The organism is Serratia sp. EC4, from assembly GCF_059652115.1.
Map to the genome: position 1 here is coordinate 113,472 of NZ_JBNIDE010000003.1, position 111,415 is coordinate 224,886.

At 60.4% G+C, this 111,415-nt stretch carries 112 protein-coding genes and 1 pseudogene (2 of these 113 only partly in view); 59 read left to right on the plus strand and 54 right to left on the minus strand.

Translation table 11 applies throughout. From position 1 onward, the window contains the following. The 4 genes in view from ACP39K_RS10635 to ACP39K_RS10650 are tightly spaced (at most 8 nt apart) and all read left to right on the plus strand, a layout consistent with a single transcriptional unit that may run on beyond the window. Positions 1–816, plus strand: partial view of a 2-aminoethylphosphonate ABC transporter substrate-binding protein gene (locus ACP39K_RS10635; protein WP_497008476.1) — the 3' portion only. Its footprint begins 195 nt before the window's first position; only the last 816 of its 1,011 coding nucleotides appear in the window; its start codon lies off the left edge, out of view; it ends in the stop codon at positions 814–816. Positions 817–824: 8 nt separating this feature from the next. Continuing rightward, complete coding sequence (gene phnT / locus ACP39K_RS10640; RefSeq protein WP_046688468.1) at positions 825–1,949, plus strand: 2-aminoethylphosphonate ABC transport system ATP-binding subunit PhnT; 1,125 nt, start codon at positions 825–827, stop codon at positions 1,947–1,949. 1 nt (position 1,950) lies between these two features. Continuing rightward, positions 1,951–2,814, plus strand: coding sequence for a 2-aminoethylphosphonate ABC transporter permease subunit (gene phnU, locus ACP39K_RS10645; protein WP_448175081.1), 864 nt, complete (start codon positions 1,951–1,953; stop codon positions 2,812–2,814). A gap of 2 nt (positions 2,815–2,816) precedes the next feature. Beyond that, positions 2,817–3,620 carry an ABC transporter permease gene (locus ACP39K_RS10650; protein WP_033640530.1) on the plus strand — a complete coding sequence of 268 codons (804 nt, stop codon included), beginning with the start codon at positions 2,817–2,819 and terminating at the stop codon, positions 3,618–3,620. A 45-nt stretch (positions 3,621–3,665) separates the two neighbouring features. Here ACP39K_RS10650 and kdgR read toward each other — a convergent pair whose 3' ends face one another. Next, positions 3,666–4,457: a DNA-binding transcriptional regulator KdgR gene (gene kdgR, locus ACP39K_RS10655; RefSeq protein WP_028128163.1), complete on the minus strand. Its 792-nt coding sequence runs from the start codon at positions 4,455–4,457 to the stop codon at positions 3,666–3,668. A gap of 231 nt (positions 4,458–4,688) precedes the next feature. Between kdgR and ACP39K_RS10660 the strand changes: the two genes are divergently transcribed. After that, positions 4,689–6,083 (plus strand): MFS transporter, encoded by a 1,395-nt coding sequence (locus ACP39K_RS10660; protein WP_033640532.1) that lies wholly within the window; start codon positions 4,689–4,691, stop codon positions 6,081–6,083. Positions 6,084–6,173: 90 nt separating this feature from the next. On the opposite strand, the gene ACP39K_RS10665 is transcribed toward ACP39K_RS10660, so the two are convergent. From ACP39K_RS10665 to ACP39K_RS10685, 5 genes are all read right to left on the minus strand, one after another. Next, positions 6,174–6,881: a hypothetical protein gene (locus ACP39K_RS10665; protein WP_033640534.1), complete on the minus strand. Its 708-nt coding sequence runs from the start codon at positions 6,879–6,881 to the stop codon at positions 6,174–6,176. 338 nt (positions 6,882–7,219) lie between these two features. Beyond that, positions 7,220–8,104, minus strand: coding sequence for a protease HtpX (htpX, locus tag ACP39K_RS10670; RefSeq protein WP_016927998.1), 885 nt, complete (start codon positions 8,102–8,104; stop codon positions 7,220–7,222). A gap of 309 nt (positions 8,105–8,413) precedes the next feature. Beyond that, a complete protein-coding gene (gene prc, locus ACP39K_RS10675; protein WP_033640537.1) occupies positions 8,414–10,462 on the minus strand; it encodes a carboxy terminal-processing peptidase in 2,049 nt (682 codons plus the stop codon). A gap of 19 nt (positions 10,463–10,481) precedes the next feature. Continuing rightward, a complete protein-coding gene (gene proQ / locus ACP39K_RS10680) occupies positions 10,482–11,192 on the minus strand; it encodes an RNA chaperone ProQ (protein ID WP_016928000.1) in 711 nt (236 codons plus the stop codon). A gap of 96 nt (positions 11,193–11,288) precedes the next feature. Further along, positions 11,289–11,786, minus strand: a complete 498-nt coding sequence (locus ACP39K_RS10685) for a GAF domain-containing protein (protein WP_033640540.1) — start codon at positions 11,784–11,786, stop codon at positions 11,289–11,291. 255 nt (positions 11,787–12,041) lie between these two features. Here ACP39K_RS10685 and yebS point away from each other — a divergent pair, with 255 nt between their 5' ends. The 10 genes from yebS to ACP39K_RS10735 all read left to right on the plus strand — a co-directional run bounded on the left by yebS (position 12,042) and on the right by ACP39K_RS10735 (position 23,906). After that, the gene (yebS, locus tag ACP39K_RS10690; RefSeq protein WP_028128162.1) at positions 12,042–13,289 is read left to right on the plus strand and encodes a membrane integrity lipid transport subunit YebS; all 1,248 of its coding nucleotides are present in this window, start codon (positions 12,042–12,044) and stop codon (positions 13,287–13,289) included. Further along, a complete protein-coding gene (locus ACP39K_RS10695) occupies positions 13,258–15,888 on the plus strand; it encodes a PqiB family protein (protein WP_015377667.1) in 2,631 nt (876 codons plus the stop codon). The genes yebS and ACP39K_RS10695 overlap by 32 nt, the downstream gene beginning before the upstream one ends. 102 nt (positions 15,889–15,990) lie before the next feature. Beyond that, a complete protein-coding gene (gene rsmF / locus ACP39K_RS10700) occupies positions 15,991–17,427 on the plus strand; it encodes a 16S rRNA (cytosine(1407)-C(5))-methyltransferase RsmF (RefSeq protein ID WP_060445321.1) in 1,437 nt (478 codons plus the stop codon). Positions 17,428–17,701: 274 nt separating this feature from the next. Then, positions 17,702–18,241 carry a Csu type fimbrial protein gene (locus tag ACP39K_RS10705; RefSeq protein WP_016928005.1) on the plus strand — a complete coding sequence of 180 codons (540 nt, stop codon included), beginning with the start codon at positions 17,702–17,704 and terminating at the stop codon, positions 18,239–18,241. A gap of 2 nt (positions 18,242–18,243) precedes the next feature. Further along, entirely contained in the window at positions 18,244–18,747 is a 504-nt protein-coding gene (locus ACP39K_RS10710; protein ID WP_033640544.1) for a Csu type fimbrial protein, read from the plus strand. 5 nt (positions 18,748–18,752) lie between these two features. Beyond that, positions 18,753–19,301 carry a Csu type fimbrial protein gene (locus ACP39K_RS10715; protein WP_187181756.1) on the plus strand — a complete coding sequence of 183 codons (549 nt, stop codon included), beginning with the start codon at positions 18,753–18,755 and terminating at the stop codon, positions 19,299–19,301. 24 nt (positions 19,302–19,325) lie between these two features. Next, a complete protein-coding gene (locus ACP39K_RS10720; protein ID WP_033640548.1) occupies positions 19,326–20,090 on the plus strand; it encodes a fimbrial biogenesis chaperone in 765 nt (254 codons plus the stop codon). 67 nt (positions 20,091–20,157) lie between these two features. After that, positions 20,158–22,578 (plus strand): fimbria/pilus outer membrane usher protein, encoded by a 2,421-nt coding sequence (locus ACP39K_RS10725; protein ID WP_181817224.1) that lies wholly within the window; start codon positions 20,158–20,160, stop codon positions 22,576–22,578. A 20-nt stretch (positions 22,579–22,598) separates the two neighbouring features. Next, positions 22,599–23,531 carry a Csu type fimbrial protein gene (locus tag ACP39K_RS10730; protein ID WP_079449321.1) on the plus strand — a complete coding sequence of 311 codons (933 nt, stop codon included), beginning with the start codon at positions 22,599–22,601 and terminating at the stop codon, positions 23,529–23,531. Between the two features lie 135 nt (positions 23,532–23,666). Then, positions 23,667–23,906, plus strand: coding sequence for a DUF1480 family protein (locus ACP39K_RS10735; protein WP_004931517.1), 240 nt, complete (start codon positions 23,667–23,669; stop codon positions 23,904–23,906). A 54-nt stretch (positions 23,907–23,960) separates the two neighbouring features. On the opposite strand, the gene ACP39K_RS10740 is transcribed toward ACP39K_RS10735, so the two are convergent. Beyond that, positions 23,961–24,560 carry a papain-like cysteine protease family protein gene (locus ACP39K_RS10740; RefSeq protein WP_147881981.1) on the minus strand — a complete coding sequence of 200 codons (600 nt, stop codon included), beginning with the start codon at positions 24,558–24,560 and terminating at the stop codon, positions 23,961–23,963. Positions 24,561–24,564: 4 nt separating this feature from the next. Continuing rightward, positions 24,565–24,957 carry an ASCH domain-containing protein gene (locus ACP39K_RS10745; protein WP_004931522.1) on the minus strand — a complete coding sequence of 131 codons (393 nt, stop codon included), beginning with the start codon at positions 24,955–24,957 and terminating at the stop codon, positions 24,565–24,567. Between the two features lie 339 nt (positions 24,958–25,296). Between ACP39K_RS10745 and yniD the strand changes: the two genes are divergently transcribed. After that, entirely contained in the window at positions 25,297–25,389 is a 93-nt protein-coding gene (gene yniD, locus ACP39K_RS10750; RefSeq protein ID WP_016928013.1) for a small membrane protein YniD, read from the plus strand. A gap of 36 nt (positions 25,390–25,425) precedes the next feature. Here the strand turns inward: yniD and ACP39K_RS10755 are convergent, their stop codons facing one another. Next, positions 25,426–25,578: a hypothetical protein gene (locus tag ACP39K_RS10755; RefSeq protein WP_162835083.1), complete on the minus strand. Its 153-nt coding sequence runs from the start codon at positions 25,576–25,578 to the stop codon at positions 25,426–25,428. Between the two features lie 159 nt (positions 25,579–25,737). On the opposite strand from ACP39K_RS10755, the gene ACP39K_RS10760 reads away from it, so the two are divergent. After that, the gene (locus ACP39K_RS10760) at positions 25,738–25,947 is read left to right on the plus strand and encodes a hypothetical protein (protein WP_033640556.1); all 210 of its coding nucleotides are present in this window, start codon (positions 25,738–25,740) and stop codon (positions 25,945–25,947) included. A 147-nt stretch (positions 25,948–26,094) separates the two neighbouring features. On the opposite strand, the gene ACP39K_RS10765 is transcribed toward ACP39K_RS10760, so the two are convergent. After that, positions 26,095–27,513, minus strand: a complete 1,419-nt coding sequence (locus tag ACP39K_RS10765) for a serralysin family metalloprotease (RefSeq protein ID WP_033640557.1) — start codon at positions 27,511–27,513, stop codon at positions 26,095–26,097. 333 nt (positions 27,514–27,846) lie between these two features. Further along, positions 27,847–29,190 carry a 2-hydroxycarboxylate transporter family protein gene (locus ACP39K_RS10770; RefSeq protein ID WP_016928018.1) on the minus strand — a complete coding sequence of 448 codons (1,344 nt, stop codon included), beginning with the start codon at positions 29,188–29,190 and terminating at the stop codon, positions 27,847–27,849. Between the two features lie 432 nt (positions 29,191–29,622). Here ACP39K_RS10770 and pckA point away from each other — a divergent pair, with 432 nt between their 5' ends. Next, positions 29,623–31,242 (plus strand): phosphoenolpyruvate carboxykinase (ATP), encoded by a 1,620-nt coding sequence (gene pckA / locus ACP39K_RS10775; protein WP_016928019.1) that lies wholly within the window; start codon positions 29,623–29,625, stop codon positions 31,240–31,242. Positions 31,243–31,298: 56 nt separating this feature from the next. Here the strand turns inward: pckA and ACP39K_RS10780 are convergent, their stop codons facing one another. Then, the gene (locus ACP39K_RS10780; protein WP_033640560.1) at positions 31,299–31,943 is read right to left on the minus strand and encodes a TetR/AcrR family transcriptional regulator; all 645 of its coding nucleotides are present in this window, start codon (positions 31,941–31,943) and stop codon (positions 31,299–31,301) included. A 93-nt stretch (positions 31,944–32,036) separates the two neighbouring features. Between ACP39K_RS10780 and ACP39K_RS10785 the strand changes: the two genes are divergently transcribed. The 4 genes from ACP39K_RS10785 to ACP39K_RS10800 all read left to right on the plus strand — a co-directional run bounded on the left by ACP39K_RS10785 (position 32,037) and on the right by ACP39K_RS10800 (position 37,000). Further along, positions 32,037–32,735 (plus strand): DAPG hydrolase family protein, encoded by a 699-nt coding sequence (locus ACP39K_RS10785; protein ID WP_016928021.1) that lies wholly within the window; start codon positions 32,037–32,039, stop codon positions 32,733–32,735. Between the two features lie 92 nt (positions 32,736–32,827). Next, entirely contained in the window at positions 32,828–34,132 is a 1,305-nt protein-coding gene (locus ACP39K_RS10790) for an MFS transporter (RefSeq protein WP_033640562.1), read from the plus strand. A gap of 169 nt (positions 34,133–34,301) precedes the next feature. Beyond that, on the plus strand, positions 34,302–35,561 hold the full coding sequence (locus ACP39K_RS10795; protein ID WP_033640564.1) for an MFS transporter: 1,260 nt from the start codon (positions 34,302–34,304) through the stop codon (positions 35,559–35,561). Beyond that, on the plus strand, positions 35,558–37,000 hold the full coding sequence (locus ACP39K_RS10800) for a glycoside hydrolase family 32 protein (protein WP_497008477.1): 1,443 nt from the start codon (positions 35,558–35,560) through the stop codon (positions 36,998–37,000). Before ACP39K_RS10795 ends, ACP39K_RS10800 begins: the two co-directional genes overlap by 4 nt. A gap of 41 nt (positions 37,001–37,041) precedes the next feature. Here the strand turns inward: ACP39K_RS10800 and ACP39K_RS10805 are convergent, their stop codons facing one another. The 3 genes from ACP39K_RS10805 to ACP39K_RS10815 all read right to left on the minus strand — a co-directional run bounded on the left by ACP39K_RS10805 (position 37,042) and on the right by ACP39K_RS10815 (position 40,040). After that, on the minus strand, positions 37,042–38,043 hold the full coding sequence (locus ACP39K_RS10805; protein WP_060445315.1) for a LacI family DNA-binding transcriptional regulator: 1,002 nt from the start codon (positions 38,041–38,043) through the stop codon (positions 37,042–37,044). Positions 38,044–38,112: 69 nt separating this feature from the next. Continuing rightward, positions 38,113–38,670, minus strand: a complete 558-nt coding sequence (locus tag ACP39K_RS10810) for a HutD/Ves family protein (protein WP_033640570.1) — start codon at positions 38,668–38,670, stop codon at positions 38,113–38,115. Continuing rightward, entirely contained in the window at positions 38,670–40,040 is a 1,371-nt protein-coding gene (locus ACP39K_RS10815) for a formimidoylglutamate deiminase (RefSeq protein WP_049300630.1), read from the minus strand. The genes ACP39K_RS10810 and ACP39K_RS10815 overlap by 1 nt, the downstream gene beginning before the upstream one ends. A 180-nt stretch (positions 40,041–40,220) precedes the next feature. On the opposite strand from ACP39K_RS10815, the gene hutC reads away from it, so the two are divergent. From hutC to ACP39K_RS10835, 4 genes are all read left to right on the plus strand, one after another. Beyond that, positions 40,221–40,976, plus strand: coding sequence for a histidine utilization transcriptional repressor HutC (hutC, locus tag ACP39K_RS10820; protein WP_028128056.1), 756 nt, complete (start codon positions 40,221–40,223; stop codon positions 40,974–40,976). A gap of 156 nt (positions 40,977–41,132) precedes the next feature. Beyond that, entirely contained in the window at positions 41,133–42,356 is a 1,224-nt protein-coding gene (gene hutI / locus ACP39K_RS10825) for an imidazolonepropionase (RefSeq protein WP_497008478.1), read from the plus strand. Continuing rightward, entirely contained in the window at positions 42,353–43,156 is an 804-nt protein-coding gene (gene hutG / locus ACP39K_RS10830) for an N-formylglutamate deformylase (protein ID WP_016928031.1), read from the plus strand. The genes hutI and hutG overlap by 4 nt, the downstream gene beginning before the upstream one ends. 236 nt (positions 43,157–43,392) lie before the next feature. Continuing rightward, the gene (locus tag ACP39K_RS10835; RefSeq protein WP_089184512.1) at positions 43,393–44,928 is read left to right on the plus strand and encodes a serine hydrolase domain-containing protein; all 1,536 of its coding nucleotides are present in this window, start codon (positions 43,393–43,395) and stop codon (positions 44,926–44,928) included. 3 nt (positions 44,929–44,931) lie between these two features. On the opposite strand, the gene ACP39K_RS10840 is transcribed toward ACP39K_RS10835, so the two are convergent. After that, positions 44,932–45,462, minus strand: a complete 531-nt coding sequence (locus tag ACP39K_RS10840; protein ID WP_033640575.1) for a chorismate mutase — start codon at positions 45,460–45,462, stop codon at positions 44,932–44,934. A 114-nt stretch (positions 45,463–45,576) separates the two neighbouring features. Next, positions 45,577–46,071 carry an anti-virulence regulator CigR family protein gene (locus ACP39K_RS10845; protein ID WP_033640576.1) on the minus strand — a complete coding sequence of 165 codons (495 nt, stop codon included), beginning with the start codon at positions 46,069–46,071 and terminating at the stop codon, positions 45,577–45,579. Between the two features lie 442 nt (positions 46,072–46,513). On the opposite strand from ACP39K_RS10845, the gene ACP39K_RS10850 reads away from it, so the two are divergent. After that, the gene (locus tag ACP39K_RS10850; protein ID WP_025160261.1) at positions 46,514–46,693 is read left to right on the plus strand and encodes a hypothetical protein; all 180 of its coding nucleotides are present in this window, start codon (positions 46,514–46,516) and stop codon (positions 46,691–46,693) included. A 54-nt stretch (positions 46,694–46,747) separates the two neighbouring features. Here ACP39K_RS10850 and ACP39K_RS10855 read toward each other — a convergent pair whose 3' ends face one another. Beyond that, positions 46,748–47,629, minus strand: coding sequence for a nucleoside-specific channel-forming protein Tsx (locus tag ACP39K_RS10855; protein WP_028128054.1), 882 nt, complete (start codon positions 47,627–47,629; stop codon positions 46,748–46,750). Between the two features lie 354 nt (positions 47,630–47,983). Continuing rightward, a complete protein-coding gene (locus ACP39K_RS10860; RefSeq protein WP_025302558.1) occupies positions 47,984–48,625 on the minus strand; it encodes an HD domain-containing protein in 642 nt (213 codons plus the stop codon). A gap of 115 nt (positions 48,626–48,740) precedes the next feature. On the opposite strand from ACP39K_RS10860, the gene ACP39K_RS10865 reads away from it, so the two are divergent. Further along, positions 48,741–49,721: a GlxA family transcriptional regulator gene (locus ACP39K_RS10865; protein ID WP_497008479.1), complete on the plus strand. Its 981-nt coding sequence runs from the start codon at positions 48,741–48,743 to the stop codon at positions 49,719–49,721. A 2-nt stretch (positions 49,722–49,723) separates the two neighbouring features. Here ACP39K_RS10865 and ACP39K_RS10870 read toward each other — a convergent pair whose 3' ends face one another. The 4 genes from ACP39K_RS10870 to ACP39K_RS10885 all read right to left on the minus strand — a co-directional run bounded on the left by ACP39K_RS10870 (position 49,724) and on the right by ACP39K_RS10885 (position 54,152). Further along, the gene (locus ACP39K_RS10870) at positions 49,724–49,996 is read right to left on the minus strand and encodes a hypothetical protein (protein WP_004941292.1); all 273 of its coding nucleotides are present in this window, start codon (positions 49,994–49,996) and stop codon (positions 49,724–49,726) included. 73 nt (positions 49,997–50,069) lie between these two features. Beyond that, positions 50,070–50,963, minus strand: a complete 894-nt coding sequence (yddG, locus tag ACP39K_RS10875) for an aromatic amino acid DMT transporter YddG (protein ID WP_497008480.1) — start codon at positions 50,961–50,963, stop codon at positions 50,070–50,072. A gap of 91 nt (positions 50,964–51,054) precedes the next feature. Then, entirely contained in the window at positions 51,055–52,425 is a 1,371-nt protein-coding gene (locus ACP39K_RS10880; protein ID WP_016928039.1) for an APC family permease, read from the minus strand. A 308-nt stretch (positions 52,426–52,733) separates the two neighbouring features. Then, a complete protein-coding gene (locus tag ACP39K_RS10885; protein WP_015377637.1) occupies positions 52,734–54,152 on the minus strand; it encodes a glutamine synthetase family protein in 1,419 nt (472 codons plus the stop codon). A 219-nt stretch (positions 54,153–54,371) separates the two neighbouring features. On the opposite strand from ACP39K_RS10885, the gene puuD reads away from it, so the two are divergent. Genes puuD through ACP39K_RS10905 form a run of 4 tightly spaced genes read left to right on the plus strand, consistent with a single transcriptional unit; the run spans position 54,372 to position 58,491 of the window. Next, positions 54,372–55,133, plus strand: a complete 762-nt coding sequence (gene puuD / locus ACP39K_RS10890) for a gamma-glutamyl-gamma-aminobutyrate hydrolase (RefSeq protein WP_025302552.1) — start codon at positions 54,372–54,374, stop codon at positions 55,131–55,133. Beyond that, entirely contained in the window at positions 55,130–55,687 is a 558-nt protein-coding gene (puuR, locus tag ACP39K_RS10895; protein WP_016928041.1) for an HTH-type transcriptional regulator PuuR, read from the plus strand. Before puuD ends, puuR begins: the two co-directional genes overlap by 4 nt. 15 nt (positions 55,688–55,702) lie before the next feature. Beyond that, entirely contained in the window at positions 55,703–57,199 is a 1,497-nt protein-coding gene (puuC, locus tag ACP39K_RS10900) for an aldehyde dehydrogenase PuuC (RefSeq protein ID WP_497008481.1), read from the plus strand. Between the two features lie 11 nt (positions 57,200–57,210). Then, a complete protein-coding gene (locus ACP39K_RS10905; protein ID WP_033633265.1) occupies positions 57,211–58,491 on the plus strand; it encodes an NAD(P)/FAD-dependent oxidoreductase in 1,281 nt (426 codons plus the stop codon). A gap of 44 nt (positions 58,492–58,535) precedes the next feature. Here ACP39K_RS10905 and budC read toward each other — a convergent pair whose 3' ends face one another. After that, positions 58,536–59,291, minus strand: coding sequence for a meso-2,3-butanediol dehydrogenase (budC, locus tag ACP39K_RS10910; RefSeq protein ID WP_016928044.1), 756 nt, complete (start codon positions 59,289–59,291; stop codon positions 58,536–58,538). A 315-nt stretch (positions 59,292–59,606) separates the two neighbouring features. After that, the gene (locus ACP39K_RS10915) at positions 59,607–60,035 is read right to left on the minus strand and encodes a universal stress protein (RefSeq protein ID WP_016928045.1); all 429 of its coding nucleotides are present in this window, start codon (positions 60,033–60,035) and stop codon (positions 59,607–59,609) included. Positions 60,036–60,288: 253 nt separating this feature from the next. On the opposite strand from ACP39K_RS10915, the gene ACP39K_RS10920 reads away from it, so the two are divergent. Further along, on the plus strand, positions 60,289–60,966 hold the full coding sequence (locus tag ACP39K_RS10920) for an isochorismatase family protein (RefSeq protein ID WP_016928046.1): 678 nt from the start codon (positions 60,289–60,291) through the stop codon (positions 60,964–60,966). 213 nt (positions 60,967–61,179) lie between these two features. Here ACP39K_RS10920 and ACP39K_RS10925 read toward each other — a convergent pair. After that, positions 61,180–61,258 (minus strand): annotated as a pseudogene (locus ACP39K_RS10925). A 114-nt stretch (positions 61,259–61,372) separates the two neighbouring features. Further along, on the minus strand, positions 61,373–61,585 hold the full coding sequence (gene cspE / locus ACP39K_RS10930) for a transcription antiterminator/RNA stability regulator CspE (RefSeq protein ID WP_016928047.1): 213 nt from the start codon (positions 61,583–61,585) through the stop codon (positions 61,373–61,375). Between the two features lie 558 nt (positions 61,586–62,143). On the opposite strand from cspE, the gene ACP39K_RS10935 reads away from it, so the two are divergent. After that, on the plus strand, positions 62,144–62,545 hold the full coding sequence (locus tag ACP39K_RS10935; protein WP_332103070.1) for a hypothetical protein: 402 nt from the start codon (positions 62,144–62,146) through the stop codon (positions 62,543–62,545). 8 nt (positions 62,546–62,553) lie between these two features. On the opposite strand, the gene ACP39K_RS10940 is transcribed toward ACP39K_RS10935, so the two are convergent. From ACP39K_RS10940 to ACP39K_RS10950, 3 genes are all read right to left on the minus strand, one after another. Continuing rightward, on the minus strand, positions 62,554–63,198 hold the full coding sequence (locus ACP39K_RS10940) for a Qnr family pentapeptide repeat protein (RefSeq protein WP_497008483.1): 645 nt from the start codon (positions 63,196–63,198) through the stop codon (positions 62,554–62,556). Positions 63,199–63,272: 74 nt separating this feature from the next. Continuing rightward, positions 63,273–64,346, minus strand: coding sequence for an SMP-30/gluconolactonase/LRE family protein (locus ACP39K_RS10945; protein ID WP_497008484.1), 1,074 nt, complete (start codon positions 64,344–64,346; stop codon positions 63,273–63,275). A 152-nt stretch (positions 64,347–64,498) separates the two neighbouring features. Beyond that, positions 64,499–64,708 carry a hypothetical protein gene (locus ACP39K_RS10950; protein WP_004941260.1) on the minus strand — a complete coding sequence of 70 codons (210 nt, stop codon included), beginning with the start codon at positions 64,706–64,708 and terminating at the stop codon, positions 64,499–64,501. Between the two features lie 141 nt (positions 64,709–64,849). Between ACP39K_RS10950 and ACP39K_RS10955 the strand changes: the two genes are divergently transcribed. Continuing rightward, on the plus strand, positions 64,850–65,200 hold the full coding sequence (locus ACP39K_RS10955) for a GFA family protein (RefSeq protein WP_016928050.1): 351 nt from the start codon (positions 64,850–64,852) through the stop codon (positions 65,198–65,200). 13 nt (positions 65,201–65,213) lie between these two features. On the opposite strand, the gene ACP39K_RS10960 is transcribed toward ACP39K_RS10955, so the two are convergent. From ACP39K_RS10960 to ACP39K_RS10980, 5 genes are all read right to left on the minus strand, one after another. Next, positions 65,214–66,386: a Gfo/Idh/MocA family protein gene (locus ACP39K_RS10960; RefSeq protein ID WP_497008485.1), complete on the minus strand. Its 1,173-nt coding sequence runs from the start codon at positions 66,384–66,386 to the stop codon at positions 65,214–65,216. Positions 66,387–66,400: 14 nt separating this feature from the next. After that, complete coding sequence (locus tag ACP39K_RS10965) at positions 66,401–67,324, minus strand: TIM barrel protein (protein ID WP_033640581.1); 924 nt, start codon at positions 67,322–67,324, stop codon at positions 66,401–66,403. 186 nt (positions 67,325–67,510) lie between these two features. Beyond that, complete coding sequence (locus ACP39K_RS10970) at positions 67,511–68,542, minus strand: LacI family DNA-binding transcriptional regulator (RefSeq protein ID WP_048795280.1); 1,032 nt, start codon at positions 68,540–68,542, stop codon at positions 67,511–67,513. Positions 68,543–68,614: 72 nt separating this feature from the next. Next, positions 68,615–69,031 carry a DUF2000 domain-containing protein gene (locus ACP39K_RS10975; RefSeq protein ID WP_033640583.1) on the minus strand — a complete coding sequence of 139 codons (417 nt, stop codon included), beginning with the start codon at positions 69,029–69,031 and terminating at the stop codon, positions 68,615–68,617. A 98-nt stretch (positions 69,032–69,129) separates the two neighbouring features. After that, entirely contained in the window at positions 69,130–69,588 is a 459-nt protein-coding gene (locus ACP39K_RS10980; protein WP_016928054.1) for a hypothetical protein, read from the minus strand. 228 nt (positions 69,589–69,816) lie between these two features. On the opposite strand from ACP39K_RS10980, the gene ACP39K_RS10985 reads away from it, so the two are divergent. Beyond that, positions 69,817–71,025, plus strand: coding sequence for an MFS transporter (locus ACP39K_RS10985; protein ID WP_147827447.1), 1,209 nt, complete (start codon positions 69,817–69,819; stop codon positions 71,023–71,025). Here the strand turns inward: ACP39K_RS10985 and ACP39K_RS10990 are convergent. Next, positions 71,000–71,902 carry a LysR family transcriptional regulator gene (locus ACP39K_RS10990; protein ID WP_089184506.1) on the minus strand — a complete coding sequence of 301 codons (903 nt, stop codon included), beginning with the start codon at positions 71,900–71,902 and terminating at the stop codon, positions 71,000–71,002. The genes ACP39K_RS10985 and ACP39K_RS10990 overlap by 26 nt on opposite strands. A gap of 122 nt (positions 71,903–72,024) precedes the next feature. Between ACP39K_RS10990 and ACP39K_RS10995 the strand changes: the two genes are divergently transcribed. After that, positions 72,025–72,765, plus strand: a complete 741-nt coding sequence (locus ACP39K_RS10995; protein WP_015377621.1) for an SDR family NAD(P)-dependent oxidoreductase — start codon at positions 72,025–72,027, stop codon at positions 72,763–72,765. A 17-nt stretch (positions 72,766–72,782) separates the two neighbouring features. Next, positions 72,783–72,992: a tautomerase family protein gene (locus ACP39K_RS11000; RefSeq protein ID WP_033633277.1), complete on the plus strand. Its 210-nt coding sequence runs from the start codon at positions 72,783–72,785 to the stop codon at positions 72,990–72,992. Positions 72,993–73,077: 85 nt separating this feature from the next. Here ACP39K_RS11000 and ACP39K_RS11005 read toward each other — a convergent pair whose 3' ends face one another. After that, positions 73,078–73,215 carry a hypothetical protein gene (locus tag ACP39K_RS11005; RefSeq protein WP_004941229.1) on the minus strand — a complete coding sequence of 46 codons (138 nt, stop codon included), beginning with the start codon at positions 73,213–73,215 and terminating at the stop codon, positions 73,078–73,080. 294 nt (positions 73,216–73,509) lie between these two features. Here ACP39K_RS11005 and ACP39K_RS11010 point away from each other — a divergent pair, with 294 nt between their 5' ends. Beyond that, positions 73,510–74,625, plus strand: a complete 1,116-nt coding sequence (locus ACP39K_RS11010; RefSeq protein WP_033640590.1) for an AI-2E family transporter — start codon at positions 73,510–73,512, stop codon at positions 74,623–74,625. Positions 74,626–74,718: 93 nt separating this feature from the next. Further along, positions 74,719–74,931 carry a hypothetical protein gene (locus ACP39K_RS11015; protein ID WP_033640592.1) on the plus strand — a complete coding sequence of 71 codons (213 nt, stop codon included), beginning with the start codon at positions 74,719–74,721 and terminating at the stop codon, positions 74,929–74,931. Here ACP39K_RS11015 and ACP39K_RS11020 read toward each other — a convergent pair. After that, on the minus strand, positions 74,928–75,347 hold the full coding sequence (locus tag ACP39K_RS11020; RefSeq protein ID WP_497008486.1) for a GNAT family N-acetyltransferase: 420 nt from the start codon (positions 75,345–75,347) through the stop codon (positions 74,928–74,930). The genes ACP39K_RS11015 and ACP39K_RS11020 overlap by 4 nt on opposite strands. A 145-nt stretch (positions 75,348–75,492) precedes the next feature. Here ACP39K_RS11020 and ACP39K_RS11025 point away from each other — a divergent pair, with 145 nt between their 5' ends. Further along, positions 75,493–75,783 carry a hypothetical protein gene (locus ACP39K_RS11025; protein WP_016928059.1) on the plus strand — a complete coding sequence of 97 codons (291 nt, stop codon included), beginning with the start codon at positions 75,493–75,495 and terminating at the stop codon, positions 75,781–75,783. A gap of 30 nt (positions 75,784–75,813) precedes the next feature. On the opposite strand, the gene ACP39K_RS11030 is transcribed toward ACP39K_RS11025, so the two are convergent. From ACP39K_RS11030 to ACP39K_RS11040, 3 genes are all read right to left on the minus strand, one after another. Continuing rightward, positions 75,814–76,716 (minus strand): HNH endonuclease, encoded by a 903-nt coding sequence (locus ACP39K_RS11030; protein WP_033640596.1) that lies wholly within the window; start codon positions 76,714–76,716, stop codon positions 75,814–75,816. A 148-nt stretch (positions 76,717–76,864) separates the two neighbouring features. Beyond that, complete coding sequence (gene tolA, locus ACP39K_RS11035) at positions 76,865–77,362, minus strand: cell envelope integrity protein TolA (RefSeq protein ID WP_233496244.1); 498 nt, start codon at positions 77,360–77,362, stop codon at positions 76,865–76,867. 162 nt (positions 77,363–77,524) lie between these two features. After that, complete coding sequence (locus ACP39K_RS11040) at positions 77,525–77,932, minus strand: hypothetical protein (protein ID WP_212563010.1); 408 nt, start codon at positions 77,930–77,932, stop codon at positions 77,525–77,527. A gap of 314 nt (positions 77,933–78,246) precedes the next feature. Between ACP39K_RS11040 and uspF the strand changes: the two genes are divergently transcribed. Next, positions 78,247–78,702, plus strand: a complete 456-nt coding sequence (gene uspF, locus ACP39K_RS11045) for a universal stress protein UspF (protein ID WP_243811297.1) — start codon at positions 78,247–78,249, stop codon at positions 78,700–78,702. 84 nt (positions 78,703–78,786) lie between these two features. Here the strand turns inward: uspF and icd are convergent, their stop codons facing one another. Beyond that, the gene (gene icd / locus ACP39K_RS11050) at positions 78,787–80,040 is read right to left on the minus strand and encodes an NADP-dependent isocitrate dehydrogenase (RefSeq protein WP_015377612.1); all 1,254 of its coding nucleotides are present in this window, start codon (positions 80,038–80,040) and stop codon (positions 78,787–78,789) included. A 131-nt stretch (positions 80,041–80,171) separates the two neighbouring features. Between icd and rluE the strand changes: the two genes are divergently transcribed. The 4 genes from rluE (at position 80,172) to mnmA (ending at position 82,822) form a co-directional block, all read left to right on the plus strand. Then, complete coding sequence (rluE, locus tag ACP39K_RS11055) at positions 80,172–80,798, plus strand: 23S rRNA pseudouridine(2457) synthase RluE (protein ID WP_116403878.1); 627 nt, start codon at positions 80,172–80,174, stop codon at positions 80,796–80,798. Positions 80,799–80,820: 22 nt separating this feature from the next. Then, the gene (locus ACP39K_RS11060) at positions 80,821–81,159 is read left to right on the plus strand and encodes a lysozyme inhibitor LprI family protein (protein WP_033640599.1); all 339 of its coding nucleotides are present in this window, start codon (positions 80,821–80,823) and stop codon (positions 81,157–81,159) included. A gap of 9 nt (positions 81,160–81,168) precedes the next feature. Further along, complete coding sequence (locus ACP39K_RS11065) at positions 81,169–81,615, plus strand: NUDIX hydrolase (RefSeq protein ID WP_015377609.1); 447 nt, start codon at positions 81,169–81,171, stop codon at positions 81,613–81,615. Between the two features lie 106 nt (positions 81,616–81,721). Further along, positions 81,722–82,822: a tRNA 2-thiouridine(34) synthase MnmA gene (mnmA, locus tag ACP39K_RS11070; RefSeq protein WP_033640601.1), complete on the plus strand. Its 1,101-nt coding sequence runs from the start codon at positions 81,722–81,724 to the stop codon at positions 82,820–82,822. A 50-nt stretch (positions 82,823–82,872) separates the two neighbouring features. Here the strand turns inward: mnmA and kup are convergent, their stop codons facing one another. After that, positions 82,873–84,741, minus strand: a complete 1,869-nt coding sequence (gene kup, locus ACP39K_RS11075) for a low affinity potassium transporter Kup (RefSeq protein WP_016928067.1) — start codon at positions 84,739–84,741, stop codon at positions 82,873–82,875. A gap of 331 nt (positions 84,742–85,072) precedes the next feature. On the opposite strand from kup, the gene hflD reads away from it, so the two are divergent. Continuing rightward, entirely contained in the window at positions 85,073–85,699 is a 627-nt protein-coding gene (hflD, locus tag ACP39K_RS11080) for a high frequency lysogenization protein HflD (protein ID WP_147881967.1), read from the plus strand. A 22-nt stretch (positions 85,700–85,721) separates the two neighbouring features. Then, positions 85,722–87,092 (plus strand): adenylosuccinate lyase, encoded by a 1,371-nt coding sequence (purB, locus tag ACP39K_RS11085; RefSeq protein WP_497008487.1) that lies wholly within the window; start codon positions 85,722–85,724, stop codon positions 87,090–87,092. A 51-nt stretch (positions 87,093–87,143) separates the two neighbouring features. Here purB and ACP39K_RS11090 read toward each other — a convergent pair whose 3' ends face one another. From ACP39K_RS11090 to pdxR, 3 genes are all read right to left on the minus strand, one after another. Continuing rightward, the gene (locus ACP39K_RS11090) at positions 87,144–87,848 is read right to left on the minus strand and encodes a GNAT family N-acetyltransferase (protein ID WP_048796618.1); all 705 of its coding nucleotides are present in this window, start codon (positions 87,846–87,848) and stop codon (positions 87,144–87,146) included. 15 nt (positions 87,849–87,863) lie between these two features. Continuing rightward, a complete protein-coding gene (locus tag ACP39K_RS11095; protein ID WP_048323028.1) occupies positions 87,864–88,316 on the minus strand; it encodes a GNAT family N-acetyltransferase in 453 nt (150 codons plus the stop codon). A 116-nt stretch (positions 88,317–88,432) separates the two neighbouring features. Continuing rightward, a complete protein-coding gene (gene pdxR, locus ACP39K_RS11100; protein WP_016928072.1) occupies positions 88,433–89,947 on the minus strand; it encodes a MocR-like pyridoxine biosynthesis transcription factor PdxR in 1,515 nt (504 codons plus the stop codon). A 138-nt stretch (positions 89,948–90,085) separates the two neighbouring features. On the opposite strand from pdxR, the gene ACP39K_RS11105 reads away from it, so the two are divergent. Next, on the plus strand, positions 90,086–90,850 hold the full coding sequence (locus ACP39K_RS11105; RefSeq protein ID WP_243811221.1) for a GntR family transcriptional regulator: 765 nt from the start codon (positions 90,086–90,088) through the stop codon (positions 90,848–90,850). A 4-nt stretch (positions 90,851–90,854) separates the two neighbouring features. Here ACP39K_RS11105 and ACP39K_RS11110 read toward each other — a convergent pair whose 3' ends face one another. After that, a complete protein-coding gene (locus ACP39K_RS11110; protein WP_033640606.1) occupies positions 90,855–91,874 on the minus strand; it encodes an ADP-ribosylglycohydrolase family protein in 1,020 nt (339 codons plus the stop codon). A gap of 378 nt (positions 91,875–92,252) precedes the next feature. Here ACP39K_RS11110 and phoP point away from each other — a divergent pair, with 378 nt between their 5' ends. From phoP to ACP39K_RS11125, 3 genes are all read left to right on the plus strand, one after another. Continuing rightward, a complete protein-coding gene (gene phoP, locus ACP39K_RS11115) occupies positions 92,253–92,924 on the plus strand; it encodes a two-component system response regulator PhoP (protein ID WP_004941169.1) in 672 nt (223 codons plus the stop codon). Between the two features lie 5 nt (positions 92,925–92,929). Continuing rightward, positions 92,930–94,387, plus strand: a complete 1,458-nt coding sequence (gene phoQ, locus ACP39K_RS11120) for a two-component system sensor histidine kinase PhoQ (RefSeq protein WP_028128045.1) — start codon at positions 92,930–92,932, stop codon at positions 94,385–94,387. 84 nt (positions 94,388–94,471) lie between these two features. Continuing rightward, positions 94,472–95,593: a ribosomal protein uL16 3-hydroxylase gene (locus ACP39K_RS11125; RefSeq protein WP_033638200.1), complete on the plus strand. Its 1,122-nt coding sequence runs from the start codon at positions 94,472–94,474 to the stop codon at positions 95,591–95,593. 40 nt (positions 95,594–95,633) lie between these two features. Here ACP39K_RS11125 and ACP39K_RS11130 read toward each other — a convergent pair whose 3' ends face one another. The 5 genes from ACP39K_RS11130 to pepT form a co-directional block, all read right to left on the minus strand. Beyond that, on the minus strand, positions 95,634–96,722 hold the full coding sequence (locus ACP39K_RS11130; RefSeq protein ID WP_497008573.1) for a malate/lactate/ureidoglycolate dehydrogenase: 1,089 nt from the start codon (positions 96,720–96,722) through the stop codon (positions 95,634–95,636). Between the two features lie 265 nt (positions 96,723–96,987). Continuing rightward, on the minus strand, positions 96,988–97,245 hold the full coding sequence (locus ACP39K_RS11135) for a hypothetical protein (RefSeq protein ID WP_015377593.1): 258 nt from the start codon (positions 97,243–97,245) through the stop codon (positions 96,988–96,990). Continuing rightward, complete coding sequence (locus ACP39K_RS11140) at positions 97,245–99,422, minus strand: S-type pyocin domain-containing protein (RefSeq protein ID WP_497008488.1); 2,178 nt, start codon at positions 99,420–99,422, stop codon at positions 97,245–97,247. The genes ACP39K_RS11135 and ACP39K_RS11140 overlap by 1 nt, the downstream gene beginning before the upstream one ends. A 202-nt stretch (positions 99,423–99,624) precedes the next feature. Beyond that, complete coding sequence (locus ACP39K_RS11145; RefSeq protein WP_261280499.1) at positions 99,625–100,767, minus strand: tail fiber domain-containing protein; 1,143 nt, start codon at positions 100,765–100,767, stop codon at positions 99,625–99,627. Between the two features lie 299 nt (positions 100,768–101,066). Continuing rightward, positions 101,067–102,296, minus strand: a complete 1,230-nt coding sequence (gene pepT, locus ACP39K_RS11150) for a peptidase T (RefSeq protein ID WP_033640614.1) — start codon at positions 102,294–102,296, stop codon at positions 101,067–101,069. A 57-nt stretch (positions 102,297–102,353) separates the two neighbouring features. Between pepT and ACP39K_RS11155 the strand changes: the two genes are divergently transcribed. From ACP39K_RS11155 to ACP39K_RS11180, 6 genes are all read left to right on the plus strand, one after another. Further along, positions 102,354–102,626, plus strand: coding sequence for a hypothetical protein (locus ACP39K_RS11155; RefSeq protein WP_126186627.1), 273 nt, complete (start codon positions 102,354–102,356; stop codon positions 102,624–102,626). A gap of 25 nt (positions 102,627–102,651) precedes the next feature. After that, positions 102,652–103,767, plus strand: coding sequence for a spermidine/putrescine ABC transporter ATP-binding protein PotA (gene potA, locus ACP39K_RS11160; RefSeq protein WP_033640616.1), 1,116 nt, complete (start codon positions 102,652–102,654; stop codon positions 103,765–103,767). Next, on the plus strand, positions 103,751–104,611 hold the full coding sequence (gene potB / locus ACP39K_RS11165) for a spermidine/putrescine ABC transporter permease PotB (RefSeq protein ID WP_004941149.1): 861 nt from the start codon (positions 103,751–103,753) through the stop codon (positions 104,609–104,611). The genes potA and potB overlap by 17 nt, the downstream gene beginning before the upstream one ends. Then, complete coding sequence (gene potC / locus ACP39K_RS11170; protein ID WP_033640617.1) at positions 104,608–105,390, plus strand: spermidine/putrescine ABC transporter permease PotC; 783 nt, start codon at positions 104,608–104,610, stop codon at positions 105,388–105,390. The genes potB and potC overlap by 4 nt, the downstream gene beginning before the upstream one ends. 218 nt (positions 105,391–105,608) lie before the next feature. Then, positions 105,609–107,168, plus strand: a complete 1,560-nt coding sequence (locus ACP39K_RS11175; RefSeq protein WP_497008489.1) for a PTS transporter subunit EIIC — start codon at positions 105,609–105,611, stop codon at positions 107,166–107,168. Positions 107,169–107,192: 24 nt separating this feature from the next. Continuing rightward, on the plus strand, positions 107,193–108,578 hold the full coding sequence (locus ACP39K_RS11180; RefSeq protein WP_033640619.1) for a family 4 glycosyl hydrolase: 1,386 nt from the start codon (positions 107,193–107,195) through the stop codon (positions 108,576–108,578). Positions 108,579–108,595: 17 nt separating this feature from the next. Here the strand turns inward: ACP39K_RS11180 and ACP39K_RS11185 are convergent, their stop codons facing one another. Further along, positions 108,596–109,306, minus strand: a complete 711-nt coding sequence (locus ACP39K_RS11185; protein ID WP_261280501.1) for a MurR/RpiR family transcriptional regulator — start codon at positions 109,304–109,306, stop codon at positions 108,596–108,598. 236 nt (positions 109,307–109,542) lie between these two features. On the opposite strand from ACP39K_RS11185, the gene potD reads away from it, so the two are divergent. Continuing rightward, the gene (gene potD, locus ACP39K_RS11190) at positions 109,543–110,586 is read left to right on the plus strand and encodes a spermidine/putrescine ABC transporter substrate-binding protein PotD (RefSeq protein WP_025302505.1); all 1,044 of its coding nucleotides are present in this window, start codon (positions 109,543–109,545) and stop codon (positions 110,584–110,586) included. 48 nt (positions 110,587–110,634) lie between these two features. Here potD and cobB read toward each other — a convergent pair whose 3' ends face one another. Then, a protein-coding gene (cobB, locus tag ACP39K_RS11195) for a Sir2 family NAD+-dependent deacetylase (RefSeq protein ID WP_342093796.1) crosses the window boundary here: on the minus strand, positions 110,635–111,415 show its 3' portion. 56 nt of this gene lie beyond the right edge of the window; only the last 781 of its 837 coding nucleotides appear in the window; its start codon lies beyond the right edge, outside the window; the stop codon is at positions 110,635–110,637.

Here is a 111,415-nt window from a genome sequence, read left to right on the forward strand (position 1 = left end):
GCCATCGTGGAACGCCTGTCGAAGGAGCGCAGCAACCCGCAGGCCGACGTGCTGGTGACGCTGCCGCCGTTCATCCAGCGCGCCGCCGCGGAAAAACTGCTGCAGGATTTCACCCCGCAGGATGCGGCGCAGATCGCCGACGCCCAGCCGCAGTTCGTGCCGCTGGTGAATAACTACCTGAGCTTCATCTATAACGCCAAACTGCTGCCGCAGGCGCCCGCCAGCTATCAACAACTGCTGGACGCGCAATTCCGCAATAAGCTGCAGTACTCCACGCCGGGTCAGGCGGGTGACGGCACCGCGGTGATGCTGCAGGCGTTTCACAGCTTCGGCAGCAAAGATGCCGGTTTCGACTACCTCGGCAAGCTGCAAAACAACAACGTCGGCCCTTCGGCCTCCACCGGCAAGCTGACCGCGCTGGTCAATAAAGGCGAGTTGCTGGTGGCCAACGGCGATCTGCAGATGAATCTGGCGCAGATGCGCAGCAACCCGAACGTGAAGGTGTTCTGGCCGGCCGGGCCGGACGGAAAACGCAGCACGCTGGTGCTGCCTTACTACATCGGCCTGGTGCAAGGCGCGCCGCAAAGCGCCAACGGCAAACAACTGATCGACTTCCTGCTGAGCAAAGAAGCGCAGAGCAGCGTCAGCGCCATTTCCTACGGTATGCCGGTGCGCAAGGACGTCACCCCGACCGACGATAACTTCAGGCAGTCGCAGGCGGCGCTGAAAGGCGTGGACATCTGGGCGCCGGACTGGAACCAGGTGGTGAGCAGCCTGTCCGCCGATATCTCCCGCTGGCGCCAGGTGACCGAATGACGCTGACGATGCCTTCTACCCTCTCTTCCCGCGCCGAGGCGCGGGATAGCAGCCTCGACATCGCCGGGCCGTCGGGCATTCAGCTCAACCGCGTCAGCGTGTCGTATCGCGGCACCGAGGTGCTGAAACCCCTGACGCTCACCATCGCCCCCGGCGAAGTGTTGGCGCTGATCGGCCCCTCCGGCTCGGGTAAAACCACCGTGCTGCGAGCGATCGCCGGATTCGTGCAGCCCTCCGCCGGACGCATCGCCATCGGTGACATCGATGTCACCGACGTGCCGCCCTATGAGCGCGGCCTGGGCATGGTGGTACAGAACTACGCGCTGTTTCCGCATATGCGCGTCGAGGACAATGTGGCGTTCGGCCTGCGCGCGCAAGGCAAGCCGCGCGGCCTGACCGCCGAGCGCGTCGAAGAAGCGTTGGCCATCGTCGGCATGTCCGCCTACGCCAAGCGCTATCCCAGCCAGCTTTCCGGCGGCCAACAGCAGAGGGTGGCGATCGCCCGCGCCATCGCGGTGCGTCCTAAAGTCTTGCTGCTGGATGAGCCGCTGTCGGCGCTGGACGCGCAAATCCGTCACAGCATGGTGGAAGAGATCGCCCGCCTGCACCGCGAGCTGCCGGACCTGACCATCCTGTACGTCACCCACGATCAGGGGGAAGCGCTGACGCTGGCGGACAAGATCGGCATCATGCGCGACGGCCACCTGATCGCCCACGGTGAAACCCGCGCGTTGTACCACCATCCGACGAACCGCTTCGCCGCCGAGTTTCTCGGCCGCGCCAATCTGCTGCCGGCCACCGCCCTTGAGACTACCGCGCAGCAAGGCATGACCACCGTCAGCTGCGCCGGCAAAGTGATCGGTTGTTTCACCTACGGCGCACAACGCGGCTTCGACAAGCTGCTGTGCATCCGGCCGCAGCATATTGCGCTTGATGCCGACGCCCAGCGCAGCAACTGCCTCATCGGCACGCTGCGCGATATTCATTGGCAGGGGGAGCTGACGCACCTGCAGTTCGAGGTACAAGGCCATTCGCTGCGCGTGGTTACCACCCATCGCAGCCGGATGCCGCAGATCGGCGAGCGCGTGCCGCTCTATTTCGCCCCCGACGATGCGGTACTGATCGAGGACTGACATGACCGACTCTACGCTTATTCGCCCGGCCCTGCGGCTGCGTTTCCCGCGCAGTCTGTGGATCCTGCTGCCGCTGCTGGTGCTGGCGACGCTGTTTTTCTACCCGTTGGCGCTGATCGTCAAACAGGCGTTTACCGACGATCAGGGGCTATTCAGCGCCGCCGCGCTGCAACAGGTGTTCGAATCCCGGCGCTTTATCAGCGCTCTGCTCAACACGCTGCAGATTGCGCTGCTGGCGACGCTGGGCTGCCTGGTGCTCGGCACCCTGCTGTCGCTGCTGCTGGTGTTCACGCCGTTCCCCGGCAGCCGACTGATCGCCCGGGTGATCGATACCTTTATCGCCATGCCGACCTTCCTGATCACGCTGGCCTTCACCTTTATCTACGGCTCCGCCGGTCTGCTGAACGGCACGCTGATGACGGCCTTCGGTTTCACCCTGCCGCCGGTGGACTTTCTTTACTCCATCTGGGGGGTGATCCTGGCGGAAATCACCGTGTTTACGCCGCTGGTGATGCGCCCGCTGATGGCGGCATTGTCGCAGATCGATCGCAGCCAGCTCGAGGCCGCCAGCATTCTCGGCGCCCGGCCGGGGCGCGTGGTACGCCAGGTGATTTTACCGGCCGCGCTGCCGGCCTTGCTGGCCGGTGGCAGCCTGTGCCTGCTGTTGACCACCAATGAGTTCGGCATCGTGCTGTTTATAGGCGCCAAGGGCGTCACCACGCTGCCGATGATGGTCTACACCAAAGCGATTCTGGAGTCGAATTACGCCGTCGCCTGCACGATCGCCGTCGTGAATATCGCGCTGTCGCTCGGGCTGTTCTCCCTTTACCGCTACGCCGCGGCGCGCGCCGGGCTGAGGAACTGACGATGTTGATATGGTCCCGCACCGGACGCACCCTGACCTGCACGTTGACGATCTCACTGTTCGCCCTGTTCTTCTGCCTGCCGCTGGCGGTGATCCTGATGTCCAGCCTCAGTGAACAGTGGAACGGCGTGCTGCCGAGCGGTTTCACCCTCAACCACTTCCGCCAGGCGTTCAGCGGCGCCTCTTGGGACGCGCTGGTCGCCAGTCTGGCTATCGGTTTCAGCGCCAGCCTGTTCGCGCTGTTGTGCGGCACCTGGGCGGCGCTGGCGCTGCGCCACGCGCCTGAACGCGGCCGACGACTGCTGGGCACGCTGTTTTTCATTCCCAGCGCGGTGCCTTCGGTCTCTATCGGTTTGGGGATGCTGGTGGCGTTCAGCCAGGGGCCGCTGCAGATGAACGGCACCTTCCTGATCGTGCCCGCCGCTCACTTCGTGCTGATTTCCGCCTTTACCTTCGGCAACGTGATGGCCGGGTTGACCCGGCTGCCTGGCGACTACGAGAACGTCGCCGCCAGCCTGGGCGCTTCGCCGCTGTTCCGCCTGCGCCACGTCACCCTGCCGATGATCGCCCCCTACATGATCTCTGCCTTCGCGCTCAGCCTGTCGCTGTCGATGGGGGAACTGGGCGCGACTATGATGATCTACCCGCCGAGTTGGGCGACGCTGCCGGTCACGATCTTCAGCCTGACCGATCGCGGCAGCATCGCCAACGGCGCGACGCTGACCATGATCCTGGTGGCGGCCACGCTGTTGCTGATGTTGGTGCTGGAGCGGATTGCGCAGCGGCTGACGCCCGGCGCGAAATAACAGCAAGGCGCTGCCATGGCGGCGCCTTGCTCATCGAAACGCAGGTCAGAACGGGTAGTCGTGATAGCCCTGCAGCTCGGAAATGCGTCGGGCGGCGACGTGCAGCAACGCCACATACTCCTCCCGCGCCGCGTCGGAAAAACGCAGCGTCGGGAAAGAGATGCTCAGCCCGGCGATCGCCACCCCGAACCGATCGAAGACCGGTACGGCGATGCAGCGGATCCCCGCCTCCTGCTCTTCGGCATCTTCGCCGAATCCCTGCGCTCGTACCCGATCCAGCACCGGCAACAGTTCGGCGGCGCTGGCCAAGGTATGCTCGGTGCTGCGGGTAAATTCAATCTGCGACAGGATCTGCGCCACCTCATCCCGATCGCGCCAGGCCAGCAGCACTTTACCGATGGCGGTGCTGTGCAGCGGGTTACGGCGACCGATGCGCGAATACATGCGCAGGTTGTACATCGCGTCGATCTTGTGGATATAGACGATACCGTCCTCATCCAGAGCGCCGAGGTGGATGGTTTCGCGGGTGCGGTTCGACAGTTCACGCATCTGCACGTCGGCGCTGCGGATCAGATCGACGTTCTCCAACGATTTGGCGCCCAGTTCGAACAGCTTGAGCGTCAGCGCATACTTTTCCGTCTCGCCCTCCTGCGAAACGTAGCCCAGCGCTTTCATGGTCTGCAGAAAACGGTAGACGGTGCTTTTAGACATCATCACCCGTTGGGACAGTTCGGTAATGCCAATCTCGCGCTCATCGCCAAGCGCCTGCAGAATGCCGAACACTTTCATCACGGATGAGACGGCATCCGGTTGCTTGTCTGAATCTGCGTTAGCCATGGTGCATACCTTACTCAACGGTTTTGTTTCAGGAAATTTAAACAAGGGTTTCAGTATAATCGGAACAGATCGCAGCGCGCAACGCGGCTGAACGCTAAGCAATTGAAGCCAAATGGATAACCGTTGGCCCGCTCACCGCCGTTTACAATTAAGCGGACAAGGGGCATGCAATCACGGGCGAATATGATTAGCATGATAATACTCCCCTGAATAAATACCGCTGAGACCAACATGCGTCCTTGTTCCGACGGCCTCCCCGTCCCGCAACGCTATGGGGCGATCCTCGCCATCGCCCTCGGCATTACCGTATCCGTGCTCGACGGCGCGATAGCCAACGTGGCGCTGCCCACCATCGCGCGCGATCTCAACGCCAGCCCGGCCAGTTCCATCTGGGTGGTCAACGCCTATCAACTGGCGATCACCGTCTCTTTGCTGTCGCTGGCGTCGCTCGGCGATCTGGTCGGCTATCGCCGCATCTATCAGGCCGGATTGCTGGTGTTCAGCATCACCTCACTGTTCTGCGCCCTGTCCGACTCGCTGCTCACCCTGACCATCGCCCGCGTGCTGCAAGGCTTTGGCGCCGCCGCCATCATGAGCGTCAACACCGCGCTGATCCGCATCATCTACCCGCAGCGTTTTCTCGGCCGCGGCATGGGCATCAACTCGCTGATTGTCGCCTGCTCCTCGGCGGCCGGGCCGACGGTGGCGGCCGCTATCCTGTCGGTCGCGTCCTGGCAGTGGCTATTCGCCATCAACCTGCCGATCGGCATCGTCGCGCTGCTGCTGGGGATGAAATTCCTGCCGGCCAACGGCCAGAAAAGCGATAACCGCCGTTTCGATCCCACCAGCGCGGTGCTGAACGCGCTGACCTTCGGCCTGCTGATCACCGCCATCAGCGGCTTCGCCCAGGGCCAGAGCCTGACGCTGATCTTCAGCGAAATCGCCGCACTGCTGGCGATTGGCGCGGTGTTCGTGCGCCGTCAGTTGCGCCAGGAATTCCCTCTGCTGCCCGTCGACCTGCTGCGTATCCCGATCTTCGCCCTGTCGATGGGCACCTCAATCTGTTCGTTCGCCGCGCAAATGCTGGCGATGGTGTCGTTGCCGTTCTTCCTGCAAACCGCGTTGGGCCGCGACGAGGTGGCGACCGGGCTGCTGCTGACGCCGTGGCCGCTGGCGATCGTGGTGATGGCGCCGATCGCCGGTCGGCTGGTGGAGCGCGTGCACGCTGGCCTGCTGGGCTGCATTGGGCTGGCGGTGTTCGCGCTCGGGCTGTTTTCGCTGGCGCTGCTGCCGGCGGCGCCGTCGAATATGGACATCATCTGGCGCATGGTGCTGTGCGGCGCCGGCTTCGGCCTGTTCCAGTCGCCCAACAACCACACCATCATCTCCGCCGCGCCGCGCAACCGCAGCGGCGGCGCCAGCGGCATGCTGGGCACCGCCCGCCTGCTGGGGCAAACCTCGGGGGCCGCGCTGGTGGCGCTGATGTTCAACCTGTTCCCTACCTCCGGCACCCACGCTTCGCTGATCCTGGCAGGCGTGTTCGCTACCCTGGCGGCGGCGGTCAGCGGCCTGCGCATCACCCAATCGACCGCGCAAACGGCGCAGCCCAGCCGCGAGGTGAAATAGAGAACATTGAAAGAGCCGGAACCCAATCGATTTTAAAACCGACGCGGCCTGCCTGAGCCGGGCCGCGTCGAGTGCGATGCAGGCCTGCCGTCAGTCGCCGCTCCTCAAAGGGCTGCGGCCTTGTCGTAGACACGCTAAATAGGCGTCGTCATCCGGATACCAGCCAACAATGCGTTGGCCGTCGTTATCCACCCCCTCGAAGCCCTTCAGTAAGCCAGGGGCGAACATCCGCTTTATCAGATCTTCGGCCTGCGCGCTGTCGATGCGGCAATCACAGCGCGTGTCTCCGTCAACCTGAACGAAGTTCTGCAACGAAGCGAGACACCGCGCGTCGAGATCGCCATGGACATGGATAAACTCCCCCGTCTCTACCAGAGTGAGCGCGGTCAGGTCTCCCCCCACCACGAATGCGCCGTCGTTTCCTGAGCTGCAATAGGCATGGCGTATGCGGACATCATCACGCACGACCAGTCCGCCCCAGCAAATCAGCGTATCCGCCTGCAGCCGACCCAGCACGACAATGCCGCCGTCCTCGCGCTGCGGTGACACCGCCAGGCATCCTTCCACGATCACATCGCCGTCCACGATAAGGTAATCGTACTCGTGGCTGTCGTGCTCGTCGGGGAAAAATGCCGGGAGGTGAAGATCGCCTGAATGCCAGCGAATAGCCGGCTGTTCAGCATCGTCATCATGCCGGTTGAACAGTTCCGCAACCGCATCGGCGATACCGCTTGTCAATTCGGCCAGGCGCGCCGGTAGCTCATCACCGTTGAGTAAGGGAAGGTGGTTGATTTTCATAGGGCCTCAGGGACAAATGTCATTGCGCCAAAGCATATAACATGCGCCTCCAAAGCCAAACAGCCGGCCGTGACCGAGCACGATGCGGATTACCCACTCACCGGGAGAACGGGCACCGCACCTGCCCAGGCTGAGAGGCAGAAAGACGCTATTTGCAGGTGGGCTTCAGGGACTTCGGACGCTGCTGCGCAGCATTAACGCCCGTAGACTTTGGTGAGGCGCTTTACCTCATTCATTGCCGAATTTCATTGTTGAATCCGTCACCGCCGCTGACCAAGCGGTTCAGGCATGCCATAAAAAAACCCCGGCAAGCCGGGGTTTTCCTTTCATTCAGCCGATTATTTCAGGTACTGGCCGGAACGCAGCGCTTCGATACGCTTGTCGAGCGGCGGATGCGACATGAACAGCTCGCTGAACGACTTGGATTTGCCGTTGATGCAGAACGCCATCATGCTGCCCGCTTCCTGCGGTTCATAGCTGGTTTTCAGACGCTGCAAGGCGGCGATCATCTTCTCGCGGCCCACCAGTTTGGCGGAGCCGGCGTCGGCATAGAACTCGCGGTGACGCGAGAACCACATGGTGATGATGCTCGCCAGGATGCCGAACACCAGTTCCAGCACCATCGACACCGCGAAGTAAATCATCGGGTTGCCGTTGCCTTCCCCTTCGCCATCACCGTCGCGGTTGCCGAGGAAACCGGCGGCGACCTGCGCGATCAGGCGTGAAATGAAGATGACGAAGGTGTTCACGATGCCCTGAATCAGAGTCATGGTCACCATATCGCCGTTGGCGACGTGGCTGATTTCGTGCGCGATGACCGCTTCCGCTTCGTCGCGGCTCATGCTCTGCAGCAGGCCGGTGCTGACGGCGACCAGCGAGGCGTCGCGGCGTGCGCCGGTAGCAAAGGCGTTGATGTCCGGCGCGTGGTAGATAGCGACCTGCGGCATGGCGATGCCCGCCTGCTGCGACTGACGGCGTACCGTTTCCAGCAGCCAGTTTTCGGTTTCGTTACGCGGTTGTTCAATCACTTCCCCGCCGACGGAGCGCAGCGCCATCCACTTGGACATCAGCAACGACACGAAAGCGCCGCCGAAGCCGAACAGACCGGCCATGATCATCAGGCCCTGAACGCTACTGGATTGGATTCCTGTCAGGCTGAGCACCAGCCCGAAAACCAACATCACCGCCAGGTTGGTGAGCAGGAACAGAGCTATACGCATCATAAAATGTTTACTTCCTCATAAATGTTAACAAAACGCTGTCTAAGATACCCTAGATCGTATGGGCATTCGTCACAGTTTCAAGAGTCGCGCGTCATTAACCTACTAAAAATACGAAACTTTACAAAAACGGCGCGCGACCGGGATTTGGCAAATTGTAAACGATTGTTGCGCAAGGCGGAGGTTTTTTTACCCTAAATTTGTCAGGCGATGCATCAGCCCGCCTCCCTTCATCCAGCAGGGAGGCGGGCCTTCGCTTCGCCATAAAAAAACGCACCCGAAGGTGCGTTTTTCATCCCGCCGTAGGCGGCCTTATTTGGCCGGCGTTGGCTGCTGAGCGGGCTGATCTTTTTCCAGATGAGCCAGGTCCAGCGCGATATGCACAGATTCATCCAGGTACGGATCCGGTTCCTGGTAATCCTTCGGCAGATCGTCGAGCGATTTCAGCGGCTTCTTGCCCGCGCGTTCCAGACGCTCGTTGATGCGTTTCAGACGGGTCGCGTCGTCATCGTGGTTCTCTTTCTCGCGCACCGCCAGATTGAGGGACACGATGTTGCGTTTATCCTTCAGCGCCTTGTAATGCGCGATATCCTGCGCGATGTACTGGAACTCCGGATTTTGCGCAATGCGCTGCTGGTGATCTTTCAGCAGTTCCGGCTCGAACGGCGTCATATCGCCGGTCTTGCTGTAGGTCGCCGCATTGATGCTGTCCCACGGCATGGCGTTGTCTTCAAACGCTTCGCCGGTTTCCGCCGGATCGACGCCGGTCGGCATCAGAATGTCCGGCGTCACGCCCTTGCGCTGGGTGCTGCCGCCGTTGACGCGGTAGAACTTCTGAATGGTGTACTGCACCGAACCGAGCGCCGGCCACTCAGGGCGCAGCATCTGGTCGTAGATGCGGTTCAGCGAACGGTACTGCTGCACGGTGCCTTTACCGAAGGTCGGTTCGCCGACGATCAGCGCGCGGCCGTAATCCTGCATCGCCGCCGCGAAGATCTCGGAGGCGGAGGCGCTGAAGCGATCGACCAGCACCACCAGCGGGCCTTTGTAGTAGGTCACGCCGTCGGTGTCGGCGTCTTCACGCACTTTACCGTTGTTATCGCGCACCTGCACCACCGGGCCGCTCGGAATGAACAGGCCAGACAGCGACACCGCTTCAGTCAGCGCGCCGCCGCCGTTGGTGCGCAGGTCGATGATCACGCTCTTGACGTTCTGCTTGGCCATCTTCTGCAGCTGCACTTTCACGTCATCGGTCAGACCGACGTAGAAGCCGGGGATGTCGAACACCGCCACCTTCTCTTTGCCGACGGTCTTGATGGTCATTTTCACCGCGCGGTCTTCCAGACGGATGCGCTCGCGGGTCAAGGTGACCACGCGGGTTTTGGTGCCCTTGCCGGCCGGCAGGACTTCCAGGCGCACCTTGCTGCCCTTCGGCCCTTTGATCAACGACACCACGTCGTCCAGACGCCAGCCGATCACGTCCACCATCGGTTTGCCGGCCTGGCCGACGCCGACGATGCGATCGCCTACGGTGATCGCCTTGCTCTTCGCCGCCGGGCCGCCCGGCACCATCGAGTTGATCAGGGTGTAGTCGTCATCCATCTGCAGCACCGCGCCGATGCCTTCCAGCGACAGGCTCATCTCGGTGTTGAACTGCTCGGTGTTGCGCGGAGACAGATAGTTGGTGTGTGGGTCGATTTCATGCGCAAAGGCATTCATCGCCAGCTGGAAGACGTCTTCGCTGTTGCTTTGCGTCAGGCGCTTGATGGCGAACTGATAACGCTTGGTCAGCGTGTCGCGGATTTCTTTGTCGGTCTTGCCGGTCAGCTTGAGGTTCAGCTCGTCATAGGTGACTTTCGCATCCCACAGGCTATCCAGCTCGGTCTTGTCTTTCGGCCACGGCGCTTTGCTGCGGTCGAGATCGATAGTGCCGTTGCCGGTGAAGTTCATCGGCTTGTCCAGCAACGACAACGCATAGGTGTAACGCTCGAAACGGCGTTTCTGCGCCAGATTGAACAGCGCGTAGAAGGTGTCCAGCTTGCCGGTTTTCAGCTCTTCGCCAACCTGATTGCGTTTGCCGGCGAACTGCGCCACGTCGGAAGCCAGCAATACATTATGGTTGTAGTCCAGCATGTTCAGGTAGCGATCGAAGATCTTGCCTGAAAACTCCGCGTCAAGGGCGAACTGGCGGTAATGAGAGCGAGTGAAGCGCGAGGTAACGCGCTCACTCACCGTAGCGTGCTGGGGTTCCTGTTGCAGTTGGGGCAGTTGGCCGATGCGGATGTTGGCTGTTTCCGCGCCGTAACTGACACCCGCCCACAGCAGCCCTGCAATCGCTGTTAATCTGACGAATTTGTTCATGCCTGGGTTGGCCTCCGTATCAGAACTGCAAGTGTTCTGCGCGCACAATCATCGCCAGACCGGAAGAGAGCTGCACACGTACGCCATCTTTAGCGATTTCGAGTACGGTAGCATCCATCGCGCTCTTGCCTGCTCTGACTTTGATTTCCTGGCCAATTTGCAGTTTAGAGATATCCGTGACTGGCGCATAACGCGGCTGGCTTTCCTCTTTGGCTACACGAGGTTGGCGAGCGGGCTGTGGGCGAGTTTGTGGGCGCGGCTTGCGGTTTTCCGGCGCGGCTCCGCCTTCGCGACGTGCAGCGGGCTTTTTACCGGCTGGACGCGGACGGCGTGGCGCAGCATCGGCGGATTCGCCGGCGGCTTCACGTTTTTTGGCGTTTTGTTCGGCACGCTGTGCCTGAACGCGCGCTTTGGCTTCTTCAAGCTGCTGGCGAGCATGATCGACATGCTGCTGTTCCAGTTCACCGCACGGATTGCCGTCCAGATCGACGCGCTGCGCGCCGACTTTAACGCCGTACAGGTAACGCCAGCTTGAGGTGTACAGGCGCAGGGCAGAACGCAATTGCGTTTTGCTGAGATTCTCTTCCCCCTGCACGCGCTCTACCAAATCCTGAAAAATACCGATTTTCAGCGGACGAGCTTCGCCTTCGGCGCTAAAGCAGAGCGGAAAACGCTCGGCAAGAAAAGCAATGACTTCTTTACTAGAGTTCAACTTAGGTTGATTTTCCATGAAATTTCCTGATTACAACGGTATTGCCAACAAGCCACAGGCATGAACAGGCGTCATTATAATGACGCCATCGGTAATTGCCACGTTAACCGTCGATCAACTTGCCGCCACAGTCACATATTTCGCACTGTCGCACTGTTCCAGTTGCTCACAAAGCCCCGCCACCACTGCTTTCAGGCCCGCTTCGTCCCGTTCGTCGAAGCGTTGATAAACCGTGCTATCGATATCCAAAACGCCGATCGTCCGGCCGCCAACCGCCAGCGGCAGCACGATTTCCGCGTTGCTGGCCGCATCGCAGGCGATATGGCCCGGGAACGCATGCACGTCGCCGACGCGCTGCACGCGATTTTCCGCCACCGCCGTGCCGCACACGCCCTTGCCCACCGGGATGCGCACGCAGGCGATCTTGCCCTGGAACGGCCCCAGCACCAGCTGATCGCCCTCCATCAGATAGAAACCGACCCAGTTCACGTCATCCAGACGCTCGTTGAGCAAGGCGCTGGCGTTGGACAGCGCCGCGATAAAGTTGGTCTCCCCGCCGAGCAACGCGCTCAGATCACGTTTTAATTCCGCGTAGAATTGTTCTTTTGTCATGTGATAACCATTGAAACAGTGAAGATGGCCAGAAGCCCAAAGCTTAGGCCCTATAAAATAAGCATTAAATGCGTATAGCCACAAGGTTAATCATCTGTTGCTTCACAAAACCCCGTCGCTCGGGGTATGTTTGCCGCTCAGAATCCCGGTTTACCTCGTTTTACCGTCCGGCGCCCGATCGCCAGTGACGCGGCCGGTTTATTTTTCAGCTACGCTGACAGTTCCGGCGGGCTCAAGGGCAGCGACTTGTCAAAAATGAAAATACACGCGATCACCGCCCCCCTTTCCAAAGCGCGCCACCAACGCTGCTGCGAGTGCGATCTGCTGTTCATGCTGCCGCCGCTCAGCGGCAATCAGGCCGCTTATTGCCCGCGCTGCAACGCCAAGGTGGTGCACGGCCGCGACTGGTCGATGACGCGTCTGACCGCCATGGCGATCACCATGCTGCTGCTGATGCCGTTCGCCTTCACCGAACCGCTGATCAGCATCCGCCTGCTCGGCACGCGCATCGACGCCAGTTTGCTGGAGGGCATCTGGCAGATGAGCCGCCAGGGCGATCCGCTCACCGCCAGCATGGTGGCGTTTTGCACCCTCGGCGCCCCGCTGACGCTGGCGCTGTCGTTGCTGTACCTGCGCTTCGGCCACGCGCTCGGCATGAACCTGCGCCCGGTGCTGCTGATGCTGGAACGGCTCAAAGAGTGGGTGATGCTGGACATTTATCTGATCGGCATGGCGGTGGCGGCCATCAAGGTGCAGGATTACGCCGACATTCAGGCGGGCAGCGCGCTGATCGCCTACCTGTCGCTCACCCTGCTCAGCATCCTGACGCTGATCCACGCTAACCTGGAGCAGCTGTGGGAGCGTTACTATCCGCAGGAACAGCCGGAAGGCCCGCCGGCGGCGCTGCATATTTGCCTGTCCTGCCACTATACCGGCTACCCTGACGCGCGCGGCCGCTGCCCGCGCTGCCATGTGCCGATGTGCCACCGCCAGCCCTACAGCCTGCAGAAAACCTGGGCGGCGCTGATCGCGGCGATGATCCTGCTGATACCGGCCAACCTGCTACCGATTTCCATCATTTACGCCAACGGCGTGCGGCTGGAAGACACCATCTTCTCCGGCGTGGTCTCACTGGCCACCTCCGGCAACGTGCCGATCGCCGCCATCGTGTTCATCGCCAGCGTGCTGGTGCCCTTCACCAAGGTGATCGTGCTGATCACACTGTTGCTGAGCATCCACTTCAAAACCTCGCACAGTCTGAAGACGCGCATTCGTCTGCTGCGCCTGGTCACCTGGATCGGCCGCTGGTCGATGCTCGATCTGTTCGTTATCGCCTTGATGATGTCGCTGGTAAATCGCGATCAACTGTTATCTTTTACTATGGGACCGGCCGCGTTTTACTTTGGCTCGGCGGTCATTTTGACTATTCTTGCCGTTGAATGGCTCGATAGCCGATTGATTTGGGATGCACATGCAACAGGAAACGCCGACTACACCGACTGAAGCGCGGGTCAAGAACAAACGCCGCATTTCACCGTTCTGGTTACTGCCGTTCATCGCCCTGCTGATCGCCGGGTGGCTGGTCTATAACAATGTCCAGGAGCGCGGCACCACCGTCACCATCGATTTCCAATCGGCGGCGGGCATCGTCGCCGGCCGCACGCCGGTGCGCTACCAGGGCGTTGAGGTCGGCACGGTGCAAAAAATCAGTCTGAGCAAAGATCTGCGCAGCATCGTGGTGGAAGCCAGCATCAAAAGCGATCTGGAAGACTCGCTGCGCGAAGGCACCCAGTTCTGGCTGGTGACGCCCAAGGCCTCGCTGGCCGGGGTGTCCGGCCTCGATGCGCTGGTCGGCGGCAACTATATCGGCATGATGCCCGGCAGCGGCAAGGAGCAAACCCATTTCACCGCGCTCGATACCCAGCCGAAGTACCGCCTGAACACCGGTGAACTGATGATTCACCTGCACGCCGACGATCTCGGCTCGCTCAACAGCGGCTCGCTGGTCTACTACCGTAAAATTCCGGTCGGCAAGGTGTATGACTACACCATCAGCGAAGGCAACAAGGGCGTGACTATCGACGTGCTGATCGACCGCCGCTTCGCCAACCTGGTGAAGAGCAACAGCCGCTTCTGGAACGTTTCCGGCTTCAAGGGCGATTTCAGCCTGTCCGGCGCCACGGTGCAGATGGAGAGCCTGGCGGCGCTGGTCAACGGCGCCATTGCCTTCGATTCTCCGGCCGATGGCCAGCAGGCCAAGGGCGATCAGAGCTATACCCTGTATCCTGATCTGGCCCACAGCCAGCGCGGCGTCAATATCCTGCTGGATCTGCCGAGCGGCAACAGCCTGAGCGAAAACCGCACGCCGCTGATGTACCAGGGGCTGCAGGTCGGCACCCTGACCAAGCTGACGTTGCAACAGGACAGCAAAGTGGTCGGTGAACTGACCATCGATCCTTCGGTGGTCGATCTGATGCGCAGCGGCACCCGCATCGTGATGCGCAGCCCGCGCATCAGCCTCAACGACGCCAAGCTTAGCCAGTTGCTGACCGGTACCACGCTGGAGCTGGTGCCGGGCGAAGGCGAGCCGCAGCAGCGCTTCAACGTGCTGGACAGCAGCGAAACGCTGTTGCAACAGCCTGGCGTGCTGACCGTCACGCTGAATGCGCCGCAAAGCTACGGCATCGACGTCGGGCAGCCGCTGGTGGTGCACGGCGTGAAAGTCGGCCAGATCCTGAGCCGCACCTTGACCGCCGGCGGCGTGGTGTTCACCGCCGCCATCGACGCGCAGTACCGCGGCCTGCTGCACAAAGACAGCAAATTCGTGGTCAACAGTCGTCTCGACGTCAAGCTGGGCATTGACGGTATGGAAGTGCTTGGCGCCAGCGCCCAGGAATGGGTAGACGGCGGCGTGCGCATTATTCCCGGCAGCAAGGGGGAACCGGGCGGCCAATACCCGCTGTACGCCAACAGCGAAAAAGCCGAGGAAGGCATCGTCGGCAACGCCCCCGCCACCACCCTGACCCTCAGCGCCACCAGCCTGCCGGACGTGCAGGCCGGCTCGGTAGTGCTGTACCGCAAATTCCAGGTGGGCGAGATCGTCAACGTTCGGCCGAAGGCCAACGAGTTTGAGGTGGACGTCTATATCAGCCCGGAATACCGCAAGCTGCTCACCCGCGAAAGCATCTTCTGGGCCGAAGGCGGCGCCAAGGTGCAGCTCAACGGCAGCGGCCTGACGGTGCAGGCTTCGCCGCTCAACCGCGCGCTGAAAGGCGCCATCAGCTTCGATAATCTACAGGGCGTGACGCTGAACAAGGGCGCCAACCGCGTGCTGTACGCCAGCGAAACCGCCGCCCGCGCGGTGGGCAGCCAAATCACGCTGAAAACCTACGACGCCAGCAAGCTGTCGGCGGGTATGCCGCTGCGCTACCTCGGCATCGACGTCGGACAGGTAGAGTCGCTGCAGCTGGCGCCGGAGCGCAACGAAGTGTTGGCCAAAGCGGTGCTGTATCCGGAATACGTGCAGACCTTCGCGCGCCTGGGCAGCCGCTTCTCGATCGTGTCGCCGGAGATCTCCGCCGCCGGCGTCAGCAATCTCGATACCCTGCTTCAACCTTATATCAACGTGGAGCCGGGGCGCGGCCGCGAGCTGCGCACCTTCGAGCTGCAGCAGGCCAGCATCACCGACTCGCGCTATCTCGATGGCCTGAGCGTCGTGCTCGACGCGGCCGAAACCGGCTCGCTGCAGATCGGCACGCCGGTGCTGTTCCGCGGCGTGGAGGTCGGCACCATCACCGGTTTCTACCTTGGCGCCATGTCCGACCGGGTGCACGTTGCGCTGCGCATCAGCAAGAAGTATCAACATCTGGTGCGCAACAACAGCGTGTTCTGGCTGGCGTCGGGTTACAACCTGCAGTTCGGCCTGACCGGCGGCGTGATCAAGAGCGGCACCTTCCAGCAGTTCATTCGCGGCGGTATCGCCTTCGCCACCCCGCCGACTATTCCGCTGGCGCCGAAAGCGACGCCGAACAAGCACTTCCTGCTGAATCCGGAAGAGCCGAAGGACTGGAAAACCTGGGGCACCGCCATTCCGCGCGATTAACTTTCGCGTTTTCCTCAGGGCCCGGCAATGCCGGGCCCTGTTTTTTTCCGCTTTGTGATAAACTCTCGCCCTTGTCTTTATTGCACCCTGAGAGTTCGCCCCGTGGCCAAATCCACCGCCGTTTTTCTGCCCCCCGCTTTCCTTGACGCCACCCGCGCCATCATGCCCGCCGAGCTGGCGATGGACGATTTTATCGCCGCCTGCCAGCGCCCGCTGCGCCGCAGCCTGCGCGTCAACACGCTGAAAATCAGCGTCGCCGACTTCCTGGCGCTGGTGCAGGATTACGACTGGCGATTGGAGCCCATTCCCTGGTGCGCGGAAGGGTTCTGGATCGAGCGCGACGATGAAGAACTGCGTCTGGGCAGCGCCGCCGAACACCTGAGCGGTCTGTTCTACATTCAGGAGGCCAGTTCGATGTTGCCGGTCAGCGCGCTGTTCGCCGGCGACGCGGCGCCGACTCGGGTGCTGGACGTGGCGGCGGCGCCGGGCTCCAAAACCACCCAGATCGCCGCGTTGATGGGCAACCAGGGCGGCATCGTCGCCAACGAATACTCCGCCAGCCGGGTGAAAGTGCTGCACGCCAATATCAGCCGCTGCGGCGTGAAGAACACGGCGCTGACCCACTTCGACGGCCGGGTGTTCGGCGCCGCGCTGCCGGAAAGCTTCGACGCCATTCTGCTCGACGCCCCCTGCTCCGGTGAAGGCGTGGTGCGTAAAGATCCGGACGCCATGAGCAACTGGTCGCCGGACAGCGTCGCCGAGATCGCCGCCACCCAGCGCGAGCTGATCGACAGCGCGTTTCATGCGCTGGCGCCGGGCGGCGTGATGGTTTATTCCACCTGCACGCTCAATGCGCAGGAAAATCAGCAGGTGGTGCGCTGGCTGCTGGACACCTATGGCGACGCGGTCAGCGTCGAGCCGCTGGGTGAGCTGTTCCCCGGCGCCGGCAAGGCATTGACCGCCGAAGGCTTCCTGCACGTCTTCCCGCAGATTTACGACAGCGAAGGCTTTTTCGTCGCCCGTCTGCGCAAACAGCACGCCGTAGCGCCGTTGGCGAAGCCGACCTATAAAGTCGGTAAGTTTCCGTTCAGCCCGCTGTCCGGCAAAGAGGCGGCGCTGGTCGCCCAAGCCGCCGCCGCATCCGGCTTAACCTGGGGCGATGACAGCCGGCTGTGGGAGCGCGATAAGGAAATCTGGCTGTTCCCGGCCGAGCTGGAGCCGCTGTTCGGCAAGGTGCGCTTCTCGCGTATCGGTCTCAAGCTGGCGGAGCGCTTCCCGAAAGGTTTCCGTTGGCAGCATGAAGCGGCGATCGCCCTCGCGGGCGCCGGCGGCAAACAGCATTTCGAGCTGGACGCCGCGCTGGCCCAGGAGTGGTATCACGGCCGCGATCTCTACCCGGAGCAGCCACCGGCGGGCGACGAGTGCATCGTCACCTATCAGGGGCAACCGCTGGGCATCGCCAAACGCATTGGCAGCCGCATCAAAAACAATTTGCCGCGTGAGCTGGTGCGGGATGGCGCGCTCGATTTCCACCTGTAAATAATACCGCACCGGGGAATGAAACTCCCCGGCGATAAAATAACGCTAATAATATTCCCATCGCCTTTCGTTATTATTCTAATCATTTCACTTTATCGGTATGCCTCGCCTACAAGCCCCGTCATACGGGGAATGAGAATAAAAAGTTTCTCGTTTTCATCAAGACAATTCCCGATTCTTATTCTATTAATTAAAGTGCAGCTAAATGAATACGTTCAACCCACCTCTGGGTGGCGTCTTTGCGGGCTTTCTCTCATACGGCAAGGAATATAAGATGAAAAAAACTCTGATGGCATTGACCTCGGTAGCAACCCTGCTGTGCGCCAACGGCGCGGCTAACGCAGCAGGCACCATTCAAGGCACGTTAGGCGTGACGCTGACCATCGGCGCCGGTTGCGTCGTGGGGGGCGGCAGCAGCAGCGGTTCCGTCAACGACTTCGGCTCCATCAGCTTCGGCACTTACTCTTCACTGGCCAACATCATCGACGCCAGCGCCACCGGCGCAGGGGGGGCCGGTACGCTGTCATTGACCTGCACGACCGGCACAGACTACACGGTGGCGCTGGACAACGGGCTCCACGTCACTTCAGGCACCCAACGCCGCATGGCCAGCACGGCAGGCGCATTCATCAGCTATAACCTGTACCAGGATGCCGCACGCACCACCGCCTGGGGCAGCGGCGCCAACGCGCGGACCGGTACCGGCACCGGCGCCGCCGTTCCGCTGATCGTGTATGGCCGCGTACCGGCGGCCGGCTCTACCCCGGCGGCGGACACTTATAACGACACCGTCACGATGACGGTCACCTGGTAACGGTGCGGCGCGCGCTCTGCTGCTGCGGATTATGGGCGTGCAGCCTGTTGGCGCAGGCCGACAGTAAAACCGCGACCCTCGGCGTCAGCGCGACCTTGCTCAGCGCCTGTGAGGCCGGCAGCAGTTCAGGCGGCAACGTCAGCTTCGGCACGCTGAATTTCGGCACGCTGTATTTTCTCAGCACCGCAACCAGCGTCGCCGGGCAGCAAAACGCCGGCGCCATTCGGGTGAAATGCACCAACGGCACCAGCTACAGCGTTCTGCTTGGCGGCGGGCAAAGCGGCAATACCGCTGCCCGCTACCTGCAAAGCGCGGCGGGCCAACGGGTGAATTACAACCTGTACACCAACGCCGCCCACAGCGCCATTTGGGATAATCTGACGGGCGTGTCACAAACCGCCAACGGTGCGGACAACTGGCTGCCGGTCTATGGCATGATTCCGGCGCAGTCCACGCCCCCGACAGGCAGCTACACCGATACGGTACAGGTCACGATCAATTGGTAATGACGATGCGCGCTTCCATTTGCGGTTTGCTGTTCTGCCTGCCGCTTTCCCCGGCCCAAAGCGATACCGGCGTCAACGATTTGACCAAAAGCCAGCCGTTCACCGTCAATGCAACCGTGGTAAAAGGCTGCGTATTGGGCAGCGGCGTCAGTGACGTGACCACCTTCGGCACCCTGAACTTCGGCCAACTGTCCTCGCTGAGCAACGCAGTCAACGTCGTCTCCAGCAGCGGCGCCGGTTCGGTGCTGTTTCGCTGCAACCCGGGGCTGAGCGTCACGCTGGCCCTCGGCGTCGGCAATCACGTGACCGGATCCATCGCCGGCGGCAGAAAATTACAAAACGCCGTCACGTCGGAAACGCTGCTGTATCAACTTTATCAAGACAGCAACTACGCCACTCTTTGGGGAGATGGCGCCAACGGCGGCGCGGCGCAGACCGTCGCCGCCACCGGCAGCACGCAAGAAATCAAGGTTTACGCCCGTCTGTTTTCGACCAGTACCCTGCCCACCAGTGGCGTTTACAGCGATACGGTCTTGTTGACGGTCACTTATTAAGTTTTTTGCAATAAGGATTGAGTTATGCGCATACCCTTCCGTCTGCCGTTAACGGCAGCCTTGCTCCTGGCAAGCCAACAGCACGCCCTGGCCGCGGCTTCCATTCTCATTTGGCCGATCGATCCGGTGATTGAAGATCAACAACAGGCCACCGCGCTGTGGCTGGAAAATCGCGACAGCAAACCGGTCTATATGCAAATTCGCGTGTTGGGTTGGCAGCAAACCGCCGGCAAAGACGATTACAGCAACCAAAGCGACGTGATCGCCAGCCCGCCGGTGGCGTCGATCGCGCCAGGCAAACGCCAGCTGATACGCCTGATCAAACAGTCGGCGCCGGCGGCGGGACAGGAGCGGGCCTACCGCATTTTGGTCGATGAAGTGCCGGTGAAAGAACCATCGTCGAGCGCCGCTCCCGGCGGTGCGGAGATGGGGCTGAAATTCCAGATGCGCTACTCGGTGCCGCTGTTCGTCAGCGGCAAGGGCATCTGGACCAAACAGGACAGCGAAAAACCGCGCGATTACGCGACCGCCAGCCAACCCCTGCTCAGCTATCGTCTACAGCAGCAAAGCAGCGAACGCTGGCTGGAGGTGCGAAATCAAGGCGCAGTGCATGCCCGTATATCGAAAGTGACGCTGCAAGGCCGCAGCCTGAATCCCGGCCTGATGGGATACGTGCTGCCCGGTTCACAGATGCGCTTCGCCTTGCCGCCCGCCGGCGGTTTCAGCAGCGGTAAGCTGATGGCCACGGTCAATGACAACAAACAGCCCGTAGCCATTCCGTCTTATTGAGGCCCAGGTGCAGCCGACAGGGAGGCTATCGACGCGGCGCTTCAGCCTTAAGCCGCTGGCGTGTGCCATGCTGAGCATGGCGGCCGGCGGCTGGCTGCCGTTTGCGCTCGGCGACGATCTGCCGCCGCCGCCCAGCGCCATCAGCATGCCGGACACCACGCTGTATCTGGAGCCGGTCGTCAACGGGCGCCAAACCGGCAACGTCGTGCCGGTCAACTACCGCGGCGGCCATTACTACATGACGCCCCAACAACTGCTCGACGCCGGGCTGCCGGTAGCGGATAAACAGGCGAAAGAAATCGCCGTCGATCGGCTGGAGAAGGTGGATGTCAGCTACAGCGGCGAGAGCCAGCAGCTGCTGATCAACGTGCCCAACGACTGGTTGCCGCAGCAAACCATCGGCGCCCGTTCACCGTTGCAGCGCTTGCCGGCGCAAAGCAGCCTCGGTTTGCTGTTCAACTACGACATCTACGCCAGCCAAAGCAACGGCAATGGCCGGCCGGGCTACCTGTCGGCGTGGAGCGAACAGCGGCTGTTCGACGGGTTCGGCGTCGTCGCCAACACCGGCATCTACCGCAGCGGGTTTAACGGCGGGCCAAACGACGATGGCGGCCGCTATATTCGGTATGACAGCTACTGGCGTTTCAACGATGACCAGCGGATGCTGAGTGTGATCGCCGGTGACCTAACCACCGGCTCGCTCCCCTGGAGCAGCGCCGTGCGCATCGGCGGCTTGCAATTGGCGCGCAATTTCGCGGTGCGCCCGGATCTTATCACCTACCCGCTGCCGCAGTTTTCCGGCCAGGCGGCATTGCCCAGCAGCGTCGATTTATACATCAACAGCTATAAAAACAGCACCACCAACATCAATCCCGGGCCGTTTACCCTCAACAGCGTGCCCTACATTAACGGCGCGGGTCAGGCCACCGTCGTCACCACCGACGCCCTCGGCCGCCAGGTCAGCACCACGGTACCGTTCTACGTGGCCAGCAACCTGCTGCAGACCGGCATGAGCGATTTCAGCATTTCCACCGGTTTGCTGCGGCGCAACTACGGGTTGAATTCTGCCGATTACGGGCAATGGGTAGGCAGCGCCAGCTTACGTTACGGCGTCACTGACTGGTTAACCCTGGAAGGGCGCGCCGAAGGCGCAGCCGAGTTGGCGGTCGGCGGCGGCGGCGCCGACATTCGCATCGGACAATGGGGGGTTTTCAACGCGTCCTACAGCGTCAGCCAGGCTGGCGACGAAGCGTTTAACGGCGGCAGGCCGATACAATCCCCCACGTATTATGACCCGCTGACCGGCAGGCCGTTGCAACAGCCGGATCCCCAGCCCGTCTATCGCTACACCGGCAACCACGGCGATCAGAGCAGTTTTGGCTACACCTACAGCAACTCACGCTTCAGCCTCAACGCGCAACGCATCCTGCGCAGCGCCGATTTTGGCGACATTTCCGTGTATAAAAGCGACTACCGTCTGAGCCGCCGCACCGATCAGTTGACCGGCAGCGTCAGCCTGGGCCGGCTCGGCAGCCTCGGCGCCGGTTATTTTGACGTTCGCGACGCCATCGCTCAACGAACCCGCCTGGTGAACCTGTCCTACAGTGTGTCGCTTTGGCGCAACAGCAGCCTGTACGCCTCGCTGAACCGGGAAATCGGCAGCAGCGGTTACAGCGCCCAACTGCAGCTCTCGATTCCGTTCGACAGTTGGGGCACGGCCAGCTTCAGCGCCGCGCGCGACAACAACAACCGCTGGAGCGAACGCGTCAGCTACAGCCGCGCCGCACCGACCGATGGCGGTTTCGGTTGGAATCTGGCCTACGCCAATAACCCGAGCGGCGGCGATTACCGCCAGGCGGATCTGACCTGGCGAACCCGCAGGCTCGAAGCCCGAGCGGGCGTATACGGCACCCGCGATGAAACCAACCACTGGGGAGAAATCAGCGGTTCGCTGGTGGCGATGAACGGCGGCGTATACGCCACCAACACCATCAACGATGCCTTTGCGCTGGTGTCCACGCAAGGATACGCCGACATTCCTGTGAGCTATGAGAACCAGCCGATCGGCAAGACCGATGCCCAAGGCTATTTACTGGTGCCGACCGTCACCTCTTACTACCATGCGAAATTCCAGATTGATCCGCTCAACCTGCCCGCCGACGTCGCGCTGCCGACGGTGGAAAAAACCGTCGCCATTCGCGATCACAGCGGTTTTCTGGTCGAGTTCCCCATCCAACCCATCTCCGCCGCCGATGTCGAACTGGTTGACGAGCAAGGCAAACCGCTGGCCAACGGCAGCCAGGTGGCGGTGGTTGGCGGCCGTCAGCAGAGCTATGTCGGTTGGGATGGCATGACCTATATCGACCCGGTGCAACAACACAATCGCCTGAGCGTGATCCCAGCCGACGGCGGCCCGCCATGCCAGGCGGAATTCAGTCTGGCGAAGCCTCAGGGCATCCAGCGCGTCGGCCCGGTTGTCTGCCGCTAATTCAACGACGGAGAGTCACTATGTTTCGGGGATTGAAAGCCTTATTGTTGACCCTTTCGCTGCTGCTCTGTCAGCGCGCATTCGCCGACTGCGCCACCACCAACGGCACCGTCACCTTACCGGGGAGCAGCTCTTTCGTGGTCTACAATGGGCAGATCAACGCCCAGGGCACCGCCGGCCTCAACTGCACCGGCCTCGGCCTCAATTTGCTCACGCAAAACACCGTCACGGTCAAGATCGCCTCCACCACCAACAATATGGCGGTTGCCAACACCGACGGCTCCGGCGATAAAATCGCTTACCTGATCTACCCCGACGCCAACTACCAATATCCATACAGCATCGGCCAAACCATCGACTACAGCTCGCTGAACCTGCTGTCGCTGATCCTGATTTCCTCCAACGTCAACTTTCCGCTGTATATCAAAACCACCGCCGGCGCCAACGTGCGCGCAGGAACCTATACCGACAGCATCAACCTGATCTGGAATTACCATATTTGCGGTCTGGGCGTGCTCGGCCTGTGCGTTTGGTGGGATGGCGTCGACAAACCCAGCACGGTCAGCGTCAGCGTCACCATCACCAAAGATTGCCTGATCGGCACCGCGCCCAACGTCAACTTCGGCAGCATGGCGTTGGTCGGACAGTTCAATCCCGTCAATCAGAGCATTACCCTGACCTGCACCAAAACCGAGGGATACAACACCTATTTCACCAACGGCAATAACCCGGTCACCGGTTGGCGGCGCATGAAAAGCGGCACCAGCAATTTCATGCAGTATCAGATTTACCTGCCAAATACGACGACCGTTTGGGATAGCACCAACAAACAGAGCGGCGCCGGCACCGGCCTGGCGCAAAGCATCCCGTATAAGGCGGCGGTCAATGCGGCGCAGACGGAAGTGGCGGTCGGCAGCTATCAGGACAACCTCAGTTTTGTGGTGGAGTACTAGGCGTTGTGTTTTGCCGGCGTGGAAATTGTTTCCAAAATGTAATTTTTATGTGGCATTTTTTGCTCATTTGGCTATGCTCTTACCGATGACCACACTGGTCTAACCTCCTACCACACCATTGAGCAAGGAGTTCCCATGAGCAAAACCGTCGTAAAAATTGGCAGCTTCGAGGTCGATGATGCGCATCTTCACGCCGGCGCCGACCGCGCCGGCACCCTGAGCATTCCCTGCAAGTCCGATCCGGATCTGTGCATGCAGCTGGACGGCTGGGATGAACACACCAGCATCCCGGCGATCCTCGACGGCAAACAATCGCTGCTGTACAAGCAACACTACGATCGGCAGGCGGACGCCTGGGTGATGCGGCTGGCATGAAAATGCATCAGAACTGCTGACGACGCGCTGTTTTCATCGGAAACAGCGCGTTTTTTATGCGATGGCGATGCCGCGGCCGGCAAAGAAAGGGTCGAAGCGGTTGAGTGACAGCTGTACGTGCTCACGCGTCGCCGGGCTGTCGCCCGAAGGATTATGGAAGGTCACGCTTCGCGCATCGGCGGCGGTGATCAGCACCAGATGCCCGCCCCTGTGCGGCGGTGCGCTCTCCGGCCGGCGAATGGCGGGATGCACCGAGGCGATAAAGTAACGGCATTCGCTAAGCAGCGCCGGCACGTCGGCAGCCGCCAGCCCCACCTTCACCTCCGCTTGCAGCGCGAACTGCTCTCGCACGTACTCGACGAACGGCGCGTAAATCAGGCCCTTGATCCGCTCACCCTCGCGCACATAGGCGCCATAGGGCAGGCTGCGCCGCGCCAGCTCCAGCAGCGGCGGCGCTGCGCCGTCGCGATGGCCCAGCACCATTTTCAGGCAGGCCATGCCGCACACGTGGTTGGCCCACTCGATGTACTCGGCCCGATCGCGGGCGCCGCTGCGCGCCCAATTTTCGTCTTGCGCCAGCGTCGCGCGGCCGGCTATCAGATCGGCGGCCAACTCCGGGCTCGCCCACTGGCACTCGTAGGGAACGGCGCGCATAAGATTAGAATTTGTCGACGACTTTGAAATTCATCAGCACCAGCGTCATGTCCGGCGAGAACAGATCGTACTCTTCGAAGAAGCGCTGCAGCTCTTTGCGCCAATGCGCCAGCGAACGATCGCCCTCGCCTTCGGCAAAGGCGTGCGCTTCATCGACCTGATCGTAAGTTTTCATTTCCACCGCGGTCAGCTCGACCGCGCAGACCGGCTCCCCCTTGCCATCCACCACCAGGAACAGATCGCCGGCCTGCGGGATCCCTTCGCCGTCCAGGTTGGAACAGGTGGCCGTTTTGGTGCCATTGAGGATCAATTGCACCACTTCATCGGCCTGCTGCTCGGTATCGCCGAATGCCCAACGCTCAAGGTGTTCGTATTTCTGTGGAATTGCCGTCGCCATGATTATACCTTTTGGAAAAATGCCTCAATGCAGACAGGATAGTACAACGTATTGCCGGCCGTCTGCACCCGTCGCAGACGCGACTGCGCATTCCGCCACCGCCGTCTTTACGCGTTTTTACCGTTCTTCGCTGTGCCTGTCGCGCTGCGGGGCGCATACTGTGAACATTATTCACCCAATGGCGTCCGCCAGGCGGTAACATGCGGCAAAATGACATCGATGCTGACGATACGTTCAGCGACTTACTCAACGGCGTCGCGTTAGTGACGCTTTTCCTCATCCTCCTCGCCGGCGGGTGGTATTTCAGCTAAAAAGGAAGGCGACGTGGCGACAAAACGCATGGGCAACAAGCTCAGTAAAATGGTCGTGGTGCTGCTGCTGATTTGCCTGGCGCTGCTGCTGTTGCGTTGGGCGGCGATCGCCTTCGGTTAATCCCGCGAAACGACGCCGGCAACGCCGGCGCCCTGTTCACCGCCGCCGTGGCGCAGTCGGCTCCAGCAACTCCCGCAAATAGGCCAAACGCGCCTCCTCCTGAAGCAACCAGCGGCGACACAGCCAATGCTGCGTTTCACCCGTGCGGCTCAGGCGGTAGTACTCCGCCAAGGTTTCGACCCAGTTCATGATGTTTTCTCCTGCTTTTCGACAACGCAAGTATTGAGCGTAAAAACCAGAAGAAATACTGATGGCTTGTTTTTTATGCTTCCTGTTTTAGGCGGCGGGTAGCGAAGCCGCAGCTCAGCTGCTACATTGGGCAAAAATCAACCCACCGAGGTGTAGACCATGACGTTCTCGGAACAGGAGATTAAACCCGTATGGGATGAGGTCGCACGCCTGATCGGCGATGGCGTGATGCAACTGCGTCATCGCGGCGAAGCGCTGTCGGTGGAAACGCTGGAAAAACATCTGACGCGGCAGTTGGCGGACAGCAACGATATCGAACGGCGCATCCTGCTCGGCGCCGCCATCAACATGCTGAAAGGCGGAAAATGAATCGCCAACCGAAGAAGGTTGGCGATCCGACAGAAGCCCGAGGTATGCAAGCCCGGCCTTCTGCGCGCTACTATGTCACGCTAATATGACGTAATTAATAGGAATTGTCGGGTTTTTGCCCAAAATGCCCTATTTTTGTTGCCTGCATCAGGCCAGCACGAAATCACCCGCATCCAGCGGCTGTCCCACCACTTTCACCAGGAAATCGTTGCCGTCAAAGCCGCCGCCCAGGTTGATCGCCACGTCACTGACGTGATTTTGCGCATCGTAGCTCAGCGTCGCCTCGCCCGCCTTGCCGCTGAACTGATCGACGAAGCGGATGCCGTCGGCGCTGCCGGTGTTGAACAGCGTCAGATCGATCTTGTCCTCGCCGCGCACGAAGTCGCGGATCCAATCCGGCGCCGCCGCCGTCGACTCATCCGCCGCAAAGTAGACGAAGGTGTCCTTGCCGGCGCCGCCCCACAGCTGATCCGCCCCTTTGCCACCGTACAGCACGTCATCGCCCGCGCCGCCCTTGAGCACGTTATCGGCGGCGTTCCCTACCAGCACATCGTTACCCGACCCGCCGATGGCGTTTTCAATCGTTACGCCTGCGGCGATAGACACGTTGCCTTTCAGGCCGCCGACGTCCGAGAACGCCTTTTCATTCAGATTGATGCGCTGATTCTGGCCGAAGCCGGAGAAGTCGAAGGTGTCGTTGCCGCCGGCGTCCCAGGCGGTGAAGATTATCTTGTCCTGCGCGCCGGTGGCGGTGAGGAAGTCGCGATCGGTGTTGGAATTGAAACCGTAAACCGTGTCGCCGGTGCGGGTGTTCATGTTGGCGCCGTAGAAATGCTGGATCGCCGTGATGTCGTTGAGCAACGGCCCGGAAGAGTACGCGCCTTTAAAGTCCTGCCCGGTGTTGCTTTCGCTGAAATAGCTCATCAGGCTGTGCGCGCGGCTGTCCTCAAAGTAGGTCGCGTCTTTAGCGTAGGTGATGCTGACGCCCGGCGCGGCGTTATAGTCGCCCGGATGCTGCAACCCCAACGCATGGCCGATTTCATGGGTGAAGGTCTGGCGACCGTACTCGTTCTCATGGATCTGGTTGTTGACGAAGGTAGGGTTCTTGGCGTTATACCAGGTTTGCCCGGCGACCGAAGGCGAGGAGTCCGGGTTATACGCGAAGGCATAGGAGCCGCGCGAGCTGTAGTCGAACAGGCCGAATTTGATGTTGGCGGCGGCGGTGTTGCTGGTTTCGGTGAAGGTGATGTTAGCCACGTCTGACCATGACTGCAGCGACAGTTTAGCCTGCTCGCGCTGTTCGGCGTTAAAGCTGCTGAAGCCGCTGATGCTCATGCTCGACATGTTGCCCGGCGCCTTTTCCCAGAAGCTGTAGGTCAGGGAGACCGGCGTGTCGGTCACGCCCTTGTCGTGCCAACTGCGATCGCCGCGCACCAACTCCAGGCCGGCGTTTTCGAACGTTTTCGACGGATGAAGCACGGTAATGGTGTCGTCTTCATCGGGTTTATAAGCGCCCAGCAGGGCTAATACGCCTTCGGCCTTAACGGAAGCATTGCTTGATGACATAACCTTATCTCCATATTCGTCAATTCAATCGGGGGGATGCCCCAACTGGCGGATTGCCTGAACGGCAGCGGCCCGGTGTTGAATCAATACGGGGATATCGGTAATGCGCTGGCGCCTTCCCTCGGCACTCTGAATGAGAACGATAATCCCTTAAGAGAAAAGAATAGACACATTTTCACCGATTACAGAATTTTCTTAGATAAAGTACGGCTATGCATTTGCGCCACACGAATGATTTTCAAGGCAATAATCAGCACTATCACGATAAGCGAATAAAAACGCATAAAAAAACCGGGGCAATCCAACCCCGGTTATCCATAAGATACTCTGGACTCAGACTAACCAACCAAGCAGCAGCGTCGCGCCGATGACCGTGGAAGCGCCGCCGATGCGCGTGGCGATTTGGGCGAACGGCATCAGCCCCATGCGGTTCGACGCCGACAGGATCGCCACGTCACCGGTGCCGCCCAGGCCACTGTGACAACAGGTGACAATCGCCGCCTCCACCGGAAACATCTTCAGGTAAGGCGCAATCAAGAAACTGACCAGTCCCATCGACAGCACCACCGAGCCGCAGACCACCACATAACCGACCGAGAACACCGCCACCACGCTTTCCAGCGGCACGTACAGCATGCCCAGACCGATCATCAGCGGCCACACCAGCGCGGTGGAGACGAACTTGTAGAAACTGTGCGCGCCGGTCTCCATCGAAGCCGGGATCACCCGGCAGTACTTGCACAGCACCGCGAACAGGATCATCAGCACCGGCCCGGGAATATGCACGATGTGTTCGAACAGGCCGCCGACGATAAAGAAGGCGCAGATCACCAGCAGCCCGCCGCCCATCAGTTGGAAATCGACGTTGCCGCTTTGCTCCTTGATGGCGAACATCGCGTTCTCCTGCGCCGAACGGATCAGCATGCCGTCGCCGCTCAGCGCCTTGCGCTGCATACCGATGCGCGCCAGCACCCCGGCGGTCACGATGGCGAAGATGTTACCCAGCACCGCCGCCGGCGCCAGCTGCGCGACATAGACATCCGGCGTCGAGCCCAGGATCGCCGAATAGGCCAGCGACAGCGGTAAAATTCCCTCGCCGATGCCGCCGCCGATGATCGGCACGATGATGAAGAAGAAGGTGTGATAGAAGGTAAAGCCGAACAGCTTGCCCACCAGCAGCCCGGTGATCACCGCCGTGATCGTGCCCACCACCAGCGGCACGAACATGCGAATCATCCCCTGGATCAGGATCACCCGGTTCATGCCGAGAATGCTGCCGACCACCAGACTGGCGATGACGAAATAAAGCAGGTTCGCGTCTTTCATCAGCAAATGGACGGTGCCCATGACGTTGGGCTGGAAGACATTGAAATAGACCAGCACCGACGGCACCATCAAACACAGAATGGCCGGTCCGCCGATATCGCGCAGCACGGGAATGCTTTTTCCCAACTGCGCCAGCGCAAAGCCCAGCGTCATTATCACCGCCAGGCCGCCGATCATATTCTTCGGCAGGAAGTTGGCGTAGGCGGAAATCGCTACGATCGCGCAAATCGTGATAAACAAGGCGATCGGTACCGCGCCGATATCTATTTGACGAAGTTGATTAATTAATCCTGAGGATTCGGACGATGCCGTATTTTTATCACAGGCCAGTTCTGCATTTATCTGTTTCATTATTCACCCTGCTGACAAGCGTACAGTACGGTTAGATTCACCTGGCGCAAAAACTTTGCCATAGCCAAGCAAAAACAAATGATTACGAAAAATCCTATTGTGGGTTTCGCTTTTTCTAATAAGAAATAAAACAGTAGACAGCCCTGACGATATGATAAAAAATAAAAATGCAAAACTAAATTACGCCGGCGGAATTCAATATTGTGACCCTCCGCCAAGGTTAGTTTTAATTAATTATCGTCAGCATTTTGTAATTAAAGTAAGCAGGCTTAAATTCGCTGCTATGCTATAGGAGGGCGAAAAAGCCCCCTGTTTTATTAATAAAGAACCGGAAATGCATTAGCTGAATCCGGTCAGCTTGATCCGAATCTCAATCCTGCGCGCGGCACCGCACGGGAAAGAGGCATAATATGACTCATAAGGAAGTAGAATATGTCTTCACGCGCTGTTACCCCACAAACCCTCGCTCGCTACGGCATCCATCAGGCCGCCGACATCGTCTATAACCCCAGCTATGAATTGCTGTTCGCCGAAGAGACCCGCGCCGACCTGCCGCCGCTGGAGCGCGGCACGCTCACCCAACTGGGCGCGGTTAACGTCGCGACCGGTGAATTTACCGGCCGTTCGCCGAAGGACAAATACATCGTGCGCGACGACACCACGCGCGATACCGTCTGGTGGTCGGACAACGGCACCGGCAAGAACGACAACCAGCCGCTCTCGCCGGAAGTCTGGCAGCATCTGAAGACGCTGGTGGGCAATCAGCTCTCCGGCAAGCGTCTGTTCGTGGTGGACGCGTTCTGCGGCGCCAACGCCGACACGCGTCTGAAAGTGCGCTTCATCACCGAGGTGGCCTGGCAGGCGCACTTCGTGAAAAACATGTTCATCCGCCCGAGCGACGCCGAGCTGGCGGACTTTGAACCGGACTTCGTGGTGATGAACGGCGCTAAATGCACCAACCCGGACTGGCAGCAGCAAGGGCTGCACTCGGAGAACTTCGTCGCCTTCAATCTGACCGAGCGCATGCAGCTGATCGGCGGCACCTGGTACGGCGGCGAAATGAAGAAAGGCCTGTTCTCGATCATGAACTATCTGCTGCCGCTGAAGGGCATCGCGTCGATGCACTGCTCGGCCAACGTCGGCGAGCAAGGCGACGTGGCGGTATTCTTCGGCCTGTCCGGCACCGGCAAAACCACCCTCTCCACCGATCCGAAACGCCAGCTGATCGGCGATGACGAGCACGGCTGGGACGACGACGGCGTGTTCAACTTCGAAGGCGGCTGCTACGCCAAAACCATCAAGCTGTCGCCGCAGGCGGAGCCGGAAATCTATCAGGCGATCCGTCGCGATGCGCTGCTGGAAAACGTCACCGTGCTGGCCGACGGCAGCATCGACTTCGACGATGCCAGCAAAACCGAGAACACCCGCGTCTCTTACCCGATTTATCACATCGAGAACATCGTCAAGCCGGTGTCCAAAGCCGGCCACGCGCGCAAGATCATCTTCCTGACCGCCGACGCCTTCGGCGTGCTGCCGCCGGTGTCGCGCCTGACGCCGGAGCAGACCCAATACCACTTCCTGTCCGGCTTCACCGCCAAGCTGGCCGGCACCGAGCGCGGCATCACCGCGCCGACGCCGACCTTCTCCGCCTGCTTCGGCGCCGCGTTCCTGACCCTGCACCCGACGCAGTACGCCGAAGTGCTGGTGAAACGCATGGAGGCCGCCGGCGCCCAGGCTTACCTGGTCAACACCGGCTGGAACGGCAGCGGCAAGCGTATCTCGATCAAAGATACTCGCGGCATCATCGACGCCATTCTGAATGGCGACATTGAGCAGGCCGAGACCTTCACGCTGCCGATCTTCGGGCTGGCAGTGCCGACCGCGCTGCCGGGCGTCGATCCGTCTATCCTCGATCCGCGCAAAACCTATGCCGACGAATCGCTGTGGCAGGAGAAAGCGCAGGATCTGGCGCAGCGCTTTATCGATAACTTCGCCAAATATACCGTCACCCCGGCGGGCGAAAAACTGGTGAACGCCGGGCCGAAGCTGTAACGCAGACGTTTTGCATTCTGCTGTTTAAGGGCCGAACTCTCGGCCCTTTCTTGTTTTCATCCTTCCGCCAGCAAACCCGGCATCACCAGCGCCACCGCCGCCGCGATGCGCTCGTCGATCGCGCTGCCCGGCGGCAACAGTCCCAGCGTCATCTGCCGTAGCGGTTCGGCGATGGTCATCGCCAACATCAGGTCGCTGGTTTGCGCCCAGTCGCGCTCACGCAGCCACCCGCACTGCTGCTGGCGCTGCAGCCAGTCCGCCACCGTCGTCCGGCCGCGCTGAATGCCGTTGCGCTGATAGCTGTCCAGCAGCGCCTCGCGCCCCGGAAACTCGCTTTGCAACAGCCGAAACATCCCCACCGCCTCGGCGCTCAATACCTGCTGCGCGATGGCCTGCAGCCCTTTTTCCAACAGCGGCGCCACCGCCGCCCGTTGCCCGGCATCCTCGGCGAAGGCCGACTGAAACGCCTCGGTCCAGCCGCTCACCGCCTGCGCGACCAGTTCGTCGCGATTAGCGGCAAACCGATACAGGGTTTTTTTCGCCACTCCGGCGCGTTTCGCCACCGCGTCCACCGTTGCTGCGGCATAGCCGCCGTCGAGCAGCAACGCCAGCGTCGCCTGCGCCAGCGCGGCGCGCAGCGCCGTTTCCGGCGTGGCCGGCCGACCGCGAGCGCGCGGCGGTTCTTCATTCGGGTTCGCCATCTTTATTCCTCACAAGCATTGACAGACTCAGCATAGCAGCATAGTTTTATTTTGGAAACGATATTAGTTTCCAAAATAAAACAGGAACCCATTATGACACACCCTTCCCTGCTGGCGCCGTGGGGCGTCAACGATATCAACGAATTGCTCAGGCCCGAACCGCTGCGGCTGGAGATGGGGCTGAGTCGCAGCGCCGACGGCCTGCTCACCGTCGCGATTCGTACCGATCTGCACGGCTGCAAAGGACGCATGCTGGACTGGTGGTTCACCTTCTTCGAGAACACGCAGCACATCAACTGGTGGCACCCGCACGATCACGTCGAACATCGCGGCTGGGATCGCCACTGGAAAAAAGGGGAAAGCTACATCGGCGCCAGCATCGAAGCGGTCGAATGGCTGGCGGAGCTGCCGCCGGTCGCGGCGCGCCTCAAGTTCCACGCCGCCGATGACTTCTTCGCGCCGCAGCCGCTGCGCCAGGCGCGTGACGCGCAGGCGCTCTCCGCCGCGGTTTGCGCGCGCATCGGCTTCGGCGATCAGGTGGCGTTGGATGACAACGGTGATCCCTGCGACGGCGAGATGCTGCATTTGGTGCGCGATACGCCCTACGGGTGCGTGCTGCGCAGCCGCTTCCTGCTGGGTAAAGCCTGCGCCAACGCCCACGACGAACTGTCGGATGACATCGGGTTTAACCTGATGCGCCACTGCTACAACGAGTTCAGCTATCTGGCGCAGTTCCTGCCGTCGCTGTACTACGCCGAAAACGGCCGCGAGCCGGCGCCGTTGCTCTGGTGAATCGCGCCTCACAGTTCCCGCTGAAATCAATTGATTGTTTTGTCGTATAAATTTAGAACTGACGAACAATAATTCAAAATATGGGAACGGGGATGAATCAACAGACTCTCGACGCGCGCCGCTCGCGTCAGGCGTTGCTGGCCGGCTCGGTCGGCAACTTTATCGAATGGTATGAGTTCGGCGTATACGGGTTCCTGGCCACCGTTATCGCCGCCAATTTTTTCACGCTGCAGGGTGAAAATGAAATCACCAGCCTGATCCTCACCTACGCCGCTTTCGCGCTGGCGTTTTTCTGTCGGCCGATCGGCGCGGTGATCTTCGGCCGCATCGGCGATCGCATCGGCCGTCGCCCGACGCTGATTGCGGTTCTGCTGTTGATGACGCTGGCCACCGCGCTGATCGGCGTCATGCCGACCTATGCCTCGATCGGCGTCGCCGCCCCGCTGCTGCTGACGCTGCTGCGCATGTTTCAGGGGCTGTTCGCCGGCGGCGAATTCGGCGGCGCCGTGTCGCTGATGACCGAGTTCGCCCCGAAGGGCAAGCGCGGGCTGTTCGGCGCCTGGCAGTCGCTGACCGTCGCGCTCGGCCTATTGGCCGGCGCCGGATTGGTGGCGCTGTTGGCCGCACTGCTCAGCGCGCAGCAGCTGCATGACTGGGGCTGGCGCATTCCGTTCCTGCTGGCGCTGCCGATGGGCGCCGTGGCGCTGTGGCTGCGGCTCAAGCTCGAAGAGACGCCCACGTTTACCCAGGCGCAACAGGCCGCGGAACACAACGCCCCACCGCCGGAAGCGAGCTTGGGCGGCGTAGCGAAAACCATACTGATCGGCATCGGCCGCATGATGGGCTGGTCGGCCGCCGGCTATACCTTTCTGGTGGTAATGCCTTCCTATTTGCAAACCTCGCTGCACGCCACCTTCCAGCAGGCGCTGGTGGCGACGGTGCTGGCCAACGTCGGCTTCGCCCTGACCATTCTGCCGGCGGGCATCATCAGCGACAAACTGGGACGTAAAACGGTGATGCTGACGGCGGTGGCGGCGGTGATCCTGTTCACCTTTCCCTTACTGCACCTGCTGCAGGATGCGCAGAGTTCACTGTGGGCCAAAGGGTTGGCGGTGATGGTCGCCGGCGCCGTGGTCGGCCTGCTGGCCGGTCCCGGCCCGGCGATGCTGGCTGAGATGTTCCCGACCCGGGTGCGCTATACCGGTTTGGGGCTGGCTTACTCGCTATCCAATGCGGTGTTTTCCGGTTCGGCCGGGCTGATTATCACCGGCCTCATCAAACAGACCGGCAATATCGACATTCCCGCCTACTACGTGGTCGCCACCTCGGTGGTGAGCCTGTTTGCGCTGATGACGCTGCGCCGCGACGATCATCTGCGCTCGCTGAACGAACGTTAATCCTGCGGGGGCACATCGCCCCCTTGCCAACTCGTGACCTCGATCACAAGGCAAAAATGTTAACGTTAACTTTTTGTGATTAACATCCCATGCGTGATATCTGGCCGCTTCATACCTTCGCGAGTTAACGTTAACAATAGAGCTAACTTCACTCACCGGGGCCCTACCCATGAACCGCGAAACGAAAAAATATTACGTGCTGCTCAGCGGCCTGCTGTTCTTCTTTTTCTTCACCTGGTCTTCCAGCTTTTCGTTGATCTCGCTGTGGCTGAATCAAAAGATCGGGCTGAAAGGCGCCGAGACCGGCCTGATCTTCTCCGCTATCTCGCTGGTGGCGCTGTGCGCACAGCCGCTGTACGGGTTTATTCAGGATAAACTTGGGCTGCGCAAACACCTGCTGCAGTTTCTCGGCGTGATGCTGCTGCTGACCGGCCCGTTCTTTATCTACGTTTACGCCCCGCTGCTGGCGAGCAGCCTGCCGCTCGGCGCTTTGGTCGGCGGGGTGTTCATCGGCGCGACCTTCTTCGCCGGTATCGGCGCGCTGGAATCTTATACCGAGCGAGTCAGCCGCATCAGCGGTTTCGAGTTCGGCCGCGCCCGCATGTGGGGCTCGCTTGGCTGGGCCAGCGCCACCTTTGTGGCCGGTTTTATCTTCAATATCAATCCGAACATCAATTTCTGGCTGGCCTCCGCCGCCGCCGTGGTGTTCCTGGTGCTGCTCAGCCAGGTGCGCGAGCTGAAGCCGAATGCCATGGCCGGCCTGGCGTTCGGCAAACCGGAAAACCTGCGGCTGCAGGACGCGCTGGCGCTGCTGCGCATGCCCGGCTTCTGGGCGCTGGTGGTGTTTGTGCTGGGGATCAGCGTATACAACGTTTTCGATCAGCAATTTTCGGTCTACTTCGCTTCACAGTTCGCTTCTCGCGCACAGGGCAACGAGATGTACGGTTTTCTCAACTCGCTGCAGGTCTTCCTCGAAGCCGGCGGCATGTTCCTGGCCCCGCTACTGGTGAACCGCATCGGCGCCAAACAGGGGCTGTTGCTGGCCGGTGGCGTAATGGCGCTGCGCATGTTCGGCTCCGGCTTGGTCAGCGGCGCCCTGATGATCTCCGCCATGAAACTGCTGCACGCCGTAGAGTTGCCAATCCTGCTGATCGCTATTTTCAAATACATCGCGAGCCGCTTTGACAGCCGACTCTCCTCCACGCTGTACCTGGTAGGTTTCCAGTTCATCACCCAGGTGATGGCCAGCTTCCTGTCACCGCTGGCGGGCTATGGTTATGACCGCATCGGCTTTGCCGACACCTATCTGCTGATGGGCTGCGCGGTCGCCGCCACCACGCTTGTCTCCTGTTTCCTGCTGCGCGGCGAACGCTCCGCCACGGCAACGCCCTTTCCATCCGCCATTAAATCAAGTGAGTCTGTCCAATGAATACTGCCTTAGCTCAAGCCGACCATGCGGTCGAAGCCCTGCGCGCAGAACGCCGAGACGATTATTATCCGCAGTTCCATCTCGCGCCGCCCGCCGGCTGGATCAACGATCCCAACGGCCTGATCTGTATTGACGGCGTCTATCATGCCTTCTTCCAACATCATCCCTATAGCGAGCACTGGGGGCCCATGCACTGGGGGCACGCGACCAGCCGCGACCTGATACGCTGGCAGCATCAGCCCATCGCCCTGGCGCCCGATGCGCCCTATGACCAAGACGGTTGCTTTTCCGGCTGCGCCGTGGATGACAACGGTGTGCTGACGCTGATTTACACCGGCCACGTGTGGCTGGGCGAGCCCGGTGACGACAGCCAGGTGCGGGAAGTGCAATGTCTGGCCACCAGCGAAGACGGCATACGCTTCGTCAAGCACGAGCCGGTGCTGGTCCCGCCGGACGGCATTCAGCATTTTCGCGATCCGAAAGTCTGGCGTGAGAACGGCGAATGGTGGATGGTGGTCGGCGCCAAAGAAAACGGCCTGGGCCAGGTGCGCCTGTACCGTTCTGCCGACCTGCGCGCCTGGCGCTTCGATCGGGTGCTGGCCGGCGCGCAAACGGCGCATCAAGGGTATATGTGGGAATGCCCGGATTTCTTCCCGCTGGGGGAACAACACCTGCTGCTGTTCTCGCCGCAAGGACTGGCGGCGCAGGGCTACCGCTACCGCAATCGCTTCCAGAGCGGCTATCTGCTTGGCCACTGGCGGCCTGATAGCGATTTTACGGTGACCCAGCCCTTCTGTGAGCTGGATGCCGGCCACGATTTCTATGCGCCGCAGACCTTCACCGCCGCCGACGGCCGTCGGCTGCTGTTTGCCTGGATGGATATGTGGGAATCACCGATGCCCAGCAAAGCGCACCGCTGGGCCGGCGCCCTCACCCTGCCGCGCGAGCTGACGCTGGCCGCCGACGGCAGCGTCCGCATGACCCCGGCGCGTGAACTGGCGGCGCTGCGCCGAGAGTCACACACGTTGTCGGCGCAGACGCTGACCAATCAGCAACTGCCGCTGGCGAACGATATGCAGGAGCTCATCCTGACGTTGAGACAGGCCGACAGCGACGCCGAGCGTTACGGGCTGGCCATTGGGAGTGCGGCGCGGCTGTACGTCGACAATCAGTCACACCGACTGGTGCTGGAGCGTTTTGATGAGCACCCGGCGCTGTGCGCCTGCCGCAGTGTGCCGCTGCCGGAAGGTGACACCGTGTCGCTGCGGATCTTTATTGACCGCTCCTCGCTGGAAATCTTCGTTAATCAGGGAGAGGCCTGCCTGACCAGCCGCATTTATCCGACGGCGGGGGATCGCCGCCTCAGCCTGTTTGCCGAGGGCGGACGGGCGCAGTTCGAGCCCATCACGGGGTGGCAGTTGGCGAGCATCTGGGGGTAATGGGAATGAGCACCGGGCACGCAGCGACGCACCCGGTGCGGTTACAGCGAACCACGCGCCAACAGCGGGCAAGGCACTTTCACCGTATCACGCTGTTCCCGCTGCTCGATCACATGCAGCGCCGCAAGGCGACCCAGCGCATAGTGCGGCAATTGCACCGTCGTCAACGCCGGCAGGAACAGTTCGCCGATGCCAACCATGTTGTCGTAGCCCAGCACCGCCACCTGTTGCGGTATCCGCCATCCTTGCGCCAGCAATACCTGATACACCAGAAACGCTATCCGATCGTTCCCGCATACCACGACATCGCAATCGCGCCGTCCCGCAGAGAAATGCCGCGCCAGCAACGCGACGCAGTCGCGATAGCCTTGATCGCCGCCGCTCAGATCGAGATGATACTGCCGCAGTTGTTCAACATCGCGCCCCGCTTCGCGCCAGGCGCGCTCCAGACCGCGACGGCGCAGCCCCGCCGCCAGCGTATCCGCCGGTAAATGTATGCACAGCGGCGAACGATAGCCTTTGGCGATCAGCGCGCGCGTGGCGTCATACTGCCCTTGCTCATCATCAGGAATGTAGCTGGCGATCGCGTGCGCCGGGCTGACGCAGTTGGCCAGCACCAGCCTTTTGTCCAACAGTTTGGCCGGCACATCCACCTGACGCAGCCCCATGGTGGTGAAGATCACGCCGTCCGGTCGATGCGCCAACAGCAGATCGACGGTCTGTTCAGCGTTGTCGTCGGCAAACAGGTTGACGACGAAGCTGTTCCAGCCGCGCTCACGCGCGGTTTTTTCAATCGACAGGATCATGTCCACCGAGAACGGCGTCGTGGCGGTGTCCAGCGCCAGCACGCCGAGCGTCTGTACGCGATTTCCGTCACCGCGAATACGCCGCGCCGACAGATCCGGCACGTAGTCCAACTCGTCGATCGCCTGTTTGACGCGGTGATAGGTTTCCGGCCGCAGCTTGCCGGGTTCATTGATGGCGCGGGACACCGTCATCAACGAGACTCCGGCAAGTTTTGCGACGTCTTTCAGCGAAGCCATGCGCCCTTCTTTATGATTAATGGGGAAAAGTGAATAATCCCATAACCGGGCGCAGGACTCTACTCTGCGTTAGCAGGCTGTGATGTTCGCCCACAGGATCGCGCCGTCGGCCGTCAGCGGCGTCACTTCGCCGCCCGCCGCCGTCCACCAGACACCCTCGCGCGCCCGCAGTTCGCCGCCCTCCGGCAGCGACCAAACGCCGCTCAGCACATACAGCACGCCCGCCCGGTTGGGTGACAGGGTGACGGGCGCCGTGCTGCGCCGCACCTCGGCCGCCTGCCGGCCGCGGCGTGTCATGATGTTGAAATCCTGACTGGCGCCGCCCAGCAGCGTCGCTTCCAGCGCCACGTCGCCGGAAAACGCGAACGGCTCCCCGACGCGCGCCAACTGATGGTCGATATGCCCGGCGCTGAACAGCCGCACGCCGTCGCCTTCCAGCAGGGTGATCGAACGATCGATGCCCGCAAAGGCGGAAAACGGCCCGTCCTGCGCGATGGTGGCGATGCTGGCGCGCCAGTCAAAATCCTGCGCGCCCGGCGGCCAGCTGACGATTTCACGGGTTTCCCCACCGCCGTTGCGCCACGGGCTGACCGGCAGCGCGGCGAAGTTAAAACGGGTCAGGCTCATTACGCCTCCTGCTGAAAGGTTTTCAGCACCTGCAGGAACTCGGCGCTGCTCTGCTGCTGCAGCGCGTGCCGCCCCTGCTCGATCACCTGCCGGCCGCCGACGAACACGTCGCGAATTTGCTCTTTGCCGCCGGCGAACAGCCAGCGATTGAGGATCGAGGCGTCCGGCGCCGCCGCCAGATACGGATCGTCGCCGTCCAGCACCAGCCAGTCGGCGCGATAGCCGCTCTGCAGCCGACCGATCGGCGCGCCGCACGCCTGCGCGCCGCCCTGCAGCGCCTGCAGGTACAGCACATCGCCCACCGCCGACTGTTCCGGTGTCGTCAGGCGATTGCGACGCTGATCGCGCAGCCGCTGGCCGTATTCAAACCAGCGCAGCTCTTCCACCACGTTGAGCGAAACGTGGCTGTCGGAACCGATGCCCCAGCGCCCCTGCTGCTGCAGGTAAGCGTCGCCGGGGAAAATGCCGTCGCCGAGGTTGGCTTCGGTGGTCAGACACAGGCCGGCCACCGCGCGGCTGCGCGCCAGCGCTTCCAGCTCGTCGCGATCCAGATGGGTGGCGTGCACCAGGCACCAGCGCTGATCCACCGGCAGATGGTCATACAGCCAGGCCACCGGGCGCTGCCCGCTCCACGCCAGACAGTCGTTCACCTCTTTTTGCTGCTCGGCGATATGAATATGCACCGGCAAGGTGCGATCCGACGCGGCCAAAATCTGCTGCATCTGCCCCAGCTCCACCGCACGCAGTGAGTGGAAACACAGCCCCTGATTCTGCAACGGGCGATCCGCCAGCTGACGGGCAATCACCTGCTGCTGATGCAGATAGCTTTCGGTGTCCTGGATAAACCGTTTCTGCCCCGGCTGGGCCGGCTGCGCGCCGAAACCGGCGTAGCTGTAAAGCACCGGCAGCATCGTCATGCCGATGCCGGCCTGATGCGCGGCCTCGCTGAGGCGGCCGGTCATCTCACCGCGATCGGCGTAAGGCTTGCCGTCGGCGTCGTGATGCAGGTAGTGGAATTCGGCCACCTGGGTGTATCCGCCCTTGAGCATTTCGATATACAGTTGACGGGCGACCACCTCCACCTGCTCGGGCGTCAGACGCTGCACCAGGCGGTACATCAGATCGCGCCAGGTCCAGAAGCTGTCCTGCGGGTTGCCCGCCACTTCCGCCAGCCCGGCCATCGCGCGCTGGAAAGCGTGGGAGTGCAGGTTCGGCATGCCCGGCACCGCGTCGCCGTGCAGCCGAATGCAGCCTTGCGGCTCAGCGTTGGCGGTAACTTGAGTCAGATAACCTTGCGCATCGACGTCCAGCCGGACGTTATGCGCCCAGCCCTCTGGGAGCAAAGCGCGTGGGGCAAAATAAGCAGGCATGGCAGTATTCCACGGTTAATGTAACGGCGAATAAGGCGCGGCGATGGCGCGTCTTAAGGAATTTTTGGCGGTCGCCGGCAAGTTTCTGGCGCGACGGCCACTAGTTGTATATACATATACATACGCCGACATCAACAGTAAACTGGTGTTATTATTTTTTTATTTGACGAGGTTAACGTCGTGGCTGAACAACAGACCGTGTTACAACTGGCGGCTGCAATGAGCGATGCCCCCGCCCCGATCTACCAACGGGTCAAACAGGCGATCGTGAATCAAATCCGTGCGGGGCATTGGCAACCGCACCAGCGCGTGCCCTCCGAAAGTGAACTGGTGGCGGAACTGGGCGTCAGCCGCATGACCATCAACCGCGCGCTGCGCGAGCTGACCAGCGAAGGTTTTTTGATTCGCATGCAGGGCGTCGGCACCTTCGTTGCCGAAGCCAAGGCGCATACCGCACTGCTGGAAGTGCACAACATCGCCGATGAGATCGCCGCGCGAGGTCATCACCACAGCAGTAAAATCCTCGAGCTGAAGGCCCGCCCGGCCAGCGAGGAAGAAGCGACGGCGCTGGGCATTCAGCCCGGCCAACGGCTGTTCTACTCCCAGATCGTGCATTACGAAAACGACGTGCCGGTGCAGGTGGAAGACCGCTGCGTCAACCCACTGGTGGCGCCGGATTACCTGAAGCAGGATTTCGACCGCGTCACGCCCTATACCTATCTGACGCAGGCCGCGCCGCTGACCGCCGGCGAACACATCGTCGAAGCGGTGATCCCCACCCGGCGCGAGCGCGAGCTGCTGCAGCTGGAGGACCACGAACCCGGCCTGCTGATCCATCGCCGCACCTGGTCCGGCAAAACCGTGGTCACCTCGGCCCGGCTGCTGTACCCCGGCAGCCGTTATCAACTGTTCGGCCGCTTCACCAGCGAAGTCTGATCCCCGGAGGGCGCCCCTGCGCCCGCATCTCCGCGGTCGATCACATCCTGATAACAAAATCTCTCCCGCCTCTTGTGACATCCCGGTGAATGCGTTAGGTTGTTTTTAATTGTATATACAACCATGTGGGAGCTGCGGCTCCGGCGGAGGAAAGCAATGACGTCTGAGATTCACTGTGACAGCCTGTGGCACGGCGCCGATATCGTCACCATGCGCGACGGCAAATATCACACCCTGACCGACGGCGCGATCGCCGTGCGCGACGGCAAGATCGTCTGGATTGGCGAACATGCGGCGTTGCCGCCCGGCCTGATCGCGGACGAAACGGTGAAATTCGACGGCGGCATCGTCACCCCCGGCTTTGTTGACTGCCACACGCACCTGGTGTTCGGCGGCGACCGCAGCGGCGAGTTCGAACAGCGGCTGAACGGCGTAAGCTACGCCGACATCGCCGCACAGGGCGGCGGCATTATCTCCACCGTGAAAGCCACCCGCGAGGCCGACGAAGCGCTGCTGCTGGAGCAAGCGCTGTTCCGCCTGCGGCCGCTGCTGGCGGAAGGCGTCACCTGCGTGGAGATCAAGTCCGGCTATGGCCTCAGCCCGGAGAGCGAACTGAAAATGTTGCGGGTGGCGCGCAAGTTGGGCGAGCTGCTGCCGGTCGAGGTGAAAACCACCTGTCTGGCGGCCCATGCGCTGCCGCCGGAATACGCCAACCGCGCCGACGACTACATCAATCTGGTCTGCGACACCATCATCCCGCAGGCGGCCGCCGCCGGCCTGGCGGATGCGGTCGACGCCTTCTGCGAGCATCTGGCGTTCTCACCGGCGCAGGTGGAGCGAGTCTTCGCCGCCGCCGAAGCCGCCGGTTTGCCGGTCAAGCTGCACGCCGAGCAGCTCTCCGCCCTCGGCGGCAGCACGCTGGCGGCGCGCCACCACGCGCTCTCCGCCGACCACCTCGAATACGCCACCGAGCAAGACGCCCGCGCCATGGGCGACGCCGGCACCGTGGCGGTGCTGCTGCCCGGCGCCTATTACCTGCTGCGCGAAACCCAGTGCCCGCCGGTAGCGCTGTTCCGCAAGCACCACGTGGCGATGGCGATCGCCAGCGACGCCAACCCCGGCACCTCGCCGGCGCTGTCGCTGCGCCTGATGATCAACATGGCCTGCACGCTGTTCCGCCTGACGCCGGAAGAAGCGCTGGCGGGCGTTACCACCCACGCCGCCAAAGCGCTGGGGCTGCAACACAGCCACGGCACGCTGGAAACCGGCAAGGTGGCGGACTTCGTTCACTGGCCGCTGTCGCGGCCGGCGGAACTGGCTTATTGGTTGGGCGGTCAACTGCCCTGTACGGTGATTTTCCGAGGAGAAGTACGTCAATGACCATTCGCGATCCTTTTAGCTTCCAGACCGGCAGCCTGCCGCTGCTGATCAGCATTCCGCACGCCGGCACGCAACTGACGCCGGCGGTCGAGGCCGGGCTGACCGACGACGCTCGCCCGCTGCCCGATACCGACTGGCACATTCCGCAGCTGTACGACTTCGCCCGGGCGATGGGCGCCAGCGTGCTGGTCGGCAACTATTCGCGCTTCGTCATCGATTTGAACCGCCCGGCGGACGACAAGCCGCTGTACACCACCGCCACCACCGGCCTGTATCCCGACGTGCTGTTCGACGGCCGCCCAAGCTTCCTGCCGGGCAAAGCGCCGACGGACGAAGAACGCGCCGCCTACCTGCAGCAAATTTGGCAACCTTATCATCAGCAGCTGCAGAACGAACTGGCGCGCCTCAAAGCGCGCCACGGCTATGCGCTGCTGTTCGATGCGCACTCCATCGCCTCAGTGATCCCGCGGCTGTTCGACGGCCAACTGCCGGATCTCAATCTCGGCACCAACGGCGGTGAAAGCTGCGCCCAGGCGCTGAGCGATCGGCTGGTCGCCTGCTGCGAGCAGCAACAGCAGTACACCCACGTGCTGAACGGTCGCTTTAAGGGCGGTTATATCACCCGCGCCTATGGTCAGCCGCAGCAACAACAGCATGCGATCCAGCTCGAACTGGCGCAGGTCAACTACATGTCCGAACAGTATCCTTTCGCGTTCGAGCCCCAGCGCGCCGCCTCGCTGCAGCGCCTGCTCAAGCAGATGATTGAAAGCCTGTTGGACGGCGCCGCCAGACTGAATTGATCCCCCTTAACAGGCGCCGCCGCGCGCCTGTTTTTCTCCCGCCTCTAACCGCAACGCCAGCAGCAATCTGCGCGCTATATCAAAGTTTCGCGTGATTCCCCGCTAACTGGTCTAAACAGCGCACAAAACAGCGGCCGACGAAAAACGCACTGCGCCACAATCAGCCCAAAAGCCCGCGCTCAGCGCCGGGCGGCGTGTGGCCAGCTGGCCCGTTTCGAATACTCTCTGGAGGCCCTATGTCTGTAACACCGTTAAACTGGCGCGCTGCCGGCGCCTTGGCCGAACAACTGCTGGCCGGCTGGCAACGGCATGGCGAACCCGGCGGCGCCATCACCCTGTTTGACGCCCAACAACGCCGCGCCACCGCCTGCGCCGGCCTGGCCGATCTGGCGCAGAACACCCCCTTCACCGCCGACAGCGTGGTGCGTTATGCTTCAGTGACCAAGCATATCTTCGCCGCGCTGGCGCTGAACGCCACCGATCGCGCCATTCGGCTGGAGCAACGTCTGGGTGAACTGCTCCCCGCCCTGCAGCCCGCGTTGGCGGACGTTACCGTCGGCCAGGCGCTGGACATGACCGGCGGCCTGCCCGACGTGCGCGAGACGCTCGGCCTGCTGGGCATCTCGCTGCACGCCGTCAGCGAGGCGCAGCCGGTGATGCGGTTTGTCGAGGGGCTGGAGAAATTGAACTACGAAGCCGGCAGCGAGATCGCCTACAGCAATACCGGCTATCGGCTGCTGGAGGCCGCGCTGCGCAGCAAAGGGTATGATTTCGACCAACTGGTGCAACAGCACATCGCCCGGCCGCTGCAGGTGCAGATGCGGGCGCCGGAAAGCTGGTTCGATGTGGTGCCGGGATTGGTGCCGGGTTACTGGCGTGCGCCGCAGGGCTGGCAACACGCCAGCGCCGGCCTGCACCTTTCCGCCTCCGGCAGCCTGACCGGCAGCCTCAACGCCCTCACCCGCTGGCTGCAGACGCTGCTGGCCGACCAGGGCCCCGGCCAGGGCGTGCTGGCGCAACTCAGTGCACCGCGCCGCCTCAATCAGGGCCAGCTCAGCGCCTATGGCCTGGGTCTGGCGCAGACCCCGCTGGGCCGCCGCCGCTTGTTCGGCCACGGCGGTTCCCACGCCGGTTACAAAACCTATTTCCTGCTGGCGCCCGACCGTCAGGCCGGCGTCGCGCTGGTGGCCAATCGCGAAGATTGCGACAGTTTCGGGATGGCTTTGCAGGTGATGGCGGCGCTGCTCGGCGAACCGCTGCCGCAGCGCAGCACGGCGATCCCCGACGGCCTCTACGCCACGCTGGCGGAGCCGCACTGGCTGGAGGTCAAAGACGGCAACCTGGCCTATCTGGGCAGCGATGAACCGCTGTATCAGGGCGAGGACGGGTACGCAGTGTCGCTGTCCGCCCATATGCCGCTCAAATTGAAATGGACCGGTGAAGCGATCGAGGGCGAAGTCGGACATGTGGCGCGCCGTTTTCTGCCGGTCACGGCCAACGGCGACTGCCTGAAGCATGTGCAGGGGCTGTGGTATCACCCGCACTATCGCACCGCCTTTGAAATTCGCGGCGATCGGGTGCATATCGGCGTCGGTCCGGCGGCGCAAACCGGCACGCTCAGCCCGCTCGGCCAGGGCCGCATGCTGGTGGAGTGCCAGGACGGCCCGTGGTTAAAACGCTTTTGCCTCTATTTCCGCGGTTACAACGTGGATCTCATCGCCAACCGCAGCCGGATGCTGACCTTCCGCCGCAGCACCGTCGGCCGCGACTGACGCTCAGCGTGCGCTGCCGGTTTTGACGGCCAGCAGCGCATCCGCCAGCCGCCGCTTGTCGGCGGCGCTGAGATTCACCTGATCCACCGACGCCATAAACGCCGCCCGATCCGCCTCGCCGAGCGGGCCGGCACGCAGCCGCTCCGCCAGGCGTTGCAATATCTGGCTGCTCAGTTGCGCGATCTGCGGGCGCACCTGCGCCAACGGCCGCGGCTGCCAGCCGGGCTCCGGGCTCGCCAGCCAGTCGGCGCGATAGCGGTACTGAATCGCCTTGGCGGCGTCCATCTGCGCGGCGATAAAAGGCCGCACCGACGCCGGCTCCAGCCCCAAACGCCCCGCCTCCGCCTGCGCGCTGGCCAACACCTTCGCCTCCTGCGCCAGGTCTTCGATCGGTAAATGCTGCTGCGCCTTGTAACCGGCAACGTCTTTCATCAACGACAGCCGTTGGTTCACCAGCTCGCCGATGGCGGCGGCGCCGTCTGCCAACGCCGGAAAACTGGTCAAACAGCAGGCTATCAATAACGCCCTGAACATGGCGCCTCCCTTATGATGCAGTGAAAATGTCAGGCCCAAAGTTCACCACGTCCGCCCCGCGCTGGCAAATAAAAAGGCCCCGCCGCAGCGAGGCCCGATAACGCCCGACAAACGTTAGTCGAAAACGCCATTGATCACGGAGGCCACAATCGCGGTGCTGAGTGCGACCAGCACCAGGTCGTCGCCGGCGATACGCCACTCATAACCCGGGTACTGCGGCAACTCACGCAGCATTGAGTAAGGCACCACTTTTTTGGCGATACCCGGCGGCAGCGGTTTACCGCGCGCCAGATTTTTGGCGATGCCCGGTGGCAGCGAGCTGTAGCCGGTCAGGCCATAGTTGTGCGCCAGCGAACGGGCGCGGTCGCGCGAGAGGCTGACGGAGACCAGATTATCGTCGTTCCTATAGCCGCCTTTATCTTTATTGCCTTTGTTGCCGTGATTGCCGTTGTTGCCATGGTTACCGTTATTGCCGTGATTGCCGCTGTTACCATGGCCGTTACCGTTGCCGTTACCATTGCCGCCTTTGTCGGCCAAGGCCGGGGCGGATGACAACCCCAGCGATGCAATCAGCGCCAACACCGTGAGAGTCGTACGACGTTTGTTCATGTTGTGTATTCCTGCGTGGGTGACTCTGTTGACTATAGCTAGCCTTTTCCAGACAAAGTATAAGGAAAACTCCGAGATAACGGTGCGCTTTTACGGCATTCGCTTTCAAACCTTGTCTCAACGCAAAATGCCTCGAGAATGCCGATGCTTGTCTCAGATTTTTCTTGAAGAAAAATAAGCCTTACGCTAGCGTGGGAAGGTAACAAAAAAGAGTTAGCGTGCTCTTTTTCGTCGCACCTCAAATCTTATTCTTATCATCCATAATGATAATAGCGAACATTTCCCGCCTCTCCGTGCGGGATTCTTTTTCACACCGCTGTCGCCCCAATCTGGTGCTTTATGTTGAGATTTGGTTGCCGATAATTTACATTCGCTGTCTGAGAAACCTCAACCTCCCGCGGTGGCCAGGCTGGCAACGGGTGGGCGTTCAGGAGCAAAAGACGTGCAAATGACCCTCATGGAATACATCACTCGGCACTTTAATGGCGATCTTCATCGGTACGCGCAGTCGGAAGGCGTCAGCCGTGAACAAATCATTAGTTGGATAAATAATGAATGTCACGTGATCAAAGGCAGACTGTTTATGCCGGTGAAGCATCTCCCGGTTGAACAAGCCCAGTGATGACGAAAAAAAACCCCGCCAGGCGGGGTTTTCTGTTTCTGATAGCACGGAAAATCAGAAGTTATAGCCGACCACGAGGTAATAACCCCAACCGGTAGACTTGATCGGGCCCTGCGGGGTGCCGATATCCGCGCCATCCTGCCACTGACCGCCGTTGTGGAAATAACGCGCCACGAAAGAATAGTGCCAGTGATCGTAGTTCAGCGCCAAAATATGGCTGGAGGCGATCGAGTTGCTGGTGCGCACCTGTTTGCCGGTGCCGTCAACCCAATGGCTGTCCTTGCCCAGATCGGAACCGAAGTCGAAGTTGGTGAAGCCGATGTAGCTCAGGTTGCCGCCCCACACCTGGGTCAGCGGCACGAAGTATTTCACCTTAAAGCGGTAACCGTCCCAGCTGTTCTCGTTGGCGGCCTGGTAGTTTTCCCACTGGTATTTGGCATAGATGTTCATCGACAGGCTCATCGGCAGACCGGTGTCGATATCGGTGCCCAGACCCATGTACCAGGTGTTTTGACGGCCATCGGCGTTGTGGCCCAGATCATAGATGTAGTTGTTGGCGAAGTACCACTCTTTGAACGGACCGAAGCTCAGATCGGTGCCGGTGAGTTTGTCGATGGAGAAACGCGGTTCAATCTCCATAAACATCGGGGAGCCTTTGTCCCAGATGCCGCGATCCGGGGTATTGCCCACGCCGAAGAATTTCGGCACGTCAACGTAACCGTAGAAATCGAACCAGTCTTTCTTGGCGAAGGCTTCGTATTCGAGATACACGTCGTTATTCAGCTGCGGCCCGAAGCGGGTGTGGTAGCTGCCCACCACGTTGACGCTCTGGTGCCACCAGTCGGAGACATATTGACTGTCTTTGCTATCAGCCATTGATGATGCACTGTAAGACGCTGCGAGCAGTACACCTGCTGCGAGAGCTATTTTTTTCATTTTATTACCACATGCTTAAAGGGCCATTTCCTGCCCGTTTAGAAAAGATGACAATGAGTCTGCCGACACCTGGCGTTGTCTTCACACAGAAACTCGGATGACGCGCGCATTATAGAAACCACTGACTGTAAGAATCTGTGATCCAGTTACGCATTTCGCGAATAGGTAATCGATTGCGTTCACATTTGTCAAATTATGTTTCATGCAAATTCACATTCGCTGTGATTTTTGTCATGCACCGCGTCTTTTAGCGCAGTTTTTGAGCCAACTTTCATCAACCGGCAATGAAGAGGAGTACGGCATTCAAGCGGGAAATGCCGGCGAAAACTCGCCGGCGAGAGAAGCGGCAGCCAATCACGCTGGCCACATCGAACGACGAATGAGGCTGCAAAAATTACCGCGAACAAAGCTCGGTTCCTTATCCGCCAGCACGTCCGCTTTGACGTTGCCGAAGGTGCTGTCCGGCTTATGTCGAATCCCGTCGTAAAACGCCTGAATAATCGCTTCCTTGAAGTTTGCCCCGCGGGGATGCAACTCCACTACCTGCTCTCGCAGCGCCGCGTCATAGCCCTGGTAATTGATCCCTAACACATCCATCTCTACCCCCGCGGTCACCAGCGCAATCAGCGGGTGCATGTATTCCGGGATCCCCGGCGTGGTGTGTAACGCGATCGCCGTCCATACCCGATCGATATCCTGACGGCTGACCCCGTGCCCGCGTAAAAACTCGGCCGCCGCATCGGCGCCATCCACTTCGAAACGTTTGTCGCAGCTGCAGTGATCGTGCGTCAGTCCCATATCGTGAAACAGGCAGCCGACGTACAGCAGTTCAGGATCGTAAACCAGCTTGCGCTGCTGCCCCGCCAGCGCCGCCCAGTAATACACCCGGCTGGAGTGGTGAAACAGCAGATCTGATTCGGTGTCGCGCACTAACTCGGTCGCCTGACGCGCCATCGCGCTATCCGGCACGCTGATGCCGTTGATGGTTAAACTCATAACTTGATTCTCCCGTTGTCTGGAACCCGGTTAGATTAGGCGTTACACTGAATGTCCTCAATTACCATTAATCAACGATTGGGGACATCCCCCATCCATCGGGATATCGCATGCCATGAGTAAAACCATCGCTATTCTCGCCGTGCCACAGGTGCAGCTGCTGGACGTTTCCGGTCCGCTGGATGTTTTCGCCGAGGCCAATCTGCAAGCCGGCTATGCCGCCTATCATCTGCAGGTAGTCGGAAAGACGCTGGCGCCGATCGTGTCCTCATCCGGCGTCAAACTCGTGCCGGATCTCGCCATCACCCAATGGCGTGAACAGGCGATCGACACGTTGCTCATCGCCGGTGCACCGGGTATCGCCGACGGCGAAAGCGAAACACGCACGCTGGACTGGCTACGCAGAGTGGTACCCCGCACTCGCCGCTACGGCTCGGTGTGCAGCGGCGCTTTTCTGCTGGCGGAGGCCGGCCTGTTGGATGGGCGGCAAATCACCACCCACTGGGCGGTAGCCGATCAATTGTGTCGCCGCTATCCTCAAGTCACGGTGGATAAAGACGCCATTTATGTGCGTGACGGGCGCCTGCAGACTGCCGCTGGCGTGACCTCAGGGCTGGATCTGGCGCTGATAATGGTGGAAGACGATTTAGGGCGTGAGATCGCGCAGCGGGTCGCGGCCCAGCTGGTGATGTTTTTCCGCCGTCCCGGCGGGCAGATGCAATTCAGCTATCGGGAACAGGCGACCCTGGCCGGGCGCTCAATGCTGCAGGAAGTGCAACGCTGGGCGATAGACAATATCGGGTTACCGCACAACGTAGCCAGCCTGGCGGAACGCGTCGGCGTCACCCCGCGGCATTTCAGCAGGCTGTTCGGCAACGAGGTCGGCACCTCTCCCGCTAAATGGCTCGAGGAAGCCCGCATCGCCGAAGCGCGCAGGTTATTGGAACTCGGCGTATTGGCGCCAAAACAGGTGGCGGCGCATTGCGGTTTTTCCAGTGCAGAGCTGATGCGGCGGGCATTTATCCGCCGGCTGGGGGTAACGCCGGCGGACTATCGAAAAATGTTTCTCGGTAAACAACTGCGGCGCGAAAGCTGAGATCAGTTTACCGCCGGCACCGCCTTGGCGATGTTTTCCTGGCGGAACGCCACCTCTTCGCCGTTTTTCACCTCCCAACTGGCGACCGGAATATCGGTCTTGGGCGCCGCCGCGACGACCGAGCCGTAAATCAGCTTATCGTCGCGGCGCAAAATATAAACGTCGAGCTGATATTCATGTCGCAAATTCGCCGTGGTCAGGCGAACGGTATCGCCGCGCTCATAGTGATGCACGTCGATTTCAGGCTGTTGAATAAATTGAATGTCGCTTCTCATCGTCGTCGTTCCTTCAGGCAACATGGCTAGTTAAATTCTAGTTCAACATTGCGACGACAGCGGATAATTTCCGTTAATTTCCGCGAGTTGCCCGCCAACAGATCAGCGAGCCGAGTGTGACCATCGCTACGCCCTGCCAGAAACTGGCGGTCAGCGAGGTGTGCAGCACCAGCGCGGCGAACACCGCCGAGAGCACCGGGGTAAAATAGGAGACGGTGGCCAGCAGCGTCATGTTGCCGTGCAGAATGCCGACGTTCCAGGCGGCATACCCCGCCCCCATCGCCACCCCGGCGCACAGCAGCGTCACGGTCACGCCGGCGCTGAACTGCATGCCGCTTTCCGCGCTGAAGGCGTACTTCAGCCACAGCGCCAGCGCGGTCAGCGCGATAAACAGCACCACGCCGTTGCTGCCCCGGGCAATCTTCTTGGTCAGGTTGCAATACAGCGCCCAAATCACCGCGCCGCTGAAGGCCAGCGCGTAGCTGAGCGGGTTGCTGCGCACATTGGCCAGCATCTGCGCCGGTGACCAGCCGCCCTCGCCGCTCATGATCCAGCCGATGCCGAACAGCGACAGCAGCAGCCCCGGCAGCAGCCACCATTTCGCCTTTTGGCCGTTGATCGCCAGCGCCATCAGCACGGTGAAACAGGGCCACAGGTAGTTGATTATGCCCACTTCTATCGCCTGCAGGCGGGTATTGGCGTAGCCGAGCGACAGCGACAGACAGATCTCGTAACTGACGAACAGCAGGCTGCCGACGATGAGATAAGGCCGCGGAAAGCTGCGCCATTTCGGCACGCCGAGCGCCACCAGCAAAAACACCGCGCTGACGCTGTAGATCATCGCCGCACCGCCGATCGGCCCCAGCCCTTCGCTGACGCTGCGAATCAGGCCGACCACGCTGCTCCACAGCATAATGGCCAATAAACCGAACAACGTGGCGCGGGTACGCGAGGGCAAAGCGGGCATAAGGCAGGTCCAATAGGTTATTTTTTATCAGGTTTTTCACTCTACTGCCGCACGTGCCAAAAAGAAAGGCGGGAAACTCCCGCCTGTGAATTTATTGCTGTGGTTGCCGCTCCAACTGCGGCGGCGGCTGGCGAAAGCGTCGGGTCAGCCAGGCCAAATAGCCGAAGCCCAGCGTCGCCCAGATAAGCCCCATGGTCAGCGAGCTTTTCTCCAGGTTCAGCCACAGCACCCCCACCGTCAGCGCCCCCACCAACGGCAGGAACAGGAAGTTGAAGCGATCCTTCCAGCTTTTGTTGCGCCCTTCGCGAATAAAGAAGTGGCTGATCACCGACAGGTTAACGAAGGTAAAGGCCACCAGCGCGCCGAAGTTGATCAGCGCCGTGGCGGTCACCAGATCGAACGACAGCGCCGACAACGCCACCAGCCCGACCATCAGTACGTTCAGCGCCGGCGTGCGCCATTTGGGGTGGATATAGCCGAAGAATTTCTCCGGGAACACATTGTCACGCCCCATCACGTACAGCAGGCGCGACACGCTGGCGTGCGACGCCAGGCCGGAGGCCAGCGTATTGATAAAGGTCACGCACAGGAAGATCGATTGGAACAGCTTGCCGCCGACGTACAGCGCAATCTCCGGCAGTGCGGCGTCGGGCTGGTGAAAGCGTTGAATGGTCGGGAAAAACAGCTGGATAAAGAACGACACGCTGATAAAGATCACCCCGCCGTACAGCGCGGTCAGGAAGATGGCGCGCGGGATCACCTTGGCGGCGTCGGGCGTCTCCTCGCACAGCGTGGTGACCGCGTCAAAACCGAGGAACGAGAAGCACAGGATGGTCGCGCCGGTAATGATCGGCAGCAGGTGCGCATTCTCGCTGAGGAACGGCCGCAGGCTCCACACCGTGCCCATCCCCTCGCCGTTGTGCAGGCCACGCACCACCAGGTAGATAAATACCAGAATGATCGCCACCTGCGCCAGCACGAACAGGGTGTTGAAGTTGGCCACCAGATTGACGCTTTTCAGGTTGATGGCGGTAATCAGGATCACGAAGCCCACCACCCACACCCAGGGTGGCACTTCCGGAAACAGCGCGGTCAGGTAAATCTTCGCCAGCAGCGTATTGATCATCGGCAGGAACAGATAATCAAGCAGCGATGACCACCCCACCAGAAAACCGACGTGCGGGTTAATCGCCTTCTGCGCATAGGTGTAGGCGGAACCGGCGGTGGGAAACTGGCGCACCAGTTTGCCGTAGCTGATGGCGGTGAACAACACGCCGGCCAGCGCCAGCAGATAGGAGGTCGGCACATGGCCGTCGGTAAGGCCAGAGACGATGCCGAAGGTATCGAACACCGTCATCGGCGTCAGATAGGCCAGGCCCATCATCACCACCTGCCACAGCTTGAGGGATTTGCGCAGTTGCGGTTTGCCCGCCGGACCGCCGTCGATGGTTTTAATCGTCATGGCGTTTCCCCTTTTGGTCCTCTGCTGTCAACCGTGCAACGTCATTCAGAGAGGCCGCGGGGAAACTGCTGCTCAGGCGGCGGGGAAAGCGGGTTGGGGTCACTGTCGGGCGGCCGGCGACCGGCCCGTAGGCACTGCGGCACAGGCAAACGTCTGCGCATGGGAATGGCTGAGTCATGGTTATTTCCTCGTCGGCGTCCTGTACGCCGTGATAGAAGAAATGCTGTACCGCAGCGCGCAGCCTCACGGGCTACAGGAGAGCCGATGAAATGCGCCGCGCGCGCGCGGTAGTCGTTGGGTGAGCGGGATCAGGCGTTTTTCAGCATCCACTCGATTTCGGTTTCGGTGATCAGGCGCTCGAACTGCACCAGCTCGTCGGTTTTGCAGGCCAGGTAGACATGGCTGAAGCGTTCGCCCAGCAACGCATTGAGCACCGGCTGATGTTCGAACTCGTACAGCGCGTCGCTCTGGCGGATCGGGAACGGCAGCCCGTCCTGCTCCAGCCCGTTGCCGGTCACCGGCTCAGGCAGCGGCAATGCGGTTTCCAGGCCGTAGACGATGCCGGCCAGAATGGTCGCCATCACCAGATACGGGTTGGCGTCGGCGCCCGCCACGCGATACTCCACGCGGTGGTTGTCGCGATCGCCGCAGGGAATGCGCAGCGCCACGGTGCGGTTGTTATGCCCCCAGGAAGCCTGGGTCGGCACATACATGCCGGGCTGGAAACGGCGATAGGCGTTGACGTTCGGCGCCAGCAGCGCCATCGAGGACGGCATCAGGGCGATCATGCCCGCCAGCGCCTGTTTCAGCAGCGCCGAATCCTCGCCGTCGTCGTCGGCGAACACATTGTCGCCTTGCGCATTCAGCATGCTGATGTGCACGTGCATACCGCTGCCGGCGTGCTCTTCATACGGCTTGGCCATAAAGGTGGCCTGCATGTTGTGGTTCTCGGCCACCATGCGCACCAGCCGTTTCAGCGCCAGCGCATGGTCGCAGGCCTGCAGCACATCATCGGTATGGTGCAGGTTGACTTCGAACTGCCCCGGCGACGCCTCCGCCACCGCGCCGTCCGCCGGAATGCCCTGTAAACGCGCCAGCTCGTCGATTTCGCTCAGCACATCGGCGAAATGGTTCAGGTTATCGACGGAGTACACCTGGCTTTGGGTGTTGCGCTCCTGGGTTCCCGGCGCGCACGGCGGCTGCAGATAGCCTTCCGCGTCGCGTTGACGATCGATGAGATAGAACTCCAACTCTACCGCTACCACGGGGGAAAGCCCGCGCTGACGCAAACGCTGCCATACTCGGTTCAGCACATTGCGCGGTTCAACGTCAAAGGGAGTGCCATCTTCATCCAGCATGGTGAGCAGCACCTGCGCGATATATTGCGGGTCCGCCGCCGACGGCGTCAGCGTGCCCGGCACCGGCACGCACACGTGATCCGGCTCGCCCAACTCCTGTCCCAGCCCGGCCTCTTCCACCACGTTGCCGAGAATATCCATCGCAAATACCGACGCCGGGAAGTAACAGCCCTTCTCCAGTTTGTTCAGGCCGCCGACCGGGATGCGTTTGCCGCGGAAGCTGCCGTTCAGATCGGTCAACAGTACGTCGACATGTTGGGTTAACGGATAACGTTCCAAATACTTCTTCACTTCGCGCTGGAACGCGCTACTTCGTCTCTCTTCACTGTGCTGAACAAAGTTTTCCACTTCTACGATGTTGGTCTGCATGGTTCACCCGCCGTTTGTGTTTTGCTGTCGTCGATGTTTATTGACCGTATTGTTCAATATAATGCCCACAAATGAAACGTAGATGAAACAAATTTGTTTTGCAAGTGTTACTTTTGGTTTGAATATTGCCCAATCGACTGCTAGATTTATAGAATATTGAACGAAATCGGCGGTGGAGAAGCTTATCGTTCATAATTTCGAACGTACCAAGGGGATAGAATGGACAATATATTTAACAGACCAGTCATTGGCGTCGTCATGTGCAGGTATAGGTTAAACGGGCACCTCACACAGACCTTGCAAGAAAAGTACCTGAATGCCGTTATCACCGCCGGCGGCTTGCCGATCGCCCTGCCGCACGCGCTGGCGGAGCCGGAAATGCTGGCGGAACTGCTGCCGCGCCTCGACGGCATTTTGCTGCCGGGCAGCCCCAGTAATGTGCAGCCGCACCTTTATGGTGAAAACGGCGATGAGCCTGACGCCGATCCTGGCCGAGACGCGTTGAGCCTGGCGCTGATCCGCCAGGCATTCGACAGGCGCATTCCCCTTTTCGCCATTTGCCGCGGCATGCAGGAAATGGTGGTCGCCACTCAAGGCACCCTGCATCGCCGCCTGTATGAACTGCCCGAGCTGCTGGAGCATCGTGAAGATCACGACCTGCCGCTGGAACAGCAATACGCCCCCGCCCACGAGGTCATCGTTCAGGAAGGGGGGCTGCTTTCGCAACTGATACCGGATTGCAACAGATTCTGGGTGAACTCGCTGCACGGCCAGGGCGCCAAAACCCTGGGCGCGAGCGTGCGCATCGAGGCGCACGCCGCTGACGGGCTGGTGGAGGCGATCAGCGTGCGCGATCAGCCCTTCGCGCTCGGCGTGCAGTGGCACCCGGAGTGGAACAGCGACGAGTACGCCCTGTCGCGCCTGTTGTTTGATGGTTTCATCACCGCCTGTCGGAACTATCAAAAGGAAAAACGCCCATGAGCGACGTCAGCTTGGCACCGGGAAAACGTCTGTCGCAGATCCGTCAACAATTAGGGTTGTCGCAGCGCCGGGTCGCCGAACTGTCTGGGTTAACCCACAGCGCCATCAGTACTATCGAGCAAGACAAGGTCAGCCCGGCCATCAGCACGCTGCAAAAGCTGCTGACGGTGTACGGTCTGTCGCTGTCGGCGTTTTTCGCCGAGCCGGAAAAACCGGCTGAGCCGCAGATCGTGATAGACAGCGACGACCTGATCGAAATCGGCAGCCAGGGCGTTTCGATGAAGCTGATCCACAACGGCGACCCGAACCGCACGCTGGCGATGATGATCGAGACCTACGAACCGGGCACCACCACCGGCGAGCGCATCAAACACCAAGGGGAAGAGATCGGCACGCTGCTGGAAGGCGAAGTGGTGCTGCAGGTCAACGGCCAGAGCTATCACCTGCTGGCCGGGCAGAGCTACGCCATCAATACCGGCATTCCCCACAGTTTCAGCAACACGTCGGCGCGCATTTGCCGGATTATCAGCGCCCATACGCCGACGACATTCTGATCAACGGAGCCAGGCATGAACTTTCACCATTTGCAGTATTGGCAACAACGGGCGCAGGCCCTGAAGATTGAGCACCAGCTGTTTATCGACGGCCGCTACCAGCCGGCCGCCGCGGGGAAACGTTTCGCCGTCGAAGATCCCGCCGGTCGCCGTGAGCTGGCGCAGGTCGCGCGCGGCGAAGCCGCCGACATCGATCGGGCGGTCAGCGCGGCGCGCGCCGCCTTTGAACGCGGCGACTGGGCCCAGGCCGCCCCGGCGCAGCGCAAAACCACGCTGCTGCGCTTCGCCGATCTGATGGAACAGCATCATGAAGAGCTGGCGCTGCTGGAAACGCTGGACACCGGCAAACCCATTCGTCACAGCCTGCGCGACGACGTGCCGGGCGCCATCCGCTGCATCCGCTGGTACGCCGAAGCGATCGATAAGGTGTACGGCGAAATCGCCCCCACCGGTCGCGAGGCGCTGGCGCTGATCGAGCGCGAGCCGATCGGCGTGGTCGGCGCCATCGTGCCCTGGAACTTCCCGCTGCTGCTGGCCTGCTGGAAACTCGGCCCGGCGCTGGCCGCCGGCAACAGCGTGGTGCTTAAACCCTCCGAAAAATCGCCGCTGAGCGCCATCCTGCTCGGCAAATTGGCTCAGCAGGCCGGACTGCCGGACGGCGTGCTGAACGTGGTGCCCGGCTATGGCCACGACGCCGGCAAGGCGCTGGCGCTGCACCGCGACGTCGACGCCCTCACCTTTACCGGCTCTACGCTGGTGGCGAAACAGCTGATGATTTACGCCGGCGAATCGAACATGAAGCGCGTCTGGCTGGAGGCCGGCGGCAAAAGCGCCAACATCGTCTTCGCCGACTGCCCGGATCTGGATCAGGCCGCCCGCTGCGCCGCCGCCGGCATCTTCTATAATCAGGGGCAGGTATGCATCGCCGGCACTCGCCTGCTGGTCGAAGCGAGCATTGAGCAAGCGTTCCTGCAGGCGCTGCGCAAACACGCGGCGACCTTCATGCCCGGCGATCCGCTCGATCCCGACACGGTGATGGGCACGCTGATCGACAGCGGCCACTGCGAGAAAGTGGCCGGCTATATCGATCGGGGGCTGAGCCAGGGCGCCGCGCTGTTCCTCGACGGGCGCGACCATCCGCAGGGCGACCACGCCGGCTATCTGGGGCCGACCATCCTCACCCAGGTGGACAATGCCATGAGCGTGGCGCGCGATGAAATCTTCGGCCCGGTGTTAGCGGTGACCGCCTTCGACGACGAGCAACAGGTGCTGCAGCTGGCCAACGACAGCGACTACGGCCTCGGCGCCGCGGTCTGGACCCGCGATCTGGCGCGCGCGCACCGCATGGCGCGCCAACTGAAGGCCGGCACGGTGTTCGTCAACAACTACAACGACGGCGACATGACCGTGCCGTTCGGCGGCTACAAGCAGAGCGGCAACGGCCGCGACAAATCGCTGCATGCGCTGGACAAATTCACCGAATTGAAAACCACCTGGATCTCGCTGGAATAAGGGCTTATCTCATGACTGAACACGTAAAAAGCTACTATGCGGCCACGGCCAACGCACATCAGCCCTATCCGCAACTGAATGAATCGATCGAATGCGACGTCTGCGTGATCGGCGGCGGCTATACCGGCCTCTCCTCCGCGCTGTTCCTGGTGGAAGCCGGTTACGACGTGGTGGTGCTGGAAGCGGCGCGCATCGGTTTCGGCGCCAGCGGCCGCAACGGCGGCCAGTTGGTCAACTCTTACAGCCGCGACATCGATGTGATTGAAGAGCGTTACGGCGCGGAAAGCGCCCGCCTGCTCGGCAGCATGATGTTCGAAGGCGCGGAGATCATTCGCAGCCGCATCAGCCGCTACGCCATCGACTGCGACTACCGTCCCGGCGGCATCTTCGCCGCCCTGAACAACAAGCAGTTTCATGCACTGATCGAGCAAAAGCGCAACTGGGAGCGCTATGGCAATACCCAGCTCGAGCTGCTCGATGCGGATCGGGTGCGCCAGGAGGTCGCCAGCGATCGCTACGTCGGCGCGCTGCTCGATCACAGCGGCGGTCACATCCATCCGCTTAATCTGGCGCTGGGCGAGGCCGAGGCGATCCGCCTGCAGGGCGGGCGCATCTTCGAGCAATCGGCGGTGACGAACATTCGCCACGGCGAACCGGCGCTCATCAGCACCGCCAATGGCCAGGTGAAGGCGCGTTTCGTCATCGTCGCCGGCAACGCCTATCTGGGCGATAAGCTGGAGCCGCGGCTGGCCAAGCGCAGCATGCCGTGCGGCACTCAGGTGGTGACCACTGAACCGCTGGCGCCGGAGATCGCGCAGGCGCTGATCCCGCAGAACTACTGCGTGGAGGACTGCAACTACCTGCTGGATTACTACCGCATCACCGCCGATCATCGTCTGCTGTACGGCGGCGGCGTGGTGTACGGCGCGCGCGATCCGGACGACATCGACAACCTGATCCGGCCGAAGCTGCTGAAGACCTTCCCGCAGCTGAAAGGGGTGCGTATCGACTATCGTTGGACCGGCAACTTCCTGCTGACGCTGTCGCGCATGCCGCAGTTCGGCCGGCTGGAGAATAACGTGTACTACATGCAGGGGTACAGCGGCCACGGCGTGACCTGCACCCATCTGGCGGGCAAGCTGATCGCCGAGCTGATGCGCGGCGACGCCGAACGCTTCGACGCCTTCGCTAAGCTGCCGCACCTGCCGTTCTTCGGCGGACGCAATCTGCAGATCCCGTTCACCGCCATCGGCGCGGCCTACTACACGCTGCGCGACCGCATCGGCGTCTAAAAACAACAGGCCCGGTCATCCTGGCCGGGCCTGTGCGTTAACGCTTAGACGATCTTCGGTTGGCCGTCCGAGGCGGTCGCCCCGCCATCGACCGGAATGTTGGCGCCATTGATAAAGCTGGCGTCGTCGCTGGCCAGGAACGCCATCACCGCCGCCACCTCTTCCGGCTCTGCCGCACGCCCCAGCGCGATGCGCTCATTGAACTTGTCGCGGATCTCCTGCGGCCAGCCATTGGTCATGTTGGTTTTGACCAGGCTCGGGCAGACCGAGTTGATGCGCACGCCGTCACCGCCGTGATCGAGCGCCATGGCGCGCGTCAGGTTGACCACCGCGCCTTTCGCCGCGCAGTAATAGGCCGCGCCCCAGTCGCCGCCCAGGCCGGACACCGACGCGGTATTGACGATGCAGCCCTTGGTCTTCAGCAGGTGCGGCAAGGCGAATTTGGAGCAGAACACCACGCCGTCAATATCAACCCCGGCGATGCGACGCCAGTCGTCGATGCTGGTTTCCAGCACGCTGCCCGCCACATGCACGCCGGCATTGTTCAGCAAGACGTCGATGCGGCCCAGTTTTTCCGCCACCTCGTTCATCATTTTTTCAACCGCGACGTGATCGGACACATCGATATGCACCGCCATCGCTCGGCCCTTCGGCAGCGAAGCGGCGACCTTGTCTACCGCTTCCTTGGCCCAGTCGGCCAGCACCACGATCGCGCCCTCGGCTGAGAAACGCCGCGCCGCCGCTTCCCCCATGCCATTGCCTGCACCGGTGATAACCACGACTTTATTGTCAAAACGCATGAGACCTCCTCCATGTGAACGTATTTATATAAGTCATACAAATCTCATTACCCCGAGGATAAGGCGCCCCTCCGCGGAGAGCCAGTCAAAACGTGCGGTTTATTAACCCAAATGAGGTATGGCAGTGATTTCAATGCGCTGGATTAACCTTTATCGGATTTTGGCCAACATATTGATGGAGAAAATAAAATTGCGGTCAGTCACTATTTTTCGGGCGGATTGTCAGCAAGCGGGATTATTGCAGGTATGCGGTTATCTTCACCCAGAGAAAAGCGATGCGAATGGAAAACGGCAGCCGCCCGCAGGCGGCCGCGACTATTTTTTCTCGATGGGGACAACCAGCAGATCGACCTTCAGTTCGTTGATCGCCTGGCGCGCCGAAGAAACCAGCCGGCTCCAGACATCGTGGTGGTGGCCGAAGATCACCAGGTCGAACCCTTTTTCCTTCGCCACCCGGTTCAACTCTTCCGTCAACGCGCCGCGGCTGACGATCACCTCTTCGACCGGATAGGACGACTGCCCTTTGATCGCATTGAGCATATTCTTCACCCGCTCCGAAAATGTGCGATCGGTGTAGTTGTAATCTCCCACGCCCAGATCGACGTAATAACCGGCTCGATGAATGTCGATATAGATCAGGGAAAGTTTGGCATTGAGCGCGGCGGCCAGTCTGGCGCCCTTGCCCAGCAGGAACTCGGCGTCTTCGCTGAGATCCGTGGCGACAACGATATGCCGATAAGCCATGATGGCGGCCCTCCTCGTCAGATCCGTAAACAGGATGGCGCTCCTTGCCGCATGTTTCTCATGCACCTTAAGTTTAGCCCAGCGCCGGCCCCCTCGCCTGCTGCAGTGTCGTTCCATTTATGGAACGATGTATCCCGACTTCAGGCTCTACCGGATTTCTCTCTCGGCCCTACACTGTAAGCAAGTGCTGAGTTTCAGCCTTATCAATCAAAGAAGATACCTACTGACCTCACGACGAGAAAAGGAAAACACCATGAGCACTCCAGCCAACTTCAACGGCCAGCGTCCTGTTATTGATGCTAATGACGCAGTCATGCTCCTGATTGACCACCAGAGCGGCCTGTTCCAGACCGTCGCCGATATGCCGATGACCGAACTGCGCGCCCGCGCCGCCGCCCTGGCCAGCATCGCCACCCTCAGCAAACTGCCGGTGATCACCACCGCCTCGGTGCCGCAGGGCCCCAACGGCCCGCTGATCCCGGAAATTCACCAGAATGCGCCGCACGCGCAATACGTCGCCCGTAAAGGGGAAATCAACGCCTGGGACAACCCGGACTTTGTGGCGGCGGTCAAGGCCACCGGCCGCAAGACCCTGATCATCGCCGGCACCATCACCAGCGTCTGCATGGCCTTCCCGTCCATCAGCGCAGTGGCCGAAGGCTATAAAGTTTTCGCGGTGATCGACGCCTCCGGCACCTACTCAAAAATGGCGCAGGAAATCACCCTGGCGCGCGTGGTGCAGGCCGGCGTGGTGCCGATCGACACCGCCGGCGTGGCCTCGGAGCTGCAGGGCAGCTGGAACCGCGCCGACGCTCAGCAATGGGCCGAGGTTTACACCAAAATCTTCCCAGCCTATCAGTTGCTGATCGAGAGCTACCTCAAGGCGCAGGACGTGGTGAAAAACAACGAACTACTGGACTCGCAGCGTTAAGATCGCGGGCATAAAAAACCCCGGCCAAGGCCGGGGCTATTAATCGTGTGCCGGTGACTTTCCCGGCTGTCATGTTATGGCGTAAGCGTCCATCCCACACTCCAACATTACGCAGCCTAAGCGCGACTTTTTCACAACAGAAAAATAGACTGAAACGCGGCGTTATTAATTCTGCGGCAATCTATTTTTCTGTTGCCAATAATCATTAATTATTGGAACGTCATCGAGGAATCGAACCCCAGTCCGCCAACGAATAATTTCGCTGCCGCTCTTCCTGCTGAGCTAATGACGTATCGAGAAAGACTCCGGGCGAACCCGGAGTTTATTCAGGCTGAGGATTTCATTGCTTAACTGCTCCGGCTTAAACCATCATCGCTGTCGTAAGAAATTGCACCTCGGCCGAAAATTATAACGCGACCACGTTGCCGGCAGAAGGCCCCTTCATGCCATTTTCGATAGTGAACTCAACCTGTTGGCCTTCGTCCAGCGTTTTGAAATCGTTGCTCTGGATAGCGGAGAAGTGTACAAACACGTCTTTGCCACCGTCTGCCGGGGTGATAAAGCCAAAGCCTTTACCTGCATCAAACCATTTTACCAAACCCGTCATTTTATTGGTCATAGAGATATTTCCTTTATATTTTTGCGACGCCATAGGGCGATAGAGGTCTGTTTTTATTGGAAACTTATGGGGCACTAGAGAAGAGAATTCGCGGAAGAAGAGGTATCTGAGGGATATCGCTAATACTGAGAACTGCTTTACTAAAACTGCTTTCATAAGGTCTGAACTACAAACCGATGACGCTATTTACACACAGCTAAATTATTTAAGCAAGATATATTTTAAATTATATTCATATGGCTCATAAATTTATTACCGCAAAGGACCGCCTGCATCTGCCGCCAGCTCAGGGTTATCTGCGCGGCGTTCGGGGTGAAAAATAACGAACGATTGGACTCGCCGCGCCGGGGCCGATCATGAACGCGCAAACAGCCGCCGATTCCGCGTTCTGCTCTTCCCTTCACGCGAAACCACTCCCTGCTATAACACTGAAGAAAACCGCTTAATCGTCATGAAAGAGAAACAAAAGCTTAATAAATCAATCTGTTCTCGACACTGGTGCATTATCGTTGTTAGGATAATTATTTTACTTTACAGGAAATGACCTCAAGGATGGCTATGATGGGCAAAAGAACACTGACGCTAGCTGCACTGACGCTCAGTTTGGCAGGCTGCCAGCCGGCACCACCAAGCTATGTGGAAAACGCGAATGCCTTGATTGCCAAACAAATCAGCGCAATTAGCTCGCAAACGGCGCAGTGCAAATTTGCCCAAGACGGGCACTATTGGATTTCGGCTTGCTCATTGGGTAACGCGCGCGACACGCCGGTGTTCGCCCTGTTCGAACAGGAAGGCGTCATGCAGGCCAACGACAATCTGGCGATCGCCGTCGTGCCGCTCAACGAGCAGGCTCGCCACCTCTCACAGGATCCCCGCTTCACTATCCCGGTAATGCAACGCCGTATTCCCGTGGACGCAGAGAAAGCCTCCAATCGCTTATTTGCCCAACCGTCGCGTTAGCCATTCCCTTAGCCGATGATTGCGATCCCCAGCCGCTCCAGCAGCTGCGCGGCCTGGTGGCTGTCCATTTTGACGCCCTGCAGATCGGTGGTGCGCAAATCCAACTCGCCCAGTTCCGCGTTGCTCAAATCACACTGGGTGACATCGGCGGCACGCCAGTCGAAACCGGAGAATTCGCCGCCGGACAGATCGGAACCGCTGAAACTGGCGCCGAACACCTGCGCACCGTGCCAGCGGTTTTCCCACAGCTCGCATTTCTCCAGCACCACCTTGGCGAAGTTGGCATAGCTCAGGTTGCTTTTGGTGATATAGGCGCTGCAAAACCAGGTGCGGCTGGTGATCATGTTCATAAAGCTGGCGCCGCGAAAATCGGCGCCCTGCGCGCGGCATTCGCGGATCTCCACCCCCAGAGCGCTGGCATGGCGGAAGTCGGCCATCGACAAATCGCAGCTTCTGAAGCTGGCGTCTTTCAGTATCGCGCGGCTGAAATTGCCGCCCTGTCGGCTGTCGCGATCGTAAAACTGGCAGCCGATAAACTCGGTACCGGTCAGATCGGCGCCCGAAAAATCGCACAGCATAAAGATGCCGTTTTCAATCTTCTCGCCGGTAAAGCGGTTACGGTCAATCTTTTCACCCTTCAACATCAGACTCATCGCAGCACACCTGTTTATTTATACAGTCAGTGCGCATTTAATCCTATTCCGGCGCGGTTGGCAATCGCCGTCGATCAGCGGCCATCCGCCGCGGCCGGTTCGAACGCCACCTTGACGATACTGAACGTCTTGGTACTTTCCGCCTGAGCGACGTCGGCAAACAGCCGGGGGTAACGGGAGTTGACGACCCACACTTCGCCATCCCGCAGCGCGGCGCCGGTCGGCCCATCCAATCCCGGCGGCGCGGCGACCGCGGCGATACGCGCGCTGGCCCAGCCGTCGGTCGAGGAGAGCAGTGACACGTCGCCGGACATGCTCCCCTTTTCACCCGGAAAAGACTGTACGATCACCAATTCATGGGCGTTTTTGAGCCGCAGCCCATCCGGCCCTTTCAGCCGCTGCGGCAGCCTGATTTCACTGACCGCCGGCGCGTTCTCCAACGTCACCTTCCACAGCAGCCCGCGGGTGTAGTCCGCGGCAATCAGGTAGCCATCCGGGTGATACACCACGCCATTGAGATAAGGCCGCGTGCCCTGCGCAGCGGCGGGTGCGTCGGCCGGCATCAAGCGCGCTGAGCGCACCAAAATCGACGCCTGGCGCGTTGTCCGGTCGATCTTGTAAATCTGCGGCTGGAAGCTGTCGGTCACGTAGATATTGCCCTGCGCGTCGAGCGTCAGATCGTTGGGCAGCGTCGGCCCATGACTTAGCGATGAAAGATCGTACGTCTGCTGCAGCGCGCCGGTATCGAGATTGAACTCCAGCACCTGCGCCACGCGATTGCGCGTGCTAGCGGCAGAGTTGCGGGACACGCCCACGTCTTCGTTGCACACCAGCACCCGGTTGCGCTCGGCGTCCACCAGCATGCCGGAGGTGGTGATAAGCCCCTTGCCGGTGGAAAACCGCCGATAGCGGCCATCCGGGTAGACCAGGCCAAGCTGCCCGCCGCGCAGAGAGGAAATCAGGAACGCACCGGCACGTGCATTCCAGGCGATGCCCTCAGGGTAGGCGCCGGCGGCGTCCGGCGAAAACTCGATGCGTTGCGTGGCCTGCGCCTGCATAACGCCGCTGAACAACAGCGCTGCGCCGGCCAACTGGGTGACGCGTCGGCGGCGCGGCAATAAGAAAGAAAAGAAGCTGAAGCGGAACATGAGCATGACCCTGATGAGGACTCGGATCGCTAGAGTAGGATCGCGCCGCTCACGGCACCAGCCAGGAAAAAGGCAATGCGCCACTAAAAAAATCGCAGTAATCAGCGCAAAAAAAACCGCCCGAGACGGGCGGTTGACGTGACGGCGAACCGTTACTTCAGGGCTTCCTGAATGGCGTCGGCCATCGGGCCGATGTGCTTTTCCGCCGCCTTCAGCTGGAAGTCCACGCCGTTGCCGTCGTTGGTATCCGACAGCGTGGCCTTGATCAGTTCCAGCGCCGCCTGCACCGCCACCAGCCGTTTGTGCTGTTCGTCCGTGACCGGTTCGGCGCCCATATTGGCCGGATAGTAATGTTCTAACATCGCGATCTCCTTTTGATGACGTTAACCTCTAACCTAACAGAAAACCGTGCATTTACTAAGGAAACCAGGCCGGGCACGGCCGAGTGACGATAAATTGCACTATACTGGGCAAACACTCTCCCCTGTTACAGGATCATCGCCATGTCATTCCAGGGAAGCTGCCACTGCGGCGCCGTCACCTTTACCGTGGACGCCGAACTGCCGACCGAAGCCCTCAGCTGCAACTGTTCGATTTGCCGCCGCAAAGGGCTGCTGCTGTCGTTCTTCCCCATCAGCGCTTTCACGCTCAACAGCGGTCAGGACCAGCTCAGCACCTACACTTTCAATCACCACAGGATCCGCCATCAGTTCTGCCGAGTCTGCGGAGCCCAGCCCTTCGCCTACGGCACCGCGCCAGACGGCGCCGCGATGTGCGCCGTTAACCTGCGTTGCGTGCCGGACGTCGCGCTGGATGCGTTACAGATCCACAGCTACGACGGGGCCAGCGTCTGAGCGAATCGCTCGCTCAGTCGAAGGCGACCCAGCCGGCGTCGGTTTCGGCGGATTGCACGCAGCGCGCCACCCACTTCACGCCCAGCGAGCCAGCCTGCACGTCCGGGTACCAGAAGTCGGCCAGAAAGGCTGCGTCGCGCCGATCGGTGGCGTCCATCGCCAGCGCGAAGCGGCGGTAGAGATTCGACCACGCTTCAAACAGCCCCTCCGCATGGCCGCCGCCGATGCGATCATCCGCCAGCGCCGACGCGGCGAGATACGGCATGCCGCGCTCCAGGATCCGCACCGGCTCGCCCTGCACTTCGAAGCGCAGCTGATTGGGTTGTTCATCCCACCACTCCAGGCTGGCCTTTTCACCGACAATGCGCACCTTTTGGCCGTGCATCGAACCGCAGTTGACCGCCGAAGCCCACACGGAGCCGACGGCGCCGTTGTGATACTCCATCAGCACATAGGCATTGTCCTCCAACGGCGCGCGCGACGGCACAAAGCTTTGCCGGCTGCAGATCAGCCGCCGGATCTTCAACTGCGGCGCCATGGTTTCCGCCAGGAACAGCGTGTGGGTCGCCAGATCGCCCAGCACATAGCTGGGGCCGACAAAGCGCGGATCGACCCGCCAGCGAGTGCTGGGATTATCCTGCTCCACCGGCGCGGCGTGAAAGCCGTGGGCGAACTGCATATTCACCAGCCGAATTTCCCCCAGCCGGCCATCGGCAATCATCTGCCGGGCCTGCAAAATCATCTGGTGCCCGGCATAGCCGTAGGTCACGCCGATGACTTTGCGCTGCCGCTCGCACAGCGCCGCCAGCGCCTGCGCCTCTTCGACGCTGAAACACAGCGGCTTCTCGCATACCACGTGCAATCCCGCCTCCAGCACCGCCCGGCAAATGGCGTAATGGGTGTTGTTCGGCGTGGCGATCGAGACCGCTTCGATGCCGTCCGCCCGCGCGGCTTCGGCGCGGAACATCTCGGCATAATCCGCATAACAGCGCTCCGCCGCCACGCCCAGACTCCGGCCAAAATCACGCCCGCGTTCGGTGTCAATGTCGAACGCGCCGGCCAACAGAGTAAACGCGCCGTCGCGCAAGGCCGCCGAACGGTGGATGTAACCGATCTGGCTGGTGCCACCGCCGCCGACCATGCCCCAGCGCAACGATCTCGCCAAAGGTTTGCTGCCGTTGATCATCGTGTTTCTCCTGATTAAAAGCCGAGGCCGCGCAAGTAGCGCAAGCTGGCGGCGACGTCCTGCAGGCTGCCCTGCACATTGCGCGGATCGCGCTCCTGCTCGATAGTGATCCAGCCCCGATATCCGCGCTCGGCCAACAGCGCACGCAGCTGCGGATAATCGATCGCCCCGCTGCCCAACGGGCACATGACGCCCTCGGCGCAGGCGGTGAAAAAATCGACGCCGCGCGCCAGCACCTCGCGGAACACCTGCGGATCGACGTCTTTGAAGTGCAGGTAATCAAGACGATTAAAGTGCTTGCTCAGCCAGGCAGCCGGGTCCAGCCCGGCGTAATACAGATGGCCGGTATCCAGGCACAATCCGGCGGTGTGATGCGGAATGTCCGCCGCCAACCGGTCGATTTCGTCGGCGAACTCGATGCAGCCGCCGGCGTGCGGATGCACCACCGGCCGCACACCGTATTCCCGCCAGGCCAGTTCGCTAATGCGCGTAATGTGCCCGATCATCCTCTGCCACTCCCCCTGCGACAAACGCGGCGCTAAATCTGAACGCCCGGCGAACCTGGCGCGTTGCGGATTGCCGAAATCGATAATCACCAAGAACGGCGGCGCGGCGCGATCGCCCTCGGTCGGCTCCGCCCTGGGCGCCCGCGAGAGGTTGCGGCATATCCGATGAGTCAGGGCCAGCAGGCGCTCAATGTTCGCCTCGCTGACCAGATCGTCAAAAATCGTGCCGGCCACCAGCGACAGGTGATGCTGCTCCAGCGCGGCACACAGCGCCTCGCTCTGCGTCGGCAGATAGCCCCACGGCCCCAGCTCGATGCTGCGGTAGCCGGCCGCCGACGCTTCTTGCAGAACCGTGGCATAGAGCGGCAAATGGGGGTTGTTCGGATCATCCACGCCCCAACTGCAGGGCGCATTGGCGATAGGCAAAGTCATGGCGACGGCTCCTTTTTTGCGGGGAATGCCGGCAGTATCAAACAAAAATTCCAAAACCATCAATAATGAAAATTTTATTTTTTGATAGAGATCGCGCTATTTTTGATAAATTATTTGATATTTTTTAATCAAATTCAGGCGGTGCCTGGCTGCGCCCTGACCTCGGCAAACACCACTCAGCGGCCGTCAGAGGTTTTCTTTGGTGATCACATCGAAGCGATTAATGATGTGGCGTAATCCCGGTTGTTCATCGGCGGCGAGTAACGTCTCGACGATCGTGGCGGCCAATTCGGGAATGCGGTGGCACAGCAGCAGATCCACCGTGCCGTCGAGCAGCGCCATTTCACCGCCCAGCACCGGGCCGTGGCACACCAGCGTGATGTCGCGCTGCCGGCCGCTCTCTCGCAACGCCTGAATAATGCCCTCCACACCGCCGCTCGGCGCGTAAAGCGCCGCCAGTTCCGGGTGGTTCGCCAGCAGTTCACGCGTGACCCGGCGCGCCGTTTCCGCGTCCTCGAGGCTGCGCACCGGTTCCAGCACACGCTGGCCGCTCATCTGCTCACGCAGGTAGGAGCGAAAACCGATCTCGCAGGCTTCCTGGCAAGTAAAACGGTTGTCGCCGATGATCACGCCGACGTCGCCCTGACGCCGGCACAGACGATCCACCGCCCAGCCGGCGGTGCGGCCCGCTTTTTGATTATCCAGACCGATGTAGCCGGCGCGGCTGGGCACCGATAAATCCGACAGCAGCGCGAAAACGTTGATGCCCGCCTGGGCGGCTTCTTCTACGGCATAGTGGATCAGGGGGTGATCCAGCGCCAGCACGCCGATCGCTTCCACCTGGCGGCTCAATTGGCTAATGGCGGCGGCGGTGTCGTCGATGGCATTGAGAGAGTGGAAGATGAACTGCGGCGGCTGACCCGGCTCATGATACGGTGCCGCTTGCGCCATCAATTCATCAGCCAGTTGCGCATAGAAAGAGTGTTCGCGCCGCAGCAGGATAAACCCCATTCTAAGGCGGCGCTCCGGCCTGCCCAGCACTGCCGACAGGCAGTGGGACTTCTCCAACGCGAACCCCAACTTTTTCGCTGCCTCAATCACCCGGCGCTGGGTGGCGGGCCGCACCGACGCGCGTTGGTTGATCACCCGATCGACGGTGGCGATGCCGACCCGCGCCTCTCTGGCGATGGCCGCCATGGTGGTTTTCTTACCGCTCATGTTCATCTCCATCAACGATTTGATGGAAAAATATCATAGCCGTTGCCGCCCCTGATGTGACGCCGTTCGCGATTAACGATAGACGGAGAACTTCTTGGTTAGCGGCTTAAGCTGCTCGGTGTCACCGTAGAGCGCCACCGCCACGAACTCCAGCTGCTCGTAGGGGGTATTGGCGGTGTCGGCGATCTGCTGCTCGGCGGAGTGCGACAGCATGGTGGTGGTGAAGAAGTTGGACAGCACGCCCTCCTCCTTGCATTTGAGGATCAGGTTGCTGAGCTGGCTGCTGTTTTTAGCCTGAAGGATGACGATCGGGTAGTGGCTCATGTTGGCGCTGACGCCGTCGAGACTGCTCGGATAGTGGTGAAACTCACGCTGTTCGATCAGATCGGTGATGCCCGCCGTCAGATGGCAGGAAGCGTTAAACAGCGTGGCCGGTTCGTGATTGCGGTTGAGGATGATATAAAACTTTTTCTCGTTGTCGCTGTACATACTCTTCTCCTTGAATAGGCAACCAGTTTTACCCAAGCTGCACAGGGTTTCAAGGCGCGAAAAGGGGCCGCGTCCGGCCCCGTGCTAACGCTGCCGGCTCAGACCGCGCCTTCACCCGGGCCGAGCGGTTGCGCCACCTGATGCAGCACGGTGATGTTCTGCAAAAGCGTGCCGCCGTCGATCGGTTTCATCTGGCCGTCGCGATCTTTATAGTGCGTCGGCTTGGCGCCATGGAAGAACAGCCCGGCGTTGACCTGTACACCCAAATAGCCTGCGCTGGCCGGCAGGCGCTGCACGTCGGTCCAGGGGTTGGAAACCGGCACATACTGGAAGCCTTCGCTCGTCTTGGCGTACAGCGGGCGCAGCAGCGTGACAAAGGCCATCATCGGCGACAGCGCTTCTTTAAAGATCTGCACCGGCCGATCGACCGTCATCAAGAAACCCTGCGGCTGTTCCTCAACCGTGTCGAGGCTCAGGCTGCTGCTGATATCGTCACCCCGGCCGCCATAGCTCCATTCAATGGCCGGCGCCCCACTCTCGTTCATCATCTCTGACATACACTGCTCCTTATAAAATGAATTCAACACGCCTGCTGCGTGCCGGAACAGTAAACCGCTGCGGGGGGACCCGCGTCCACGCCGGGCGGCACGCTGGCGAACCAAACAACGAGGCGCGCAAAATAAAGCTCGAAATGAACAGTTTCCCCACGTGATAGCGCAGCATTTGAACGGCCTTTGCTGTAGCGCAGAGGCATAGTGATGACGTTGCCGCCACCGGAGAGTGTTATGACCGCGATTAAACCGGACGCCATCGACCGCGTTCTCCCCGCCGCCACGCCCTGGCTGGCCGTCATCAACGTGCTGTTCGCCGGCATCGCGGCGGCGCTGCACGTGGGTAAGGCCACCATCGCGTTGCCGGCGCTGCAGGCCGAGTTTGGCCGTTCACTGGAGACGCTAAGCTGGGTCATTTCGGCCTTTCCTTTCGTCGGGGTGTTCGGCGGCATCGCCGCCGGACTGCTGGTGCGCCGCTGGGGCGATCGGCGCCTGCTGGCGCTCGGGCTGCTGATCATCAGCGCCGCCAGCTTCGCCGGTGCCACGCTGCACGACTTCAGCGGGTTGATTGTCAGCCGCTTTGTCGAAGGCCTCGGCTTCGTGATCGTGGTGGTCGCCTCGCCGGCGGTGCTGAACCGCATCGTCGCCCCGGCGCAGCGCAACCTGGTGTTCGGCATCTGGAGCACCTTCATGCCGGCGGGCATCGCCATTTCACTGTTTTTCGGCCCCCATCTCGCCGGTTGGCAACAGAGTTGGCAGGCCGGTGCGGCGTTGACGCTGCTGGCCGCCCTGCTGCTGCCGCTGACTACGTCCCGCCGCGCCGCCGAGGCGCACGTTCCGCCGTCGCCGCTGCGGCAAGCGCTGGGCGCGATGCTGCGGGCGCGCCAGCCGCTGTTGCTGGCGCTGATGTTCACCGCTTACAACCTGCAGTTTTTCTCGGTGATGACCTTTTTGCCGATCTTTCTGATGCAGCGCATCGGCCTGTCGCTCGCGGCCGCCGGCGGCATCAGCGCGGCGGCGGTGGCGGCCAACATCATCGGCAACCTCGCCGCCGGCGTGCTGCTGTCGCGCGGGCTGCCCGCCAGAACGCTGCTCGCCGCCACCAGCCTGTTGATCGGTGTCTTCGGCGTCGGCATTTTCCTGCCGATGACGCCCAACGGCCTGCTGATCCCGCTGTGCTTCCTGTTCTGCGCCATCGCCGGCATGCTGCCCGCCACCATTCTGGCCGCCACGCCGGCGGCGACGCCGGAACCGACGCTGCTGCCGCTGAGTCTCGGGCTGGTGATGCAGGGAAACTACCTCGGCCAGGTGATCGGCCCGGTCGCGCTGAGCGCCATCGTGGCCGCGGCCGGCTGGGCGGCCCCGGCGTGGCTGGTGCTCGCGGCGGCGGTGTCAGGAGCCGTATTGGCGCTGGCGGCTACGCTTCCGTCAGGAAATCGATGAATTTCCGCACCTTCAGCGGGACAAAGCGCGCATAGGGGTAAAGCAGGATGAAGGGACGCGAGGCGCCGGCATAATCTTTCAAAACCTCGACCAGCGCCCCGTTGCTCAACTCTTGTTCGACGGTAAAGCGATACACCTGCATCAGTCCGGCGCCGCTTTTCACCAGCGTCAGCGTAGCGAGGTAATCTTCCTGGCAAAGCCAGCGTCCGGCAGTGTCCACTTTGCTATTTTCGCCCTGAATCTTAAACGTCCAGGCGGTTTTTCTGCCGGTGCTGGGCAACGCATACTGAATGCAATCGTGCCGGGCCAGATCCGCCGGCGTGAGCGGCGCAGGATGACGCTGCAAATAGCCCGGCGTCGCCACCACGATCAGTTCAGCCTCCTCCAATCGCCGCGATACCAGGCCGGAATCGTTCAGCTCGCTGCCGCGAATGGCGACGTCGAATTTATCTTCGGAGAAATCGATATTCTGATTGCTGACGTGCAGATTCAGCTTGAGATCGGGATAGCGATGCGCAAACTCGGGCAAACGCGGCAACAGCCTAAAATGCGCGTACAGCGTCGGCGCGCTGATGCTGAGCGTCCCCGCCGGTTTGTCCCGTTCGCCGGAAATTCTCGCCTCGGCCTCCATCAGCTGGCTCAGCGCCCGGCGACATTCCAGGTAATAACGCTGTCCGGCATCCGTGACGCGCATCTGGCGTGTGGTGCGGATAAACAGCTTCGCCTGCAATCGCGTCTCCAGGCGCGCGACCGAGCGGCTGACCGCCGCAGGGGTTATCCCGGCGGCATTGGCCGCTGCGGTGAAACTGCCGGTTTCTACCGTCAGGCAAAACAGCTCGATACTGCCCACCTGAACGTCGTCAAAATGGCGTTGCATGTCTCTCCCCGCCGATTCATTACATCAGGTATAAATTAAAATTCTTTCCCTCTCATTTTTCAACCAACAGGTATGGATTACCGTTCACCTACGATCAATCACTATCCTGTCGAGGAGAGAAAATGAGCAAAGTAAAAACGGTCATCGTCACGGGCGCATCGAGCGGCTTGGGCTTCGCCATCGCGCAAGCCTACCTGGCGCGCGGCTATCAGGTTGTCGCAAACGCCCGTTCGCTTGAACGGCTGCAGGCGGCGGCGGACAAACTCGGCCGCCCGGCCAATCTGCTGCTGGCGCCGGGAGACATCGCGCTGCCGGAAACCGCCGAGCGGTTGTTCAGCCTGGCGATACAGGCTTTTGGTCAGGTAGATATTCTCATCAATAACGCCGGCATATTTATCGCCAAGCCGATCGCCGACTATACGCCGGAGGAGGTCGACGCGATGGTGGCAACCAATCTGAAAGGCTTCTTCTACCCGGCGCAGGCCGCCGCCCGGCATATGCAGCAACGCGGCGCCGGCCACATCGTCGCCATCACCGCGTCGATCGCCATGCAGCCCAACAGCAAAGTGCCCGCTTTGCTGCCGGTGCTGATTAAAGGCGGCCTTAACCACGCCGTGCGCGAACTGGCATTGGAGTTAGCGCCGCACAACGTGATGGTCAACGCCGTGGCGCCCGGCATCATCGCCACGCCGATGCATCAAAATGATGAACAGAGCCTGGCGCAGATGCGGCAACTGGCGCCAACCGGCCGCGTCGGCCAGCCGCAGGACATCGTCGATGCGGTGCTGTATCTGACCGACGCCAATTTCGTTACCGGCGCGGCGCTCGCGGTTGACGGCGGCGCCACCGCCGGGGTCTGGTGAAACCGGGGGAAAACGCCATGCCATACGTCAACATTAAAGTGACCGACGAAGGGGTCAGCGCCGCGCAAAAACGCATGCTGATCGAGGGAGCCACCACGCTGCTGGAACGGGTGCTGAATAAGCCACGCCACACCACTTTCGTGGTGATTGACGAGGTGGCCACCGACAACTGGGGCGTCGGCGGAGAGAGCGTCACCGCCCTGCGCGCCAAAGAACGAGGCGAATAACGGATGATTGATGCTGTGAGTCTCGTGTCGTAGGGTACAGCCGCTAGTTATCGTTATCGGGCCTGCATGATGAGACCAGGCACGCTTAGCGCGAAGGATAAGGCCAGTGGTGATCAAGGCCCGATAATGACAAGGCGCCGGTCGCGGCAAGATAAACCAGCACGCCGGCGAAAGCGATCAGCAGCACCTTTTCGATAACGGCAAGTCGTTTGTGTTCAGTCATTTGCATACTCCTTCGTGATATCGGGCGAACGGCCGCCCTCCTAAAAACTAGGAAAGCCTGGCGCAGGCGGCAAGCGCGGCTCACAAAATGAAACACAATAGATAAATTTATTTAATTATTTAGCCCTCTTTCTTTTCTCTCGCCGCCGCCTGTTCACCGTGCGGCGCCCGCCTTGCCCTTAATAACCCTATGGAATACGCCACTAAAAATCCCCTACCGGTTAAGCAAAGGTGATGATAGTGTTGTTTTCATTCAGTTCATCTATGCTGAAAATTCATCTTTTGAGGGACGACTATGATGTCTAAAGGCATTTCCAAAGGATTCTTTATTCTGATCCTGTTCATCGTTACCGCCGCCTTTCTCGACGTGCTGGGGCCTTATTACTCCTCGGTGCTGTGGGCGGTTATTCTGGCGGTGATTTTCCATCCGGTGAAAAAGAAGTTGAAGCAGTACGTCGGCGAACGCAACGGCGTGGTGTCGCTGCTGACGGTGGCGCTGATCTGCCTGATCGTGTTCACGCCGTTGGCGATCATCGCCTCGTCGCTGGCGATGGAATTCAACGTGATCTACACCAAGCTGCAGACCAACAACAGCCAATTGCCGACCATGCTGGCGGACTTCATGCGCCACCTGCCCGGCTGGGCGCAGCGCTTCCTGGCGGAGCATAACCTCAACAGCGCCGCCGAGATCCAAAAGCAGCTTTCCGAGGTGGCGCTCAAGGGCGGGCAATACTTGGCGGGCAGCGTGTTCCTGATCGGCAAGGGCACCTTCAACTTCGTCGTCGGCTTCGGCGTAATGCTCTATCTGCTGTTCTTCCTGCTGAAAGACGGCCCTTATCTGGTGAACCTGGCGCTCGAAGCGCTGCCGCTCTCCCAGCACGTGAAACACCATCTGTTCGTCAAGTTCGCCGCCGTTTCCCGCGCCACCGTCAAGGGCACGGTGGTGGTCGCCGTGGTGCAAGGCGCGCTCGGCGGGCTGGCGTTTTACTTTACCGGCATCGACGGCAGCCTGCTGTGGGGCGCGCTGATGGCGTTCCTGTCGATCATCCCGGCCGTGGGCTCCGCCATCATCTGGGTGCCGGCGGTGATCTACTTCTTCGCCACCGGCATGCTGTGGAAAGCCATTTTCCTGGTAGTGTTCTTCGTGGTGGTGATCGGCCTGGTGGACAACATCCTGCGCCCGCTGCTGGTGGGCAAAGACACCAAAATGCCGGACTACCTGATCCTGATCTCCACCCTGGGCGGCATGGAGATTTACGGCATCAACGGCTTCGTCATCGGCCCCTTGATCGCCGCGCTGTTCATCGCCTGCTGGAACATTCTGTCCGGCCGCGACAGCGAGGAGAACATCGAAGAGATCGACGAAGAGTTTATCGAGGAAGGCAAGAACCATCCCGACGCGGTGGAGTAAACCTCCCGCAGCGAATCACGCAGGGGCCCGTTTGGGCCCCTTTTTTTGTCTGTGGTATCCTTGCCAGGCTCACAAGGAAGAACGGATTTCGTTATGCTTATTTTTTACGCCATGCTGGCCATCGCCTTCACTCTGCTGTGCCTGTTAGCCTTTCTCTATTGCGCCTATCAGTTGACGAAGCACGGCGACGTCAGGTTTTTGGCCTCGCTTTCGGTGCTGCTCTTCGCACTGCTGGCCTTCTATGCCGCTTACGGCTACGTCAGCACCTGGCTGCAACAGCAGGCGGTCGATGTCCGGCTGTATTAGCGCAGCGGGATAAAAAATACCTGCTCCGGATCGCCGTCATCGAGATTGTCAATCTGGCCGCTGGCGACAAATCCGGCGTTCAGCAGCAGCCGCTGCATCGACAGGTTGGAACGATTGGTGGAAGTGAACAGTTTCGGGTGTCGGCAATGGGACTTCAATGCCGTAATCAACGCCTGCCCGACGCCCCAACGGCGATAGCGCTCGCCGACCATCAGCATCTCGATAAAACCGCAGCCGAAGAAATGATAGTGCAGTACGCCATAGCCCATCACCACGTCCTGTTCCTTGGCAAGATAGCACTCCCCCTGCCCGCACCAGGCCCGGATCTGCGCCGCGCGCTGCGGTTCGTGTTCGGCGACGCTGTCGAGGGCGATCAGGGCTGCGACATCGCTGTCAGTGGCCTGGCGAACAAACATGTTTTAATCCTCATGCTGATGGATACGGCGACACCGCTTCAACGAAACGGCAACCGAAGCGGGATAACTTTTACATCCCCGCCAAATTTTGTAATCCTATTATAGAGTTACTAAAACACACGCCAAGGAAGGAAAGCTTTTCCCGATGAGAATACCGCAAATCTCCGCCGCCCTGCTGTTTACCTTGCTGCTGGCGGGCTGCCAGTTCCACAAGACCGTGTTCCCGCCGCCGTATATCGGCGCCCCGCAGGAGATCAGCACCTACGAAGTGAAAGGGCTGACGTTCGTCACCACCGTCACCTTCAGCGGCCTGTTCGCCGAAGATCTGGTGCGCGAATACGCACAGAAACATCACTATCGCTACTATGTTGTCACGATGCGCAGCAACGGTTTTAAAGATCGGAGCGAGCGCGTGAGCGCGATGATGTATCGGTAAGAGCCCCGGCTCAGATTTGGCAAACCTGCATCAGGGCACAGTTTCAAAGCCCCACTTCACTCGATGCCGTTGCAGGTATGCTCTGTTCTTTTCAGACAACCCGCTAATATTGGCGTCCAACGGGATCCTCAGCTCACATAGCAAACCGCTCATCGTCCGTGAATACAGCAAACGTCCGTCATCGGCAAAACTGATCATGCCACGATCGAACAGCTTGTCCAGATTGGGGATTAACGGCAAACCATTGTGCGGATCCACTTTTTCTTCTGGGGTCGCAATCGACCAGGCAACGATGTGAGAGGCAATGAGAATGGACGGCTCCGCAATCCCCGTGACGGCGCACCGGTTTCCCCACCGCTTAAACATTTTATCGCGATAGGGACCATGCCCAATCCGCGCCTGAATCACCCTTTCTTGCTCACCACCGACCTCTCTGGTGATTTCGACGGTATCCGCATGGAAGTTGATAGAGAGGTTTTCCGAGAGAAAACCGGCGATCAACGCGGCTGCCGGCGCGGGGATCTCGCACATATAGTTTTCGGTGCATCCGCCTTTCTTATTAAAAACGCGCGGAAGGCAAGCCTGGTTGTGCATGCGTGTGAACGCCTGATTAAAAAGGGAAACATCAATAGGTAGTTCAAGACGCGTCAGTTCCAAATCGACTTGGGTACCCGCAATATGCGGCGGTCCCGCGACCCGATGCTCAGGCCGCGGTGCAGAGTAAGCATCGCGTACCGCTGTCGCCACGCCGATGATCTTCCTACCCTTGTGGCAAAAAATCAGGTCACCCTCTTTGACTTTTTTGACCGTTTCCCACCCGGCAGGTTTAAACATGTTCCCAGTCTTATTTATTCCATATTGCGGCGCCCACAGGAATTCGCCCTTAAAAACTTCCGCGACGCTGCCACCAATGTTGACCCAGAAAAAACGCATGGCCACTCTTTTATAATCAGGAGTTTTAAGGGTTATCGTCACCCTTCATCAAGGGCTTTAGTGAGTTTCACCAATTAACGCAGGGTGACGGCAATAAAAAATCCCGGCCTTGACCGGGATAGCGTTGCACGGAAACAGCGTTGTTTATTCACTGCGGGCGAAATTCCAACGCGCTGCTTTTGACCGCTTCGTAAACCGCGGCCGTTGGCGGCTTAGGCAGACGCGCATTGGTGATTGCCTTGATCGCGGCCTGGCAAAGTTCCGGTTCCCCTTGCTCAGCCCGAATGCTGATCAGCATACCGTCCGGCGCCAGCTTGATGCTCAATGTGCAACGCTTGCCTGAGTAAGCTTCGGCATCTTTCAAATGGCTTTGAATCGCGGCCTGCAACTGGGCGATATAGTGTTCTTTCTCTTTTCCCGGCGCCGACGTCTTTGGGCCGCCAAGGTTGGTTGAAATATCGTCAACCTCTTTATTTACCGGATCGGTTTGGCTGGGGGCCGTGTTTTTGGCACAGCCCGTTAATGCCAGCGCGGTCATCGCCGCCAATACTGTGGCAACGCCGGTTTTATAGCCTGAATGCGTTATTTTCATATCCCTGTCCTTATGGATAATTATCAGTAGTGAAATCAGTTGACGCTGGGCCACGCAAAGAGCTCCGGCCAATACGTTATACAGGATCAATATACACCGCTAGTGACATTAAAACTTTCGCCAGGGGCTGTGCAGTCCGTCACTACAACAGCAGTGACGCACCGATTTTCGACAGAATAACGTATGAATAGACAGCGATGGCATACACGTTTTCGCTCATCCTTTGTAAGCACTGCACATAAATTTCAACACGGTCTTTTGGCTCACAATGCTGAGATAAACCGGATCGCTGGATGCCATGTTCACGAACACCCAGCTGGTTACGCCGTCAACGGTTCTGGCAAAGCTCAATGTATCAATGCCCTGAACGTCGTCCCGGTCGACAAAATGGAATACGGCGCTGTTAATGGTGACGGTTTGCGATGCGCCATTCATCATGGCCGTGATTTGGGTTCCTGCTTGCGTATTGCATTCCAAACGCACCAAGGGTGAAGGCGCTTGCGCGACTGGGTTTGATTCGGCGTACTTCGCTTTCGCCCTGGCCATTCGCTCATCGGTAGTTTGCGTGGTGCACCCGCCAATAAATAAAGACAAAATCAAAACAGAAATGGTTTTCTTGGTCATTTAAACTATCTTTTCACTGGATAACAATATTACTGATTGTAACAAAGAAGGGCCCCGAGAGCTCCTTTTCTACTCAAACGCCAAACACACTGATACACGCTTAACAATAGCGGCGCGATCATTGAACAGTTCGCTTCCCATGCCTTTAACAGCCAGATCAGCCGCTTCTAATCGATTGCCACAACAACGGTTTCTGCATACTTTCCCTTTTGGCGGTCAATTTCTTTGGTTCTGCCATACCGATCGCCGTTTTCTCGGCGTCAAGCAGCTATAATCCAAAAAGTGGAGTTTTTTGAAAACGATAAGGAGGGAGTATGTACAAAACTATTTTGGTTCCCGTGGATATTACCGAGCCGGAATTAACACAGCAGGTCATCCCGCATGTCAACGCGCTCGCCAGGCTCGAAGACTCCCACGTCCATTTCCTGGCGGTGATCCCGTCGCGCGCCACCTATGCCGCTTTCGGCTTTGCCGCCACGGCGGCGATAGAAACCAAAGACGAAATCATTGCGGTAGCAACCGAGGGGCTGGCAAAAGCGGCCAAAGAATTCAGCGTGCCTGAAGATAGAGTGACCACGCACGTTGCCGTCGGCGATCCCAAAGATCAGATCCTGGAGCTCGCCGATGCGCTCAACGCGGAGATTATCGTGATGGGTTCCAACCGCCCTTCTGCCATCACTTATCTCCTCGGCTCCAATGCCACCGCCGTCGTCCGCCACGCCAATTGCCCGGTGCTGGTCGTGCGTGAATCGGCTAACGCCGTGCAGTGAGCCTGTCCGACACCTCACTCATATTTGAACAGTAAAAAAACGGGAGCCCTAAGGCTCCCGTTCTCATTCAAACGCCAAACACCCTTACATGTGTTTAACGATGGCGTCGCCAAACTCTGAACATTTCAGCAGTTTAGCGCCTTCCATCAGGCGTTCGAAGTCATAGGTCACGGTTTTGGCGGCGATGGCGCCTTCCATGCCTTTAACGATCAGGTCAGCCGCTTCGAACCAGCCCATGTGGCGCAGCATCATCTCTGCGGACAGGATGATGGAGCCTGGGTTCACTTTGTCCTGGCCGGCGTACTTCGGCGCGGTGCCGTGAGTCGCTTCGAACAGCGCGCAGTCGGAGCCGATGTTGGCGCCCGGCGCAATGCCGATGCCGCCTACCTGGGCCGCCAGGGCGTCGGAGATGTAGTCGCCGTTCAGGTTCATACAGGCGATCACGTCGTATTCCGCCGGGCGCAGCAGGATCTGCTGCAGGAAGGCGTCGGCGATCACGTCTTTAACCACGATCTCTTTGCCGGTGTTCGGGTTCTTGATCTTCAGCCATGGGCCGCCGTCGATCAGCTCGCCGCCGAACTCTTCGCGCGCCAGCTCATAGCCCCAATCCTTGAAGGCACCTTCGGTGAACTTCATGATGTTGCCTTTGTGAACCAGAGTCACGGAGTCGCGGTCGTTGGTGATGGCGTATTCGATCGCCGCGCGCACCAGACGCTTGGTCCCTTCTTCGGAGCATGGCTTCACGCCGATACCGCACTGCTCTGGGAAGCGGATTTTCTTCACGCCCATTTCGTCGCGCAGGAATTTGATCACTTTGTCCGCTTCGGCGGAGCCGGCTTTCCACTCGATGCCGGCGTAGATGTCTTCGGCGTTTTCGCGGAAGATCACCATGTCGGTCAGCTCAGGTTGTTTCACCGGGCTTGGGGTGCCCTGGTAGTAACGCACCGGGCGCAGGCACACGTACAGGTCCAGCTGCTGGCGCAGAGCCACGTTCAGAGAACGGATGCCGCCGCCGACCGGGGTGGTCAGGGGGCCTTTGATGGCGACGCGGTAGTCGCGGATCAGGTCCAGAGTTTCGTCCGGCAGCCACACGTCTTTACCGTAAACGTGGGTAGATTTTTCGCCGGTGTAGATTTCCATCCAGGAGATTTTACGTTCGCCGTGGTAAGCCTTTTTAACGGCCGCATCAACCACGTGGATCATGGCAGGAGTCACGTCAACGCCGATGCCGTCGCCTTCGATGAACGGGATGATCGGGTTATGAGGAACAACCAGTTTACCCTGGGCGTCAACCGTGATTTTTTTACCTTCTGCCGGAACAACTACTTTGCTTTCCATCAACCTCTCCTTCAAGCGCAATTTTGTTAATGCTTTGTAAGATGCGTGTAGATACTACTTGAATATTCGGTTCGCGCCAATCCGAAACGGATTCGGTTATAATGCGCTTATCATCCGTAATCTCAACCGTTATGAAAAAATTCTCTGTTAGAAATCACAACGTTAAACGATTCAGCAAGCCGAATGCCGCCAAACCCGCCGCGCCGAAGGGGCCGCGCCGCATTGTGTTATTCAACAAGCCCTTCGACGTGCTGCCGCAGTTCACCGACGAAGCCGGCCGCGCCACGCTGAAAGAGTACATCCCCTTCCCCGACGTTTACGCCGCCGGGCGTCTGGATCGCGATAGCGAAGGGCTGCTGGTGCTGACCAACGACGGCCAGCTGCAGGCGCAGCTCACCCAGCCGGGCAAGCGCACCGGCAAAATCTATTATGTGCAGGTCGAGGGTGCGCCGCAGGAGAGCGATCTGGCGCCATTGCGCTGCGGCGTTACGCTGAAAGACGGCCCGACGCTGCCCGCCGGTGTTGAGTTGGTGGCCGAGCCGCAGTGGCTATGGCCGCGCAACCCGCCGATCCGCGAGCGTAAATCCATCCCCACCAGTTGGCTGAAAATCACCCTGTTCGAAGGGCGAAACCGCCAGGTGCGCCGCATGACGGCGCATATCGGGTTCCCTACCCTGCGCCTGATTCGCTACAGTATGGGTAATCTTTCGCTGGGTTCACTGCAGCCCGGTGAATGGAAAACCATCGATTCCCTGTAGACCGATAACTGATGGAGGCGCCATGAAATCTACTCCGATCGCGCTGCTGCTCGCCGCTCTGGCGGCCCCGTTCGCCGCCCCGGCCGCCAGCTTCGACTGCGCCAAGGCGGCAGGCAGCGATGAACGCACCATCTGCGCCAACCGCACGCTGAACGATCTGGACGTGCAAATGGCCACCAAGTACCAATTCCTGCGCGGCCTGTTCGCCATGGGCGCGCGCGGCGCGATGCAGGACAGCCAGCAGGCCTGGCTGGCCAAACGCCAGCGGTGCGGCGGCGACACCGCCTGCCTGCTGCAAAGTTACCGCACCCGCATCGCCGAGCTGGACGACATCTACCGGCGCATCGACAAACCGCTGTAAGGAGACCGCATGTTCAAACCGCACGTCACCGTAGCCTGCGTGGTGCACGCCGCCGGCAAATTTTTGGTCGTCGAAGAGACCATCAACGGCAAAGCGCTGTGGAATCAGCCGGCCGGCCACCTGGAGGCCGACGAGACGCTGGTGCAGGCCGCCGAGCGCGAGCTGTGGGAAGAGACCGGCATCCGCGCCACGCCGCAGGCGTTCCTGCGCCTGCACCAGTGGATCGCGCCGGATCGCACGCCGTTCCTGCGTTTCTGCTTCGTCATCGAGCTGGAACAACCGCTGCCGACCGAGCCGCACGACAGCGACATCGATCGCTGCCTGTGGTTGAGCGCCGACGAGATTTTGCAGGCGCCCAACCTGCGTTCCGCGCTGGTGGCGGAGAGCATTCGCAGCTATCAGCAGCCGGAACGTTACCCGCTTTCGCTGGTCGGCAGCTTCGCCTGGCCGCATTGAAGGCGCCGGGCAGCACAAGATGAACAGTGCGCCGGCGCGGGCAACGTGGTAAAATCCTGCGCTTGTTTTTATCAGCACGGTTCGTGTTCAAGTTCGTGAGATCCCCATGTCAGACAACAGCCAGAAAAAAGTAATCGTCGGTATGTCCGGCGGCGTCGACTCTTCCGTTACCGCCTATCTGTTACAGCAACAGGGCTATCAGGTCGCTGGGCTGTTCATGAAAAACTGGGAAGAAGACGACGACGAAGAGTACTGCTCCGCCGCGACCGATCTGGCCGACGCGCAAGCGGTCTGCGACAAGCTGGGCATCGAACTGCACACGGTGAACTTTGCGGCGGAATACTGGGACAACGTGTTTGAGCTGTTCCTGGAAGAGTACAAGGCCGGCCGCACGCCGAACCCGGACATCCTGTGCAATAAAGAGATCAAATTCAAAGCCTTCCTGGAGTTCGCCGCCGAAGATCTGGGGGCCGATTTCATCGCCACCGGCCACTACGTGCGCCGCCAGGACGTGGACGGCAAAAGCCGCCTGCTGCGCGGCGTCGACGGCAACAAAGATCAGAGCTACTTCCTCTACACCTTGAGCCACGAGCAGGTGGCGCAGAGCCTGTTCCCGGTCGGGGAGCTGGAGAAGCCGGAGGTGCGCCGCATCGCCGAGCAACTGGAGCTGGTCACCGCCAAGAAGAAAGACTCCACCGGCATCTGCTTCATCGGCGAACGCAAGTTCCGCGACTTCCTCGGCCGCTACCTGCCGGCCCAGCCGGGCCCGATCGTCAGCGTCGACGGCCAGACCGTCGGCGAACACCAGGGTTTGATGTATCACACTCTGGGCCAGCGCAAAGGGCTGGGCATCGGCGGCCTGAAAGACAGCAGCGAAGATCCGTGGTACGTGGTGGATAAAGACGTGGCCAACAACGTGCTGGTGGTTGCGCAGGGGCACGATCACCCGCGCCTGATGTCCACCGGCCTGATCGCGCAGCAGCTGCACTGGGTGGATCGTCTGCCGCTGACCGGCCCGTTCCGCTGTACGGTGAAGACCCGCTATCGCCAGCAGGACATCCCTTGCACCGTGACCCCGCTCGACGACGAACGCATCGAAGTGCGTTTCGACGAGCCGGTCTCCGCCGTCACCCCCGGCCAGTCGGCGGTGTTCTACCAGGGCGAAATCTGCCTCGGCGGCGGCATCATCGAACAGCGCCTGGCGTAATTCACCTGCCGCCCAAGAAAAACGCTGCGTTTACCGCAGCGTTTTTTTATTCAAAATTCCACCTGCGCACCCAGCTCGATCACCCGATTCGGCGGGATTTCGAACAGATCCGGCGCCCGCAGCGCGTTGCGCTGCAATAGCTGAAACACCTTGCCGCGCACGCGCAGATACCAGGGCCGCTTGCCCAGCACCAGCGTATCGCGCGACATGAAGAACGAGGTCTCGTTCATGGTGAAGCTCATCCCCTCCAGCCCGCAGCGATAAAGGATATCCGTCACGTTGGGCGTCTCGCGCCAGCCGTAGCTCGCCACCACCCGCCAAAAGCTCGCCGACAGCTGTTCGATCGCCACCCGCTGCACATTGTGCACGTACGGCATGTCGGTGGTGACGATGGTCAGCAGCACCACGCGCTCGTGCAGCACCTTGTTGTGCTTCAGGTTATGCAACAGCACCAGCGGCACCGCATGCGGCGTGCGCTCCATAAACACCGCGGTGCCCGGCACCCGCTTCGGCGGCGCCTTCTCCAGCGATTCGATCAGCGCGCTCAGCCCTTCCTGGTTGTCGCGCAACCGGCGGATCAGGCGCGAACGCTCGGTCTTCCAGGTCAGCATGATCAGCAGAATCGTCAGCCCAAGCGCCACCGGCAGCCAGCCGCCGGTCGCCAGCTTGATCAGGTTGGCGCCGAACAGCGGCACGTCGATGCACAGCATGACCAGCAGCATCAACCCGCCCAGCGCGCGCGGCCAGCCCCAGTTTTTCACCGCCACGATGCTCAGCAAAATCGACGACAGCAGCATGGTGCCGGTCACCACGATGCCGTAAGCCGACGCCAGGTTGCTGGAGTGTTTGAAACTGATAATCACGATCAGCACCGCCGCGAACAGCAGCCAGTTCACCACCGGAATGTAGATCTGCCCGGACTCCTGATCGGAGGTATAGATGATGCGCATCGGCGGCAGGTAGCCCAGCCGTACCGCCTGCCGCGTCAGCGAGAACACGCCGGAGATCACCGCCTGCGAGGCGATCACCGTCGCCAGCGTGGCGATCACCAGCAGCGGGATCAGCGCCCAGGTCGGCGCCAGCAGGAAGAACGGGTTGTTGATCGCCGCCGGATTGGCCAGCAGCAGCGCCCCCTGGCCGAAGTAGTTCAACACCAGCGCCGGCGCCACCAGCGTAAACCACGCCAGACGGATCGGCTTTTTACCGAAGTGGCCCATATCGGCGTACAACGCTTCGGCGCCGGTGACCGACAGCACCACCATGCCCAGCGCAAAGAATGACACCGCCTTGTATTCGAGGAAGAAATTCACCGCCCAGTAAGGGTTCAGCGCCCGCAGCACGCCGGGGTGATGCAAAATGCCGCCGATGCCCAGCAGCGCCAGCGTCAGGAACCAGATAACCATCGCCGGGGCAAACAGTTTGCCGACGCTGCCGGTGCCGCGTTTTTGGATCGCGAACAACGCGGTCAGCACCAGCAGCGACAGCGGCACGATAAAGCTGTCCAGCTCGGGGGCGATAATCTGCAGCCCCTCGATGGCCGAGAGCACCGAAATGGCCGGGGTGATCACCCCGTCGCCGTAAAAGAAGCTGCCGCCCACCAGCCCGATCAGCACCGCCGCCGGCACCCAGCGCGCATCCAGCTTGCGGATCGCCAGCGACATCAGCGTCAGAATGCCTCCCTCGCCGTCGTTGTCGGCGCGCATCACAAAACAAATGTATTTAATGGACACCACCAGCGTCAGCAGCCAGAAAATCAGCGACAAAAAGCCGTAAATCGAGGCCGGCGTCAGGGTGATGCCCTCCTCCGCCGTCAGGCATTCGCGCAGGGTATACAGCGGGCTGGTGCCGATATCGCCGTACACCACGCCGATGGCCGCCAGCGTCACCGCCGGCAGCGGCTGCTTGTTTTTTACGTGCATATAAAGGTCTTTATTTAAGGGTTCACGTTGGCAGTATAGATGCAGCCGCAGCACTTTATTTGCCGCCGCAACAATAAGTTCGCGCCGCCGCGCCGGCGATTTTCGCCGCCTTATTGCGCAGTTCTGCGCCGCACGGCGCCTCCGCCTCGTCACAGACGTATTAGACGCTGGGTTTACCCTCGATTTTGTGGCATGATCCGCGGCATTCGTTGTCATCGTTGTTACAGCCACGCCCGAGCGTTACCGTTCGCGGCCGCCGCCGTTGCCCCTGCGATACACACAACCTTATGCAGTAAGCCATGTACCGTTCACCGCGTTTACAGGAGTCATCGTGGCGAAGAATTATTATGACATCACGCTGGCCATGGCGGGCATCAGCCAGTCGGCGCGTTTGGTTCAGCAGTTGGCCCATGAAGGGCAATGCGACCGCGAAGCGTTTCAGACCTCGCTGAAAAGCCTGCTGCAAATGGATCCGCCCTCCACGCTGGCGGTGTTCGGCGGCGAAGAACGCAATTTGATGGTCGGCCTCGAAACCCTGATGGGCGTGCTGAATGCCAACAACAAAGGGCCGGGCGCGGAACTGACCCGCTACACCATCAGCCTGATGGTGCTGGAGCGCAAGCTCAACGCCAACAAACAGGCGATGAACACGCTCGGCGAACGCCTCGGCCAGCTTGAGCGCCAGTTGGCGCACTTCGATCTTGAGTCAGACACCATCATCAGCGCGCTGGCCGGCATTTACGTCGACGTGGTCAGCCCGCTCGGGCCGCGCATTCAGGTGACCGGCTCGCCGGCGATCTTGCAGAATCCGCAGGTGCAGGCCAAGGTGCGCGCCACGCTGCTGGCCGGCATTCGCGCCGCCGTGCTGTGGCAACAGGTCGGCGGCAGCCGCCTGCAGTTAATGTTTTCCCGTAATCGTCTGTTCAAGCAGGCGCAAAATATCGTTGCTTATTGTTAATCGATCCCAGGAGTTGCTACCGATGGAATTATCCTCACTGACCGCCGTTTCCCCCGTTGATGGACGCTACGGTGATAAAGTCAGCGCACTGCGCCCCATTTTCAGCGAATACGGTCTGCTGAAATTCCGCGTACAGGTTGAAGTACGTTGGCTGCAAAAACTGGCCGCCTGCGCAGAAATCAAGGAAGTTCCCGCTTTTGACGCCGACGCAAACGCTTTCCTCGACAAAATCGTCGCGGAATTCAATGAAGAAGACGCGCAGCGCATCAAAACCATCGAACGCACCACCAACCACGACGTGAAAGCGGTCGAGTATTTCCTGAAGGAAAAAGTGGCGGCGGTGCCTGCGCTGCACGCGGTGTCCGAGTTCATCCACTTCGCCTGCACCTCCGAAGACATCAACAACCTGTCGCATGCGCTGATGCTGCAAAGCGCCCGTCAGGACGTGGTGTTGCCTTACTGGCGCAAGATCATCGACGCGCTGAAAGGGCTGGCGCAGGAATACCGCGATATCCCGCTGCTGTCGCGCACCCACGGCCAGCCGGCAACCCCGTCGACCGTCGGCAAAGAGTTCGCCAACGTGGCTTACCGCATGGAGCGCCAGTACCGCCAGTTGGAGCGCGTGGAGATCATGGGTAAAATCAACGGCGCGGTCGGCAACTACAATGCCCACATCATCGCTTACCCGGAAGTGGACTGGCATCAGTTCAGCGAAGCGTTTGTGACCTCGCTCGGCATCACCTGGAACCCGTACACCACGCAGATCGAACCACATGACTACATCGCCGAACTGTTCGACTGCGTAGCGCGTTTCAACACCATTCTGATCGACTTCGACCGCGACATCTGGGGCTACATCGCCCTGAACCACTTCAAGCAGAAGACCATCGCCGGCGAAATCGGCTCTTCCACCATGCCGCACAAGGTCAACCCGATCGACTTCGAAAACTCCGAAGGCAACCTGGGCCTGGCCAACGCCGTGCTGGGCCACCTGGCGGGCAAACTGCCGGTCTCCCGTTGGCAGCGCGACCTGACCGATTCCACCGTGCTGCGTAACCTGGGCGTGGGCCTGGGCTATGCGCTGATCGCCTACCAGGCCACCCTGAAAGGCATCAGCAAGCTGGAAGTGAATCAGGCACACCTGCTGGACGAACTGGATCACAACTGGGAAGTGCTGGCCGAGCCGATCCAGACCGTGATGCGCCGCTACGGCATCGAGAAGCCTTACGAGAAGTTGAAAGAGCTGACCCGCGGCAAGCGCGTGGACGCTGCCGGCATGCAGGCGTTCATCGATGGCCTGGCGCTGCCGGAAGAAGAGAAAACCCGTCTGAAGGCGATGACCCCGGCCAACTACATCGGCCGCGCCACTACCCTGGTCGACGAGCTGAAGTAAACGCGTTAGACCCACAACGACAAGGCGGCCCGCGGGCCGCCTTGTTGCTTATTATTCGCCGCGCAACACCTGCAGCCGGGCAATCTGCCGCCCCTGCGCATCGAAGTTGTCCGCACTCAGCCAACGCTCAAACGCCTGCCGCACCGCCGGCCAACGGTCAGCGGTAATGGCGAACCAGTCGGTATCGCGGCTGCGCCCTTTAACGATCACCGCAAAGCGGAAGTTGCCCTCGTAACGGAAGCCAAAGCGCAGCGCGGCCTGGCGCGATGGCGCGTTATGGCTGTCGCACTTCCACTCACAGCGACGATAGCCCAGCGTGTCGAAGGCGTAACGCAGCAGCAGCGCGATGGCCTCGGTGGCGCTGGAGCGCTGTTTCATCAACGGTGACCAGCTGACGTGGCCGATCTCCAGCACGCCGTTGGCCTCGTCGATGCGCATCAGCGCCACCGTCCCCACCGGCGCGTCGCTGACGGCATCGAACACTGTCAGATTGACCAGCGTCGGGTTGGCCTGCAGCGTCTCCAGATGCAGCAGCATCGCCGCCGGCGTGTCGGGCCGTTCGATAGACAGATAGGTCCAGTCGCGGCCGTCCGGCGCCAGCTGGAAAGCGTCGTACAGCGCGGCGTAATCCCGCTGCGGCTCGAGCGGCGCCAGCGAGCAGAAACGCCCGCCGAGCGTTGCGCCGCCCGGGCGACGAGCCGGTTGCCAATCCGGCATCGGTTCGCCAATCGGCTGACCATAACGATTCATTGCCATACGCGCCTCCTGCGGTTAACGGGTATAAACGATAAACGAGCTTCTTCTGCCGATTTTGTCGTACAGCGAACGCGCCGGCGCGTTGTACTCTTGAGTCATCCAATAGACCCGATCGCTGCCGCGCGCCTCCGCCAGTCGATACGCCTGTTCGAACAGTTTTTCCGACACTTTATGGCCGCGCGCCTGCGGCGACACATAGAGATCTTCGATATAACAATAGCCCATCGCGCTCCAGGTGGACGGATGGAATACCAGGTTCATCAGCCCCAGCAGCCGGCCGTCGGCATCCTCCGCCACCAGCCCGTACACCTGTTCATCCAGCCCCAACCGTTCGAAGGTGCGATCGGTCACCTGCGGCGCCACGTCGGCGCGGTAAAAGTCGAGATAGCCCTGCCACAACGCCAGCCATTGCGCTCTGTCGTCGCCATTGATTCTGCGGATGGTCACTTCACGATTTGATGGGTTCATAGCGCCTCACGGGGTTAAGATATTATTTCCATTAGGGAAATAACCGAATAGCGGCAGGATACACCGCGCAGCGGCGGCGTAATACGGACCAATTCAAAACGCCGAGCAGACCAATTTTAACCGCCGCTTTCCCGCGGCAGCGCGTTGAACACCTGCGCCAGCGTGGCGATAAAGCGCACGATCTCGTCCGGCGTATAGGCCGAAAAACCGAGCACCAGCGCCCCGCGCTGCGGCGCGCCGGTGTAGAAATCCGCCAGGCCGTACAACCGTATTCCTCGTTCGGCCGCCGCCGCCACCAGCCGCCGCTCCGTCGCCGCATCCGCCAACGGGCAAACCAGCTGCAGCCCACCCTGCGGCAAGGCCGGGTGCGTCCAGGGCGCGAGATGGCGTTGCACCGCGTCGTACAGCACATCCAGCCGCGCCTTGTACAGCGTGCGCATATTGCGCAGATGCTCGGCGTAGCCGCCCTCATGCAGGCAGTGGAACAGCGTCATCTGCGCCAGCGCCGACGTGTAGCCGTCCTGAAACTGCCTGGCGGCGACCAATGGCCGCACCAGCTGCGGCGGCGCAATCATGAAGCCGATGCGCAGCCCCGGAAACAGCGTCTTGCTGAAGGTGCCGATGTACAGCGTGCGCCCGCCGCTGTCCAGCCCCTGCAGCGCCGCCTTGGTTTGTCGATCGTAGTTGAACTCGGCGTCATAATCGTCTTCGATGATCCAGGCCCGCCGACGCTGGGCCCACTGCAACAGCGCCAGACGCCGCTCGAGGCTCAGCGAATACCCCAGCGGGTAGTGATGGGACGGCGTGATGTAAACGCCCCGCCCGCCGCCCGTGGCGTGCATCAGTTGCCCGACGTCCATCCCCTGCTCATCGATGCCGATCGGTCGCGCCTGCAGCCCCGCCGACTGCACCAGCTTTTTCGCCCCCTGGTAGCCCGGCTCTTCGACGAATACCGCATCGCCGGGATCGAACAGCACCTGGGTGCACAGCGCCAGCGCCTGCTGAGAGCTGGTGACCACGATCACCTGCTCCGCCGACGCCTTGACGCCCCGCTCCCGCTGCAAATAGTGCGCGATCGCCGCACGCAGTTCCGGCAAGCCCTGCGGATCGGCATACCCCAACAGCCGCTCGCCGTGCCGCCGCAGCGCCTGCTTTTCCCACTGCAGCCATGAATCGATGGGAAACGCCCGCAGATCCGCCAGCGAGGGCGTCAGCGAAGCCTGGCGGCTGGTGTGCGGCGTATGGCTGACCGCCAGCAACGCCCGGCCGCGATCGCTTAACTCGCGTTCCGCCAGCCGCGCCTCCTGGCCTGCCTGCGTCGCCAGCAGTTCACGGCCGAGCAGCGTATCGCAGCGATAACGCACAAAGCTGCCGCGCCCCACCGTTCGGCTGATAAACCCCTCCGCCTCCAGCCGCGCGTAGGTCTGTTCCACCGTGTCACGCGCCACCGTCAACCGGGCCGCCAACGCGCGGCTCGGCGGCAGCTTCGCCCGCCACGGCAGTTCCCCGGCGGTGATGAGCCGCAACAGGGCCTGATGCAGCGCCGAACGTCGGGTCAGCCCCTGCTGACGCTGCTGGGTGAAGGCTGCCAGGATTGCCGCGTCGTCCGCGTGTCTTGGGGTGTCACTCATGGGCAGTCTGTTTCTCCGAGCCTGGGGCGATAGCACACTACTCTACCTCATTTCGCCCAGCGGCGGCGGCAGTTGCGCTGCCCGGCGAAATCCCATTAAATAAGCCATCGCATTGCGGCTACAGGACTTCCGTCAGCTATGAGCAAGGAGATCAACCAGCGTCTGCTGGAAAAACTGCTGCAGGATCTGGCCAGCGCGGGCGCGATGCCGTTATATCTGCGCTTTAACGCCTCGGTGCGCCAGGCTATCGAGCAAGGATTGCTGAACGCGGGGGATTTCCTGCCCAGCGAGCGCCTGTTTACCGAACGGCTCGGCATCTCACGCATCACGGTGCGCAAAGCGCTGGCCTGCCTTGAGCAAGACGGCATCATCGGCCGTTCACGCGGCTACGGCACCTTCATCCAGCCGCAACGGCCCGCGCCGAAGCTGCGCTATTCATTAGCGGACATCAAAGGGTTCTCGCGCGAGGCGACGCAACAGGGGCGTCAGCCGGATACGCAATGGATCAGCCGCGAGCGGGTGCCGGCCAGCGCCGAACTGGCGGAAAAGCTCCGGCTGGCGGTTGGAGCGCCGATCTACCAACTCAAGCGCATTCACTTTATCGATCGGCGGCCGATGTCGGTGGCGGTGTCCTACGTGGTGGCGGCGGCGATTGCCAACGTCGACGAGATTGGCGTCTCGCTGTACGACTACTTCCGGCGCAATAATGTGGAGATGGGCTCGCTGCGCAGCCAGGTCAGCGCGGCGATGGCCGACGACGACATCCGCCAGGCGCTGCAGCTATCAGAACCGATGCCGCTGCTGATCGTGCGCCAGACGTTGTTCGACCACCGCAAGAAGCCGATCGAATACAGCGAAAGCTTCTGCCGCAGCGACATGTACGAGTTTACCAGCGAAAGCTGATCCGTCACGCCTCGCCCTGCCGGCGGAGGCGAAAACGCGCGAACGCCTGGGCATACGCCTCAACATCCAGCGAATTCACCCGCTGCAACTCCGCCAGCAGGGCAGGATCCATCGCGTCGGCGCCGTGCAGCGCGCCGCAGACAGCGGTGGCCATCGCGCCGATGGTGTCGGTATCGCCGCCCAGATTGGCGCACAGCACCGCGCAACGGGTAGGATCGGTTTGCGCCAGCTGCACCATCGCCAGCGCCGCCGGCACCGACTCGATGGTGCTCACCCCGGCGCCAATCAGTTGATATATCCGCTCAGAGGCCTGCTCGGGATCGGCGGCCTCATCCACCACCTGAAACGCCAACTCGATGCGCGCCGCCAGCGAGGGGCTGAACGTCGTCACCTGACGGCGCTGGGCATACTCCGCCACGCCCGGCAGCGCCAGGCGAATCGAGGCCCAGTCCGCGCCCTCCACCGCACGCGAAACCGCCCAAGCGATCGCGACGGCACCGGCGACGGCGATGTCGGATTTATGCGTCGGGCTGGAGGCCAGCCACACCTGCTGACAGAAATCCTCCAGCGGCGCAGACGGCAGCACGCAGCCCAAAGGCGAAATGCGCATTGCTGCGCCATTGGTGATGCCGTTGTTTTCCAACTCGGCGATCGGCGTGCCCGCTTTCTGCTCGCTCAACGCCAGTTTGGAACTGGGGCCGAGAATGTTCTTGTTGAAGGCGTCAAAACTGTCCACCCAGCGGATCACATTGCGGGCGATCAGCGCCGGCACCACCTCACCTTCCGCTTCCCGCAGCGCATCGGCCAGCGCCAGCGCCATCGCGGTATCGTCGGTATATTGCCCGGCCTTGAAGTAACAGGCGGCCGAGTTTTCCTCCGGCCCATCGAGAAAACCGTCTATCCAGCCGAAATGGCGTTTAACCCGCTCGCGCGGCCACAGCTCGGAAGGCATGCCGAGCGCGTCGCCCAGCATCTGTCCGTAAAGTGCGCCCGCTATGCGTTCTGCCTGGGTTAACTGCTTCATCCGTCGCTCCTGAGAAAATGTGCCGTTGCCTCAATAATACCTTATTAGTACCTTTAAAGCTTATCAAGCGCCCGGCTCACACTTCCCTTTCGCGGGCAATGCCCGGCGCGTTTAAGTTGCGTTTAATGTTGCCCCGCCGCTGTTTATCCGACGTTTATCAGAGCTTGTCGATAATGTCGGCGAACAAATTGATAACGCTTATTTTAATACATTGCTTCGGCTCTCTTGCGGGCCGGGCGGGTTATACCTACCATAGCCTCAGCACTTTTTGTCAAAATGGTTCAGGTGGCCGCGTTATTCCCTGACACGCCGCAGAGCGTGTTCCCTTTTATCGCGTGGGTGACAGGATGTTCACCCGCATAGTCACAGGAGTTCGCCATGCGAGTACTGGTTGTTGAAGATAATGGTTTGCTGCGTCACCACCTTTCCGTTCAGATGCGCGAGATGGGCCATCAGGTCGACGCGGCCGAAGACGCCAAGGAAGCCGATTATTTCCTGCAGGAACACGCGCCGGATATCGCCATCGTCGATCTCGGCCTGCCGGGTGAAGACGGCCTGAGCCTGATCCGCCGCTGGCGCGCCCATCAGACCAAGCTGCCGATCCTGGTGCTGACCGCCCGCGAAAGCTGGCAGGACAAAGTGGCGGTGCTGGAAGCCGGCGCCGACGACTATGTCACCAAGCCGTTCCACCTGGAAGAGGTGATCGCCCGCATGCAGGCGCTGATGCGCCGCAACAGCGGCCTGGCTTCGCAGGTGATCGTGCTGCCGCCGTTCCAGATCGATCTGTCGCGCCGCGAACTGAGCGTCAACGATCAACAGATCAAGCTGACCGCCTTTGAATACACCATCATCGAAACCCTGATCCGCAACGCCGGCAAGGTGGTGAGCAAGGATTCGTTGATGCTGCAGCTCTACCCGGACGCCGAACTGCGTGAAAGCCACACCATCGACGTGCTGATGGGCCGCTTGCGCAAGAAAGTGCAGGCGGAATACCCGCATGAAGTGATCACCACGGTACGTGGCCAGGGCTATCGTTTTGACGCGAAGTGAACATGATGTTCAACAAGAATAAAAAACCGTTTTCGCTGCGTGCCCGCTTCCTGATGGCGACCGCCGGGGTGATCCTGGCGCTGTCGCTCTCTTACGGTTTGGTGGCGGTCGTCGGCTATATCGTCAGCTTCGACAAAACCGCCTTCCGTCTGCTGCGCGGCGAGAGCAACCTGTTCTTCAGCCTGGCGCAGTGGAAAGACAACAAACTCACCATCGCCATTCCCCCCGATCTCGATCTCAACTTCCCGACGCTGGTCTTTATCTACGACGATAAAGGCAACCTGCTGTGGAGCCAGCGCAAGGTGCCGGAGCTCGAGAAGCTGATCAACAAGGAATGGCTGGAGGAGTCCGGCTTCTACGAAATCGACACCGACACCCGCGTCAGTAGCGAAGTGCTGGGGGACAACCCCAAAGCGCAGGATCAGCTGAAGAATTACGACGATACCGATCAGAACGCGCTGACCCACTCGGTGGCGGTCAACACCTATGCCGCCACGCCTCGCCTGCCGGCGCTGACCATCGTGGTGGTTGACAGCATTCCGCAGGAGCTGCAGCGATCCGACGTGGTGTGGGAGTGGTTCAGCTACGTGCTGTTGGCCAACCTGCTGCTGGTGGTGCCGCTGCTGTGGCTGGCGGCCTACTGGAGCCTGCGGCCGATCAAGGCGCTGGTCAATCAGGTGGGCGAACTGGAGAACGGCGAGCGCGATCAGCTGGATGAGAACCCGCCCAGCGAACTGCGCGGGCTGGTGCGCAATCTGAACATTCTGGTGCGTAACGAGCGCCAGCGCTACACCAAATATCGCACCACCCTGTCGGATCTGACCCACAGCCTGAAAACGCCGCTGGCGGTGCTGCAAAGCACCCTGCGCTCGCTGCGCAGCGGCAAGCAGACCACCATCGAAGAAGCCGAGCCGATCATGCTGGATCAGATCGGGCGCATCTCGCAGCAGATCGGTTACTACCTGCACCGGGCCAGCATCAACTCCGGCCAGACGGTGTTGACGCGCGAGATCCACTCGGTGCCGGCGCTGCTCGACAGCCTGGTGGTGGCGCTGAACAAGGTTTACCAGCGCAAAGGGGTGGTGATCACGCTGGACATCTCGCCGGAAGTGACCTTTATGGGCGAGAAGAACGACTTTATGGAAGTGATGGGCAACGTGTTGGAAAACGCCTGCAAATACTGCCTGGAGTTCGTTGAGATCACCTCGCTGCACTCAGAGAAAAATCTCATCCTCGTCATCGACGACGACGGCCCGGGCATCCCGGAAAGCAAGCGCCAGCTGATTTTCCAGCGCGGCCAGCGGGTGGACACCCTGCGCCCCGGCCAGGGCCTTGGCCTGTCGGTGGCGGCGGAGATCATCGAGCAATACGACGGCGAAATCGTCATCAGCGACAGCCCGCTCGGCGGCGCGCGCATGCAGGTCACTTTCGCCCGCCAGCACGATACCCACCACAACGAATAAATTATGCCGCTGCGGCCCCGATCCACGGGGCCAAACTTCCGTTATAATCGCACTCAGGCTCACTCCCCTATCCTGGAATAGAACATGGATTATCAATTAGATCTGGACTGGAACGATTTTTTGCAACGTTATTGGCAAAAGCGTCCGGTGATTCTGAAGCGCGGCTTCAAAAACTTTATCGATCCGATCTCCCCGGATGAGCTGGCCGGGTTGGCGATGGAAAACGAAGTGGACAGCCGCCTGGTCAGCCACCAGGACGGCCGTTGGCAGGTCGCGCACGGCCCCTTCGAGAGCTTCGACCACCTGAGCGAAAACAACTGGTCGCTGCTGGTGCAGGCGGTGGATCACTGGCATGAGCCTTCGGCGGCGCTGATGCGCCCGTTCCGCCAACTGCCGGACTGGCGGATGGATGACCTGATGATCTCCTTCTCGGTGCCGGGCGGCGGCGTCGGCCCGCACCTCGATCAGTACGACGTGTTCATCATTCAGGGCACCGGCCGCCGCCGCTGGCGAGTCGGGGAAAAAACGCCGCTGAAACAGCACTGCCCGCACCCGGATCTGCTGCAGGTCGAACCGTTCGACGCCATCATCGACGAAGAGATGGAGCCGGGCGACATTCTCTACATTCCGCCGGGCTTCCCGCATGAAGGCTACGCGCTGGAAAACGCGCTCAACTACTCGGTGGGCTTCCGCGCGCCGAACGGCCGCGAGCTGGTGAGCGGCTTCGCCGACTACGTGCTGGCGCGCGAACTCGGCAGCAAGCGCTACGGCGATCCGGACGTTAAACTGCGCGAACACCCGGCGGAGATCTTGCCGCAGGAAGTGGACGCCTTACGGCAGATGATGCTGGATCTGGTGCAACAGCCGGAGCACTTCCAGCACTGGTTTGGCGAGTTTATCTCCCAATCGCGCCACGAGCTGGATCTGGCGCCGCCGGAGCCGCCGTATCAGGCCGGGGAAATCTACGAACTGCTGCAACAGGGTGAAGCGCTGCAGCGCTTGGGTGGGTTGCGCGTGCTGCGCGTCGGCGATCGCTGCTTCGTCAACGGCGAGCTGATCGACACCGACCAGCTGCAGGCCGCAGACGCCCTGTGCCAAAACTTCAGCGTCGACGCCGCCCTGCTCGGCGACGCGGTGGACGATCCGTCATTCCTGGCGCTGCTGACCGCGCTGGTCAACAGCGGCTATTGGTACTTTAACGACTGATTGCCGTCACGCGCACAAGCCACCCTGCCGGGTGGCTTTTTTATGCCTGCCGCGCCTGCGCGCGAAAGCCGGCCAGCGCTTCATCCGCCATGCCCGCCTGCTCCGCCGCCGCGCAAATCTGCCGCCAGGTAGTGGCGTCTACCGGTATGCCCTGCTCCAGCCGCGCCGCGCGGTTGGCCTCCTCCCATTCGCCCGGCACCGCGATCGGCTGTTCACCGCTCGGCGGCGACGCCTTTACCCAGCCGATAAACGCTTCGGCCTCGGCCTGCATTTGCGGGGCGTCGAAGGCCTGAGGATCGAGGATCAGGGTCGTCATGCAGTTGAAGATGGCGTCGCTGTCGGCTTTCAGCGTGGCGTCGTGGGTGGTGCGGCCGCCGGAGAGCGCGCCGCCGAGGATTTCGCACATCGCCGCCAGCGCATAGCCTTTGTGCAAACCGAACGGCAGCAGCGAACCGAACGGCGCTTCGTGCATCACCTTCGGCTCGGTGGTGGGTTGCCCGTGTTCGTCGATCAGATAGCCCGGCGCCACCGACAAGCCTTTGTTATAGGCCACCCGAGTCTTGCCGAAGGCGATGCCGCTGGTGGCGAAATCCAACAGCAGCGGCGTGCGGCCCGGCCGCGGGAAAATGGCGCAGAACGGGTTGGTGCCGAAGCGGCGATCGCTGCCGCCGAACGGCGCCACCATCGGATCGCCCACCACGTTGACGAAGTGAATCGAGATGAAACCGGCGCGGGCGCACTGCTCCGCCCAATGGCCGATGCGGCCGATATGGTGCGCATTGTGCAGCGCCACCGCCGCCAGGCCCAGCTTGCCGGCGCGTTCAATGCCCAGCGCCATCGCTTCGCTGGCCACCACCTGACCGAAGCCGCGCGCGCCGTCGAACGTCAGCACCGCGCCGGCGTCGCGCACCACCTCGGCATGTTGATTGAGCTGCAATTGCCCCTGCGCCAACGACGCCATGTAGCTGGGGATCATGCCGACGCCGTGCGAGTCGTGCCCGGCCAGATTGGCCTGCACCAGATGATCGGCCACCAGCTCGGCTTCGCGCGCCGTGCTGCCGGCCTGGCGCCAAATCGCCTGAACGAACTGCGCCAAATGCGGGCTGGCGATACGGTATTCGGTGCTCATCATGCGGTCCTTATGCGTGGGGAATGTACCTCCACACTATGAGCAACGCCTTGTTTCGGCAAGCGATTATGCCGATCGCAAGCGTCCCGTTTTAACTACAGTATCCGCACGTTAGCCCAGGCGACAAAAAGAGCGGGCGCCACTACGTTAGCCCCCCGGCAAAAGGCTCTCGTTATGGTGCCCTTCCACCTGCAAAAAAAGAAAACCCCCAACAAGCTTTCGTTTGCTGGGGGCTAAAGATGCACTAATCAGACCATAACTATGGCTATTCGATACCGTATTTTTTCTCGGTTACGAATTTCGGCTCTTTCCAGTTGGGGCCTTTAACTACTTTTCCATTTTGATCTTGAAGCACCCCTTTTTGGAATAATGCATCGTAAGTAGAAGAGAGTTCCCCGCTGGAAATTGCATCAAAGCGATTATAGGTATATAGACGATCTAATTTACGGTAATCAGAGGTCGGTCCCAAAAAAGTTAGCACATCTTCTACACTTTCATTTTTAACGATATCTTTTAAAGGCATTATTTCTTCCCTCCCATAGCATCTTTCAGCTCCTGTTCATATGCGGCTTGTAGGGCCCCATCGGTATAAAGTGCCTGTTCTTTTTCATTTATTCTATAGTCTTCAAGCGTAGCAGTATGTGTATTATTCCATACGGCCTTCTGTTCTTGAACACTGTGCGGAACCTCACCATCTTTTATGCCAAGATTCCTGTACCTCTCCAACTCTCTGATTTCATGAGTATAAAATCGCCTATCAGTGTCAGTAGGTTGTAGCTCCCCTTTCAAAATTTTATCCAAACGGTCAATCATCACTTGGTTTTCCGGGGTCTGTTCAAAACGCCCAGTATGAAGCTTCACCTTATCTACGCCGGCACGGTCGATGCTGGCCCCTTTCCAATCCAGGTTCTGGATGGGGCCCCCAGCTTTATTGGTGTTGTATTCACGACCGCTGTATTTGCCCCTGGCGTTGGTTTCACCATAGGGCTTGCTCACCATCACATAGACAGCTTCAACTCCGGTTTCCAGCGCATCCGGCTGCCACAGGATAAAGTCTTGCAGATCCTGCACCACATCCGCCGGGAAGGTGGTGACCACGATGCTGTCCGCCTGCCTGATGCCGGTGCCGGTATGCACTGGCGATTTGGGCCCCGGTGAGCCGTTGCCGGTATGCGCCGGCGCAGCCGGCCCGGTCGGCACCGGGTTGATCAGTATCGTTCTGGCCGGCGCGCCCGCCACCGCCGGCAGCATGATTTTGTCCAGCCCCGTCAGCTCATCGCGAACGGGTCTGAATACCGGCACGCTCGGCGATACGCCGCCGACGCCCGTTCTGACGAAGTTGACGCTCTGTCTCCCGTCATCGTCAGTGGTGATAAATCCGCGCACCGGCAAATCGACCGAGGTCATGCCGGGCTGAATGGTCGTCCTGCCCGCCGCCGCCAGGCTCGCCTGAAGGGCAAACAGATTGACATCCCGCCCGGGCACCCGGTCACTCCCTGCACCGACCTCCGTCGGGTAGAAGCCGAGAGCAAAAGCCCCCAGCACCGATCCGGCGGCGACCGCGGTGCCGGCGCGTATACTGCCGACTTCGTAGGCCGCCCGCCACGATGCGCTTGCTGCCCAGCCGGCCAGTTCGCTCGTGGTCGTCATCACACCTTGCCCGACCATCGACGTCTGCAGCATGGCGGGGGCGCGGTTGAGCACCATGGCGCCTGCCGCCGCCAGCGCCGCATTGGCCGCTTTTAGCTTTTCCGGCGTATACGCCGGAGCGTCCATAATACCCGCTTTAGCGAACAACGCTTTTCTAGCTGCTTCCACCTTGCGGGCCTCTTCAGCCTTACGGGCTTCCTCGGCTTTGCGAGCCTCTTCAGCCTTACGGGCTTCCTCGGCTTTGCGAGCCTCTTCAGCCTTACGAGCCTCTTCGACTCTGCGGGCCTCTTCCGCCTTTCGGGCCTCCTCAGCTTTACGGGCCTCTTCGGCCACTTCTCGTTCTACCTGTTTAAATTGTTGATAGGCCGAGGTCAAAGAAGATACTTCGACATTGCGTTGCCGATACCCTGTACGATCGCTCCCTTTGCCACCTCCGCTGATCTCATACTGCTCCGTAATTTCTGTCATCACCCTATTATTTTCAAGCCAGAAACCCGGTGGGATTGTTCCATTAAGCGCCTCGGAATAGGTGGCTAATGACGCCTTATCCTCTGCGGCAGAATTGTTGCCGTTATTGTTCCCGTTGGGTACGTTCTGATAATTACCGATTCTGTGATTGGTTTCGATATTACCGGCGAACACGATCCCGCCTTGAGCAGGCAACCCCACGCCAAGTACATTTTTAACTTGTGAGACAGAGGTAATAGCCTTGCTGACGGCGGCTTCATCGGTTGTACGAATTTCACCAACCTGCACCTGTATTTTTCCGTCAGCCCCAACACTTTTCAAAGCTACCTTTGCATAAGGTGTAACCGCACGTACTTTTTTTTGTAACTCCTTCAGGATATTACTAACTTTAGGGTCATTTTTGATAGCGTTAACCTGTCGCCGTATTGCCGCTCCTTGGGAATCTCCACTGCTGCTACTGTCCCTGCCACCGTTACCGTTCCCATTACCTCCATCCCAGTTGGTACTGCTATCTTGACCGGGATTTAAACCGTGTACTCCATCGATATGCACATCCCCCATGCCAGGAATATTTATATCCATAGATCCACCGTGCCCTACATTTGGCCCCTGATCTGAAGCCCCACCTTTAACACCGCCAGTTGGGCCACGGCTGTCTTTTCCATCTCCGCCACTCATGTGTCAGTCCTTTATTTCGTTATTCGGCAGCAGAGTAAATTCTTAAGTGCTTATTACCAGCAACACCGTCGATTAATACTCTGCGCAACCTACAAAAATTTATTAATCAGGCGTTCACAATCGCTTTTTCCAAAGCAACCAATCGAGCTTCAAATGCTTCACGCTCGGCATCTCGAAGTGAGCGCTCCTCCTTAAGCGCCTCAACCAGCAGCGCCACCACGCCGTTGATATTGATGCCCCGGGCATCCTTCAGCACGCTGCCGTCGTTAAGCTTCAATTCGGTTTGGGTGACCGACTGTGGCAATACGCTCTCCACTTCCTGAGCGATCACCCCGGCTTCCGGCACACCCTGTTTGAGGTAGGTGTAGCCGCCGATATTGGCCAGCTTGTCCAATGCGCCAGCAATTTGGGTGATGTCCGTTTTCATGCGGGCGTCGGAGCTGCTGTTCCAGGCGCCGTTGGTGTAGGCATGACCGTTATTGCGGAACTCATACCATCCCTGCGCCCCGCCGTTGGCCACATGGAATGCCATGGCATGGTATTGGCTAATGTGTTCAATGTGATAAATATCTGCGCTCAGATCCCCATTTCCCTGAAGACGCACCCCATTGGTAATACGTTCTGCTTTACCTGAAACGTCAATATTGCCGGCAGCGACAATCCAGCCATTGCCGTTACGTTTTGTCAGTTGCCCGACAGAGAGCTCGCTGTTCGCCTTTACTTGAATTTCATTCCAGCGTCCCGCAAGATCGCTATAAGCCAGTAATCCCGTATCTTCTTTTCCGGGGATAATCCGCGCGCCCATCATCATAGAAGAACTGACTCCGCTGGTGACGAAGCGCGTATGAATATAGGGCGCGTTGTATGCCTGCCCATTTATCAGGGGAGTAGGCCCAGTGGTCACAGCCCCTATACCCGCGTCATGCGAGACCATCGCCCCGCCGGAAATGTCCACCCCATTGCGCAGTGCAACCCGGCCAGACGCCAAATTGAACGAGAACGGGCGCAGGGTGTTCCACTGTCCGTTAAGCGCTTGGCCACCCGGCGTCGTCAGCGCATAAAAATCGCGTCCATCATTACGCAGCATCACGCCGGTATTGCCATTTGCCAGCCGAAAACCATTGGCCGATTTGGAGACGATTTCACCGTCGCTGACCACGCGCTGGCGCAGCGTAGACAGCGATTTCAGTTCGGCGATATCGTCATTAACGCCGTTAATCACCTGAGCATTTTTCTTTTCTTCTGCCATGATTATTACCCTCTTACGTCCTGTTTGATGGCGGTTAACAGCGCTCATTCCCCCAGCATTCCCTGTCCACTGGGCTCACCGCACCGAAGCTGTAAAACCGATTAAGCACACAGCAAGCCTGTATGCATAACCAGCATTCTATCTCTGAGGATAACGGGATCCCCTCACCACGGGTTGTATGATGAAGGGGACAACAATGAGGCAGGGAACGATAAGAGAACGGCGAGTGCACGGAGCCCCGCCGGGTGGATCAGAAAAGGGAATGCGGGCCGGCCAAGCCGGCCGGGGAATGAAGGGGTTTACCGCGCCCGCTCGGCGGCCAGCGCCGCGATGCGCATAATCACCGCCACCGCTTGCTCCATGCCCTCCAGCGTCACGAATTCGTGCTTGCCGTGGTAGTTGTAGCCGCCGGTGAACAGGTTCGGGCACGGCAGGCCGCGGAACGACAGCTGCGCGCCGTCGGTGCCGCCGCGGATCGGCTTCATCACCGGTTCGATGTCGCAGTCGCGCATCGCCTGCTGCGCCAGCGCAATCACGTGCGGGTGCTCCGCCACCTGTTCACGCATGTTGTAATAGTTGTCTTCGATGCTCACTTCGATATAGCAATCGCGGGGCAAGCCTTTGCCGACCTCGCGAGCGATGTCCACCATCTTGCGTTTGCGCGCCTCAAACCCCTCACGCTCGAAGTCGCGCAGGATGTAGTGCATTTCGGCGCGCTCTACGCTGCCCTTAATGCTGCTGAGATGATAAAAGCCCTGGTAGCCTTCGGTGGTCTCCGGCGCTTCGTCCGCCGGCAGCGCCTGATGAATGCGGGTGGCCAGCGACAGCGCGTTGACCATCACCCCCTTGGCGCTGCCGGGGTGCACGCTGTTGCCGAGGATTTTGATCGTCACCGAGGCGGCGTTGAAGTTTTCGCACTCCAGCTCGCCGACGCCGCCGCCGTCCACCGTGTAGGCCCATTCGGCATTGAAGGCCGCCACGTCGAACAGCTGCGCCCCCTTGCCCACCTCCTCGTCCGGGGTGAAGGCCACGCGGATGTCGCCGTGCGGGATTTTGCGCGCGCGCAGGCGCACCATGGCGGTGAGGATCTCGGCGATGCCCGCCTTGTCGTCGGCGCCCAGCAGCGTCTTGCCGTCGGTGGTGATCAGCGTCTGCCCCAGCATCTGGTGCAAGATCGGGAACATCACCGGCGACAGCACTTCATCGCCGATGCCGAGCGCAATGTCGCCGCCGCGATAGTTCTCGACGATCTGCGGATTGACATGTTTGCCGCTGAAATCCGGCGAAGTATCCAGATGGGCGATGAAACCGACCGCAGGCACCGGCCAGGCGACGTTACCCGGCCAGGTGCCCATCACGCAGCCGTGTTCGCTGAGCGACACCCGCTCGAAGCCGAGCGCGATCATTTCCTGCTGCAACGCACGCGCCAGCTTCAACTGCCCGTCGGTGCTCGGCACATGCTTTACGTTCGCTTTGGACTGGGTGTCGAAAGAGACGTAGTTGAAAAAGCGGTCAAGTAATTTGTCCATGGTAGCGGCCCCTCAGAATATCGCGTTTCATTATGCGGAACCGATCAGGATCAAATATTGCGTCAGGTCATTTTTAACCAGAATTCGCCAATATCATTAACCTTTGTGATGATTTCTGAGGGGAATAATGCTGTCATCACAGGGTCATTTGTCGCTATCATGATGAAAAACGCGGCATCTGGGCCGGATCGGCTTTCAATTCCGGCATTCAGCGTCTATCATGCGCGCTCGAAAAATTTCCATTGGCGTAACTGGTTTGAGCTTCATTTGATCAGCGGGCATCCCGCAAGCTCCGGCAGTCTTTTCCAGTTGCGGTTCTATCTGCATTAGCCCACGGGATAGAGTAATACGATAAATGACTGAGACATCCTCTCCGACTCCCCTTGTTGAACTGCATGCCCTGAGCAAAGCGTTCGATGGCAAAACCATCATTGCCGATCTGGATCTGACGATTAATCACGGCGAATTCCTCACCATTCTCGGCCCCTCCGGCTGTGGCAAAACCACGGTGCTGCGCCTGATCGCCGGTCTGGAAGACGCCGATCGGGGCCGCATCGCGCTCGACGGCCAGGACATCACCGCCATTCCGGCCGAACATCGCCACGTCAACACCGTGTTTCAAAGCTACGCCCTGTTTCCGCACATGTCGGTGTTCGACAACGTCGCCTTCGGCCTGCGCATGCAAAAGGTGCCGGCGGCGGAACTGACGCCGCGCGTGGAAGAGGCGCTGCGCATGGTGCAGCTGGATGCGTTCGCCAAGCGGCGGCCGGGGCAGCTCTCCGGCGGCCAGCAGCAGCGCGTGGCCATCGCCCGCGCGGTGGTCAACAAACCGAAGGTGCTGCTGCTGGACGAATCGCTGTCGGCGCTGGACTACAAGCTGCGCAAGCAGATGCAGAACGAACTGAAAGCGCTGCAGCGCAAACTGGGCATCACCTTCGTGTTCGTTACCCACGATCAGGAAGAAGCGCTGACCATGTCGGATCGCATCGTGGTGATGCGCGAAGGCCGCATCGAGCAGGACGGCACGCCGCGTGAGATCTACGAAGAGCCGAAGAACCTGTTCGTCGCCAGCTTCATCGGCGAGATCAACATCTTCGACGCGGTGGTTTTGCAACGCCTCGATCCGCAGCGGGTGCGCGCCAACGTCGAGGGCCGCGAGTGCGACATCTACGCCGATCTGCCGGTGGAGCCGGGCCAAAAGCTGAAGGTGCTGCTGCGCCCGGAAGATCTGCGGGTGGAAGAAGTGAACGACAGCGCGCAGCACGACGGGTTGATCGGGTACGTGCGCGAGCGCAACTACAAAGGCATGACGCTGGAGTCGGTGGTCGAGCTGGAGAATGGCAAAACGGTGATGGTCAGCGAGTTCTTCAACGAAGACGATCCGGACGTCGATCACTCGCTCAATCAGAAGATGGCGGTGACCTGGGTCGAAAGCTGGGAGGTGGTGCTGGCCGATGAAGAAATCGCGTAAAGTCTTTCAGAATGTGGTGATCGTCGGCGTCGTCGCCTGGCTGCTGCTGTTCGTGTTCATGCCGAACCTGATGATCATCGGCGCCAGCTTCCTGACCCGCGACGACGCCAACCTGGTGCAGATGGTGTTCACGCTGGATAACTACCGGCGTTTGTTCGATCCGTTGTACGCCCAGGTGCTGCTGCACTCGCTGAACATGGCGCTGATCGCCACCCTGTGCTGCCTGGCGATCGGCTATCCGTTCGCCTTTATCCTGGCGCGCTTGCCGCAGAAGGTGCGGCCGCTGCTGCTGTTTCTGCTGATCGTGCCCTTCTGGACCAACTCGCTGATCCGCATCTACGGCCTGAAGCTGTTTCTCAGCACCCGCGGCTATCTCAACGACGCGCTGCTGTGGATCGGCGTCATCGACAAGCCGCTGCGCATCATGTACACCTCGGAAGCGGTCGTCCTCGGCCTGGTGTATATTCTGCTGCCGTTTATGGTGATGCCGCTCTACTCCAGCATCGAAAAACTCGATAAATCCTGCCTGGAGGCGGCGCGCGATCTCGGCGCCAGCAAACTGCAGACCTTTATCCGCATCATCGTGCCGCTGACCATGCCGGGCATTATCGCCGGCTGCCTGCTGGTGGTGCTGCCGGCGATGGGGCTGTTCTTCGTCGCCGATCTGATGGGCGGCGCCAAGAATCTATTGATCGGCAACGTGATTAAAAGCCAGTTCCTCAATATCCGCGACTGGCCGTTCGGCGCGGCCACCAGCATCTGCCTGACGCTGGTGATGGGGCTGTTGCTGCTGGTCTATTACCGGGCCGCCCGTCTGCTGAACAAGAAGGAGGATCTGGCATGATCGGACGTCTGCTGCGCGGCGGCTTTATGACGCTGGTATACGCCTATCTGTATATCCCGATCGTCATCCTGATCGTCAACTCCTTCAACGCCTCGCGCTTCGGTATCAACTGGCAAGGGTTTACCGCCAAGTGGTACAGCACGCTGCTGAATAACGACAGCCTGCTGCAGGCCGCGGGGCACTCGCTGACCATGGCGGTGCTCTCCGCTACCTTCGCCACCCTGATCGGCTCGCTGACCGCGGTGGCGCTGTACCGCTACCGCTTCCGCGGCAAGCCGTTTGTCGGCGGCATGCTGTTTGTGGTGATGATGTCGCCGGACATCGTGATGGCTATCTCGCTGCTGGTGCTGTTCATGCTGCTGGGCATTTCGCTCGGCTTCTGGTCGCTGCTGTTCTCGCACATCACCTTCTGCCTGCCGTTCGTGGTGGTGACCGTCTACGCGCGCCTGAAAGGCTTCGACGTGAAGATGCTGGAAGCCGCGCGCGATCTCGGCGCAAGCGAGTTCACCATCCTGCGCAAAATCATCCTGCCGCTGGCGATGCCGGCGGTGGCGGCCGGTTGGCTGCTGAGCTTCACCCTGTCGATGGACGACGTGGTCGTCTCCTCCTTCGTCACCGGGCCGAGCTACGAGATTTTGCCGCTGAAGATCTACTCGATGGTGAAAGTCGGCGTCTCGCCGGAGGTCAATGCGCTGGCCACCATTTTGCTGCTGCTGTCGCTGGTGCTGGTGATCGCCAGCCAGTGGGTGATGCGCGATCGCGCGCCCAAGGCAGAATAATCCTTCTCGCCGGGCGCCGCAGCGCCCGGTTGTGATCCCCTTCACAACCGGCACCGGTTGTCACTCTCTGACCATCGGTGCCTATTTCCGCCCCGCCGATTGCAGCGGCGAAAACTTCCCCCTATAACTGAATCCAGGCAAGGCGCCTTATTTTTTCTCGCTTTCAGGGAGTTTATTCAGCAACGTCGTCATCCATTAAAATATAAAAAGGAACTGCCATGAAAGGTATTATCGATAATATCTTAAATAAGCTGCAGCTTTTCTCCAAAGCCATGATGGGGCCGATATTTTTCCTGCCGGTAATCGGTCTGATTCTGGCGCTCAGTTCTATTCTTACCAATGCCACATTAATCAATGAACATTCCGCCATCTTCTCTATCGGTAAAATGATCGGCGATACCTTCTGGCCGTTATTCGGCAATCTCGGGCTGATTTTCTGTATCGGTATTACCTACGGCCTGGCCAAAGACAAGAAAAGCGAAGCGGCACTGGTCGCAGTGATGTGCTTTATCATGTTCCTCGGCGCCAATTCGTCTTATCTGCAATTCAGCGGCCACGTCGCGGCCAAGATCAACGGTGAGTATTATGGCACCGGGCAGACGGAGTTGCTGGGTTTTACCGTGGTGGATATGGGCATTTTCCTCGGTCTTATCCTCGGCGTCACCATCGCCTGGGTGCATAACCGCCTGTGCAACGTCGAACTCAACGGCGTGTTCTCGGTCTACGGCGGCGCCAAGCTGGTGCTGATTGCCATGACGCCGATCATCATGCTATACGCCGTCGCCTTCAGCTACCTATGGCCGGCGATCTCACAGGGCCTGATCGCGCTGACCGGCTTTATGAAAAGCGCCGGCTCGCTCGGGGTATTCGTCTACGGCTTCTTTGAGAAATTCCTGATCCCCACCGGGCTGCACCACTTTATCTGGTCGCCGTTCCAGCTCACCAGCATCGGCGGTTCGATCGTGCAGGACGGCCAGACCGTCTCCGGTTCGCAGGCGATTTTCCTGGCCTACATGCGCGACCCGAGCATCTCGCCGCTGATGAACGAGGCGCTGCGCTTCTCGCAGCAAGGGATGGTGACCATCTTCGGCCTGTCGGGCGCGGCATTGGCTTTCTATCACACCGCCAAGCCGGAAAAGAAAGTGCTGGCCAAGGCGATTCTGATCCCGGCCATCACCACCTCGATCCTGGTCGGCATCACCGAGCCGATAGAGTTCACCTTCCTGTTTATCTCTCCGCTGCTGTGGGTGATCCACGCCGTGTTGACCGCGCTGTCGCAGGTGGCCTGCAACCTGTTGCAGGTGCGCCCCTGGGGCGCCAGCGGGCTGGTCGAGTTCCTGGCCTACAACCTGCCGCTGCCGGTTTCCCTCACCCGCTGGCCGCTGTATGTGGTCATCGGCCTGGTGCAGTTTGCGGTGTATTACCTGGTGTTCAAAACGCTGGTGCTGAAGCTCAATCTGAAGACGCCGGGCCGTGAAGATGATCAGGACGTCAAACTCTATTCCAAACAGGATTACCGGAACCGCAAAAATACCCCGGACGAGCCGAGCGGCATCATTATTCGCGCGCTGGGCGGCAAGGAAAACATTATTTCCGTCGATAACTGCTTTACCCGGCTGCGGGTGGAATTAAAGGATATGGCGCGGGTGGATGAGGCCGCGTTGAAAAGCACCGGCGCCAAAGGCGTGGTGAAGAATCGCCGTGAAGTACAGGTGATTTACGGCGTCACGGTCGGCAAGGTCAAAAATCAGGTAGAGAAATATTTAGCGGCACTCTAACGCTTTATTAATGGGAGATATCGAATGAAATTAACCGTTCTCGGCGGCGGCGGCGTGCGTTCCCCGTTCCTCGCCAAGTCCATCGCCTATAACGCCCATCGCATCGGCATTACCGAAGTGGTGTTTATGGATACCGATGAGCGCCATCTGGCGATCTACGGCGCCCTCGCGCAGGGCGTATTCCAGCGCATTCGCGGCGACATTGCTTTCAGTCTCAGCAGCGATCCGCGCCAGGCGCTGCAAGACGCCGATTACATCATCACCACCCTGCGCATCGGCGGCGAGGAAGGCCGCATCCATGACGAGCGCATCGCGCTCAATCACCAGTTGCTCGGGCAAGAAACCACCGGCGCCGGCGGCTTCGCCATGGCAATGCGTTCGATTCCGGCGATCCTCGACTATTGCCGCCTGATCGAGCAGCTTTCCTCGCCGGACGCGGTCCTGTTCAACTTCACCAATCCTTCCGGCATGGTGACCGAGGCGATCATCAAATCCGGCTTCCAGCGCCGGGTCTACGGCATCTGCGACGCCCCCAGCGAGTTTATCCGCGAACTGGCCGAGCTGCTGGACTGCCGCGAAGACCAACTGAGCGTCGACTGCTTCGGCCTCAACCATCTTTCCTGGTTCCGCAATGCGCGCGTCAACGGCGAGCCGGTCACGGAACGGTTGCTGGCGGATCCGCGCCTGTATCGCGATACCTGCATGAAATACTTCTCGCCGGAGCTGGTGGCGCTGTCGGACAATTTGATGCTCAACGAGTATCTCTACTATTACTACTACCGTGAGCAGGCGATCGCCGCCATCGTCGCGGGCGGCGAGACGCGCGGCGAACAAATCGCGGCGATCAACCGCCAAATGCTGTCAGAGTTAGGCGAACTGGACATCCCCCGCCAGTTGGAACACGCCTTCTCTGTCTATTTCTGCCATTACCTGCAGCGCGAAAACTCCTACATGCAGCGCGAGTCCAACCAGGGCAAGGTGAAAACGCGTGAGATGCTGACGCTGCAACAGTTTATCGAACAGCCGGACAGCGGCGGCTATGCCGGGGTGGCGATCGACATTCTGGAGGCGGTCAACAGCGGCCGGCAAAAACGCGTGGTGGTATCGATGCAAAACCGCGACACACTCGATTTTCTGCACCCGGAAGACGTGATCGAAATCAGCTGCGAATTGAGCAGCGCCGGCATTCAGCCGGTCAAAATGCGCGATATTCCCGACACCCAGAAAAACCTGATTTCGCAGGTGAAAGAGTACGAACGGTTGGCGGTGGCGGCGATCCTGACCGGCAATCGCCAGCTGGCCATCAAGGCGCTGATGGTGCACCCGCTGGTCAACTCCTACTCGCTGGCGAAAACGCTGGTGGAGGAGTACCTGCAGGTTCACCGTCAATATGCCGGGCACTGGCGCTAAATGGCGCGGCGCGGCCGTCAGCGGCCGCGTCGTTCAAACCAGGCGGTGATCACATTTTCGAATCCCAACAGACAGTGACCGAAAAACGGGTTGGGATAGTAGATATCGTGATCGTATTTTTGCCGGTCCTCAAACAGAAAGGTCATGTCGGCCTGCTGCGCCAGCGGGCTGTCGCCGTCGCCGCAGAAGGCCGCCAGCAGAATGCGGTTACGCTTCACCGCCTCGCCCCAGCTCAGCGCCGAGCCGCTGTTGCCCGACTTTGAAATCACGATCACCATGTCGAAGCGAAAGCGCGTCTCACGGTCAAGAATGTCGAAATCCGGCCACAGCGACAGGTAACTGTCTACGCCCAGCGTCATAAACTTGTTGTACATATACTGCGCCACCAGCTGCGAAAAACCGCTGCCGTGGATCAGGATCTTGCCGCTGTCGAGCAGATCGAGAAACTGCGCCTGCTGGGCCGGCGGCACCGCCGACGTAGGGCGTTCCGCCTGGTAGGCCGGCGCCATCGTCAGGTTGAATTTGATGAAATAGACCAGTTCGAGATAGCCGCGAAAGCCCAGCTTTTTAGCCAGCCGCACCAGCGTCGAGGGGGAACTGTAGCAGCGTGCGGACACCGCGCGGATGCCGTCGTCGATGCAGGCGTCCGGGTTGTCGAGAATGCAGTGCAAAATCGTCAGATCCGTCTTGCTGAGCTCCGCCTGGCTGAAGACCTGTTTGAAATTCATCGCCGCCCTCGTTTATTCGCCAAAATTATTGTTTCGCACGCGCTTCACCGCCTGTCCAGCGCGAGACACACAAATTGTGATGCGCTTTAAGCCGCCGAACCCCTTGATTTGCCAGCGGGATAACCGCCTTTACCCACCCCGCCCCGGCCCCTATAATGGCCCCTTTCTGGGGTATGGCGCGGCCGGAAACGGCAGCCCATACGGGTTCGGCTCACTACTGCTGAAGGATACGCTGCATGAAAAAGTGGTCACATCTGCTCGCAGCCGGGATGATGGCGCTGAGTTTCTGCTCTGCAAACGCCTCTGACGGCAAAACGCTGTATTTCTATAACTGGACTGAATACGTTCCGCCGGGGCTGCTGGAGCAGTTCACCAAAGAAACCGGCATCAAGGTGATCTATTCCACCTATGAATCCAACGAAAGCATGTACGCCAAGCTGAAAACCTACAAAGACGGCGCGTACGATCTGGTGGTGCCTTCCACGTACTTCATCGCCAAGATGAGCAAGGAAGGCATGCTGCAAAAAATCGACAAGAGCAAGCTCAGCCACTTCAAGGATCTCGATCCCACCCTGCTGAACAAGCCGTTCGATCCCAACAACGACTATTCCATTCCTTACATCTGGGGCGCTACCGCCATCGGCGTCAACAGCGACGCGCAGGATCCCTCTACCGTTACCGCCTGGGCCGATCTGTGGCAACCGCAGTACAAGGGCCGCCTGCTGCTCACCGACGACGCGCGCGAAGTGTTCCAGATGGCGCTGCTCAAGCTGGGTTATTCCGGCAACACCACCGATCCGAAAGAGATCGAAGCCGCCTACCACGAACTGCAGAAATTGATGCCGAACGTGCTGGCCTTCAACTCCGACAACCCGGGCAACCCGTTTATGGAAGGGGAAGTCAACGTCGGCATGGTGTGGAACGGTTCGGCCTTTGTGGCGCGCCAGGCCGGCACGCCGCTGGAGATCGTCTGGCCGAAGGAAGGCGGGATCTTCTGGATGGACAGCCTGGCCATTCCGGCCAACGCGCGCAACGTCGAAGGGGCGCTGAAGCTGATCGACTTCCTGCTGCGGCCGGAAATTGCGGTGCAGGTGGCGGAGACCATCGGTTACCCGACGCCGAACCTGGCGGCGAAGAAGCTGCTGTCGCCGGAGATCGCCAACGACCCGTCACTCTATCCGGATAAGGCGGTGATTGAGCACGGCGAGTGGCAAAACGACGTCGGCGACGCCAGCACGCTGTACGAAAGCTACTTCCAAAAGTTGAAAGCCGGGCGCTAATACGCCCCGCCATCTCATCAGGGCGCGCAGTGCGCCCTGATGCCTTTCTCAGGGCCTGTCGGCCCGCGCCACCTTGCCCACCAGGAACTTGTGCACAAAACGCGGCACCACTTCACTGGCCAGACCGTAGTGTTTCTCGTCGAACTGGCTTTCCACCTGACTCGGCTCCAGGTTCAGCTCCATCGCATAGGCGCCGCCCAGCCGCGCCTCATGCACGAACCCGGCCGCCGGATAGACGTGGCCGGAAGTGCCGATGGCGACGAAGAAATCGGCCTTGCTCAGCGCCTGGTAGATGTCGTCCATGCCCAGCGGCATCTCGCCGAACCACACCACGTGCGGCCGCAGCGGCGCCGGGAACTGGCAGCAATGGCAACGATCGTCGACGCTGAGATCGCCGGGCCATTCGAACACCTGCCCCGACTGGGTGCAGCGCACCTTCAACAATTCGCCGTGCATATGCAGCACCCGCTTGCTGCCGGCGCGCTCATGCAGATTATCGATGTTTTGCGTGACCAGCAGGAAGTTGTCCCCCAGCCACTCTTCCAGATCCGCCAGCGCGCGGTGCGCGGCGTTCGGAACGATCTCCTCCATCTGCAGCTGACGGCGGCGTTCGTTGTAAAACGCCTGCACCAGCGCCGGATCGCGCTGGAAACCTTCCGGCGTGGCGACATCCTCCACCCGGTGCTCTTCCCACAACCCATCCGCGGCGCGGAAGGTGCGAATGCCCGACTCGGCCGAAATGCCGGCCCCGGTCAACACCACCACAAACGGCTTTTTCAGCTCGGCCGCCGCCATGGTGTCACGGTGAAAAATGCGTGAACGAAAGCGC

What these genes read in the sequence shown, in the direction of transcription:
- ACP39K_RS11185 (WP_261280501.1), bottom strand. Translation starts at nt 109,306, where the DNA reads ATGAATTTCAAACAGGTCTTCAGCCAGGCGGAGCTCAGCAAGACGGAT.
- ACP39K_RS11015 (WP_033640592.1), top strand. Translation starts at nt 74,719, where the DNA reads ATGCTTATTTTTTACGCCATGCTGGCCATCGCCTTCACTCTGCTGTGC.
- ACP39K_RS11135 (WP_015377593.1), bottom strand. Translation starts at nt 97,245, where the DNA reads ATGCCTTTAAAAGATATCGTTAAAAATGAAAGTGTAGAAGATGTGCTA.
- cspE (WP_016928047.1), bottom strand. Translation starts at nt 61,585, where the DNA reads ATGACCAATAAAATGACGGGTTTGGTAAAATGGTTTGATGCAGGTAAA.
- ACP39K_RS10765 (WP_033640557.1), bottom strand. Translation starts at nt 27,513, where the DNA reads ATGTCATCAAGCAATGCTTCCGTTAAGGCCGAAGGCGTATTAGCCCTG.
- uspF (WP_243811297.1), top strand. Translation starts at nt 78,247, where the DNA reads ATGTACAAAACTATTTTGGTTCCCGTGGATATTACCGAGCCGGAATTA.
- phoQ (WP_028128045.1), top strand. Translation starts at nt 92,930, where the DNA reads ATGTTCAACAAGAATAAAAAACCGTTTTCGCTGCGTGCCCGCTTCCTG.
- ACP39K_RS10815 (WP_049300630.1), bottom strand. Translation starts at nt 40,040, where the DNA reads ATGCCTGCTTATTTTGCCCCACGCGCTTTGCTCCCAGAGGGCTGGGCG.
- pepT (WP_033640614.1), bottom strand. Translation starts at nt 102,296, where the DNA reads ATGGACAAATTACTTGACCGCTTTTTCAACTACGTCTCTTTCGACACC.
- ACP39K_RS11125 (WP_033638200.1), top strand. Translation starts at nt 94,472, where the DNA reads ATGGATTATCAATTAGATCTGGACTGGAACGATTTTTTGCAACGTTAT.
- pdxR (WP_016928072.1), bottom strand. Translation starts at nt 89,947, where the DNA reads ATGAGTGACACCCCAAGACACGCGGACGACGCGGCAATCCTGGCAGCC.
- ACP39K_RS10995 (WP_015377621.1), top strand. Translation starts at nt 72,025, where the DNA reads ATGAGCAAAGTAAAAACGGTCATCGTCACGGGCGCATCGAGCGGCTTG.
- ACP39K_RS10705 (WP_016928005.1), top strand. Translation starts at nt 17,702, where the DNA reads ATGAAAAAAACTCTGATGGCATTGACCTCGGTAGCAACCCTGCTGTGC.
- ACP39K_RS10985 (WP_147827447.1), top strand. Translation starts at nt 69,817, where the DNA reads ATGACCGCGATTAAACCGGACGCCATCGACCGCGTTCTCCCCGCCGCC.
- phoP (WP_004941169.1), top strand. Translation starts at nt 92,253, where the DNA reads ATGCGAGTACTGGTTGTTGAAGATAATGGTTTGCTGCGTCACCACCTT.
- ACP39K_RS10940 (WP_497008483.1), bottom strand. Translation starts at nt 63,198, where the DNA reads ATGAGTCTGATGTTGAAGGGTGAAAAGATTGACCGTAACCGCTTTACC.
- ACP39K_RS10730 (WP_079449321.1), top strand. Translation starts at nt 22,599, where the DNA reads ATGTTTCGGGGATTGAAAGCCTTATTGTTGACCCTTTCGCTGCTGCTC.
- rluE (WP_116403878.1), top strand. Translation starts at nt 80,172, where the DNA reads ATGAAAAAATTCTCTGTTAGAAATCACAACGTTAAACGATTCAGCAAG.
- ACP39K_RS10955 (WP_016928050.1), top strand. Translation starts at nt 64,850, where the DNA reads ATGTCATTCCAGGGAAGCTGCCACTGCGGCGCCGTCACCTTTACCGTG.
- potC (WP_033640617.1), top strand. Translation starts at nt 104,608, where the DNA reads ATGATCGGACGTCTGCTGCGCGGCGGCTTTATGACGCTGGTATACGCC.
- ACP39K_RS11030 (WP_033640596.1), bottom strand. Translation starts at nt 76,716, where the DNA reads ATGCGTTTTTTCTGGGTCAACATTGGTGGCAGCGTCGCGGAAGTTTTT.
- ACP39K_RS10980 (WP_016928054.1), bottom strand. Translation starts at nt 69,588, where the DNA reads ATGTCAGAGATGATGAACGAGAGTGGGGCGCCGGCCATTGAATGGAGC.
- ACP39K_RS10810 (WP_033640570.1), bottom strand. Translation starts at nt 38,670, where the DNA reads ATGAGCCTGACCCGTTTTAACTTCGCCGCGCTGCCGGTCAGCCCGTGG.
- ACP39K_RS10745 (WP_004931522.1), bottom strand. Translation starts at nt 24,957, where the DNA reads ATGGCGACGGCAATTCCACAGAAATACGAACACCTTGAGCGTTGGGCA.
- pckA (WP_016928019.1), top strand. Translation starts at nt 29,623, where the DNA reads ATGTCTTCACGCGCTGTTACCCCACAAACCCTCGCTCGCTACGGCATC.
- mnmA (WP_033640601.1), top strand. Translation starts at nt 81,722, where the DNA reads ATGTCAGACAACAGCCAGAAAAAAGTAATCGTCGGTATGTCCGGCGGC.
- ACP39K_RS11145 (WP_261280499.1), bottom strand. Translation starts at nt 100,767, where the DNA reads ATGGCAGAAGAAAAGAAAAATGCTCAGGTGATTAACGGCGTTAATGAC.
- ACP39K_RS10685 (WP_033640540.1), bottom strand. Translation starts at nt 11,786, where the DNA reads ATGACAAAAGAACAATTCTACGCGGAATTAAAACGTGATCTGAGCGCG.
- potD (WP_025302505.1), top strand. Translation starts at nt 109,543, where the DNA reads ATGAAAAAGTGGTCACATCTGCTCGCAGCCGGGATGATGGCGCTGAGT.
- ACP39K_RS10650 (WP_033640530.1), top strand. Translation starts at nt 2,817, where the DNA reads ATGTTGATATGGTCCCGCACCGGACGCACCCTGACCTGCACGTTGACG.
- ACP39K_RS11065 (WP_015377609.1), top strand. Translation starts at nt 81,169, where the DNA reads ATGTTCAAACCGCACGTCACCGTAGCCTGCGTGGTGCACGCCGCCGGC.
- ACP39K_RS10950 (WP_004941260.1), bottom strand. Translation starts at nt 64,708, where the DNA reads ATGTTAGAACATTACTATCCGGCCAATATGGGCGCCGAACCGGTCACG.
- ACP39K_RS10945 (WP_497008484.1), bottom strand. Translation starts at nt 64,346, where the DNA reads ATGTTCCGCTTCAGCTTCTTTTCTTTCTTATTGCCGCGCCGCCGACGC.
- yebS (WP_028128162.1), top strand. Translation starts at nt 12,042, where the DNA reads ATGAAAATACACGCGATCACCGCCCCCCTTTCCAAAGCGCGCCACCAA.
- ACP39K_RS10960 (WP_497008485.1), bottom strand. Translation starts at nt 66,386, where the DNA reads ATGATCAACGGCAGCAAACCTTTGGCGAGATCGTTGCGCTGGGGCATG.
- ACP39K_RS10720 (WP_033640548.1), top strand. Translation starts at nt 19,326, where the DNA reads ATGCGCATACCCTTCCGTCTGCCGTTAACGGCAGCCTTGCTCCTGGCA.
- ACP39K_RS10880 (WP_016928039.1), bottom strand. Translation starts at nt 52,425, where the DNA reads ATGACGATTAAAACCATCGACGGCGGTCCGGCGGGCAAACCGCAACTG.
- ACP39K_RS11000 (WP_033633277.1), top strand. Translation starts at nt 72,783, where the DNA reads ATGCCATACGTCAACATTAAAGTGACCGACGAAGGGGTCAGCGCCGCG.
- kup (WP_016928067.1), bottom strand. Translation starts at nt 84,741, where the DNA reads ATGCACGTAAAAAACAAGCAGCCGCTGCCGGCGGTGACGCTGGCGGCC.
- ACP39K_RS10770 (WP_016928018.1), bottom strand. Translation starts at nt 29,190, where the DNA reads ATGAAACAGATAAATGCAGAACTGGCCTGTGATAAAAATACGGCATCG.
- ACP39K_RS10760 (WP_033640556.1), top strand. Translation starts at nt 25,738, where the DNA reads ATGACGTTCTCGGAACAGGAGATTAAACCCGTATGGGATGAGGTCGCA.
- ACP39K_RS11090 (WP_048796618.1), bottom strand. Translation starts at nt 87,848, where the DNA reads ATGGCAATGAATCGTTATGGTCAGCCGATTGGCGAACCGATGCCGGAT.
- ACP39K_RS11130 (WP_497008573.1), bottom strand. Translation starts at nt 96,722, where the DNA reads ATGAGCACCGAATACCGTATCGCCAGCCCGCATTTGGCGCAGTTCGTT.
- ACP39K_RS10845 (WP_033640576.1), bottom strand. Translation starts at nt 46,071, where the DNA reads ATGAACAAACGTCGTACGACTCTCACGGTGTTGGCGCTGATTGCATCG.
- yniD (WP_016928013.1), top strand. Translation starts at nt 25,297, where the DNA reads ATGGGCAACAAGCTCAGTAAAATGGTCGTGGTGCTGCTGCTGATTTGC.
- ACP39K_RS10915 (WP_016928045.1), bottom strand. Translation starts at nt 60,035, where the DNA reads ATGGCTTATCGGCATATCGTTGTCGCCACGGATCTCAGCGAAGACGCC.
- potA (WP_033640616.1), top strand. Translation starts at nt 102,652, where the DNA reads ATGACTGAGACATCCTCTCCGACTCCCCTTGTTGAACTGCATGCCCTG.
- ACP39K_RS10740 (WP_147881981.1), bottom strand. Translation starts at nt 24,560, where the DNA reads ATGCGCGCCGTTCCCTACGAGTGCCAGTGGGCGAGCCCGGAGTTGGCC.
- ACP39K_RS10860 (WP_025302558.1), bottom strand. Translation starts at nt 48,625, where the DNA reads ATGAGTTTAACCATCAACGGCATCAGCGTGCCGGATAGCGCGATGGCG.
- ACP39K_RS10835 (WP_089184512.1), top strand. Translation starts at nt 43,393, where the DNA reads ATGTCTGTAACACCGTTAAACTGGCGCGCTGCCGGCGCCTTGGCCGAA.
- ACP39K_RS10695 (WP_015377667.1), top strand. Translation starts at nt 13,258, where the DNA reads ATGCAACAGGAAACGCCGACTACACCGACTGAAGCGCGGGTCAAGAAC.
- ACP39K_RS11110 (WP_033640606.1), bottom strand. Translation starts at nt 91,874, where the DNA reads ATGAAGCAGTTAACCCAGGCAGAACGCATAGCGGGCGCACTTTACGGA.
- ACP39K_RS11010 (WP_033640590.1), top strand. Translation starts at nt 73,510, where the DNA reads ATGATGTCTAAAGGCATTTCCAAAGGATTCTTTATTCTGATCCTGTTC.
- ACP39K_RS11175 (WP_497008489.1), top strand. Translation starts at nt 105,609, where the DNA reads ATGAAAGGTATTATCGATAATATCTTAAATAAGCTGCAGCTTTTCTCC.
- ACP39K_RS10735 (WP_004931517.1), top strand. Translation starts at nt 23,667, where the DNA reads ATGAGCAAAACCGTCGTAAAAATTGGCAGCTTCGAGGTCGATGATGCG.
- ACP39K_RS10990 (WP_089184506.1), bottom strand. Translation starts at nt 71,902, where the DNA reads ATGCAACGCCATTTTGACGACGTTCAGGTGGGCAGTATCGAGCTGTTT.
- ACP39K_RS11025 (WP_016928059.1), top strand. Translation starts at nt 75,493, where the DNA reads ATGAGAATACCGCAAATCTCCGCCGCCCTGCTGTTTACCTTGCTGCTG.
- ACP39K_RS10790 (WP_033640562.1), top strand. Translation starts at nt 32,828, where the DNA reads ATGAATCAACAGACTCTCGACGCGCGCCGCTCGCGTCAGGCGTTGCTG.
- ACP39K_RS10965 (WP_033640581.1), bottom strand. Translation starts at nt 67,324, where the DNA reads ATGACTTTGCCTATCGCCAATGCGCCCTGCAGTTGGGGCGTGGATGAT.
- ACP39K_RS10795 (WP_033640564.1), top strand. Translation starts at nt 34,302, where the DNA reads ATGAACCGCGAAACGAAAAAATATTACGTGCTGCTCAGCGGCCTGCTG.
- ACP39K_RS11040 (WP_212563010.1), bottom strand. Translation starts at nt 77,932, where the DNA reads ATGACCAAGAAAACCATTTCTGTTTTGATTTTGTCTTTATTTATTGGC.
- budC (WP_016928044.1), bottom strand. Translation starts at nt 59,291, where the DNA reads ATGCGTTTTGACAATAAAGTCGTGGTTATCACCGGTGCAGGCAATGGC.
- potB (WP_004941149.1), top strand. Translation starts at nt 103,751, where the DNA reads ATGAAGAAATCGCGTAAAGTCTTTCAGAATGTGGTGATCGTCGGCGTC.
- ACP39K_RS11060 (WP_033640599.1), top strand. Translation starts at nt 80,821, where the DNA reads ATGAAATCTACTCCGATCGCGCTGCTGCTCGCCGCTCTGGCGGCCCCG.
- ACP39K_RS10905 (WP_033633265.1), top strand. Translation starts at nt 57,211, where the DNA reads ATGACTGAACACGTAAAAAGCTACTATGCGGCCACGGCCAACGCACAT.
- ACP39K_RS10725 (WP_181817224.1), top strand. Translation starts at nt 20,158, where the DNA reads ATGCTGAGCATGGCGGCCGGCGGCTGGCTGCCGTTTGCGCTCGGCGAC.
- htpX (WP_016927998.1), bottom strand. Translation starts at nt 8,104, where the DNA reads ATGATGCGTATAGCTCTGTTCCTGCTCACCAACCTGGCGGTGATGTTG.
- ACP39K_RS11140 (WP_497008488.1), bottom strand. Translation starts at nt 99,422, where the DNA reads ATGGATATAAATATTCCTGGCATGGGGGATGTGCATATCGATGGAGTA.
- hutI (WP_497008478.1), top strand. Translation starts at nt 41,133, where the DNA reads ATGACGTCTGAGATTCACTGTGACAGCCTGTGGCACGGCGCCGATATC.
- hutG (WP_016928031.1), top strand. Translation starts at nt 42,353, where the DNA reads ATGACCATTCGCGATCCTTTTAGCTTCCAGACCGGCAGCCTGCCGCTG.
- ACP39K_RS10935 (WP_332103070.1), top strand. Translation starts at nt 62,144, where the DNA reads ATGATGGGCAAAAGAACACTGACGCTAGCTGCACTGACGCTCAGTTTG.
- ACP39K_RS10840 (WP_033640575.1), bottom strand. Translation starts at nt 45,462, where the DNA reads ATGTTCAGGGCGTTATTGATAGCCTGCTGTTTGACCAGTTTTCCGGCG.
- purB (WP_497008487.1), top strand. Translation starts at nt 85,722, where the DNA reads ATGGAATTATCCTCACTGACCGCCGTTTCCCCCGTTGATGGACGCTAC.
- ACP39K_RS10780 (WP_033640560.1), bottom strand. Translation starts at nt 31,943, where the DNA reads ATGGCGAACCCGAATGAAGAACCGCCGCGCGCTCGCGGTCGGCCGGCC.
- phnT (WP_046688468.1), top strand. Translation starts at nt 825, where the DNA reads ATGCCTTCTACCCTCTCTTCCCGCGCCGAGGCGCGGGATAGCAGCCTC.
- prc (WP_033640537.1), bottom strand. Translation starts at nt 10,462, where the DNA reads ATGAACAAATTCGTCAGATTAACAGCGATTGCAGGGCTGCTGTGGGCG.
- ACP39K_RS10660 (WP_033640532.1), top strand. Translation starts at nt 4,689, where the DNA reads ATGCGTCCTTGTTCCGACGGCCTCCCCGTCCCGCAACGCTATGGGGCG.
- ACP39K_RS10785 (WP_016928021.1), top strand. Translation starts at nt 32,037, where the DNA reads ATGACACACCCTTCCCTGCTGGCGCCGTGGGGCGTCAACGATATCAAC.
- kdgR (WP_028128163.1), bottom strand. Translation starts at nt 4,457, where the DNA reads ATGGCTAACGCAGATTCAGACAAGCAACCGGATGCCGTCTCATCCGTG.
- ACP39K_RS10970 (WP_048795280.1), bottom strand. Translation starts at nt 68,542, where the DNA reads ATGAGCGGTAAGAAAACCACCATGGCGGCCATCGCCAGAGAGGCGCGG.
- ACP39K_RS10885 (WP_015377637.1), bottom strand. Translation starts at nt 54,152, where the DNA reads ATGCAGACCAACATCGTAGAAGTGGAAAACTTTGTTCAGCACAGTGAA.
- ACP39K_RS10665 (WP_033640534.1), bottom strand. Translation starts at nt 6,881, where the DNA reads ATGAAAATCAACCACCTTCCCTTACTCAACGGTGATGAGCTACCGGCG.
- ACP39K_RS10800 (WP_497008477.1), top strand. Translation starts at nt 35,558, where the DNA reads ATGAATACTGCCTTAGCTCAAGCCGACCATGCGGTCGAAGCCCTGCGC.
- yddG (WP_497008480.1), bottom strand. Translation starts at nt 50,963, where the DNA reads ATGCCCGCTTTGCCCTCGCGTACCCGCGCCACGTTGTTCGGTTTATTG.
- ACP39K_RS11105 (WP_243811221.1), top strand. Translation starts at nt 90,086, where the DNA reads ATGAGCAAGGAGATCAACCAGCGTCTGCTGGAAAAACTGCTGCAGGAT.
- ACP39K_RS10920 (WP_016928046.1), top strand. Translation starts at nt 60,289, where the DNA reads ATGAGCACTCCAGCCAACTTCAACGGCCAGCGTCCTGTTATTGATGCT.
- ACP39K_RS11180 (WP_033640619.1), top strand. Translation starts at nt 107,193, where the DNA reads ATGAAATTAACCGTTCTCGGCGGCGGCGGCGTGCGTTCCCCGTTCCTC.
- proQ (WP_016928000.1), bottom strand. Translation starts at nt 11,192, where the DNA reads ATGGAAAATCAACCTAAGTTGAACTCTAGTAAAGAAGTCATTGCTTTT.
- ACP39K_RS10805 (WP_060445315.1), bottom strand. Translation starts at nt 38,043, where the DNA reads ATGGCTTCGCTGAAAGACGTCGCAAAACTTGCCGGAGTCTCGTTGATG.
- icd (WP_015377612.1), bottom strand. Translation starts at nt 80,040, where the DNA reads ATGGAAAGCAAAGTAGTTGTTCCGGCAGAAGGTAAAAAAATCACGGTT.
- ACP39K_RS11095 (WP_048323028.1), bottom strand. Translation starts at nt 88,316, where the DNA reads ATGAACCCATCAAATCGTGAAGTGACCATCCGCAGAATCAATGGCGAC.
- puuD (WP_025302552.1), top strand. Translation starts at nt 54,372, where the DNA reads ATGGACAATATATTTAACAGACCAGTCATTGGCGTCGTCATGTGCAGG.
- ACP39K_RS10855 (WP_028128054.1), bottom strand. Translation starts at nt 47,629, where the DNA reads ATGAAAAAAATAGCTCTCGCAGCAGGTGTACTGCTCGCAGCGTCTTAC.
- phnU (WP_448175081.1), top strand. Translation starts at nt 1,951, where the DNA reads ATGACCGACTCTACGCTTATTCGCCCGGCCCTGCGGCTGCGTTTCCCG.
- ACP39K_RS11020 (WP_497008486.1), bottom strand. Translation starts at nt 75,347, where the DNA reads ATGTTTGTTCGCCAGGCCACTGACAGCGATGTCGCAGCCCTGATCGCC.
- ACP39K_RS10870 (WP_004941292.1), bottom strand. Translation starts at nt 49,996, where the DNA reads ATGAGAAGCGACATTCAATTTATTCAACAGCCTGAAATCGACGTGCAT.
- ACP39K_RS10755 (WP_162835083.1), bottom strand. Translation starts at nt 25,578, where the DNA reads ATGAACTGGGTCGAAACCTTGGCGGAGTACTACCGCCTGAGCCGCACG.
- ACP39K_RS10865 (WP_497008479.1), top strand. Translation starts at nt 48,741, where the DNA reads ATGAGTAAAACCATCGCTATTCTCGCCGTGCCACAGGTGCAGCTGCTG.
- ACP39K_RS11005 (WP_004941229.1), bottom strand. Translation starts at nt 73,215, where the DNA reads ATGACTGAACACAAACGACTTGCCGTTATCGAAAAGGTGCTGCTGATC.
- puuC (WP_497008481.1), top strand. Translation starts at nt 55,703, where the DNA reads ATGAACTTTCACCATTTGCAGTATTGGCAACAACGGGCGCAGGCCCTG.
- puuR (WP_016928041.1), top strand. Translation starts at nt 55,130, where the DNA reads ATGAGCGACGTCAGCTTGGCACCGGGAAAACGTCTGTCGCAGATCCGT.
- ACP39K_RS10715 (WP_187181756.1), top strand. Translation starts at nt 18,753, where the DNA reads ATGCGCGCTTCCATTTGCGGTTTGCTGTTCTGCCTGCCGCTTTCCCCG.
- ACP39K_RS10975 (WP_033640583.1), bottom strand. Translation starts at nt 69,031, where the DNA reads ATGTACAGCGACAACGAGAAAAAGTTTTATATCATCCTCAACCGCAAT.